The following is a 115,343-nucleotide window of genomic DNA, read 5'->3' as shown; positions in this document are numbered from 1 at the left end:
TCTTGCTCTAACAACGACAGTGCCTTGCGGGTCATTTTTGTTAGGCGTTCAGGGTCGCTGTCCAGGGCAAAGGGCAGGCCTTTGGCGGCATACAGGCCAAGGGCTGGCACCTGTTCAATTTGCTCAAGTTGGGCAAAGTTGTCGCTGTACTGGTAACCGGCGGCGATAAACTCATTGACTAGGTTTCTATCTTCGCGGATAAAGTATTGAGTGCCACCGCCAAGCATCAGGTCAACCGGTAGTTTACCCTTGATTTTATTGTCGATATAGTCGTTGGCTATGTCGTCGTAGTTACCACGCGCTTCGTTGTGGGCGGCAAAGCTGGCAGGGGTCGCATGATTGATCTGCGACGTGGCCACCAAGGCCGTGGTCATGCCTTTTTCTTTGGCGAGCTCGAGCATGGTTTTTAATTTTTGCTTGTCGCCATCGACGGCAATAGCACCGTTATAGCTTTTGGTTGCCGTCGCCAGGGCGGTGGCGCCGGCGGCGGAGTCGGTTACTATGGTGTCATCATCCGGGTAGGTGTGAGCCATGCCGGTGAGCATGGAATCAAAGACGGTGCCCTCAACAGCCGGGGTCGTTGGGTCGTCATTGTAGTAGCGATATGCTGAGGTGTAGGCCGGTCCCATGCCATCGCCAATCATGTATATTATGTTTTTTGGTGTTGGCGCATTCGCACTGGCAAAAAAGCTGGCGAAGGAGAGAGTGGCCAAAGTGAATGTACGTTTCATGTCAAAGTCCTGTTGTCCGTTGCCGCCATTCTATACCCTAGATTATGAAAATAAACCGCCTTGCGGTGAAATGGAGTTGTTTTGCATACATTTTCGATAAATAACCGGGCGCTAACTCTGTGTGGCCTAAGCAATAGTGCGCAGACCCTCAGTTTGCATCAAGACGATGTGGTGATCGCCTGCCATGGCTGGCAAGACAACAGCGCCAGTTTTGCGCCGCTGATGCGTGAGTTATCGCCCCAGTTGCCCCTGTATGCCTTTGACTGGCCGGGTCACGGCCTATCTCAATGGCGTCATCCGCAGGCGCATTATTACTTTATTGATTATGTTGATGACTTGCACCAGGTGATCTCTCAGTGCCAGGCTCAGCGGGTGCACCTTGTCGGCCATTCCCTAGGTGCCATGGTGGCGTCCTTATATGTAGCCTGCTTTCCAGAGCGCATCGCCAGCCTGACCTTGATTGAAGGCATAGGCTTGGTTTGCGCCGAGCCCGAAGAAGCCAAAGCACTGCTGATGCGGGCCTTGGCGCAAAGGGCGCGAGGCGACAAGATACGTGAGTATCCAACGAGTGACGACCTGGTTGCTCGGCGTTTGGCTATCAGCGACTTCGATGAGCAGGTGGGCAATGAGTTGATGGCGCGTAATATCGAACCCGGGCCCGAGGGCGGGGTGCGCCTGCGTACCGATCCGCGTATCAAGCATTATTCCGCTTTTCGCTACAGTGAGCCCCAGGCACATGCGCTACTCGACACGATAGAGGTGCCGACCCTGCTTATTAAAGGCACCGAAGGCTATGCCATGGTGCACCAAAATGAGCATAAATTTGCTCATCATTACAGTCAGTTAAGTGCTAAAGTAGTAGCAGGAGGGCACCATTGCCACATGCAAAGCGCCTATGAATGCGCGCAACTTATTGGTGCACATTTGCATCAAAGTGGCGCAAGATAATTGTAACTTTGCCGTAAATATGGGAATATCGCTGAAATTAGAGCTTTTGCTCAATTGTTAAAAATAACAACTTAGATTAAGGTTAGTAGTGCGATAAAGCGGCCGCCCAGCGGCGAGCCATGCGCACATTAGTTTGGCGTCGTGCCCTGATTACGCCGTGACTCATGACTTCTAAGATAAACCATTATAAGAACAAATTAATAGGAGCCTAGTGTGGAGAAAATCTGGCTTAAGCGTTATCCGAAGGGTTGTCCAGAAACCATCGATCCCGCTCATTACGACTCTTTACTGACACTGTTTGAAAAAAGTTTTAGTGATTTTGCACACCTGCCTGCATTTAAAAACATGGGTGTGACGCTGAGTTATCAGCAGCTTGACGAAGCCACCAAAAAGGTCGCGTCATATATTAACAACGACCTAGGTCTTAAACCCGGCTCTAAGGTCGCGGTGATGATGCCGAATCTTCTGCAAACGCCGGTGAGTATTCTCGGTGTATTACGTGCCGGCTGTGTGGTGGTGAATGTAAACCCTTTATACACGGCGCGCGAGCTTGAGCATCAGTTGAATGACTCCGAGGCGGATGCCATCTTTATTCTTGCCAACTTTGCCCATACCCTGGAAAAAGCCATTAGCCATACTCAGGTCAAGCATGTGATCGTGACCGAAGTGGGCGATATGGTTGGCGGCCTGAAAAAGCACCTGGTTAACTTTGTCGTCAAATACATTAAGAAGATGGTGCCGGCTTACCAACTAAAAGACACCATTCCCTTTACCCAAGTGATGAAAAAGGGCAATGCGGCCACTTATCAACGTCCTAAGGTCACGTTGGACGATTTGGCCTTCTTGCAATACACAGGCGGCACAACCGGTGTTTCAAAAGGGGCGATGCTGACTCATGGCAACATGGTGGGCAACCTGGAGCAGGTATCCGGCTGTTTGGACAATATTCTCGAGCGCGGCAAAGAAATCGTGGTGACGGCCTTACCGCTTTACCATATCTTTGCATTGACCGCGAACTGCCTGACCTTTATGAAATACGGCGGCATGAATCTGTTGATCACCAACCCGCGCGACATGAAGGGCTTTGTTAAAGAGCTTAAAAGTAATAAATTTACCGTGGTCACCGGGGTGAATACCTTATTCAATGGTTTGTTGAATACCGATGGCTTCGCCGATATCGACTTTTCTAATCTGAAAATGTCACTTGGTGGTGGCATGGCGGTGCAACGTCCGGTGGCGGAACGTTGGCAGAAGGTGACTGGCACGCGTCTGGTCGAAGGCTATGGCTTAACCGAGTGTTCACCACTGGTGACCGTCAGTCCTTACGATCTTGACGGTTACAATGGCTCAATCGGTCTACCTGCGCCGAGCACCGACATCAAGCTGATGCTGGATAATGGTGAAGAAGCGCCAAAGGGCGAGCCAGGCGAACTCTGGGTTAAAGGTCCGCAGGTAATGAAGGGCTATTATAATCGCCCCGACGCTACCGCCGAATGCCTAAAAGATGGCTGGTTTGCTACCGGCGATATCGCAACCTACGATGACGAAGGTTTCTTCTATATCGTTGACCGTAAAAAAGACATGATTTTGGTGTCTGGCTTCAATGTGTTCCCCAATGAAATTGAAGAAGTGATCGCCGACCATGAAGGCGTATTAGAAGTCGCCGCCATTGGCGTGCCTCACGAGATCAGTGGCGAGCAAGTAAAAGTATTTGTTGTTAAAAAGGACCCGTCTTTAACGGAAAAGGATATAATAAAGCATTGTCGTGATAACCTGACTAATTATAAGGTTCCAAAGTTGGTTGAATTCCGTGATGAATTGCCAAAAACCAACGTCGGGAAAATACTGCGACGTGCATTAAAAGACGAACAAAAATAGCAATGAACAGACCGGCAATAGCCGGTTTGTTTTTAAGGAGTACAAGTGGAATATCAGTTAATCACTGAGCAAGGGGCGTTGGATACATTTGTCGACGCGATCAGCAATGCAAAGGTGCTCGCCATCGACACCGAGTTTATGCGCCGCCGCACACTTTATCCAGAAATTGCCTTGTTGCAGGTCTTTGACGGCCAGCACCTGGCACTGATCGATCCGCTGGCAGAGCTCGATTTAAGCGCTTTGTGGGCATTATTGCAAAAGCCTGAGGTATTAAAGGTCTTGCACTCGCCCTCGGAAGACATTGAAGTATTTCAGAACTTTGCCGGCTTTGTGCCAACACCCTTATTCGATACCCAATTCGCACTGCAGCTGCTTGGCTCTGGCAACTGCGTTGGTTTTGCCGCCATGGTGAACATGCGCTTAGGCATCGAAATCGACAAAAGTGAGTCACGTACCAACTGGTTACAACGGCCGCTGCGCGAGAGCCAATTGAGTTATGCTGCCGCGGATGTCGCCCATTTATTGCCTTGTTTCGAACAAATTGTAGAAGAAATCAATGCCAAGGGTTGGTTCGATATCGTTATTGCCGAGTCACAATTAATTTCTCAAAAACGTGCATTTACTACCCCGGATGAGCTTTTATATCGCGATGTGAAAGGGGCCTGGCAACTTAACCCGAGGGACTTGGCGGCACTGCGGGAGTTGGCCATGTGGCGACGAGAAAAGGCACAGCGTAAAAACCTGGCACTGAATTTTATCGTCAAAGAAGCAAACATGGTGGAAATCGCTAAACGTCGCCCAAGCTCTTTGAACAGCATGCGTAACATTCCCGGTGTTGATGCCATGGAAGTGAATCGCTCGGGTCGCGAAATGCTCGCCTGTATTGAGCGCGCCAAGGAGTTAAACGAGGAACAGTTACCGCATCGGGTAATGCGTTTGATGGATTATCGCGGTTATAAGCAGGCCGCCAAGGACATCAAGCAAAAGATCACCGCGGTGAGCAAAGACAGCGGTATCCCCGCCGATGTGTTTGCGAGTAAAAAGCAAATCAATCAGTTGATCAGTTGGAACTGGAAGTTAACCGACGAAGAGCGTCAAATACTTATGGCGCCGGATATTTTACAGCCGTGGCGCAGTGGTTACCTTGTTGAGGTATTGAGCAAATGGGTGCCAGGCGCGCAGGAGTAGGGTGCAGAGCAAATGAAGTACCAAGGGAAAATCGAGCAATGGAATGATGAAAAAGGGTTTGGTTTTGTGCAACCCAATGGTGGGGGCGAGCGCTTATTTGTGCATATCAAGGCCTTTAAGAAAAGGACGCGTCGCCCACAAAACGGTGATTTAATCGTTTATCAAGGTGCCCGTGACAAGCAAGGACGTGCACAAGCGGTGGATATTTGTTTTGCAGCCGATCATAAACGCCGGGCAAAAAAAAGGCCGGGACAGGCAAGGACGCTCGGTAATCTCACCGTAGCAGCAGTGTGCCTTTTTATTGTCGCTGCGATATTACTTGGTAAGTTGCCACTGTGGTTTGTGCCGCTTTATTTATTGTTAAGCCTTATCACCTTTATTGCCTACGGGCGTGATAAAGCCAAGGCCCAGAACAACCAGTGGCGCACACCGGAAAGCACGCTGCAGGTGTTGGCTTTATTCGGCGGTTGGCCCGGTGCCTTTATGGCACAAAATAAATTTAGACATAAATCTAAGAAGGGCTCTTTTTTGTTCGTCTTTTGGCTCTGTGTATTGGTTAACCTGGTGGCCGTGGCCTGGTTGTGTGGCAGTGACGGTCAAGTCTTACTCGCCCAAATCAGCGCTAGCTTGTTCTAGCGCTTTAGCCGGTATTGGCGGTTAAAAATGATACGAGTAACTCATGACTATGCTCTCCGATCCCGGATTGGTTTCGCCAAACCCGGCATTGGAAATATGGCCTATTTCCGCGCGAACTCGGTGTTCCTTGGTGAGTTTGTATTTAGTGAATAGATAACTATAGAATTCAAGGTCGTAGCCCAGCGAGTCCAGGTTATGGGCATAACCCACATGACTGGCTATGCCCCAGCTCCAATCATCATTGATGGTAAAGGCTTTAGCCGCGCCTAGGCCGTAATATTTTTGGTCATGCTCGGCAATTATCACCAGCACTCGAGGTTGTAGTCCCCACAAGTCCTGCACGGGCTCAAGTTCATAGTCGGCATGGATGGCAAATATATCGAATTCATCAAATATGGCCCAACCGGCAACACCAACACTCACCGACGAGCTTTCATCGGCGGCGAACACGGGTAAGGTAAATAACGCGAGTACAGCAACACAAGGAATAGTTCGTTTCATCAAAGCGGTATCCGTAAAATTTATTAGGTTCTAACCAATTGTCCTTTTTGTCCGTGCGTTCAATACTGGCTAACACCGCCTTAGCCAGATTCGTCCCTTAATTTAGTGTTGTCGCAATTTGCGAACTTGTCCAGCGTGATAGTTAAGACCATTTCCCTGTTTTCTTATGCGTTACCGATTTAATACTCGACTAGGTCATCCCGGAACTGTATGTTAAAACATCAAAAAAATTATAAATAGCAGGGATATCACGTGATTAGGTTATTTTTGTTGAGCATGTCACTATTTGTAGTGGTGCAAAGTTGGGCCCTGGATGTTGCCACCTTGACCCCTACCGAAAAACTAAGTGTCGTGTATGCGGGCTTTAAAGAGCCGATGGACTTTAATGTTACCTTACCGGCCAGCTACGCCAGTGAGGCGGATAAACGTTACTTGGTGTTGTTTGACCCACACCCGCGCAGCCAGCCTCACCTTAGTGGTTTACAGGATTGGCTCAGTCACAATGGCGAATGGCCGTGGCTGGAAACCCTGGTGGTAACGCCCGCTTCCTATCACGGCGAATATGCCGCCCTGTTTGAAAAGACGGCTGAGGATCCAAGGGATACTGAGCTGCTGACATTTCTTGAGACTCAGGTATTGGCGCAAATAGACAAAAAGTACCGCACTCACGACTTTAGGATTTTTAGCGGCTTTATGGGCAATGGGGCGTTTGGCCTCTATGCCTTACTTAATCGTCCACAGTTATTCGACGCCTATATTATTGCCTCGCCCTCATTGGCGGATGACTTTTTGGCGATAACTTCAAGCGCCAAAACTCAGTTGCCTAAACTTACGGATAAAATGCGCTTTGTGTATTTGGCCATGGGTCAGCATAGGTATGAGCAGGGTAACCGAGAAGACACAGTAGCCTTTGCTAAAGCACTTGCCGACTATGCGCCAAAAGAGCTCGACTGGCATACCAAGCTTGATGATAAGCGCCATTATATGAGTCGTCCCGTATTGGCGGTCGTCGAGGCAATAGAGTTGCTATTTGCCGATTATCATACCCCGCTGACGCCAGACTCGGCCATTTCACAACAGGGCGTTGACGCCATTATTGCTTATTACCAAGACCTGTCAAAACGTAAATACGGCTTTGAGGTCTCGGCGCAAGGCTCCCTTAAAGCCCTGGCTAAGTCTAAGCTAGAGAGCAATCCCGATGAGGCGCTGGCCATCTACGAAAAGGTGATTGCTCTGTACCCCGATTCCGCTTATGCCTATGCGGATCTGGCCGCAGCCTACGACGGGCTCGGACAAATCGACAAGGCCATTGCGCTGCAAACAACGGCGGTTGAGAAATCCAAGAACATGGTGCCGTGGCATCAGAATAATTTGCAACAGCATCTTGTGGCATATCAATCGAAATTAGCGGCTGAGCAGTCGGAATAACACGACTTATGGCAAGAATGTGTAACTCGGCACAATAAAAAAGGAAGCCCCTTGGCTTCCTTTTTTTGCACCCAAAAAAACGATTATCTTTCTTCGTCGGGTAGCGTTACGTTTAGCTCTAATACCGCTAAATCGTCTTCATTTTGCTCCAGCTGCACCTGTACGGCATCGGCATCGATGGCGACGTACTTGCGGATCACCTCAAGAATATCTTGCTTGAGTTGCGGCAAGTAATCGGGTGTACCGCGCTGTGACCGTTCGTGAGCGACTATGATCTGCAGTCGCTCCTTGGCCATTGAGGCGCTGGTTTTCTTTTCTGAACGAAAATAATCGAGTAAAGACACATTATCCTCCAAAAATCCGTTTGAATAGGCCGCGTTTCTCTACATCCAAAAAGCGGAACTCAATTTGTTCACCAAGCAGACGGTTAATGGCATCTAGATAAGCTTGGCCGGCATCCGACTCGTTGTCCAATACCACGGGCTGGCCCTGGTTTGATGCATTGAGTACCGCTTGCGACTCTGGAATAACGCCCAGTAGGTCGATGGCAAGAATATCGTTAACGTCTTCTACCGACAGCATTTCTCCGCGCTGTACACGCTCTGGGTTATAACGGGTCAGGAGCAGGTGCTCTTTTACCGGCTCCAAGCCTTCTTCGGCGCGGCGTGATTTGCTCTGCAAAATGCCGAGGATGCGATCCGAGTCGCGAACCGACGACACTTCCGGGTTGGTGGTAACGATGGCTTCGTCGGCGAAGTACAGGGCCATCATGGCACCGGCTTCAATGCCGGCCGGTGAGTCACACACGATAAAGTCAAAATCGTTCTTTAGCTCATTAAGGACCTTTTCAACGCCTTCTTTGGTTAGCGCGTCTTTATCACGCGTTTGCGATGCCGGTAGGATATACAGCTTATCGACACGCTTATCCTTGATCAGTGCCTGGTTAAGATTGGCTTCACCATTGATAACGTTGACGAAGTCATAAACCACACGGCGCTCACAGCCCATGATTAAATCCAGGTTACGCAGGCCAATATCGAAATCGATAATCGCCGTTTTAAAGCCCTTAAGAGCAAGGCCAGTACCAATCGCAGCGCTAGAGGTTGTTTTGCCTACGCCGCCTTTACCAGAAGTAACGACAATAATTTTTGCCATGAGTTTTATCCTTTAACCAAAGCTGATATATGAAGTGAGTCTTGGCGTTGGCGAATGCAGGCGGCTTGCCCCCATAGTTCACCTTGCAGTGAATCACTGATCCAATAACTGCCATTGACGGAAACCAGTTCGGCCTCGAGCTTTTGACAGAATATTGTGGCGTTTTTATCACCCTGCGCGCCGGCAATGGCGCGACCACGCAAGGTGCCGTAAATATGAATATGGCCATCGGCAATGACTTCGGCGCCGTGACTGACTGCGCCCAGGACAATTAGGTCGCGACCTTTAGCGTACACTTGTTGCCCAGAGCGTACCGTGCCTTCAACAACCATGGTGGGCTCGGGCTCTGCTGCGGCCGGTGTAGTCGTTGGCGCAGCCTTGGCTGGCGCTTTGGCCTGCAGGTTGTCTTTGGCGTAATTGAGTACCGAAAAGCCAACGGCTTTTGCCTGCTGATGTTGTTCATCCGTACCACTGCATACACCCACGGGATTAAAGGCTAAACGCTTTAGCAGTGCGTGCAGTTGAGAAAAGTCGAGTTCGGCGCCATCAAGCGCTTCTAGATTGACAACAATAGGGGCACCGGCGAAAAATTTAGGTGCTTGGGAAATTTTGGCATCGAGTTGTGCGCTCAATGCGGACAAATCGGCTGTTAGCAGACGTAACACCGACAGAGTGAAGAGGTTCCCTTTTAATTCGAATAATTGTTCCGACATAAGCGCTCGTACTTGTGTGGCCTGTTATTAATTATCACCAAGAAAAGTCGGTACAAACTTGCAATGGGGCTGACTTTGGTTAGGCCTTGGTGTTGAGCTTTGGCCACTAAACTTACCACATGATTTAGCTCTCATGGTATAGTGTCAAGGTGTGTTTCGCAACAACTTAAAGGCCCTAACCATGCTGTGCGCAGTATATAAGAGTAAGAAAAAAGCAGATACCTACCTTTACTTGCCAAAAAGAGATGATTTTTCCGATGTTCCACAACCGCTTATGGACATGTTTGGCACACCGCAATTTGTTATGTTGATTAATCTGGCAACAAAAACACAGCTAGCCTTGGCGGATCTTGCTAAGGTTAAGGAACAATTAAGTGAGCAGGGGTTTTATTTACAGTTACCCCCGCCAACCGAAAACATGTTGGACGAACTAAGAAAGCAAAATGGAGTAGAGCGTGATTAAAAAAATCAGCAAGTATTTAGCCAGCGCCTTTAAACCCGCAACCCTGTCTAGCTTAAGCCTAGCCGTGGCGGCGACGCTATCCTATCCCACTCTGGCAAACTCGCAGATAAAAAGTGTCCAAGAGCAACAGGTCGCCTTCGATGCTTATGTTACCAAGTTAAAAGGCGAGGCCCTGGAAAAAGGCTACAGCCCGCAATTGCTGGATAAGGCATTTGCCACCATTAAATTTAAGCCTAAGGTGATCAGCGCCGATAAAAATCAGCCTGAAGTAAAAGAAACCTTAGAGACCTATTTACCCAAGCGTGTACCCCAGTGGAAAATTGATCGGGCCCGCGAGCTCTATAAGAAGCATCAGGACACCCTGGAAAAAGTAGCCAAGGAGTATGGTGTTCAGGCACGCTTTATCGTTGCCTTATGGGGTTTGGAGAGTAACTTTGGTCGTATCCAAGGTGGTCACCCTGTAATTTCCAGCTTGGTGACTTTGGCCTACGATGGGCGCCGTGAAGCCCTGTATAAGCGCCAGCTCTGGGCGGCACTGGATATTCTTAAGGAAGGGCATATCGACCTGGAACACTTCAAGGGCTCCTGGGCCGGTGCCATGGGTCAAACCCAGTTTATGCCGACCTCCTTCAATGCCTATGCGGTTGACTATAACGGCGATGGCCGCAAGGATATCTGGACCACGAAGGAAGATGCCTTTGCCTCTATCGCCAACTATCTAAAGAGCGTGGGCTGGAATGACGAGCTGACCTGGGGGCGCCAGGTCAAACTACCAGATAATTTCGATACTCAAGCCGTGCTGCAGCGCGGTACCCGTACTCACAAACAATGGCTGGAGCATTGGTCGGACTCTGAGCGCTCGCTCAGTCAGTGGCAGCAGTTGGGGCTAAGACGCATGGATGGCACGGATTTACCCCAGCGTGACATTACCGCCGCCCTAGTGATGCCCGATGACATCAAGGGTCGCATGTATCTGGCCTATGACAATTACAAGGCGCTGATGAACTGGAACCGTTCATATTACTTTGCCACCAGCGTGGGTTATTTATCGGATCGCATCGGCTATCCGGCCATTAACTAAGACGTTGGACTTTGTTATACTACGCCCCGATTAAATGGGGCGTTTTTTATGGTTGATGATAAATTTTGGCAGACTAAAACTCTGGCGCAGATGAGCGACGAGGAATGGGAAGCCATTTGTGATGGTTGTGGTAAGTGTTGTTTGAACACCTTTATCGACAGTGAAGATGAAGATGACTTTAACCCCACGGATCAGCTGCGCCCTGGCGAAGAGCTGATCTTTACCAATATCGTCTGCCAATATTTGGATAATAAAAGCTGTAGCTGCAGCCAATACGAGCAGCGTCAAACCTTAGTGCCTTCGTGCGTTAAGCTGACCAAGGACAATATCGCCGACATCTTTTTTATGCCTAAAAGCTGTAGCTACCGTCGCCTGCAAGAGGGACGGGGACTGGCCAGCTGGCATCCGCTTTTAAACAAGGGCAAAAAGTCGAAAATGCATGCGGCGGGGATAAGCGTCCGTAACAAAACGGTGAAGGACTCGGATGTTCCTTTAGAGGAGTTTGAAGATCATATCGCCGATTGGCCAACCTTTGATTGCGATTAAGGCCGAGAGTTAAACGGCTTTTTAGAAAAGCGGCCTGCTGGAGCAGGCCTTCACATGCAAGAATATGCCAGCCTACTTCATAATGACTTCACGCATGCGGTATTGACCGGTCAGCGATCTGATTTTGGGGTACTCTTTGGAAATTTTGCGGGAGTTCTCTTGGTTTTCCTCACCCCATTTCTTCATAAAGGCCTGGTACTTTTCCTTGTTGGGTTCCAGGTCGGCGGCATTTTCAAACCACACCACTAACACCAAATTAAAATCGCCGCTGATGGGTAAATCACTGGCGTAAATCTTCCAATCTTTAATGTATCCAAGCTCTTTTTGCATTTTTACTGCTTTGACCCAGGTGTCACGCAGCCCTTCTAAGTAAAGATCGCCCATATTGGGATCAACTTTGACTGTGGTGACCTCAAGAATCGATGTGCCCAGATCGTAATCATTATAGACTTCGAGTTCAGCGTTTACATTGCTAGCCGCAAAGGTAAGCATGGCGCTTAATAATAAGGCATATCTGTTCATATCATGTCTCCTGTGCTGTTTGTTGCATTAGTGCAAACAAACGCTTTCAAGTATAGGTGGCACGGCTGTAATTGCTTGTTTTTTAGCCGCTGACATATTTGGGCTCGGCTACGCCTCAGGGTTAAAACAGGATGCAAGTCCTGCACTTCAGAATTGGAACGTTCCATTTATTTTTTTGTGACCTTGTTAAATTGCTGTGTAGAATCAAAATCAACAAGTAGACGGAGAATGATTCGTGAGTGAGATAAACAACAATCAGGCTTACGTTGCAGCGACAGAAAAAAACAGTAACTACACTTTGCCGCTTGCAGCCATGACCACCCTGTTTTTCCTATGGGGTTTTATTACAGTTCTAAATGATCTTCTTATCCCGCGTCTTAAAGCGGTATTTGAGCTCAGTTACACCGAGGCCATGCTGATCCAGTTTTGCTTCTTTGGTGCCTATTTTATTATGTCCCTGCCAGCCGGTTATCTGGTAAAGCGTTTTGGCTATAAGAATGGCGTGGTCAGTGGTTTGTTAATAGCCTCAACCGGCTGCTTGCTGTTTTACCCTGCGGTGGCGGTGCATGAATACTGGTTGTTTTTAGGCGCCTTGTTTGTGTTGGCCTCAGGTGTGACCATTTTACAGGTTTCTGCGAATCCTTATGTTGCCGCCTTAGGTCCGGCAAAAACCGCCCCCAGTCGCTTAAATCTGGCACAAGCATTGAACTCGCTGGGCACCACGGTTGGCCCCATCGTCGGTAAGTTCCTACTCTTTGGCGGCAGCGCCGCACTGGCTGCTGAAGCCGCCACCGCCGATAGTGTTAAGGTGCCTTACCTTATGCTGGCCGCTGCATTGTTAACTATTGCTGTGGTCTTTGCGGTGCTTAAGTTACCTAGTATCGAATCACACAGCGAAGAGCATGACTGCAAAGCCAAGGCTCATTCATTGACCGAGGCGCCACACTTGGTATTCGGTGTACTGGCTATCTTTTGTTATGTCGGTGGCGAGGTTGCCATAGGCAGCTTTTTGGTGAACTATTTCGGTGAGGCGCACATTGCCGGACTGCAAGAGCATGAAGCAGCGCACCTGATTGCCTATTACTGGGGCGGTGCCATGGTCGGGCGCTTTGTCGGCTCGGCGGTATTGCAAAAAGTGGCCGCCAATAAGGCGCTGCTATTTAACGCCTGCGCCACCATTTTGTTATTGGTGATCAGTATTAACAGCAGCGGCAAATTGGCCATGTGGTCTGTGCTGGCCATTGGTTTGTTTAACTCAATTATGTTCCCGACCATCTTTACCCTGGCTATCGACTCACTGAGCTCGTTAACCAGCCGTGGCTCGGGTTGGTTGTGTCTGGCCATAGTCGGCGGTGCTTTGGTGCCCCTACTGCAAGGTTATATGGCCGATACCATAGGCCTGCAAACCAGCTTCTACGTACCCCTGGTATGTTATGTATTTATCGCCTGGTACGCCATGAGCCTGCCGAAGCTACTCGGTCAGTGGCGCAAGAGAATAGACAGTTAACTTTTTTGCTCCTGGCGGCACACTATAGTGAATGCCGCTGCGATATCAAAGGCCGACAAGATTAAGCACTTGTCGGCTTTTTTGTGCCCGGTTGTGAATACGTATTCATAAGCCGATGGGGCAATAGTGATTTGGAACGTTCCAGATTCTGGGGTTAAGGGTACCCGGAAAGTCCGAATTAAAATGCCGCTACTTTGGTATCGGCATGAGCATGTCATAGCAGCGCCTTAAAGTTGCGCTCTGGGTAAATCGTATTATTGGCTAGCACCAACACACAGGGCATAGGTCGTCAGGGTGCGCTTGCCTGCGGAATTAAAGTCCCCGGTGATACGCCATCCGCCGTCGCTAATTGGGTAGCTAGCGAGCACGCTGCCTTGCCCTCCAGCCAATAAATGTCCGCCGCCGACAACACGGTCACCGCTGAGGCAATATCTATCGTCGGTTACACTGCGGAGGTTGTTACTGGTCTCGATGACACCGCTACTGCGGTAGGTGTTCAGGGCCGTAACGCCAGCACCATTGGTGGGTTCACAGGTTACATCGCCGTTTTCGAAGATCTCACGTATTGAGGAGCCTGGCTCGCAAATGCCTGTGACCCGAGCCTGTTTTGTTTGCAGCTCGGCACTAACTATAAGCAATTGTTGCTCTAATTCACTGGCGCGCTGCTGTAGCGCGGAGATATCCGTATCATTAGCATCGATACGGGCATTGATGGTGACTATCTCTCCTTGGATGGCCGTGATCAGCGCCTGCATGGCCGCATCCGCAAGGACCAAGGCGGCGATATCGTTTTCATTTTGCGCTACGCGTATTTCTAATGCCGTCAGATCTGTTCTCAGGGCATCGATCAACTGACCCTGCAAATCTTGAATCGCCGTTAAGGTGGCAATATGATTTTCATTGGTGGTTACGCGCATTTCCAATGCGGTCAGTGCGGTCATTAGAAAATCGATTCGTGCGTTCTGTTCCAACTGCTCCTGCTCTATGAGGTCGAGGCGGTTGTTAATAAGGGCGATGGCATCGCCTAACTCCATTTCAAGAATATCGATGCGCTCGTTGATGGTTTTAAAGGGTTGTCCATTGGTGCTACCTTGCTCACCGCCTCCAGGAGCGGCGTAGACTGAAGTTCCCATTGCGAGACAGAGCGCGGCACTCACCATAGTTAATTTATTCATTGCATGTCCTTTAGAAATTGTTTCTTTAACAACGAACAAAGGCGCAACAGCTAAAATGCTGCTCATAAAGAAATACGTCGATTATGTGTATACGTCTTAAGATGATTCAGCACTAGGGCTGAGTTAAGCCTCAGAGAATATAGTGGCTAGGAGAGTAGGGTGCAAATCACTGTAACGATACTAAATTATAAAATAACTAGTTATCCTTTCTAATTCATATGCTTGTAAAATAATGATATAAATTTGATCGTGATAATAAAGGGAAAAGGTGATGAATATTAATCCGGTGCCATTATTTGGCGGTCTTATCTTTGCTGCCGTTGGTGCGTATATCCTCTTCGACTACTACCGTTTTAATAAAATTGCGCTTAAAACACAGGGCAAAATAATTGCCTATGATGAGTATCTCAGCAAGAAATCGGATGGACACAAACGCATGCAATATCGGCCGCATTTTGAGTATTCAGTCAATGGCCAGCGTTTTGTGGTTATCTCAAAAGCGTCATTTAACAGCAAAATGATCCCCGTGGGGCATAAGGCCGAGGTGTTATACCAACGGGGGGATGAAGCCAATGGCCGCCTGGCCAAGGGGCATGGCTACCTGCTAGGTCTTATCTTTGTTGGCCTTTCGGCTCCTGCCTTATATTTTGGACTCGGTGGTTAAGCACAGCCGCCGCCTCAGTATAGCGCCTTAATCCACTTCCGCCGCTCAGCGCCTGACGACGCCAGAAGTTGTCCCCCATACGGAAATAGCGCCCCCGTCCTACCATTACAAATTCGTATAAGACATTTGTATGACATTTGTAACTAAAGTGTATTATTTGCGCAACACGGCTGTCACTTTTGTTCTCTAGACTTTCGCCCATCTTACATTCGTGCCGGAAATCCGGTACAGCATTAAGCTCAAAATAAGGTGTATGCGATGAAAGGCGTTAAACCCCTGATATTGGCTTCACTGGTGGCTGCGAGCAGCTCACAGTTAATGGCCAATGAACTTCAGACAGTTAAACAAAAAAGTGGTGAGATCAACCAAATAGCCACGCAATCTCAAACAAAAATAGACACGATTGCCGACAATATGCAAACCCGTTTGCAAAAGTTCAAGGCACTCAATAAAGAGATCGATGGCCTTAGCGTGTACAACGCTCAGCTAACCAAGCAAGTGGCCAATCAGGTCGAAGAAATGGCCAATATCAATGCCTCTATGGATCAGGTATCGGTGATTGAGCGTCAAATCACGCCGCTGATGCTGCGCATGATCGAAGGCCTTGAGCAGTTTGTTGCTCTGGACGTGCCTTTCCTTACACAAGAACGTAGTGAGCGCATTGCCAAGTTGAGCGAAATGATGGATCGCGCCGATGTCACATCGAGCGAAAAATTCCGTCGTGTCCTGGAAGCCTACCAGGTGGAAGTGGACTATGGCCGTACGATCGAAGCCTACACCAGTTTATTGGATGTCAATGGCACCGAGCGCGAAGTGGACTTCCTACGCATCGGTCGTCTTGAGCTTATTTACCTTACCCGCGATGGCAAACAAGCCGGTGCCTGGGACAAAGAGCAAAAAGCCTTTGTTAACCTGCCGGACTCAAGCATTAGCCAAATCAGCAAAGGCTTACGCATTGCTCGTAAGCAGTTAGCCCCAGACATGTTAACCCTGCCTGTTCAAGCTGCGGAATAAGAAGGTATTGACGATGAAATTAGTGAAAAAATTTACCCAAAGCGCCGCATTAGTGGCCACTATGGCAATGTCGCACGCGGCGATGGCCAATGATGCCATGGACCTAGACGCATTATTGAAGACCCTACAGCAGGGCAAGATTGCTCAGTCTCAAGAAAACCAAGAGCGTGAAAAGGCCTTCCTGGCCCGTCAAAGCGAGCAACTACAAATGTTGCGCAGCGCCGAGCAAACACGTAACGCCAAACTACAAGAGTCTGAGCGTTTAGAGACCGCGTTTGAAGACAATGAAGTGAAACTGGCACAGCTAAGCGATACCCTGCAAAACCGCATGGGTACACTAAAAGAGCTATTCGGTGTGCTGCAACAGGTAGCCGGTGACAGCTCGAACAAGTTTGCTACTTCTGTGGTTTCTGCCGAGCTGCAAGGTCGTGATGTGTTTATGGACGAGCTGGCGCAGCAAATGGGCTCAACCTCTAAACTTGCTTCTATCGAAGACATAGAGCAAGTGTGGTTCGAACTACAGCGCGAAATGACAGAACAGGGCAAGGTATCACGCTTTAACACCGAAGTGATCGTCGCCGGTGGCGCCAAAGAGAACAAAGAAGTAATGCGTGTCGGTGCCTTTAACCTGGTTGCCGATGGCAAATACCTTGAATACAACAATGTAACCAACACCTTGTCTGAGCTAACGCGTCAGCCGGTTGCCCGTTACACCTCAAGTGCCGCCGAGCTACAGCAGGCAAAAGACGGTTTTGTGCAGTTCGCCCTTGACCCAACAGGTGGTTCTATCCTGGGCCTATTGGTACAAGCCCCTGATACCGAAGAGCGTGTACATCAAGGTGGCACGGTCGGTTATGTGATCCTTGCGGTAGGTGCCTTGGCACTGATCATCGCCCTTGAGCGCTTTATCTCACTGATGCTTATCGGTGGCAAAATCCGTCGTCAGCTTAAAGACAGCGTAGCTCGTGATGACAACCCGCTTGGCCGTGTGATGAAGGTCAAAGATCAATATCCCGATGTTGCCCACGACACATTAGAGCTGAAGCTATCGGAAGCCATTTTGCGTGAAATGCCGAAGATCACTCGTAACCTGACGCTCATTAAGATCATCTCTGTGGTTGCCCCACTGCTGGGTCTACTGGGTACGGTAACCGGTATGATCAACACCTTCCAGGCCATCACCTTGTTTGGTACCGGTGACCCTAAACTCATGGCCGGCGGTATCTCGCAAGCCCTGGTAACTACGGTATTGGGTCTGGTTGTGGCCATCCCAACGGTATTCCTATACACGCTACTGAATACGCGCTCTAAGAACCTGATGTTGATTCTACAAGAGCAAAGTGCCGGCCTGATTGCTGAGCGCAGCGAAAAAGGAGCGTAAATCATGGTGCTATTGATTGATTGGATCAATGCAATTCGTGATTTTCTCGACACAGGTGGCCAGGTTCTCCTGGTCATCGGCATCCTCATCTTCGCCATGTGGTTGCTAATACTTGAGCGCTTTATGTACTTCTTCGGTGGTTATGTGAAGTACAAAAAATCGGTGCGGTCCGATTGGTACAACCGTCCGGAGCGCAATAGCTGGAATGCCGAGCAAATTCGCCAAGCGATGATCTCAAGAGCTGGGATGAAACTAAACACCAACCTTGCTTTGATCAACGTGATGGTGGCCTTGTGTCCACTGCTTGGTTTGTTAGGTACGGTTACCGGCATGATCGAGGTATTCGATGTCATGGCGGTTACTGGCACCGGCAGTGCTCGCTCCATGGCCTCGGGGGTGTCCAAAGCGACCATCCCCACCATGGCTGGCATGGTTGGCGCGCTATCCGGGGTATTTGCCTCGACCTTTTTACAGCGCCGCGCCAAACGAGAAGTCGAATTGTTAGAAGACAAGATGGTCCTGGACCACTAAGTTGCGATGATTATCTGCCTGCGCTTTGGCGCAGGCAAGGAGAGTAAAATGAGAGCCCCATTAGGTAAAATTTTTCAAGAAGAAGAAGCCGAAGAAATCAACATGACGCCCATGCTCGACGTGGTCTTCATCATGCTTATCTTCTTTATCGTTACCGCCTCCTTCGTTAAAGAAGCGGGTATCGATGTAAACCGCCCTGAAGCCGCCACCGCGGTGAAGAAGGAACGTGCCAGCATATTGGTGGCCATTTCCGATGAAGGCGAAATTTGGATCAACAAGCGCCAGGTAGACGTACGTGCGGTGCAGGCCAATATCGAGCGCCTAAAAGCGGAAAACCCACAGGGCAGTGTGGTGATCCAGGCCGATAAGAAGGCCACCACGGACACCTTGATCAAGGTAATGGACGCCGCCCGCGCCGCCGGTGTGTTTGATGTATCCATCGCCGCGCAAGAAGCCTAAGGAGCGATAGATGCGTTATTTAATCGCTTTAATTATCGCCGCGGTCGTGACCTTTATGCTGTTTTTGGGCATGCAGGCGCTGATCAACGGCGGTGAAGGTGCGATGACCGAACCGGCCAAAGGCAACGTGCTTGACTTCGTGCGCTTAAAGCAAGAAGAAACGGTGGAGAAGAAAGAGCGTAAGCCGCAAAAGCCACCGACACCCAAAGAGCCACCGCCGCCGTTGGAGTCACCGCAAACACAAAGCAGCGATGCCAATGCCAGCAATGCCAACTTCGACTTTAGTGCCGATATCAGCGCCGATGTTGACCTGGGTAATGGTTTGGCACTGGAAAGCAGCGACGGTGAATACCTGCCGATCGTTAAGGTGTCGCCCGTGTATCCGCGTCGTGCCTTATCCCGTGGTATCGAAGGTTATGTGATCGTTGAATTTACCGTGACCAAGCAGGGCACGGTGCGTGACCCCAAGGTGCTCAAGGCCGAGCCCGAGTCAATCTTTGACCGTGCCGCCATGGATGCCGCGCTGAAATTTAAATACAAGCCGCGCATCGTCAATGGCGAAGCGGTGGAAGTTGGCGGCGTACAAAACCGCATCAGCTTCGAGATTAATGGTTAATAAACTGTGCCCTGCGGGGCACAGGTTGCGATTTTAGAGGTTTACTATGAACACGTTGAACTCACTGTTTCTTTTTGCCGGCTTAACATCGGCGACCTTAGTGCTGCCGAGCATGGCCAGCATGATCCCGGGTGTGGCCTTGGCCTCTGCCCATGCCGAGCAAGGCGAGCCTAAAACCAAGCGCGTACCGGCGCTGCGCGATAAGGTGTATAGCCAACTGGCGCGCGCGCAAAAAATGGCCGATGACGGCGATGTGGCCGGCGGCCTGGCAGCACTGGACTCGGTTAAAGAGCGCTCATCAAGCATGAACGCCTATGAAAAAGCCATGATGTATAACTTCTACGGCTTTATCTATTACAACGAAAACCGTTTGCCCGAAGCCATTAAAGCGTTTGAGCAGGTGGTCGCCGAAGACGCCATTCCCGAGTCGTTGCAGTTGAGCACCTTGTTCTCGTTGGCGCAGTTGTCTATGGCCAATGAAGACTATCAGGGCTCGGTTGCCTATCTGAATAGATGGGATAAGGTCAATACCAAGCCCAAGCCGGACAGCTATTATGTGCTTAAGTCTCAGGCCTTCTACCAGATGAACAAGTATGACGAAGCCCTGAGTGCCATCAATACCGCCATTACACTGGCCGAAAAAGACGGCAAAACCCCGAAAGAAAACTGGCTGGTCTTGCAACGCGCCCTGTATTACTCGATGCAGCAGCCGGAAATGGTGGTCAGCGTACTTGAAAAGATGATCGCTCTCTATAACAAGCCGGAATACTGGGTACAACTCAGTGGTATGTACGGCGAAGTAGGGCGCGAAAAAGACCAGCTGGACACCATAGAAGCCGCATATCAGCAGGGTTATCTTAAAACCAGGGGCGACCTTCGTAACCTAGCGCAAATCTATATGTTTAACGGCTTGCCTTATAAGGCCGCCAAGGTAATGAAACAAGCCCAGGCCAAAGGCATCATCGAAGACAATGTTAAAAACAATGCCTTTATCGCCGAAGCCTATGTGCAGGCGAAGGAAGAGCGTAAGGCCATCGGCTTCTTTGAGAAAGCCGCATCGGCTGAGCAATCTGGCATTTATGACCAGCGCCTGGCCGAGGTGTATATCAACCTTGAGCAGTTCTCCGAGGCAGCCGATGCCGCCCGTGAGGCGCTGGATAAGGGTGGACTGGACTTTGAGTCGAACGCCTATGTGGCACTGGGTATGGCGCAATTTAACATGCAAAACTTCGATGCTTCAATTTTGGCATTCGAACAGGCTGAAAAGCACAAGCGCTCGGAGCGTTTAGCCCAACAATGGATCAAATACGTGAAGAACGAGAAGTTACACGCAGAGACATTAAAACAAGCGCTTTTATAATCTATAAATTGGCTTGGTTATTTCATTATTCTTTATAAATTTTAGAATAAAAAATAACGTTTTATTGACATATAATCGCAACACCAAAGCCGCCTCAGGGTGGCTTTTTTCTTTTTTACAATAACTTATAAAATATTTACATTGTCACTGTTTCTTTAAAATTATGTCACCCGAGTGTCATAAACCTTCCGTATCTTAACCGTCAGCTAAATAACTGCGCTAACAATATAAAATTTTTGAACTACGGAGTTTATGATGAAACTTTCAGACTTTTTCAAAGTCAGCCTTGTGGCTTCTGCTGTAACACTTGCTGCTTGTGGTGGCGATGTGAATATTACCCCAACCAACGTTGATAACAGTGTAGACAATTCAATAGACAATTCTGGTAATGGCGGTACTGGTGAAACGCTAAACTGTGCCAGCTATACCCTGGACGGTGCCGAATTCACCGGTGAAGCAGAAGGTGTAAACTGTGTATACAGCCAGGCCTTCGCTAGCAACGCTAAAGAAATCACAAGTTCATTTGTAATTCCTGCTTTAGATGACAACGGTGCTCATATTTTCGAAGGTGCACTATTTATCGGTGATGACGTTGATACATCAACGGGTGCTGTTATCGATGGTGACGGCCCAACGCTAACGATTGAAGCGGGTGCAACCATTGCCTTTACTAAGCCTGAAAGCTTTATTCGTATCGCTCGTGGCGCCAACATCGAAGCAATTGGTGAAATAGACAAGCCAATCATCTTCACCAGCATTAAAGAAGTAGATGGTGATGACACGACTACGGCTCAGATTGGTGACTGGGGTGGTGTACAGATCAATGGTCGTGGCCATTCTATCCGTTGTTCTGCAGATGCAGCAGCACAAGACATGTGTAACCACTCAGCTGAAGGTATCGTTTCATACTATGGCGGTAACGATCCAGCGGATAACAGCGGTGTACTTAAGCACATCGTTATCAAATACGCCGGTTTCGGTGTTGAAGGTGACGAGCTAAACGGCCTAACACTTAACGCGGTAGGTTCTGGTACAACAATCGACTACGTACACGTACACAATGGTTTTGACGATGGTATCGAACTATTCGGTGGTAGCGTTGATCTTAAGCACATCGTTGTTACAGAAACTGGCGATGACGGTATCGACTGGGATGAAGGCTGGAAAGGTAACGGTCAGTTTATCCTGGTACGTTCTAACCAATACGGTAACCACGGTTTTGAAACAGATGGCGCTAAAGTTGACCCGCTATCAACAGACGGTCAAAACCTGGTAACAACCGTTTCTAACCCAATCATTTCTAACGCTACCGTGGTTACTACTGGTGACCAGGGTGCTGAAGGTCGTCGTACTGGCGCCGGCATGGAAATGAAAGAATGGGGTAAAGCGCAACTGGCTAACATGCTGTTCGTTAACTCTTCTTCTGTAGATGGCGCTGGCTGTTTTGACCTGTACAACGAAAAAGACCTATCAGGTGCAGCGGGCGTACACGCCAATGCAAACAATGGCGATATTGCTTTCATGAGCTCGGTATTTGCCTGTGGCAAGAACTTTGAAACTGTGAACACTGCGCTAACAGGTGACCTAGCTGGCTTTGATGCTCAGACATGGTTCACGTCTGGCGAAAACAACCAGCTTATCGGTTTTGCTGATTTCGCGAACGTAGTTGGTGCCGATGGCGTATCTACTAAAACGTCAATGACTGATGCCGATGGTAACGTAGTAGCCGTAACTGCAAAAGACATGAGCGCTGTAAATTCTTTCTTCACTAACGCTGGTTATGTTGGTGCGCTTCAAGAAGGCGAAACTAGCGAGTGGGCTCAGTTCGTAGCTGCATCACTTGCCCGTGCTGATAACTAATCTAGACCAGTTCTGATGTAAAAAAGGCGCTTCGGCGCCTTTGTTCAAGGAATTTCCGGTTTAGAGGATGAAATTATGAAACAATATAAGCAGTTTAAAGCGAACTTAATTACTTTATCCATGCTCTCGCTTTTCTCTTCTTTTTCCTCTTACGCAGCAGATGCAGAAGATGTGATTAATGAAGATGCCATCGAGGAAGTTGTGGCCACTGGGACACGCTTGAAAGGGAGCGCCAGTGCGGTAATTGAGGAGCGTAAAAATCAGGCATTCGTTGCCGATATCATGGGCTCAGAGCAAATCTCCCGTACCGGCGACAGCGATGCGGCATCGGCGCTACGCCGTGTAACCGGCCTGTCTCTGGTAAATGATAAGTTTATTTACGTACGTGGTCTGGGTGAGCGTTATTCAAGTGTACGCTTAAATGGCGCAACGGTACCAAGTCCAGACTTGACCCGTAACGTTATCCCTTTGGATATCTTCCCATCGAGCATTATCGAATCACTGGCGGTGCAAAAGGCCTATTCACCGAATATGCCGGCCGCCTTTGGTGGTGGTGACGTAAATATCCGCACCAAGAGTATCCCCAGCGATATGGTGTTTAAATTCGAAATTGGTGCAGCCTATAAGGACACCAACGATGAGGGCTACACCTACAGCGGCGGTGATGATGATTGGTTAGGTACCGATGACGGTACACGTGCCATGCCGACCTTGGTTAAAGATGCACTTAATACTTATGTGAACGGTTTGTCGGATATCTCTATTCGTAATATTCGCGAAATCGAGTCACAACGTCTGGGTTCCGATATTGGCCAGGACGCTGCCATTGCAATCAATAAGCAATTAACTAAAGCCCTGCCTCGTGATTTTGGCCTGGAAGAAGAAAGCCTGGATCCGGACTTCGATGTGAAGGCCGTCTATGGCGACCGCTTCGATGACCTGTTCGGTTTGGGCGGTTCATTCGGGTTTTTAACCTCGGTTGCTTACGAAAACGAATGGTCTAACTCAGAGCAATTCAGTGCGGTACTGTCTTCTGTCGATGCGTCAGAATTTACATGTTCACAAGACGATTTCACTTGTTACTCGGCCTCGGATAAAAAAGTATCAACCAAGCATAATGTTAAGTTGAATACCTCGGTGAACCTTGGTTATAAGCTTGACGGTCACGATCTTACCGCGACCTACATGAAGCTACGCGATAGCGAAGACGAAGCCTCGGTATCACTGTACCAGGAGCCGTCTAAGTCTTTGAGCATTGCCGATGGTCAGCTGCAGCGTAGCCATCTCACCTCGTTTGAAGAGCGTGAACTCGATATTCTTCAACTGCGCGGAATGCATAACCTGGATTGGGGCTTTTTATCGGGTATTGGCATTGATTGGCAATACACCGACTCAGAAGCAACCACGGAAATCCCGGGGGAGCTGGAAGTGACGGTTCGTGATGAGTATGAAAATGGTCAGTACAAGCGTACCTTCTATAACGGCAGTCTGGGTGGTAACCCTTATCTGTATCGCTTTGTCGATTTAGAAGACAAGGTTGAGAACTGGGGTGTGAATGTCAATAAGGCATTCTACTTTGAAGGCGGCAACCTGGAGTTGGCTGGTGGCGGTTACTTCATCGAGAAAACCCGTGATTATCGTACCGATTTCTTTAATTACCGTTTTGGTCAAACTCAGTCGTTAGAGTTGGCGCAATCGGAAGAAGAAGCACTGTCAATCGGTAGCTTTTTCAAGGATGACAGCGTAGTTGACAACACCGAAGTCGAGTTGCTGTTCCAAGAACCAACCGCAGACGATTACCTCGCGGCGCAGATGATTGATGCTTACTATGGCTCATTCGATCTAACGTTCGCCGAAGACTGGCGTTTAAGTGGCGGTGTACGCTATGAAGACTTCCGTCAAGTGGCGTTGGCGTTCTCACGCTCGGCGTTTGACCCAGCCCTACTTGAAGACAAGCTAAGTGCTGAAGCCATTGAGCAGGCAACCGTGATGGAAGACGAGTACTTCTCGTCACTGTCTATGACTTACAGTCAAGAGGGTTACCAACTGCGCTTTGGTTATGGTCGTACCGTAGTTCGTCCAGACTTGCGTGAACTGAGTCCGGTACAGTTCCAGGACCCATTAACCGATTATCGTACATTAGGTAATCCGTTCTTGAAGTCGAGCCACTTGGACAACTTCGATGCCCGTGTTGAATTCTACATGGACAATGGCGATAACTACTCTGTGGGTGCCTTCTATAAGGATATAGATAAGCCGATTGAGGCTTTATTGACCGAAAGCGATGGCCGTTTCACGCTGCAATTTGATAATGCAGATAACGCCTATGTTTATGGTATTGAGGCGGAGTGGTTATCCGAATTGCACAGTGATCTGCTCGGCGGTGCCTTCTTTACCTCGGGTAACCTGACGGTGAGTGATTCAGAAGTAGAAATCTTGGAATCACAACGTGGCGACTTGACTAATCTTAAGCGCCGCATGACGGGTCACTCTGAGTATGTTGCTAACTTGCAGTTAAACTATGACTCGCACAACGGCATGCATCAAGCATCACTGATTTACAACGTATTCGGTGACCGTATTCTCGCCGCAGGCGTGAATAACTTTGATGATGCTTATGAGCAGCCAATGCACTCGCTCGATTTGGTATACAGCTACTACCCAACGTTTAACACCACGGTGACGTTTAAAGCCAAGAACATGCTTGGACAAGACTTTGAAGTGGAACAAAACGATGTGCTGATCCGCGAAAGTGAAAAACCGATGGAGTTTAGCTTAGACTTCGCTTACGAATTCTAACCCTTAGCACCTAAATTAAAAACCCAGCAGTTGCTGGGTTTTTTTATGCCCCAAGCCTTGTCACAGGCATAAAAACCCACCCAATATATGAAATAAATTTAAGTTGTAGTCCTGCCACTAGAGTAAAGCGCCAAGCAGTGTTATTGTCAGCCCATACCTAGGTATACACTTAGGGGACTCACGCAATATGTTGAACTTATTTTTCAAAAGGAAAAAGTAATGAAAAAAGTAGGCCTAGTCGGCTGGCGCGGTATGGTTGGCTCCGTACTGCTTGAGCGCATGCAACAAGAGCAGGACTTTGCGCATATTGACGTGACCTTTTTTACCACCTCGCAAACTGGCCAGTTGGGACCGGACATTGCCGGTACCCCTAAGCCATTGCAAAGTGCCTATGATCTTGAAGCGCTGGCGCAAATGGACATCATATTGACCTGTCAGGGTGGCGACTACACCCATGAAGTGTACCAAAGCCTGCGTGATAAGGGTTGGCAGGGCTATTGGATCGATGCTGCTTCAGCACTGCGCATGAGCGATGAAAGCATTATTGTGCTCGACCCGGTAAATAAGGATGTTATCGAGCAAGGCCTGGAGCAGGGCGTTAAAACCTTTGTCGGCGGTAACTGCACCGTTTCCTTAATGTTATTAGCCCTGGGCGGATTATTTGAACGCGATTTGATCGAATGGGTCAGCCCCATGACCTACCAGGCGGCCTCCGGTGCCGGTGCCCGCAACATGAAAGAGTTGCTGGTGCAAATGGGGCAACTCCATGATGTGGTGGCCGACCAGGTGCAAGACCCAAGTGCCGCTATTCTCGATATAGATAAAAAAGTGGCGACTAAAATGCAAGACGGCTCCTTGGCCTGCGACCAGTTCGGTGTGCCGCTGGCTGGCAGCTTGATCCCCTGGATTGATGTACCCATGCCGTCGGGGCAAAGCAAGGAAGAATGGAAAGCCGAGGTTGAAGCCAATAAAATCCTCGGCTCCAGCAAACAGCCTATTCCCGTCGATGGTTTATGTGTGCGTGTCGGCATGATGCGTTGCCATGCTCAGGCGCTAACCATCAAGTTACGCGAAGATATCAGCGTAAGCGAGATTGAAGAGATCCTTGGCGCTCATAACGACTGGGTTGAGGTGATAGCCAATGACAGAGAGGCTTCGAGCAAGGAGCTCACGCCGGTGAATGTGGCGGGAACCCTGCGTATCCCCGTTGGCCGTATTCGTAAATTGAGCATGGGGGCCAAGTACATCGGCGCCTTTACCGTGGGCGACCAACTCTTGTGGGGCGCCGCCGAGCCGCTGCGCCGCATGTTGCGGATCATCTGCGGATAACCCAATGAATCCCGAAAAGCGGCCTATGCGCCGCTTTTTTAGTGCCTTATAATGCCCGATGGCGGTGGACAATCGCCCCATTCTCGCCTAGCATAAATCTAGGTAACAGTCTGATACATAGGGATATACTCTGTCTATGACTGGTAAATTGATGCGCTTTCTCGAAGGCAAGAAGGAAAGGATGACTAAGGTATTAAGAGCGCTGCTTTTGTCGCTGGTGGTACTGGCCACTCACACCAGTTTTGCCCATGAACTCAAGGGCGCTTATCCGGATCATTTTCCGCCTTTTAGCATTACCGGTGAACCCACGCAGGGCATTATCCCCGATATGCTTAAGGCACTAAACCGAACCAGCGATCACGCCTATGTGGCCGCTCCCTATGCCCGCCATTCCTTAAAACTGCTTGCCGAGGGGCAACTGGATTTTCTTTTTGACTCGCAAAACTGGTGTAAAGACGGTGATAACTATTACTGGAGTCAGCCCATTGCCCAGATCCATGATGTGTTAATTTTGCGTGCGGATGGCGGCGATTATTCCAGCCTGGATGACTTTGTGGCGTTCTCGCACACCGAGCCGCAACCGCTGGTGGTAGCAGGGCGCTATGAATATGTGTATCCAAGTTTAGACCCCTTGTTTGCCAAGGCGCTGTTAACCAGGAAGAATTTTTACAGTGACTTGAATATGATTAAAGCACTGCAAAACACCGAGCAAAGTGGCGTTCACGCAGTGGTGATGGCCGAGCGGGTGTTTGATTATTTGGCCGCTAAGCATCCGCAATTGACGAGTAACCTAGTCAAGTCAAACTTCAGGGTACATAGCACCCCCTATCAGTTTCGTTTTCCGCGCACCGATAACGGTAAAATCAATATGATGTACACCAACAGGCTACTTAGTCAGTTGCAATCGAGCGGGGCGCTTGATCAGATCATAGCTAAATACCATGGTACCGAGGAGCCAGCTGAAACGCCCAAAAATAACCCCGTCGATGCTCAGTAGGTTATGATTTTAAAGTAAAAATTCAAATATGTATTAAGCTTTACCTAGCACTTTAGAAACTGCGCGGAATGCTTAACTCATGGACGTCATACCAAAAAGAACACGCTTTACCATACGTGTCACCCTGATCACCTCGTTTGTCTTGGCCTGCGCCTTCACCGCCTTGGTGGCCATTGGGCTGCAGTTTGTATTCAGTAATAATCTGGCCAAAAGCAGCGCCCAGGAGAAATTTCAGGCCATAGCCGCAAGCAGCAGTGAGCAAGCACTGATGCAAGAGCGCAGCGCCATTAGTCTCGCCCGAACACTTAAGCACAGTTTCGGCGATCGTCAGCTTAGCGCCGAGGTACCGTCAAAACAGCAATTGCTGGCATTGAGTTCCCTTTTAGAGGGCAATCCCAAGGTCTTTTCCCTGTTTATTGGTTTTGCCAACGGCGATTATCTCGAGCTGTCCAACTTAGAGTCGGCCCTGGGTCTGCGTCAGGTGTGGGGAGCGGCCCCAAGTGATCGCTGGGTGTTGTTACGGGTGACAGACGCAGCCGCAGGGCGCGAGCAAACCATTAGCTATCTTAACAGCGACCTGAGTATCCGCCACAGTGAGGTTCAGAGCACTCAATATAATGCCACGGCTCGGCCTTGGTTTAAGGAGGCGGGCAGCCAATCCGTGCATAAAATGCCACCCTACATGTTTAGCTTTGTCGGTCAGCCGGGCAGCAGTTACTCGATTAGAAGTGAGCAAGGGGATGTATTTGGCACTACCATTATTTTATCCTCGTTGGCGCAATATATGGCCATTGACGGTTACCAACAGGGCGCGCAGGCCTATATGTTCGATGGCAATGGGGTACTGCGAGCGCAGCGTCTTGGCAGCGAAGAGCCGGTTATTACCCCGAGTGAAAAGATACCCCTGTCGGTCGACGAGCTGGCTGTAATGGATAGCATAGGCACGCTCAGAGTCGGGGTGATGGACGACTATCCGCCGTTTGAATATAACCTGTCAGGGCAACCGCGCGGATATGGTCTGGAACATATGCAGCTGATCGCCGCCATGCTCGGTCTTGAGCTGCAACTGATCAACGGCTATAGCTTTCCGGAGCTAATTACACAGCTACAGCAGGGGCAAATTGATATGCTGCTGGGACTGATGAAGACCGAACAGCGCCAGCAGTTTGGTGCCTTTGCCGGGCCTTATTATGCGCCCGAAGTGGTGTTTGCCACCGATGATCCTGCCTTGGCAGCGACGCCGCAACTCTCGGCCTTGGCAACCAAGCGCATTGCCGCGCAAAAAGGTTATGCCATAACTCGCTTTTTGCGCCAGCAACTGCCGCAGGCGGAGTTTATCGAATACGATGATACCCTCGCGGCGATGCGCGCCTTAGAGCGGGATGAGGTCGACGCGGTATTCGACCTCAAGGTGGTGTTGCAATACATAGAAAAGTACTTTTTTATCGATACCTTGCACCGCAGCGCCGAGGTAGAAGACTTTAAGGGCCGAACCGAGTTTGGTCTTCATCATTTTGTGCGCAAGGATATAGCAACGCTTATTCCCCTTATCGACCGCGCCCAAAATGCGCTCGAGCCGCAACTGCTGAATGCTTTAGAGCGCAAGTGGCTGCGTTTCGAAGGGCAGGGTATGCGGGGCTCTAAAGCGCTTACTCAGGTGCCGTCGCCGAAGATTTTAACCCTGGCTAAAGATGCCAACAGCCATAATAAGTTGCATAGCATTACCCTGGATGGCGAAGACTATCTGATTTACGTGACCGCCATTGCCGGCCTTATCAACGAAGACAGCCGAGAATATTTGGCCTTTTTGGTCAGCGAGCAGGAGGCGTTTGCTCAGCTTAACAAATACGTGCGCGATGCCATTATTGTGACCCTGGCGGTCTTGGGTTTGGTACTTTTGTTGATCACCCAATTGGCCCGCTCTATGGCCAGCCCGATTCAACGATTAATTGAAGAAAACCAAAAGATCAGTCACCGCAATTATAACGAGGTGCATTACGTCTCCTCACATATAGAGGAAATCCACCAGCTGTCGAAATCTCTGGTCAATATGTCCGAGTCCATTTGCGACTTCGAGGCGGGGCAAAAAGAGCTGCTGGACTCTTTTATTCAGCTGATCGCCCAAGCCATCGATGAAAAATCCCCTTATACCGGCGGTCATTGTGCCCGAGTGCCGGAGTTGGCCTTGATGCTCGCGCGCCACGCCCATGAAAGCCAAACCGAGGTATTCGCCGACTTTCGTTTTCGCTCCGAGGAACAATGGCGCGAATTTGAAGTGGCGGCCTGGCTTCATGACTGCGGCAAGATCACCACGCCTGAGCACATCGTTGATAAGGGCTCAAAGCTGGAGTGTATCTATAACCGCATTCATGAAGTACGTATGCGTTTCGAGGTGCTGTTACGCGATGCAGAAATTGAGTACTTGGAGCGCTTGCAACATTGCCCCGAAGATAAAGAGCAGCTGCTATCTAGCTGGCAACAGCAGCGCGCGGATATCATTGACGACTTCGAGTTTATCGCCCACTGCAATATTGGCGGCGAGGCCATGGCCGAGGAAGATATCGCCCGTTTGCACCGTATCAGCGAGCGCACCTGGTATCGCACGCTGAGCGATAGAGTGGGATTGTCGCCGGCGGAGCAGCGCCATATGGAAGACTTTGCCCCCTTTACCCCGGGCTTTGAAGCCGTGCTAGGCAATAAACCGGAGCACATTTATAAACGCCAACGCGATATCGCCGCCCGCGATAAGGGCTTTGGCTTTAATATGAAGGTGCCTGAAAACAAGCAAAACCTCGGCGAGCTCACTAACTTGAGTATCACTCGCGGTACCTTAACCGATGAGGACAGATACATTATCAATGAGCACATTACTACCACTATACGCATGCTCGAGACACTGCCATTACCCCAGGATCTGGCCCGGGTGCCGGAGTATGCAGGGGGTCATCATGAGAAACTCGATGGCAAGGGGTATCCAAGGGGGTTGCGGGCTGAGCAAATGTCACTGCCGGCAAAAATAATGGCCATTGCCGATATCTTCGAGGCATTAACGGCCAACGACAGGCCCTACAAAGAGGCAAAAACCCTGTCTCAGGCGCTGAAAATCATGACCTTTATGGTTGCCGATGATCATATTGACCGCCATCTGTTTAATTTGTTCTTAACCGAGGGCGTCTACCTGGACTACGCCAAGCAATTTTTGCTGGCCGAGCAAATTGATGAGATAGATATTAACGATTACCTAGCGCAATGAGCGCTGGGCATGGTGGCGGTTGCTAAACCCACCTAGGTGCATTGACCAATGGCGCAGTTCGCCAATATTGCCCGGCGCCTTATCGATTATACGAAGCTTCCAGGCCCCGTAGGCGCTTTCGCCGTTAAAGGTCTCTATTTGGTAGTGCTGATTAATGTCATTACCCGAACCACCATCGCGGTTATGCAGGGTATGTAGGTTGCCACTGGGTGATACCAGTTGGATGGAAAGATCGCTGCGCCAGCTATGGCGAACGGTCAGCTCCACTTCTAAAGAGAAGGTGCTTAGATGATGCGGCACAAAAATCTCGCTCTCTTGAGCGGTGGCACCATTATCGACTATGGTCATCTCGCTCGCATTGTTAAAGCTGTAGGTTTGTACGCCCGGGGGCAGAATCTTTAAGGTTACGGCCTGTTGTTTTAGCTGGCTATCCTTGTGGGCGGTGAGGGTAAAGACATAATCACCCCACTGAGTTTTGTTTTTGGTTGGCACTTCCAGGGTAAAAGGCATGCCGGCGTTGATTTCGCGGTGCGACAGTTTTGCCCCGGGTAACGAAGAAGCGAGAGAGAGTCGCAATGTGCCGCTAAAGCCATCGACGATACGGCTGTTACAGTTGAATGTGGCGGTCTCGCCGGCGTTGATGGTGAGTACCGAGCTGGCGCAATGCAAATTGAATTGTGGGTCTAATTTAGGTTCTTTGTTGGCTGATGTCGGTGTACCACCTGAAATGCTCTCGCCAACCAAGGTATCTATGCTTTTGGCCGCATAAGGCAGTTGGGTACGCGATGCGAAACGCAGCGGGTTGTTCGGAAAAAGTGGGTTGCTAAGTTGCCATTGTGAGCCGATTGACGAGCCTGTGGTGTGCAGCGCATAGCTGTCATTCATATCCATATTGTGTGCTGCATTAACGTCAGCGTCGCTTGCCAGCAAACAGGCTAGGGTTGCGGTTGCTATCAGTGGATAGCGGATCAGGGTTGAAAGATTAGCCACAATAAAGCTCCGGGTTTTCGAACATTAATAACCATCCCTATTTTCTCTTGTTGATTTACGCTCTGGAGATAAACGTAAATTAAGAAGAAAAAGGAAGGCTCTAGAGAGCCTTCCCAGGGTTTACAGCTTACTTACGTTTACCTTTTGACTTAGGAGAAGCCGCGATGGTTTCTTCTAAAGAACAGTTGGTAGTAGTGCCAGTTTCACATACTTGGTAAGTGAAGCTAGTCGCAGTAGAGTTAAAGCGGTCTGTGTAGCTTGTCTTTCTTACACCAGAGTCAATTAGTGCACCGTCACGGTATACATCAAACTCAGTTGCAGCTTGTGCAGTCCAAGATAGATCCGTTGTTACTCGGTTACCGTCAGTTTCAGCAGTACCTTGTACAAAGATAGTTGGCTCTGGAACCGGCTCAGTCACAGTTACGTCTTTAGTGATTGAGTGCTGGGCACCGTCATCATCGCTTACAGTTAGGGTTACGGTGTAAGTACCCGCAGCTGTGTAGCTGTGTGAAGGGTTAGCTAGAGTTGAGCTAGCGCCGTCACCGAAGTCCCAAGACCAAGTAGTTACTGCGCCGTCGCTGTCGCCAGAAAGGTCGCTGAACTGTACGTCTAGGTCAGTAGCGGTGAAGCTGAAGTCAGCTACAGGTGCTACGTTAGCCGGAGCGTCTACAACAGTGAAGCTTACTTGTGCTTGGTCGAACGCTTCTTGCGAGTCAGTCGCCACAGCAGTCACGATGTGGTCGCCGGCGCCTAGTGTGTTAGTGCTGAACAGGGCACCTTCACCGATTAGGCCGTTGAAGTTATCGTACCACTTGATGCCAGCGCTTAGGTCACCGTCTTCAGCGTCAGTTGCAGTACCGTCGAAGGTGATGCTGTCGCCTAGGTTGAAGCTAGTGCCACCCATAGGTGCATTGATAGTCATCACTGGGGCTTGGTTTTCAGCCGGAGGCGGAAGTACCGCGTTGCCGTTTGATACCGAGATGCTCCAGTTGTTCAGTACGCCGTTCATGGTGTAGCTTGACGTATCTTCAACAAACAGACGCCATGTACCCATGCTTGACTCGCCTGCAAACTCAACCGGTGTAAAGGTGTGTACCAGGTCTGTGTTCCAGAATTGACGCCAAGTTACCAGTTTAACCGTGGTGCCAGACGGAGATTGCAGCCATGCGTTCAGGTATTGAACCGAGTTGAACGAGATATCAACGCTTACTTCGATTGCATCGATAGCAACACCGGTAGGCAGGTCGATTTCAGTGAAGACCTTGCCGCCCATCTCAGGCATAGCGATTGCTGTGTTGTTTGCACCGCTTACCGTGGTGTTGGCGTTAGCAACAGACAGTTCAACTGTTTCTGTGCTGGTTTGGCCCGCTGAGTCTGTAGAAGACGCAGTGATTACGTGGTCGCCTACCGACAGGTCAGACTTAGTGAATGAAGTGCCGTTACCGATTACACCGTCGATGCTTGACGTCCAAACGATGCCGGCAGTCAGGTCGCCGTCTTCGGTGTCGTTAGAGCTTGCGCTGAAGCTGATAGTTTCACCGTTCAAGAATGCGCCCTGGTTAGCAGGAGTCGCGATCTGTACGTTTGGAGCAAAGTCTGTGCCAGCTGAAGGTGCGCCAGTCAGTTTTAGTGACCAGCTGTTGATAGCACCCGTGTCGCCTGCCACTTCGTCAACGACTTTCAGTTTCCACTCACCAAATGCGTTGTCCAACTCGTATTCGGTAGGAATAAAGTTACCAACAAGGCCTGTGCCGTTGCCACCCGCACGATCGTGCAGAACTACTTCTTCGCCGGCTGGTGAAATGACAGACACTACCATGTCTGATGCCCAAGTGTGTGTGATGTCAACAAACACTTCAACCTGAGTTAGCGTCATGTCGTAAGGAACATTGATGCTGCTGGTCGCTGGGTTTGAAGGATCATCATCGCTGATAGGCACGATTTCGTTGTTGGTCAGCATAGTAGAAACTGTACCTTGAGGCCATACTTTAAGCTCCAGGTTGATGTTCTTAGAAACGCTGCCATCAGTGGCGTTGACAGTCAAGTTGTACGTACCAGGCGCAGTTTGCGCTGTCGTATTGATAGTCATGGTGTTAGTGGTGTCGCCCGCAACCGGGTTTTGTGCGAATACCACGTCAGCGTTAAGCGCAGGAATGCTGGTCAGGCTCATAGTCGCTGTGCCGTTGAAACCACCGGCTGCAACTAGGTCGATTGAGTAAGCCTGGCTGTCGCCTTGGTTGATGGTTGATTTAGTTGGCGTTGCTTCCATGAAGAAAGAAGGACCCGCGCCGCCTGAATCGACCAGTGCATTGGCAACGTTCAAACGCTTACCAGAGATGGTTTTACCTGCCAAAGCCGCAAGCGTATCACCAGTGTTCATTAGTACACTTTTTAGCTGTGATGTAGTCAGGTTCGGGTTGCCCGCAAGGAGCAGGGCTGCAGCACCGGCTACGTGAGGCGAGGCCATTGAGGTACCGCTAAACGTGTCGTAGCTGTTGTTAGGCGTAGTAGACAGAACGAATGAACCAGGCGCGGCTAAATGTACCAGTTGGTCGCCGTAGTTAGAGAAACCTGAAAGGCTGTCGGTACTGTCGGTAGAGGCTACCGCTACTACGTTAGGTACATCGTAACCAGCAGGATAGAAACCGCCGTTATCGATGTCGGCTGAGTCATTACCCGCTGCCGCTACGAATAGCATGTCTGCGTTGTTTGCCGCTGTGATTGCGTCTTTCAGAGTTTGCGTGAAACCACCGCCACCCCAGCTGTTGTTAAGAACGCGAACGTTGTTACCAGCATTTTTCAGACCGATCATATAGTCGATACATTGTACGCCATCGGCTAGGGTACCGCCGCCTGAACCTAGGAAGCTACAACCTACCATGCTGGTTTGCCAGTTTACACCGACAACACCCATGGCGTTGTTACCTTTGGCACCGATAGTACCAGATACGTGAGTACCGTGAGCACCTGTGTCAGACGGGTTACCATTGTCTAGGATGGCTGAGATACCATGGATGTCATCGATATAACCGTTACCGTCATCATCGATACCGTTGCCCGCGATTTCATTCGGGTTGGTCCAGATGTTGTCAGCCAAGTCTGGGTGGTTGAAATCGAAACCTGTATCGATAACACCAACAACAACAGAAGAATCACCGATTACATAGTCCCAGGCAGTTTCAGCTTGAATCTTCTGCATGCCGTAAAGGCTTGCATATGAAGTATCATTTGGAACTGCGGTAGTGTGTACGATGTAGTTAGGCTCTGCGTATTCTACAAGTGGGTGGTTTTGAAGGCTGGCAAGTACCGCATCAACTTTACGGCCTTGACCAAGTTCTAGCACCGCTAGACGACCGTTGGCAATGTTGCGTAGGCGGTCATCAACACCGTCATTGTTTTTATCTTTGAAAGATACGCCTAGGTTACGAGTAAGCTCTTTACGATCTTTTTTATCTACTTTTTGTTTGAATTTAACGATAACTGATTGTTGATCGTAGTCAGGTGTTGCTTTGAACGGTGCTTTAGCAACCGCTAGGGCTACAGGGCTGATACCAGCTAGTAGTGTTGTACCTACTAGGGCGTTTATTAATTTGGAAGATGACTTCTTGGGCGTTTTCATCATCTGATCTCCTGTTGTATGTAAATTTAACTTATGGTTGTTTTATTTGTACGCACCCACTTCATTTTCATTCTCCCTGTAAGTCGTCGCACGTTCGCACTTATTGTATCCATATGTGTATATTTATATGCCTTTATTTGCATCCGATCAATAAATAATAAACAAAAAATTCACATTTATTTGTAATTGGTGCGCTAAAACATACTTTTGTATGATTTAAAAGGGGTTTTTATTACGGGGTGATGGCAAAATAATTTCAATTTTTGGAAGGTTTTCTTGTTTCTTATGTATTGATGTGTAATTTGCAATGAATTTTATGGCAGGGTAAATATTCAATAAAACAAATGGTTATGCAGTTTTGTGTGTTATTTATGCACTGCTGCCTGGGGGCGTTTGTTCGCTTTAGGAATGCCACTAAGAAGCTTAATTGTATATAGGTTATGTACGGGCAGCCTGAGTGTCGGCGGCCATACTACAAAGCTGTATACAAAGTATGTCGATAAAGTCAGCCCAGTGAGGGGAAAGCTATCCTTCTTCGTAGAGATTCACCATAACCGGCCGTTATGACTGGCTCTGACTTGCTCCCGATTCCATATAAGGCATGTTAATCAGGATGTTATCGGTGCATCTGCCGTTTGCCTCGGGCATTGAAGATCATCAAGAGTAGGGTGGCCGACGAACATATCCACTGAGATCTGTTTAACTTATTCCTGAGCGAACATCTTTACCTGGTCTATGCCGAGCAGCCTTACGGCCCGAGCAAATCGATGAGATAGATATTAACGATTACCTAGCGCAGTGAGCGCTGGGCATGGTGGCGGTTGCTAAACCCACCTAGGTGCATTGACCAATGGCGCAGTTCGCCAATATTGCCCGGCGCCTTATCGATTATACGAAGCTTCCAGGCCCCGTAGGCGCTTTCGCCGTTAAAGGTCTCTATTTGGTAGTGCTGATTAATGTCATTACCCGAACCACCATCGCGGTTATGCAGGGTGTGTACATTGCCACTGGGTGATACCAGTTGGATGGAAAGATCGCTGCGCCAGCTATGGCGAACGGTCAGCTCCACTTCTAAAGAGAAGGTGCTTAGATGATGCGGCACAAAAATCTCGCTCTCTTGCGCGGTGGCGCCATTATCGACTATGGTCATCTCGCTCGCATTGTTAAAGCTGTAGGTTTGTACGCCCGGGGGCAGAATCTTTAAGGTTACGGCCTGCTGTTTTAGCTGGCTATCCTTGTGGGCGGTGAGGGTAAAGACATAGTCACCCCACTGAGTTTTGTTTTTGGTTGGCACTTCCAGGGTAAAAGGCATGCCGGCGTTGATTTCGCGGTGCGACAGTTTTGCCCCGGGTAACGAAGAAGCGAGTGAGAGTCGCAATGTGCCGCTAAAACCATCGACGATACGGCTGTTACAGTTGAATGTGGCGGTCTCGCCGGCGTTGATGGTGAGTACCGAGCTGGCGCAATGCAAATTGAATTGTGGGTCTAATTTAGGTTCTTTGTTGGCTGGTGTCGGTGTACCACCTGAAATGCTCTCGCTAACCAAGGTATCTATGCTTTTGGCCGCATAAGGCAGTTGGGTACGAGATGCCAGGCGCAACGGGTTGTTCGGAAAAAGTGGGTTGCTAAGTTGCCATTGAGAGCCGATTGACGAGCCTGTGGTGTGCAGCGCATAGCTGTCATTCATATCCATATTGTGTGCTGCATTAACGTCAGCGTCGCTTGCCAGCAAACAGGCTAGGGTTGCGGTTGCTATCAGTGGATAGCGGATCAGGGTTGAAAGATTAGCCACAATAAAGCTCCCAGGTTTTCGAATATTAATAACCATCCCTATTTTCTCTTGTTGATTTACGCTCTTATGTTAAACGTAAATTAAGAAGAAAAAGGAAGGCTCTAGAGAGCCTTCCCAGGGTTTACAGCTTACTTACGTTTACCGTTACCTTTTGACTTAGGAGAAGCCACGATGGTTTCTTCTAAAGAACAGTTGGTAGTAGCGCCAGTTTCACATACTTGGTAAGTGAAGCTAGTCGCAGTAGAGTTAAAGCGATCTGTGTAGCTTGTCTTTCTTACACCTGAGTCAATTAGTGCACCGTCACGGTATACATCAAACTCAGTTGCAGTTTGTGCAGTCCAAGATAGGCTTGCTACTACACGGTCACCAGAAGTTTCAGCGTCACCTTGTACAAAGATTGTTGGCTCTGGTACAGGCTCAGTCACAGTTACGTCTTTAGTGATTGAGTGCTCGGCACCGTCATCATCGCTTACAGTTAGGGTTACTGTGTAAGTACCCGCAGCTGTGTAGCTGTGTGAAGGGTTAGCTAGAGTTGAGCTAGCGCCGTCACCGAAGTCCCAAGACCAAGTTGTTACCGCACCGTCAGTGTCACCAGATAGGTCAGTGAACTGTACGTCCAGGTCAGTAGCGGCGAAGCTGAAGTCAGCTACAGGTGCTACGTTAGCCGGAGCGTCTACCACAGTGAAGCTTACTTGTGCCTGGTCGAACGCGTCTTGCGAGTCAGTAGCCACTGCAGTCACGATGTGGTCACCAGCGCCAAGCGTGTCGATGCTGAATAGTGCACCAGTACCGATTAGGCCGTTGAAGTTATCGTACCACTTGATACCTGCGCTTAGGTCGCCATCTTCTGCGTCAATTGCAGTACCGTCGAAGGTGATGCTGTCGCCTAGGTTGAAGCTAGTGCCACCCATAGGTGCATTGATAGTCATTTCAGGCGCTTGGTTTTCAGCCGGTGGTGGAAGTATCGCGTCACCGTTAGATGCTGAGATGCTCCAGCTGTTAAGTACGCCGTTCATGGTGTAGCTTGACGTATCTTCTGCGTATAGACGCCATTTACCCTTGCTTGACTCACCTGCGAATTCTACTGGAGTAAAGGTATGGATAAGGTCTTTATTCCAGAAGTCACGCCAAGTTACTAGCTTCACTAGAGTACCAGCAGGAGACTGTAACCAAACGTTCAAGTATTGAGCTGAATCGTAAGAGATGTTTACAGACACTTCTAGCGCATCGATAGCAACACCGGTAGGTAGGTCGATTTCAGTGAATACACGGCCGCCCCACTCAGGAAGTGCAATGGCTGTGTTGTTAGAACCGCTTACCGTAGTGTTGGCAGCTGCTACAGAGAACTCGATGCTCTGGTTAGTCGTTTGACCCGCTGAGTCGGTAACAGAAGCCGTTACTACGTGGTCGCCAGCAGATAGGTCAGACTTAGTGAAGCTTGCACCGTTGCCGATAACACCATCCACGCTTGACGTCCATACAACAGTTGAAGTTAGGTCGCCATCTTCAGTGTCGCTTGCATTTGCAGAGAAACTTACAGTTTCGCCAACAAGGAAGGCACTGTTGTTTTCAGGAGTTGCGATAGACACGTTAGGAGCGAAGTCAGTAGCACCTAAAGGCGCGCCGCTTAGCTTCAATGTCCAGTTGTTTAGAATACCGGCGTTGTTGTTGTTGTGGTCTTCTACTTGTAGCGTCCAGTTACCTAGGGCGTTATCAAGCTCGTGGTCGTAGTTTACAAAGTCCATCTCAAGACGGTTACCCGCTTGGCCTTCGAAGCTGCGAAGTACAGACTCTTTACCGTTAGGTGCTACTAGCTTGATCACCAGGTCAGCGATGTTGTCGTGAGTGATGTCAACGTGACCTGCAACCTCAGTGATAATCATTTCATGAGGTACATTGATTACGCTCTCAGCTGGTGCTTCTGGTGCATCATCGGCAATCAATACCGCTTCGTTGTTGCTGAAGCTGGTAGACGTGCTGCCTTCAGGCCATACACGTAGCGTTAGAGGTAATGTTTTAGTGATATCACCGTCTACCGCAGTCACCGTCATTTGGTACGTACCAGGAGCAGTTGCAGTTGTAGTGTTGATAGTCATAGTTGTGGCTGTGTCAGCAGCAACAGGGTTTTGACTAAATAGCACTTGTGCATCTAAAGCTGGAACAGTAGACAGGCTTAGAGTCGCATCGCCTGAGAAACCACCGGCAGCGGTCAGGTCGATAACGAAGTCTTGGCTTTCGTTTTGGTTAACCGTTGCAGACGAAGGCGTTGCATTCATAAAGAATGAAGGACCTGTACCGCCTGAATCAGCCAAGGCATTAAACACGTTCATGCGCTTGCCGTTGATGGTTTTGCCTTGTAATGCGGCTACGTCATCACCCGTGCTCATTAGAACCTGTTTAAGCTGCGCAGTAGTTAGGTCTGGGTTACCAGATAATAGAAGCGCTGCTGCACCGGCTACGTGAGGCGTGGCCATTGAAGTACCGCTTAGTGTGTCATATGCACCACCAGGAACGGTTGAAACAATGAAGTGACCAGGAGCGGCAATGTGTACTAGCTCGTCACCAAAGTTTGAGAAACCAGATAGGTTGTCTTGGCTGTCGGTAGAAGCAACGGCCATTACGTTTGGTACGTCATAACCTGCAGGGTAGAAACCGCCTGGATCGATATCAGATGAATCGTTACCTGCTGCCGCTACGAATAGCATATCGGCGTTGTTGGCTGCCGTGATTGCATCTTTAAGCGTTTGCGTGAAACCACCGCCACCCCAGCTGTTGTTAAGAACGCGAACGTTGTTACCGGCATTTTTAAGACCGATCATATAGTCGATACATTGTACGCCATCGGCTAGGGTACCGCCACCTGAACCCAGGAAGCTACAACCTACCATGCTGGTACGCCAGTTCACACCAACAACACCCAGGTTGTTGTCACCTTGAGCACCGATAGTACCGGCTACGTGAGTACCGTGAAGGCCAGTGTCTTGAGGGTTACCATTGTCTAGGATGGCTGAGATACCGTGGATGTCATCGATATAACCGTTACCGTCGTCATCGATACCGTTTCCAGGGATCTCGTTAGGGTTGCGCCAGATGTTATTTACAAGATCAGGGTGTTGGAAATCGAAACCTGTGTCGATAACACCCACGATTACTGATGCATCACCGATGGTGTAATCCCATGCCGCTTCGGCAGAGATTTTTTGCATGCCGTAAAGGTTTGCATAGCTAGGGTCGTTTGGAACAGCTTGGTGCTTAACGATGAAGTTAGGCTCAGCGTACTCTACAAGTGGGTGGTTTTTAAGGCTAGCCAATACAGCATCTACTGAACGGCCCTTACCAAGATCTAGTACCGCAAGACGACCGTTAGCAATGTTGCGTAGGCGGTCATCAACACCGTCGTTGTTTTTATCTTTGAAAGATACGCCAAGGTTACGAGAAAGCTCTTTACGCTCTTTCTTAGCTACTCTTTCTTTGAACTTAACGATAACAGTTTGTTGATCGTATTCTGGTGCTGCTTTGTGTGGCGCTTGCGCTACTGCTAAAGCAACAGGACTGATACCAGCTAGTAGTGTAGTACCTACTAGTGTTTTGATTAGTTTGGAAGATGACTTCTTGGGCGTTTTCATCATCTGATCTCCTGTTGTTTGTAAATTTAACTTATGGTTGGTTCATTTGTACGTACCCACTTCATTCTCCCTGTAAGTCGCACGCTCGCACTTCTTGTATGCGAATGTATATAGTTATATACCTTCGTTTGTATATGATCAATAAAAATGACGTAAAAAATTCACATTTATTTATAAAAAATGTATAGAAAGTATGCAGCGGTATGATTTAAAAGGGGTTTTTATTACAGGAAAATGACAAATTATTTTTTCTTCATCGGAAGAATTTCGTGTTTTTGTCTATTGATGTGCAAATTGCAATAGAATTGTTAGCAGGACAAATGTCCTATAAAACCAGTATTTATGCAGCATTGCGCGTTATTTATGCACGGGGGCAGAGAGCTTTGCCAGGTCTGAGGGGCGCCTGGAAATTGCTCAATTGTATATAAACTTGTATTTCAGCCTAATACACTTAGAGCCAACCAAAGAAGATGTATACGCTGTATACAAAAAACTGAGTCTGGGCGACAGGCGCTCTGTCTTGCCCTAGGGGCAATGAGACAGGGGATCGATCGGTGTGCTCAAAGCCCAGTCGCTCACTGTGGCAGCTGATGGGGCTGTAATTAAGGGCTGTATGACATTATAGACATGAGTCGTAGTATGCCCGCGCTGGCTTGTACTTTATTGCCGCGCCTGGAGTATCGCACTGAACTTGTGTGGCCCTTGGCCTGGGCGGGCCTTGTATGTATGGGGGCGTTAAATGGGAAAATAGTGGGAGCTAAAAAGAAAAAAGCAGCGGCTCAATGGGGATGAGCACACTGCTTTGGTTAAGGTCCAACTAGAAAAGGGTTTCTGCTTAGAAAGAGATTACTTGCTCAGCAGTACAGTCTGTGGTGTTTTGGTCACAGGCTTTATAGGTGAATGTGCCGCTTACCTTACGAGAGAAGGCATCGTTGTACTGCGTGCCATTAGCAACAGTAGCAATTTTGGCACCATCACGGTAGATATCGGCACTACCCGAAGACGCACCCAAGGCAACAAGCTCTACCTGGTTTTTGCCTTTGGCAAATACATGCGTGGCACTAAGTGATAGCTCACCCGGAGTCGGCGTGTTACCACAACCATTTTGTGTTAGGTAATCGTGAGCGGCCTTGGCCTTAACGATACCGTAACCAAAGTAGACATCGTGGCCAGCTGCGCCTTGGTCTTCGGCGGTCATCTTCAATGCGTCACGGATTTGCTCACCACTACACTCGGTGTGGTTTGACCAAACCAGTGCGGCAACGCCGGCTACCGCAGGTGAAGCCATAGAGGTACCGCTCATGTAACCGTAAGCAGAAGGAGTGACGCTTACTGAGATTGAGGCTGCATTCAAAAATGCATCACGGTCAGCAAGGTCTGCACCAATTGCAGGAATAGATGTGCTGTTCATATCACCCAGGGTGCCATACAGTACACCGTCAACGTTGTTAACGATAACCGCACCAACGCCGCCAGAGGCTTCACAGTTTGCTACTTTATCGTGGAAGCTGATGTTACCGCGGTCGATAACACAGATGCGGCCTTGTGCACCGGCATCTACGGCTTCAGCAGTGCCCATGAAATAGCCCGCAGCCGTCGCTTCACCGTCGTTTTCCATGCCTGCAGAAGCATAGAAAGTACCGTCTGCGCTTAGCGACGCAATATCCGCCATGCCCGCTGGGTAGGTAGAAAGCGTTTGAACACCGCCGGCCGTTGCTTCAACACAGATGGTTTCATCGAAGGTGGCACGTTTGCCGCGTCCGCTTGAACAGCTTGGAAACTGAGAAAAGGGTGCAATGTTGTTATCGGCATCGTTGGCGCCAACCATCATAACTGCAGGGTAGGCTGCAGGATATGAAGCAGCTGAGTTACCATCGTTACCCGCAGCGGCAACGATCAGACCACCATTGGCACTGAATTCGGCAAAGGCGTTGGCTTCAACGTTGTTGCTACCGCCGCCACCTAGGCTCATGTTGATGATATTGGCACCGGCTTGGCTACATAGGTTAGTAGCGTGGGCAAGATCTGATGAGTAAGCCCAACCGCGCTCGGTGAATACCTTGATAATGTGCATTTCAACGCCTGGGGCCATGCCCACTACGCCGAATTCGTTATCGCTGGCACCAATGGTACCGGCTACGTGGGTGCCGTGTGGGCCACCGTTTACATTCCAATCGCCTGTACCTGGGTCATAATCACCCGTGATACCGGCCCAGTTAAAGTCAGGGTTTGATCTATCAAGACCTGAGTCGATAACACATACTTTCATGCCGGCGCCGGCAATAAAGGGTACCTGGTTAGCTTGTGACTGGTATACGGCGTAAGGCGTAAGCTGGCTGGTCATAGGATTACCAGCATCGTCGTTGTATAACGCGAATGGCTTACGGATTTGGTCTTTTTCGATTAGTTTTACATGTGGGTTATTAAGAACACCCTTAACCTGAGAAAGGTCCATGCCCGGGAAGCTGGCGGCAAAGAAACCTTCGCCATCAACTTTGATTTCGGCGCCAGACTGAATGGCTAATGCTTTGACAACACCTTTACTGTTGTTATCAACCTGGATTACGAAACGAGAATCGTCTGCTTGTGCGCATGCTGCTGCGCTAAGTGTTAATGCCGCTAAGGCGCTCGCTATTTTTGTTACTTTCATAACTTTGCTCCAATTTGTGTAGGGGTTGGCGTTACCTTGGTGTTGTCCGTACACCGCGAAAACGCGTGCTGCCTACAAGTTGGTGTTCAATGCTATTTATCTTTGCGGCTTCTGGTGCTCAGGCATAAATATTTGAACTTGCTAAAAAAACATAACGTGATCCCTTGCCTCGAAAGGTTTTGGGAATCAATTTCAATGACTCAACATATACATTTATATACATATAGACACTAAAGATCAAATAAATTTAACTTTTTGTACACAGTAATGACAAAAAACTGACTAAAATCTCCTGAAAATGGATGATAAGTTACCGAAAATAAAGAAAATTATTCGATAAGTTGCAGCGATAAAATTAACAAGTAAAAAACGGTTAACTTGTATACCAAAGAAAGCGTTGAGTTAAGAAAGTGGTTAATTGGGCCAGGGCGACTGACTTTTTTGTCGCCATGAAGGCGCCATGTATATGCTGCTCAGCAGAGGGCGCTGTGTTAAAGAGCTAAAGCCGGCGCCAAAATGCGCCTAGCTGTTACTGGTTGGTGGCGGCTTTTTCGGACAGCGAATGGTGAGTTTGGCACCACCTAGGGTAGAAGACCCAACTATGAGTTTGCCACCATGAGCTTCACTTATTTTTTTCGCCAGTGCCAGACCCAGGCCGACACCGCCGGAATCGCGACAGCGACTGAGGTCGAGGCGAACAAAGGGCTCAATAACCCGCTGTCGTTCGGCAACGGGAATACCCGGGCCGTCGTCTTCAATACAGATCTCATAATGTTGCGACAGGTTATTTAAGGTAACCTGCACCTGTGTCTCGGCAAAGCGGGCGGCATTGCGAACGATATTGGAAACGGCGCGGTTTAGTTGGTGACTATCGGCCTGAACCACACAAGGCTGTGGCCCTTTCTCGGTCAATTCGAAATGAATATCGGGATACAGATCGACATGAGATTCAAGTAAGCGCGACAGCATGTTGCCAATTTTAAGCTCGCTGGTGTGCAGTGCCCGGGACTTATTTTCCAGCTGGATAAAGTCCAAGGCTTCTTTGATCAGCTTTTCCAGTTCGGTCAGGCCATCATTAATCTTAGTGCTCAGCAGCTTAGTGTTATCGGCAACCAGAGAGTCTTCCAACATATCGAAGGCCAATTGCACCCGTGCCAAAGGCGCCCTGAATTCATGGGCAACCGCTTGAATTAATTCCCGTTGCGATTTGATGTTTTCATTCAACGAGCGGTTTATCTTGTTTTGATGCATGCGGTTAACAAACAACAGAATAAAGGCGAAGCTGGCACACAAGGAAGCAATCCAGACATTACGGGTGTATCTCTGCTGTTCAATCTCTTTGCGCTTTAGGCTTTGATCCGCCTGTAACAGTTTAATTTGCTGTTCTCGTTTTTCCGCTTCGAAGTGGCTTAGCAAGAAGGCAACCCGTTGATCGCTCTCGGAGTTAAACATCTCATCATTGACCTGTTTAAACAATTCCAGGTAATAAAGGGCTTGAGCCAGATCGCCCCTGTCCTTATAAATTTGATAAAGATACTGATAGGCATCGCGCACCATGCGCTTATCTTCAACATCCGTAGCCACCTCTATAGAGCGATTGGTTAAATGGATCGCTTGGGTGGTCTCACCTTTAAGCTTGGCTATTTTCGCACTGACCAATAACGCATTCGCCTGCAGGGGGATAATTTTTAGATTGATAATTTTTTGCAGTGCCGGCTCGGCGTACTCCTGAGCCAAATCCGCATCGCCTAACTCTATATAGGCGCTGGCGATATCAATTTTGATCCGTGACATCATGGCGACATCATCCAATTCTTGGGCAAGTGCCAGGGCGGATTGATATTGATGCAGTGCGGCATCGAATTGATGTTTACGTTGGTGCACGGCACCGAGGTTAGTCAGCATTTCGGCAATGCCAAGCTTGTCCTGCAAGGTTTCGTAATAACCCAGTGCCCGCTGTAGGTAAGACAGCGCCATATCATAGTCTTCAAGATAGAAGTAGGTGAGGCCAATGTTGCCGAGCACTTGAGCGAGACCGGGAACATCGTTAATACGCTCGCGAATGGTCAGAGATTTTAATTGGTAATCAAGGGCTAAACTATAGTTACCACTGGTACCGTGAATATTGGCGAGGTTATTGAGAGACACGGCGATGCTTTTCTCTTCGCCTATTTGTTGCTGCATCTCAAAGGCACTTTGAAAATACTCGAGTGCTTTTTTTGGCTCGCCCAGGGTTTGGTGAATGATGGCGATATAATTAGTGGTATTGGCGATACCCCGGGTATCTTGCTGTTCCTTGGCTATTTCGAGGGCTTGTTCAAAGTTTTTCAATGCCGATTGGTAATCGGCGGTGCGCCAATAGATGATCCCCTGCATGGTAACAGACACATAAAGACCGCGTTTATAATCGACTTCTTTTGACAGGGCCTGGCTTTGATTGGTGCGAGCCTGTGCCTGCTCGTACTGCCCCAGGGTAATATGAGCCCAGGCCATATTATTGAGGACCGTTATATGGCGCTTTTCATCCGGGTACTTGGCAAAACTAACCAAGGCCTGCTCGGCGTACTCCAAACTCCGGGGTGGATTGTTATCCCGGTAGGCCTCGACTAATAGCGTTAAAATCTCGCCTTTTTCTCTGCCCTTTGCTGTATGCAGCTGGGTTTCGAGCTGTTCAACCGTGCTTTGCTGTTCGTTATCATTACCCTGCACCGAGGTACTGAGCCAAAGCCCGGTCCCCAGAAATACAAAGAGTAGCAATAACAGTTTAAAGCGCATCGCGTTATCTATCTCCTACAAACAGATAGCCTTTACCGTGAATAGTTCTAATTCTAGTCGAAGGATTGTTATCGTCGCCAAGCTTTTTACGGATACGTGATACGCGCAAGTCTATGGTTCTGTTAGAGCTTTCATAACCCAGCTTAGCAAAATGCTCGGAAATAAACTCCCTGTCGCAGATCACCCCGGGGTTACTGGCAAGTAAGGCCAGCAATTCAAATTCCGCGGTGGTCAAATCCACGACCTTGCCGTCTTTTTCCGCGCTTTGATATTTTTTATCTATCACCAGATCATCGAATTTGATCAAGGCTTCGTCTTCTGTTTTTTCTTCCGGCTGTTGTTCTGTCCTTGGAAGCGATGCGGGTGTTTCATGGGGGTTGCGGCGCAGCAGGGCTCGTACTCGTGCCAGCAGTACCCGCGAGCGCACCGGTTTTGCTAAATAATCGTCGGCACCGGTTTCCAGGCCTGCCACTTCATCAATGTCGTTGTCGAGGGCGGTAAGCATAAGAATAGGACCGTCGTAGGTGCCTTCCAAACCCGGGTAACCGTAGCGCGCCTGACGGCAAACCGACAAGCCGTCCATATCCGGTAGCATGACATCGAGCACGACCAATGCCGGCTGCTCGGTAATTATGGTTTGCACAGCTTTTAAGCCGTTGTTTTCAATTTTGGTTTTATAGCCGTTGGTTTCAAGAAAACCCGCCACCAGTTGCGCTAACTCGGTGTCGTCATCCACCACTAGGATCCAGTTATTATCTTTTCCGTTCATCATATTGGCCTGGACAGTAACATTTAATTCATAACTTCGTAATCATACATGAGTTTGTATTGAGTTGTATATCGATGTTTTTTACTCGGGAACACCAGTCGCATATCCGCTCAATACCTGCAAAAACAGGCCGTTAATTGAAATTACGACAGACTTGCCTGGCAAGCACTTCGTTGTGCTGGCTTGGCTCTTGCTTATAAATAAGATAATACTTTTCACAGTGACTGCCCCTGGTGGCGATAAAATCAGGGCTTAGAATGTCGGAATTACCGAGCATCTGTGTCTGTGATGCAGGGAGTTGGGTCTCCGTGACCGCTCTTGAACTCATAGGGCCTAGCTCGGCAGAAGGCTCGGCTGGAGGCTCGGCTGAAGGCTCGGCCGATGGCTCAGTATTGACGAGCAGCTTAATGAGCAAGAGCGCGATAGCGATAATAAGCAAGATGGCCGGAGCTAGGTATGCTTTATTGTTGTTTGACGACAGGATACCCAAGAACATATTTACGCCCTGTTTTTAAACATTTTTTTAATTGTTATGAGTATAGCCTATCGGGGCGCTCTGTATGCGACTGGGGCTAAAATGGTAGGCACGCCGCAGCGTGCCATGGGTTGAAGGGCTTAGGAGTGGGCTTCCTGCTTGAGTGTAACCACACGCTGAGGAAAGGGGATTTCTATGTGTGCCTGTTTCAAGGCGCGGAATATCGCCTTATTGATCTCAAGTCGGGTGGCCACCTTGGCCTTGGTTGGTGCCCAATAGCGATATAAGAGCACAACGCTGCTGTCGGCAAATTCGTTGATCCCTACCTGTGGCTTTGGCGTTTGCGCAACATCGCTCTGCGACGCCAACACCTCGATGATGAGTGCTTCTGCCTGCTCATAATCGGCATCGTAGGCAATGCCAATGGTCCCTTCTTCAAGAGAGTAATCGAATGAATTATGAATGATTTCACCAACAATGTGCTTGTTGGGAATGGTGATCTCCACCTCATCTTCGTCGCGTAAATGGGTCATACCGAGCTCAATGGCGCTTACCTGACCTGTGACGCCCTTTACCGTAATGGTGTCACCGACCACAAAGGGGCGGGTTGCAATGATCGCAAGGCCGGCGCCATAGTTTGACAGCATGCCTTGCAATGCCAGGCCAGCACCTAGTGATGCGGCACCAATGGCGGCAACAAAGGGAGTCACACTTATTCCCACCTTGCCCAGGGCGATGACCACAAAGGTGACAATAAGTAGCACCCGCACCAGGTTACTGGTAAAGGTGGACAAGGTAATGTCGATTTTATGGCTTTGCATCAGGGCAAAGATCCAGCGGCTAATGCGTTGTGCCAGCCACAGGCCAAACACCAGTAATACCAAAGCCAGTACCAACTGTGCACTGTAGGCAACGAGGAAGTCTATGGCCATTTGGTAGTAACGTTCTACTTGGGCTATTTCTTGTTCGATCATCTAACGTTTTTACTCAAATAATGTGTTTGCTAAATAGTAACGACTTAGAACGGCTAATTCGAGAGAGAATTGGCAAATGAATCTATAATTATCAGAGTTTCGCTAAGCACAAGCGCCTGGGTTCAACCCAAGGCTTGAACCCAAGGCTTAAACCCATATCCTATGCCCGGACGCCGAGCTGATAATCAGATGTTGGAATTATGAAATACTGGATACTCATTACTGGCTTATTATTTTCATCTACCTTGTTTGCGGCCATCGAAACAGGTGACGGTACCCTGGAACAAATGAGGCTGGACGCGCTCTCGCGAATTGATGTCCTCACGTGCCTTGAAAAGGGCGGGGTGATCAAAAGTGTGTGTATGAATGCCATCCCTGCCTGTATCTACACCTACCCGGATGCGGGCAAGCAGTGTACCACGGGCTCAGATTGTCAGGGCCATTGCCTTGTCGTTGGTGACTTTGTGGCCGAAGGCAGCGTGGTGGTAGGGCAATGCAGTGTCGATAACGACCCCTGCGGCTGTTATCAACGAATTCGTGATGGCGTGGCCGAATACGCCATGTGCACGGATTAGTATGGTTAGGCAGTTTAATTCACTGATCTATATCGTTCACGCTCAATAATGATTTGGGGACTGAGATGTCAGCCAAGCCGAGCGATAAAGCCGCTCATAAAAGCATGTCGACACGTCAGTGGGTTGACCTGCTCCTGTTGTATCTTACTTTCCCTCTTATTCTATTTGTGTGCAGTTTGGACCTTCAGTGGTGGCAGGCCTGGGTCTATTCGGCGGAGGTGTTCGCCTTTGGCGTCGGCGGCCATATGTTAACGGAGCAAAGGAATCCCGGATTAATCGCCGAAAGACAAAATATCGACAGCATTAAAAAAGCCAATCCCTGGGATAAGGTACTTGCTCCTTTAATGGCGATAAGCATCGGCTTTCCCATGATCATAGTGGCCGGGCTTGACCACAGGTATCAGTGGTCCAGCGAATTTCCCCTGTGGCTAAATTGGCTGGGGTTTATGTTGGTTGCCCTCGGCTATGGCATTGCTACCTGGGCTTTGGTAGAAAACCGATTTTTTATCAGTGTAGTGCGCATCCAAACGGAGCGCGGCCATGTGGTCTGTGATACCGGCCCCTATCGCTTTATTCGTCATCCCGGTTATGCCGGCAGTGTATTGGCCTTGTTTGGCATTGTCCTGGCGCTTGATTCGCTGTGGACCCTACTGCCCACGGCATTCGCCACTGTGATAACCCTGATACGAACCCAATTAGAAGATACAGCTTTGCACAAGGAGTTACCGGGGTACAGCGAGTATGCCCGGCGGGTTAAATATCGCTTGTTTCCCGGGGTATTCTAATTGGCCTTGTGCGGATAGCGACGCATTGCCACGTTGCAGGTGAAACAGGCCACCAAGCTGAGTAAAAAAGGCGTTAAACTTTTTAATTTATTAAGTAACAAATCATCAAAGGCTATGGCAGAATAAGCAAACAACAATAAAGTGTGGCCACAGCGCCGCCGGTAAAAATAACTCCCTATGATAAAAAAACTTGTTCACCTGGGTTTTATAAACATAGGCACGGACCGCCTTGAACACGTTGAAGCAACTAAAGTACAAACCACCAACCTGGTGACCGTAGTGACCTGTGTGGTTGCTTTGTTGTACGCACTGTACTTTCTTCTGTCTTTAAACCAGACCGCCGTGGCCGCTATTAACTTGGCCTTTGTTGTCTGTTATGGCTTTGGTTTGTTGTTCTCCCATAAGCGCTACTACCGAGGGGCCAAGGTGTGGTTTTTTACCGTGCTGATGGCGCACGTTTACCTCTTTAGTGTTCACACTTTTGGGGTTGGTGCTGGTTTTCATTTTTATTATTTAATAATTACCCCTGGGGTTTTTCTGCTCTTTAACGAAAACGACCGAGTTGAAAAATTTGTCTTTAGTTTAGCCGGCGGCATTCTTTTTTATGTATGTTCCGAGGCGGCGGATACGGCGCCCATTATCTCCCTCGATGCCCAATCCGAACGCCTGCTGTTTTATTCGGTGATCTACGTGACCATGATTGAAACCTATTTCATCATGGCTTTACTCAGCCATAACATAGATCTCTACCAAAAAGAGTTAAAGGCCATCGCCGCAACCGATGCGCTGACGGGGATCAATAACCGCCGCATGTTTATGATGATAGGCGAAGAGCTGTTCGAAAATGCCAAGCGCTATGAGCACCCCTTGTCGTTGCTGCTGTTGGATATCGATTACTTTAAAAAGATTAATGATGTGTATGGTCACCTGGTTGGCGACGAAGCGTTAAAGCAAGTGGCCGCAACGCTAAAAGCGAACCTGAGAGCCAGCGACTCTCTGGCGCGCTATGGCGGCGAAGAATTTGTTGTGGTGCTGCCAGAAACCGATATTACCAGTGCCCTGGCGGTGGCGGAAAACCTGCGCCACGCCGTTAGTAAGATTCAAATCGAGCTCCCCGAGGAAGCGCCGCTGACCTTTACCGTGAGTATCGGCGCCGCGGAAAAAACAGCCGACACACCCTGTCTGATGGGGTTGCTCACGTGCGCTGATAACGCCCTGTATCGCGCCAAAGAAACAGGGCGCAATAGGGTGATAAACCATGGGCAGGTTAAAGAAGAAGGGCTAGCGTTTAGCTAGCCCTATTCGACACTGCACTCACTGCCATCAAGTTTCAAGCACCAGCCGCTTGGTTCAAGCATAGGCTGGCCGTTCTTATCATGGCGGTAACGGGATACGCCGTTATACACCGCTTTACGTAACCGGTTGATGCCACCGACCGGTTCAAGTTCTTTTACCGCATGCCAAGGGGTAAAGGACAGGTTTTCACAAAACTGGTTTTGTTCCTGGGTATCAAATTGCTGCTCGGGTATCTCAATGCGCGCGACTTTAATAAAAGGGGAGTCCTCGGGTTGCCATTTGACCGTGGTGTCTTCCACCGGCATGTACTTATCCGGGTTTTGTAGCTGGACCATAAAGTCAAAACAGGCGCCGGTTTGGCTTAGATTGGCGCTAAGCTCCTGGCGTAAAAAGTTGGCATTATCATGGCTTACCGCGACAGCCGTGTTGCTCGAACAGGCCTTGGCGCTGTATTTCATAAACTGCTCTGCACCCAGACGATATGCAGACAGGCTGTGGTATTGCTCGGTGAGCAGGCTGTCCGGCGCTGGTTTTAGGGTTTTGGCGCCAAGGTAGAGTGACCTCAGGTGCCACTTGAATATGTTCCAGTTAAAGTCATTGAAAAAATAACCAAACTTGCTGCCTTGTGCCTGGTATTGCATAAACTTGGCGTATTCGGCGACATCTTTTATAAAAAAGACGTCGCTGTTGATCATCACAAAGTCCTGGGTTTGCGCATCCTGCTCCAGCGGCAGCAGCTTTTTGCCGTCAACGCCCATGACCTTGATGGCCATGCCCCTGGCATCTTTGACGCCATCCGCTTGCGGCCGGGTATCGCCGCTGGAAAAGCGAACCCAGGCCTGATACTGACTGGGCTCGGCAAATATCCCGTGCCTTAAGCGCGCGTCACTGAGCGCTGGCACGCTAAAAGTAGCCTGAACACAGCCGTGGGCTTTGGCATGGACATCGCGGCGATAAGGAGAGGGAGCCGTGGCCGCCTGGCTGCGATCCACCATTTGCACCGCCGATGAAATAATATCGGCGATGTGGGTTTGTTCATCGGCTGGAATGACAATCCCCAGGCTACCTTGTTTTTTGTCCTGGTTGATGACAAATAACGCCGCGACCAAAGCGATCATGCCGATGGTACAAAAGACAATGAGTTTTTTCATCTTGTTCCCTTAGAGGCCATCGCACTGAGTTACTGGGTTTGCTGCTGACGTGCTTGCGTGCTCGGCATCAGGGGAGTCTTTATGTATTTTTAAATACTCGATAATGGCCAGGCGCTGCGCCGGCGTTAATGCCGGGCCGATGACACCATATTGGGGCGGATTACCCGGCTGGTAGGGAATATAACCATCCCTGAATTCATGTCCGATATTTTTATTGCCGTCTTTTTGGGTATCAAACAAGAAGGCATGGCCCGCTTCTTTTTCGGTCACATAACCGAGATGCACGGGATCGTACTCTCTTTGCCCAACCCAAAACTGGCTGTCGCGCTCTGACACAGGCGAGAGCAGCTGGTAGATATTGGGTACCGAACCATTATGTAAAAACGGCGGTGTGGCCCAAATACCCTCTAAGGGTCTGGCCTTGTAGATCATTTTTTGTTGCGGCAAATCCAAGGCGCCAAAGCCGTCCATACAGGCTTGCTTTTCCGGCGAAAAGTTTTTGTCTTGATAGTACTTCTCTCTTAAATAGATGCCGGTAATGTTGAGTGCTTCACCCAGGCTGAGCGTCTCCACACTGAGCTTGGCCAACGCATCGTCCAAGGAGCGCAGTTGTTGCTGGATAAGAGCGGTTTTGATGTCTTGCTGAACATCATTATCGCCTTGCTCGCGAATGTGCTTATCCAGATCCGCTAATTTGGCGTATTTTTTTTGCCAGTTGTTAAAGCGTCGCTCTATATCCTGGTATTGCTGCGGATGGTCGCTTATCCAGTTGGTAGTTAAGGTTAACGCCTCGGCTTGTGGCTGAGGTTGTTGCAAAAACTGCTCAAGGCGCGGCGATTTAAGAAGCACTTTGGCCAGTCGTTGTAACTGCCTGATATTCATTGCCCGGACTTTCTGCGCTATGTCGCTGTTAGTTAGGCCTGTTTTGCTCAGGTTAAAGCGGTAGTTTAGAAAGTTATAGGCGGCGTTGGGATCCGTGCCCACATCATTGACGGCCAGTTCGCTCATTATCCAAAGCGGTTGGTCTTTGCCTTTTAACGGCGTTTCGATTTGTTTAACCAAGTCGCTGGCAGGGTGTGGACCATGACAGCCGGCGCAATGGCGCTGAAACAGCTGTTGTCCCTCGGCCGCTTTTACTCTATCGACCGGGCCAAAAATATCTTCCGGCCACTGCGGTGGCGTGAGCTTTTGCAGGGTCGATTCTATGGTAAAGATTTGTTCGGGCAACACGGAGGAATCGAAGCGCTGCTCCGGGGGCAGCGGATTGCCATAGCTGTCGGTCAGTGCAATGTGCGCGCCGACACCCAGCGCTTCACCCATGTTACGCGCCATGGGCTGTTTTACCGAGGCGCCATATTGCACCCAGTTAAATTTCCAGATATTCCAAAGCGGCGGGTAGTTAACCGGGCCGGTGGCCTTATGATAATTCTCTGCCGACAGATTATCGCCAAAAACGGTATTGCCGATGCGTGCCAGGGCATCGGTGCGGCCAAAGCCCTCGGTCACCGGATACAGGCCTTTGCTGGCATCGTTAAAGCCCTGGGTTAAAAAGCGCATTAACACCTTGCCGAATTTTTTCCTGAGGACGGCCTTGTTGTGGTCGTTATATTGCTCGCCCAGTACCTGGCTAGCAAAACGATCAAATTTAAGCGGGTTGAGATAGGTACTGGTCATCGACGCCACCAGGGTTGGCACAAAATGACCCAGTTTCATGGTGGTAAAGGCATGCATGGCCTGGCCGCCATCGATGCGCAGCGCGTAGTGTTTGCCGTCCTTTTTATAGTTTAGCTGACCGTTATGACAGGCAGCGCAGCTTAAATCCAACAGCTCGCTGCCCGATGCCTGGTCGAAGTGTTTGGTAAAGCCCAAGGGGTATTGATAGGGATTTTGTGGGCTTGGGTTGTCATCGACGATAAAGCCGTAGGCCTTTAAATGTCCTGGATCGGCAAATCGCGTCTCGCCCCAGGGCATTTCCAGGTGCGCCAGCCAGTCATATTCCATGCCCTTTAAGCTGGTGCCCTGTGGTGTGTAGTAGTAGGTTTGACGCTCAGGCGAATGCGCTTCGAGCCCCCAGCCCTGATCCAGGTAGCGGGTTTTTTCTGTCGGCTCATAGTCTGGGATCTGCGAGGCGGGATAGTGCACCAAGGCAAATAGGCTAAGGCCTGCCAGTACTAATAAAGCCGTTACACAGACCAGGATCCGTTTTGTTATTTTAATTAATGTCATTGTATTAACCAAGGTTAAGAGGAACAGGGTGAGGGCATCCCAACACCACAGAGCGATTTCTGAGCTAGCCGTTAAACGCTAATTTCAGGCCGGCATTTTTCATTTTTGCTTTTACCAGCATGCCGCTGGCACCCAAGGTGATATAGGCGGTTTTATTGTCTTCGCCACCAAAGCAGATATTAGAAGGCAAGGGGGCATACAAATCCACGCCCAGATTGATCTCGATATACTCCAATATCTCTCCTTCGGGAGACACCACGGTAATTCCGCCATTGCTAAAGGGGTTGTTGCCCTGCGGTAGCATGGTGGCCAGATAGAGGTTACCCAGCTCATCGACTGCCATGGAGTCATATATGGCCTGACCTTCAAAACCTGTTAGCAGGTAGGTGCCGTCCAGTGACCGGGGGTTTGGGGCGATTTCACCGGGTGCCGATAACTCCCAGTACAGCAGTCGTCGTGTATAGGTTTCTATGCTGTACAGGCGCTTGCCATCGGGCGACAGGGCGATACCGTTTGGCGCATTGAGCGGGAAGACCATTTGCTTGATGCTGGTGCCGTCCGGTGCAGCATAATAAATCCCCGTAATATCCCGGGTACGGCCATCGTCTTTGCCCCAGTCGGTAAACCACATGCCGCCTTGGTTATCAAAAACCAAATCGTCCGGTCCGCGCAGCGCAAAGGCGGGCGACAGGGCTTGGTCCTGCCACTGCATGTTGGCCATATCCAATCGGCGGCCAGTGTCGCAATGGGTATACAGGGTTTCAACCGCGGAGGTGGATAAATTTACCTTATCTATGCTGCCGCCTTTATACTCAGCCGATTGTCCGGTGCCGATAAAGAGCGTTTGCTTTGGCAGGGGAACTGGTATCCATTGAAAGCCACCACTGTTACAGATATAAACCTGGCCATCCGGTCCTATGGCCGCACCGTTAGGGCCACCGGGTATTTTGGCAACCACGGCTTTGTGACCCTTTGCTGAAACTCGGGTTAGTTGCTGATTTTTGATCTCTACCAGCAGCACACTGCCATCTTGCATATAGACGGGACCTTCGGGATAGCCGAGTTGATCACATAGGATTTCAAAGTTTGAACATAAAAAGCTCGTCATTATTGCTCTCCGCTGGTGGCCGTGGTCGCTAAGTCGATGGACTTAAGCATTTGATGGGCAAGTTGGAATCCCAATTCCCGGTAGGCTTCAAACTGCATTTCATCAAAAAATTGATTATTGGTGCTCTGATGCGGGAAATCAGGGTTCATTCTTTTATAACTTTTCAGGTCTTCGTTTAAGTGTTGGATCATGCAGGCCTTAATATAGATAAAGCGTCCATAGCTGCCGTCGTCATAGGATATTTTCCCCTCGGTCCAGGCTATATCTGAGGTTGCCTCCTGCTGGTTAATCTCGCTGACATCGATGGCGAGTTTGGCGCCAAAATCAACGCGCGCCAGCTCTATGAGCTTGGCCAGGTCCTTGTATTGGTATTTGGGATCGGCACCGGCATCACAACAGACAATGAGCTTGCACTTACGGCGGATCAATTCATAGCAGGCTAGGTTTTCAAAGTGGCCGCCATCGGAGAGGTGAATATAGGATTGTTGCTCGTTCAATCCCTGACCGAACATGTCCCTAAACATATATAGGTACCACCAAGGCTTATTGAAAAAGTTAGCCGGTTTGGTCGGCTTATTCGGGTTTTTCAGCCAACATCCGAGCCTTAGATTCAACAGAGACATAATAAAATTCAGCTGCTTAGAACGGGTCATCGGGGTATTGGTGGCAATCGCCGCGCCCGAAATAGCACAGGCACTGGCAAGGTCCAACTTGCCGGCCATGTAATCCTTGGTCGCTCTGTATCCCGTGCTGTCGGAGCCCGAATATAAGGGGGTCAGGGTGAAACAGTCGCCGCCGCGATTCTTATATTTGGCCCTGCTTGAGCCCAGTAATTCAATATTGCAATTAATGATGGGAAAGGGCGCGTCCGTGGCTTTGAGCTCGCCAAGTAATAGTTGCTTATCATAGCTGGTCGTTTGTTCGCACTCCTCGTCATTAGTTTCCCGCTTGGATAAATGACAAGGCATAAAGGCATCTTTTAGCCTGTCTCTGTAATAGCCATGCATAGACACTGAGTTGATGTTACAGCCCAATACCAGGAACACCGACAAAAACAGCAAGGGATAAAAAATGGTGGGTAGCAGCTCCCATTGCACGGCAAAGTGATAGCTGATCATCACAAAACCGAAACAGGTCAGCAGCAGACCTAAGTCTATCAATAGACTGGTGAGCGAATATTTAATATCGGCGTTGCCATTCCTTCTCGCCGCATAGCGGGTAATAGTGATACCTATTAGGGATATACTAAAGCTGGTGTGCACCACCCACTCGGCAAAGTGTTCAAACGACTTGTGTAAGAAGGGAATATAGCCAACGGCCAGCAACGCAAGGCCAAGGGGAAACAGGTTGCTGAGGTAATACCTGAGCGTTTCTGTACGGTGGTTTGCTCGCGCGGAATCAAAACCGGTACTGATGGCGGTCAGCAACATAACACCAAAGCTGGCAATTAGGGTGAGAAACCCCGCGGCCCGTAACAATGAGAAACCGTTAAAGGGAGCATGGATGGCAATAGCGGAAAGATCCGCAGAAAATTCATAGCTCAATAAAAATAGCAACAACAGCAATAAAGGCACCATGATCAGCATATTAATCAGGGTGCCCGTTAAGATAGCCGTTAACAGCGAGCTTTTATCAACGCCAAACCCCGGCGTTAAAAAACTGCTGTGTGCCCTTAGCCAAGCGAGGATGTCACTCGCATGCTTATCCCGACGACTGGTGCCAAAGGGGAAGCGACCGGGAAATCGGGATTTAAACCAGGTAAAGGAGGTGGCAATGTAACTGCCGCCAGACACGGATGACAGGTAGTCGAACTGCGTGAGTTGATCATTTTTGGCTAATGCCTGCAACACCCCGAGATTAAAGGTGGCCGAACGGATACCGCCGCCGGAAAAGGCCAGCGCTTTGGTGTCTTTGCTGCTATCACCACTTAGGTCGCAGGCGGCTCTGCGGTCGCTCAGCCATTGCTGTTCTTGATTTTCAATATCCCGATTAAATGTTTCTTGGAAGGAACTCATTGTTAAGTTGTTGTTATTATTTTTGTTATATTATCTATGTTTCTACAATTAACTCAAACGATACCTGCGTTTATTGCTGTTACCCGTGCGGGAAAGGGCTGGAGTCGGAAAGGCCGACCCGGCAACTTAGCCACCAGGACTTAGGACGCTGGTGGCTATTTACTGATGATTCGGTCGTATGTGAGCAGTTAAAAGGCTTAATCTACCGCATTAACAGCAGATCAATACAACCTAGCTAGTCCATACAAGCGTCGATGGAAAGACCGAGTTCATCGGCGACGAATTGGCCCAAGGCTTCCATGGTGTCATCATCGATAATTCCGGCTTCATAGAGTAGCCGCGCCAAATTACGCAAACCCATTCTGGGTGTGGGTTGCTCACTGCTGTGCTCACCCATAGCCCCGGTTTGTGCAAAGACCTTGGTTGCCTGTCCCCAGCACGCCTGTTGCGGGTTTTTTGCCTCCGCAGCGACAGCAAACGACGACGCTAAAAGTACTGCTGATACCATGGTGTAAGAAATTATCTTCATTGAATTGATCCTTATGATGGGGGAAGTATCTGTACGTACTGCGCGTGTACGAATAAAAGAATAGACCATCAGAGGAAGTCTGTTGAACCTGTAGAGTAGGCCGGGTGCTTGTGAGGTAAGTGTTTTTCGATTACTTTATGATTTAGTGAGATTTTTATTTAATAGCGCGTCTATATGGCGTTTACTGCTCTGAAGGTTTGCTTAGCTTAGCTTCACAAATAAGCATATTAAATGCTTTAGGCGGTTTTTATAAATGAAGACATTTTATTATATTTTTTTGCCATATTAGTCGCGACGGTTCTTTCTCACGCTTACCTTTCGAGTGAATATGCTAGAAGTCAAGATATTGAAGAATATGAAGTAATTACTGGCACCCTCCATAAAAAAGGTGAAAAAGACACAACAAAGCACGATAGGGCGTTCTACGTGAAAATCCGCAACGCAAATGGTGACTATACCTTGGTCCTTCCAAAGTCGCGTGCAGATTGTGATTTCCTTAGGAAAGTTCGTTTTTCAGAAAATGCAGAAGCCCGCGTCCTTCGCACATTTAAAGGAATACATTTAATTGAGCTTAAGATAGATGGACGTTATGTGCTAAGGCAATCAAGCAATTAGCATTATTTTAAAGTTGCTTGAAATGCCGGCAACGTATTTTACTCTTTTTCCTGCTCTATCAATTTGTTGCGTACCAAAGTAACTTATTGATTATATACTTTGACTTGTTTCCGATTTTTAAGGTGAGGGTAGAAGGATCGTACTTGGGACTTCGCAGTAGTCTGGTTGGAGTGAAAAGCGGTCACTCAATACATAGTTCGGTGGACATCACCTTCTAAGATATCAGAATCGCTAACTATAATACGTCCTTTACTTACGTCATAACTTGAAAAGTTACTCAATGGTAATTTCCAGCTCTCAGATTTTCTATTAATTGGCACGACATAAAGGTATTCAGTATCGTTTTCAGCATTAACGTAATACAAGTTATTTGAATCGACCTTTACATGATAAAAATCAGTTGGTAAGGATATTTGTGTATTAATAAAACTTAATTTTTCCGTAGAAGTTTTGTCACCAAGAGATGAATAGCTTGCTTGGTACAAGACGTTACTGTGTTGTTCAATAAAATAAACAAGTTCAGGCTGTTCGCTATCTTTCAACCCATAAGCCCACGTTCCATCAAATTTAACCTTTTTATTGTTAGAAAGCTGGACTACTACCAATTCAGGGGTTCCATTAATAACGTGTGTAATAGCCGCACTCTGGCTTGTAAGCCAATCCAAAGAAATGATTGGATTTTTACTTTCATAGATCAAAAGTTCTTCTTTAAATGCAGTCAAAGGTTTATTCGGGTCTAGTTCACTTATGGGAACTAGATAAACTTTGTTATCAACATTTAATAAAACATTTTTATCTTCCTCTGAAATTGAAACGTATTTAAGCCAATGAGAGTTGGGTAAATTGGTGACTACTTTGGCCTGATTATATTGGTTGTTTACTAAATACAATTGCATGCGGCCACTTCGTTTTGAAACGAATAAATACTTATCGCTTTTGTGAAATAGCGCAGGATAAACATCAAACACTGATGAATTATCAATAGTCTCATTGTTGTTCAAAGGCATTAGCCAGCGATTGTTGTAGTTTTTGTTCTCTGTACTAAATAGTATGTTGTTACCATCCGCTATCCTTGACAGCTTTGGCAATATCTCTTCAGATATATTGATAACTTCAGTAGAGGTTTCGCCATTTATGTCACTTCTAATGATTCGCTGGGCAGGTGGAGGGGCAAAGTAATACACTTGCTCTGAGTCATGATGCCATATTGCTTCATACACAGGCTTTTCAAACTTCATACCCTTTGTAATTTTGTTATCTGACAGATTAAGAGAGAGTAATTGAGTCTTGTAATCACTATCTGTGCTCATTATTAAAAGTTTTTTTCCATTTGGGGATATATCGAGATTATGATGCCCCCAACCCTTCGGTTGCGATTGAGTAACAATCTTATGTTCACCAGTTTCAACATCAAAAGCATAAATTTGATTCGGCCAATGATTTTTAGGTTGAGCAGCATAATAAAATGCATTTTGTCCATCATGATAATCTATATCTTTGACTCTCTTATCACTGCAATCAAATAACTTTTTTTGTGCTGTACTTATCTGATTTAGCTCTTCTGGCGCTGACAAGAATTCTTGATAAAGCCCGCACTTATTTGTCGCCATGTCAAGATAAAACATGATAGTTTGATTCGCATTTAGGTCTTCAACAAGCGAAATAATTTTACTGATACTGCCTTTTACTTTTGCTTTTTTAGTAACGGAGGTGTTAATGTTTTTTATCCAAAGTTCACGACTTTCATGGTCATCATTTTCTTTCAAATAATATAAGTGTTTATTGTTTGGGTGCATTATAGGAGAAAGCTCAGCACCCTCGTCACGTGTCAATGCTACCGAGTAACTAATATTTGAAGAGTTGTTATTACTAGATTTGAATATCATTAAAGCGCTTAAAACAATGACCAAAATAACAATGAAATAAATCATTATATAAGCTTTTAATTTTTCACCCCAAAAACTAACTGGGGCTATTTCAGAGGGGGGGTCGTTAATTAAGTTTGAATCAGTTGGATTTGAAGCTTTGCTCCCTAGTGCTTCAACGCTACAAACTAGGCGGTATCCTTTCTTGGGGACAGTTTGAATGTAATTAGGCTTTTTGGCATCATCACCCAGTAACTTTCGAAGGTTACCTATTAATTTATTGATTGCATTGTCGGTAACAACAGAACCCGCCCACAATTCTTCAAGTATATCTTGCCTTGAGATAACAGCATTTGGACGCTCAATGAATAGCAGAAGTAACTCAAATAATTTAGGCTCTATAAGTATTTCAGAGTTATCGCTCGCATTCAGCAAACATGAATGTTCTGAATCGAGTATATAATCGCCAAATTTAATCATAACCTACAGTAACAAAGCCCAAATTAATTAATCCTCATTCAAACGATATCACACCGAAAGTTTTATTGGAAAATGAATTAGCCCTAAGCCTCTAATATACCTAATAATTTTTGGAATTCACCTTTTCATCACTTTTTTTCCACACAACTTCATTACTTTTCTAAAGTTTAACGTCACATTAACTCTCTAATTTTAATAGAGTAATGGAAGTTTTTATGTTTAAAAAAATAGTAATTTTGCTTTTAGCATTTTTCCTTAGTTCTGAGGAAGTAAACGCCAATGTACGAGGCACTTCAATAACTGATAGCTTGTATTCAACCGTTTTGTCAGAGCAAAGAGACTTGTTGGTACACTTACCTAATAACTATAAAGAAAATAAAACACTTAATTATCCTGTTCTATATTTATTAGACGGACAAAGAAACTTTGCTCATACCATAGGTACTTTAGATTTACTGAATCAATCTAGCTTGGCGCAAGAGATGATTATCATCGCCATAAAGAATACACATCGTACAAGGGACTTTACTCCTACCTATGATCAAAGCTACAACGAATGGGGTATCTCAGGTGGTGCAGATGACTTTCTCGATTTTATTGAGAAGGAGCTTATTCCATACGTTAATAAAAAGTACCGTGCAAACAATTTCAAAATAGTATCAGGTCATTCTTTAGGAGGCTTGCTTTCTATCTATGCATTGCAATCGAGGCCAGAGCTATTTCAAGCGCATTTTGCATTTAGCCCTAGTCTATGGTGGCATAAACAGGTCATATTCAAAGAGGCAGAAAGCTTTTTAAATAATTCAAGTAAGTTAAATACGTATTTGTATGTAAATATGGGGAGTGAAGGTGGTCATATGTTAAGTTCATATGAGCGATATACAAAACTACTTAATTCTCATAACCGAAAAGGGTTCAAATTTAATTCAGATTTAGATACCTCTGAAACACACAACACAACAGCGCTTGCTGGACATTCATTAGCTTTCCAAAAGCTATATGCTTCTTTGCGTCCGGGTCATGAGACTATTGCCAAAGGCATTCCGGCAATCAAAGAGTTCTACAAAAAACAATCAGAAATCTACGGCTATGAAATAAAGCCAAGTTACGGGTCTATTAACAGAGTTGCTTATAACGCCCTTGAGGAAAAAGATTTTGCTACGGCAATCTCTATTTTTAAGGAGAATGCTAAGAATTACCCCTATAAAGCTGACGCTTATGATAGTTTGGCTGATGGATATGAGGCTAATGGAGAGCTAGAGAAAGCACTAGAAATGAGAAACTTAGTCATTAAAAAAAGTATTATTGAAAACATTGAAAACAACGCCTACAAAACTCGTCTAATTAATTTAAACAAATTGATTAAGGCTAACAACCCATAGCAAAAACCTTTTTATCCTTATGCGGACATGCCCAAAGTCCGCTTTTGGCATTGAGATGACTATCATGCAAACCATCAATTACCGTATCAGTATGAGACATCCATCGGAAATCAAAGTTATGGCGTTAATTTAAGGGGGGAAGGTCAGAACTAGTAGGGCAAACCTTATTTATGGCATTGCAGATAATAAAACAGTTATTCGTTGGTTTTATGAAGACATGCAGGTTGTTAAAAGAAGGGTAACGAACCTCCTGGGGAAAAGCGATGTGCTGTAATGAATGTTTGGTTGGGAGAAATGCATCCTTAATTCTGTGAGATAAAAGATAATTAGGAAGGATGAATTTCCCTTCATTTGGGTTTAGATAGAGGTAAGGCTAATTCTAAAAAGGAGAATCTCATTAAGCCCAAAAGTCTCAACCTGAGTGACCATGAGCACAACCAGCAGAAGCTTCAGTTTAATCAAAATATCCCATAAATTAGATTATGTTAAATGATACGCAATTCTATAGAATACGGGTAAAGTATCTGAACGGGAAGCGCTAAGGCGCTGAATGAAAAAGGATAAAACAAAAAAAAGCGGCCTATTTAATCAAAAATAGACCACTTTCCAACCATAAGACTTTAGAAATGTTAGTTTAGCTCATTATCTACCCAGAATTTAGTCCCTTTTAACACTGCTTGCAAGGCTAATCCTGTTTCGGTGAGCGAATAAACGGTCACATCGTCAACAATGGCTTCGGCGGTAACCGCGCCGCCATTGTCTTTATGCTTCGCTGCGGCATCGGCATTGCCGCCAAACGCCCAACCATGATCAATAAATCGGTTTAATGCCGCTTCGGTATGAAACACCATCACCACATTAAAATCTTTAACACCCAGGCCCAGGCCTAAACCCGCCTCGCCCATGTTCATATAGGTCCATTTACCGGTGCGGTTATTTTTTACCACACCGTAGCCGCCGCCGAAACTGGCAAACAGAACATTGACGTTGGCATTATCGAATACCGCATAACCGGCGCTCGTAGCAATTTGGTTTTGCACATCGGGTTTGCGCACATACAAGGTTTTCAATGTTTCGCTGCGCATGCTTTGTACCATCTCTCTTTTTGCTTGCGGACTGGCATTGCTGGAAGTGGCACAACCATTTAAGGCAAGCACGGCAACCGCTAGTAGCATGATGTGAACAAATGAAGCTCTAATTTTCATGGAGTACCCCTTCTTTAATGTCCAATACTAGACAGTATCGGACTTTATGATAAGCTAAGACTATAAATATTTTGGTTATTTATCTTATGCTTACCCCTTTAGTTGATACGTTTAAGCAATTACGCTATCAAATAGCCCATCTTGAAGATGGCACCTTAAACAGCGAATATCCCGAACTAGCTTTATTTATAGACCAACAAAGCTTAAACCTTGCTGAAATTTCGAAAGATTTATCATTTATTTACCAATATTTGTATGTTTATGGCCGCAAATCCGACGCCACTTTCACCCGTTTTCGCAATGAAATTGAGCGTTTTGCCCTTTGGTCTTGGCTGCTCAAAGGCGCCTCGGTGCTGGCATTAAAGCGCGAAGATATTGAACACTATATCGATTTTGTGGTTGAGCCCAGCAGCGACTGGTGTTCGGACTCGGTGCAGTGGCGATTTAAACAGCATCTTGGTCAGCGCATGGCCAATCCGAAGTGGCGCCCCTTTATGGCCAAGGAAACCAAGCCCAGTCAGCAAAGCCTAAACTCTACCTTTACTGCGCTTAATGTTTTTTATAAATTCGCCATTTTAGAAGAGCGTTCCTTCACCAACTTTGTTCCCGTGGTTAAAAAGAACTGCCCGTATCTGGTAGTGCAATCTCAAATAAATCAACCAGATACACTAAGCGATCTGCAATGGGAATATGTACTGCGGGTGACCGAAGAGCGTTGCGAAGACGATCCGCAACTCGAGCGTAACCTCTTTACTCTGGCCTGTTTAAAGGGTTTATATTTACGTATTTCCGAATTGTCGGAGCGCCCCAACTGGTCACCGGTTATGTCGCATTTTTGGCAAGACGCCGATGGCTTTTGGTTTTTGCGAGTCATGGGCAAAGGCAATAAGTTACGAGATGTGACGCTAAGTGACAGTTTTACCGCCTACTTAAAACGCTACCGTTTATTTCGCGGTCTCAGTGCCTTGCCTCGGGTCGATGAGCCCTACCCGCTCATTCATAAATTGCGCGGCAAAGGTGGTATGACGGTCAGACAAATTCGTCGTTTGGTACAACAAAGTTTTGATTTGGCCACCGCAGCACTTCATCACGATGGTTTTACCGAAGAGGCAGAAAAACTTACGGCGGCAACCGCACACTGGCTGCGCCATACCGGGGCGACCCACGATGCGCAAACCCGACCATTAAAACATTTATCTGAAGACTTGGGTCATGCTAAGTTGGCAACCACAGATCAAATTTATATTCAGACTAATATAAAAGAACGAGCTAAGTCAGGCGTTAAACGTAAGCTTTAAGCATGCTTTAGGCAGGCCGTGAGGATAAGCCATGGAATATTACATCGCAATCTTGTTGGCGTTGGCATTTTTTATCTACTCCATATCATTTCGCCAGTTGGCCCGGGCCGAACTCACCGGTCCCATGTACTTTGTGCTGACCGGCGTGGTCGTTGCGGCTATGTTCTTAGCGGAATTTAAAATCGGCCAACCCTTGGAAAAATTACTGCCTTTAGTCGAACTAACCTTGGCGGTGGTATTATTTTCCGACGCGGCGAAAACCCGACTGGCCATTTTAAAACGCGCCTACAAATATCCCGTGCTGCTTTTGTTTGTTGCCCTGCCACTTACCTTCTGCGCGACCGTGCTAACCGGATACCTGCTTTTTCCAGAGATGAGTGTATTGGCCTTGGCGTTATTGGCAATTATTTTAACGCCAACCGATGCCGCCTTAAGTAAAGGGATCTTAGAAGCCAAAGCGGTGCCGTTAAAACTTCGTGAAGCCATTAATGTTGAAAGTGGATTGAACGATGGCCTGTGCGTGCCGATTTTTCTATTTCTGTTTTTGTCCTGGCAACTGGGCAGTTGGCAACCGCCAATGAAGATGCTGGAGTTTATGTTTCGTGAAGTTGGGATAGCGCTTGTCGTTGCAACGCTTATTACCTGGTCAGCAACTTACTTAATACGATACAGCGCCCGACGTCATTTTTTTGAAAAGGCCTCCAGCCCATTTTTAATTTTGTCATTGGCGATTGTCAATTACAGTGTGGCTGAAGCCTTGGGCGGCAGTGGATTTGTGGCCGCCTTTGTTGCCGGTTTGCTGTTTGATTATTTGTATCGGCCGAGTAAGGATATGAGACTGATCGAGGAAAGCGAGCACATTGCCGAGTTCTTTTCGTACTTAATTTGGTGTTTGTTCGGGGCTTACAGTTATTGGCAGTTACAGAGCATGGAACTAAGTTGGGGCAAGCTGGCCTTTGCGCTGATCGCCGCAACCCTGGTGCGGGTTATCCCCGTTCTATTTAGTTTAATTGTATTTAACGGGTTAAATTTTAAAGAGAAATTTACCCTGGCCTGGTTTGGTCCGCGGGGCTTGGCTTCCATCGTTTTTACCTTAATGGTGTTAGACTCCGCCGACGGTTTGCTCAATGAGTTGGCGACGCTGACCATATTGACCAGCGTCTTTATTCACGGTATTACCACTCGCCCCATCGCTAACTCTTTCAGCAAAAAGCGCTTGGCAAAACGAGACTAGTGCAACACCTTAGCCAGTACCTCGATGGGGTGCTGCGGTTTATATTGCGCAAAACGTTTTACCTGGCTGCGACATGAAAAACCCGTGGCCAACAGCTGGGCTGGCTCGGTGTTATCAACCTTGGCTTTCCAGCTGAGATTATATAAGGCACTGCTGTTTTCCTGGTTTTGCAGTTCGTGGCCATAGGTACCGGCCATACCACAACAGCCGGTTGCTTGTGGATCCAGTTGTAATCCCAAGGCCGAGAAAATAGTTTTCCACACCTTGGCGCTGTGCGGTAAGGCAGTGGTTTCGCTGCAGTGACTCAGCAATACATAGCTTTGTTGTGGTTCAAATACCTGTTGTTTAAAAGTTTGCTCGCCCAGCCATTCATGGGCCAACAAGACATTGAAGTCCCCTCTTTGCTCGCCTAATACCGTGTTGTATTCATCGCGATAACACAAAACTAATGAGGCATCGAGCCCAACCATGGGGATGTCCAATTCACTAACCTGTTGTAAAAATGCCGCACTGTTTTTGGCGGTGCGGGCAAATTTATCCAAAAAGCCTTTCACATGTTGCGGCTTACCATTGGGTTTAAATGGCAGGATAATCGGTTTTTTGCCAAGCGCCTGCACAACCTTGGCAAAGCTTTCAACCAGCTCGGCCTCATAAAAACTCGTGAATGGGTCTTGCACGATAAGCACATAGTCGCGGCGCTGCTCTTCGCTCAATCGCTCAAGCTTATTCAGATCGAATTTTTCTAACGTCGCCGTGCGCTGAGCCAGATTGGGATGACTCGGCGTCGGTGTATCCACATAACCCAGGGTCTTTTTAATCGCCCATTGTACCGGTGACGATTTGATCACGGGGTTGGTAATGGCCGAAAACTTAGCCAACAGTGGTGCCGTGTTTTCTATGCCGGCAACCAGATAATCTTTTAATGGGCGGTTGTATTGGCTGTAGTAAAAGTTCAAAAAGCGAGCACGGAATGTCGGCACATCGACCTTAATCGGGCACGCAGTGGTACAGGCTTTACAGGCTAAGCACTCGTCCATGGACTCTTTCACTTCGTGTGAAAAGTCGTACTGACCCTTGCGTTTATTCTGGGTATTAAGGAAACGCTCCCACCAGGTGGGGCCATCTTTTTTGCTGATAACTTTTTCTTCTTCGAGCAGGTCAACGCCCTGCTCCGCCTGTAGTCGAAGCCACTCGCGCATTAATCCGGCGCGGCCTTTTGGTGAGTAACGGCGATCGCCAGTGGCCTTGTATGAAGGACACATCGGCGAGCTGACATCATAGTTAAAACACAAGCCGTTTCCGTTACAGTTCATGCTGTTGGCAAAACTATCTCGTACCTGAATATCAATTTGACGGTCGAACCAGCCACGCTTCTTATCATCAACGCTCACCAAGCGGTCGTTACTTTCAAGGGGGGTGCAGATTTTGCCCGGGTTAAGCTTGTTGTGCGGATCGAAGGCCGATTTAATACGGCGCAGCTCCTGGAATAGCTCGTCGCCAAAAAACTCCGGGCCGTATTCACTGCGATACCCTTTACCGTGTTCGCCCCACATCAGGCCACCGTACTTGGCGGTGAGTGCAACAACCTGATCGGAAATCTGGCGCAGGGTTTTTTCCTGCTCCGGATCGCACATATCCAGCGCCGGACGCACATGTAAAACGCCGGCATCGACATGGCCGAACATACCATAATCAAGTTGGTGACCGTCGAGTAATTCACGGAACTCGGCAATAAAGTCGGCCAGGTTTTCCGGCGGAACCGCGGTGTCTTCGGCAAAGGCAATAGGCTTTTTCGCGCCCTTGGTATTACCGAGCAGGCCAACGGACTTTTTGCGCATGGCATAGATTTTTTGTATATCGGCCACATTATTGGTGAGCTGATAACCAATTACCCCGGCTTCTTTATTCTCGATAAGGGCGTCAAGCTTGGCACACAGGGCGTCAATCTTGTCCTTCATATCCCCTTCTTGCTCGGCATTAAACTCAACCATGTTTAAGCCTTGCATTTCTTGCCCGGGTACATCGGTAATTAAGTCCGATACTGAATGCCAGACAATGTCTTCGCGGGCCAGGTTTAACACCTTACTATCAACGGTTTCAACCGAGGTCGCCTCGGCCGCCACTAAAAACGGCGAATTGCGCAGGGCGGAATCGAAGCTGTCATATTTAATATTGATCAGGGTTTTAAATTTGGCGATGGGCGTGATATTGAGTTTCGCCTCGGTGACTATGGCCAAAGAGCCTTCGGAGCCGGTCAGGACACGGCCAATATCAAACTCGCTCATGTGCTCATCAAACACATGCTCTAAATCATAACCGGTCAGGAAGCGGTTTAGGCGTGGGAATTTTTCTAAAATTAAATCGCGCTTACTGCTGGCCACATCCAATACAGTTTTGTAGACCTTGCCGACGGCGGTGTCTTGTTCGGCAATCAATTTGGCTTTTTCGACACTCACCCCTTGAGTATTGAGCTCGCTGCCATCGGCCAGAAACGCCTTGAGTGCCAGGGTGTGGTCCGAGGTTTTACCATAAACCAGACTGCCCTGACCTGAGGCATCGGTATTGATCATACCACCGACTGTGGCACGGTTACTGGTGGATAGGTCCGGTGCAAAAAAATAGCCGTAGGGGCGCAAAAAGTCGTTCAGTTGGTCTTTGATCACCCCGGCTTGAACCCTCACCCAACCTTCTTGCTCGTTAATTTCCAGAATTTCGCGCATATAGCGGGAAAGATCGATAACAATACCCGGTGTCAACGACTGGCCATTGGTGCCGGTACCGCCACCGCGTGGGCCAAAGGTTAGAGACAGAAATGGGTCGCGCGAGGCAATGTTCAATGCCAGTTGCACGTCTTTATTGGTTTTAGGAAACACCACACCCTGAGGAATGGTCTGATAGACACTGTTGTCGGTGGCCGCTAACAGTCGGGTGCCATAGCTGGCATCGACATCGCCGCTGAAGCCTTCAGCTTTGATTGTTTTTAGGTAATGTAATACCAGTTCAGAACTGACTTGCTCGACACTTAACTTTGCTATCATGGCCTTAAACCTCAGGAACGGACAGCGCCATTATAGCATGGTGAGCGGGCTTAGAAATTGAAGAATATACAGATTGTTACAAATTGAAATCACTTTGTAGCTGTGAATGCGCTATGGTCAGTTAATAAGCAATTATGTAGGTGATGTATGAAGAAGTGGTTGATGAATGCCGCTGCGGCGCTCTGTTTTATACTCGGATTGATATTCGCCGTGGTGCCTGGGCCCTCGGTGATATTCTTTTTAATTGGATTGACCCTGCTCGCCGTGCATTACCCCATTGCCCGTAAATATGTACGGGTATGCCAAACTACCCTTACGCGGGGGTGCCGGTTGCTCGATAGCAAATTGGCGAAAAAATAAAAGGGCGAAGATTTCGCCCTTTTTCTTTGTCTTACTCGGTAATCGAACTTAGTTCGATTTAAGCTTTTCAGCCAGGTATAGCCAGGTTTCCAATACCGTATCCGGGTTCAATGACACAGAATCGATACCTTCTTGTACCAGCCATGCGGCGAAGTCTTCGTGATCCGAAGGACCCTGACCACAAATACCTACGTACTTACCTTTTGCCTTGGCTGTTTTAATGGCCATAGACAATAGCTTCTTAATCGCTGGGTTACGCTCGTCGAACAGGTGAGCGATTAGACCCGAGTCACGGTCAAGACCTAAGGTTAGCTGAGTTAAATCGTTTGAACCGATTGAGAAACCGTCGAAGTACTCAAGGAATTCTTCGGCAAGTAGCGCGTTTGAAGGAAGCTCACACATCATGATCACTTTCAAACCGTTTTCGCCACGCTTAAGGCCGTGCTCTTCAAGTAGCTCGATAACCTTTTTACCTTCTTCAAGGGTACGTACGAACGGGATCATGATCTCAACGTTGTTCAAGTCCATGTCGTCACGAACACGCTTGATGGCTTCACACTCAAGGGCGAAACACTCGCGGAAGTCTTCACTGATATAACGTGAAGCACCACGGAAACCGATCATTGGGTTTTCTTCTTCCGGCTCGTATTGCTGACCGCCAACCAGGTTGGCATATTCGTTTGATTTGAAGTCAGACATACGGACGATTACGCGCTCAGGTGCAAAGGCACAACCAAGCGTGGCGATACCTTCAACCAGTTTGGCGATGTAGAATTCACGCGGCGACTCATAACCTGCGATGATGTCTTTGATTTCTGCCTGAAGTTCAGGAGATTGAGCATCGAAGTTAAGCAACGCTTTCGGGTGAACGCCAATCATACGGTTGATGATGAACTCAAGGCGAGCCAGGCCCACACCGGCGTGAGGTAAACGAGCGAAATCGAATGCACGATCCGGGTTACCCACGTTCATCATGATCTTCATTGGCAGGTCAGGCATTTCATCTACGCGTGAAGTCAGTACTTCATACTCAAGTTGGCCTTGGTAGATGTAACCCGTGTCACCTTCGGCACACGAAACGGTTACTTCCTGGTCCGCTTTGATTAGGTCGGTGGCGTTACCACAACCTACTACCGCAGGAATACCTAGTTCACGGGCGATGATGGCCGCGTGACAAGTACGACCGCCACGGTTGGTAACGATGGCAGCGGCACGCTTCATGATCGGTTCCCAATCCGGGTCGGTCATGTCGGTTACCAGGATATCGCCATGTTGTACCTTGTCCATCTCGTCGATAGAATTAAGTACGCGAACAACGCCGGCACCGATTTTATGACCGATGGCACGGCCTTCGGCAACAACGCTAGATGTTTGCTTAAGCTGGAAACGTTCCATTACGTTCGCATCTTCGTTTGAACGTACGGTTTCTGGGCGAGCCTGTACAATATAAAGCTTGCCGTCGTTACCGTCTTTTGCCCACTCGATGTCCATTGGACGACCGTAGTGTTTTTCGATGATAACTGCTTGCTTAGCAAGGTCCATTACTTCTTCGTCTGTAATAGAGAAGGTATTGGCTTGCTCTGGGGCTACGTCAACAATTTCAACTTGTTTGCCGTGTTCTTGGCCCTGTGAGTAAACCATTTGAATGGCTTTAGAACCAATGTTACGGCGAACAACGGCTGGTTTACCTTTGGCTAGGGTACCTTTGTGAACGTAGAATTCATCCGGGTTAACCGCGCCTTGTACAACCATTTCACCAAGACCGAAGCTTGATGTTACGAATACAACGTCTTCGAAACCTGACTCGGTGTCGATACTGAACATTACGCCAGAAGAGGCCATGTCAGAACGAACCATGCGCTGGATACCGGCTGAAAGTGCTACACCTTTGTGGTCGTAACCCTGGTGTACGCGATAAGAGATAGCGCGGTCATTAAATAGAGAAGCAAAAACGTGTTTGATAGCAACCATTACGGCATCGATGCCGCGCACGTTTAAGAAGGTTTCTTGTTGTCCGGCGAATGATGCGTCTGGCATGTCTTCGGCGGTGGCAGAGGAACGTACTGCAAAGGATACGTCGTGTGCTGGGTCAGCGTGTAGTTGGCCATAGGCCTCGCGGATAGCCTGGTCCAATGAATCCTGGAATGGCGTGTCGATAATCCACTGACGGATTTCGGCACCAACTTTGGCCAATTCATTGACATCTTCAACGTCTAGTTTATCTAACACGTCGTAGATGCGAGCATTCAATCCAGATTGCTCAAGAAACTCGTTAAATGCGTATGATGTCGTCGCAAAACCACCCGGTACTTGTACACCGGCGTTGGCTAGGTTTGAGATCATTTCACCGAGAGAGGCGTTTTTGCCTCCAACTCTCGGCACATCTTGCATACCAAGCTCTTGATACCAGAGAACGTATTCTTGCACGGAACTTTCTCCAAAAAACAAATTGTAAGTTTGGTCATTAAAACAATGACCTTTTAAATGAGGCGCTAACATTCTACACTGGCAAGCACTGATGCGTAAACCGTAGCCTTACGGTTTATCAGGTTATTACGAAAAAAAAGGATGATTATGCGCAACGCATTTTATATTTCTGACGGTACCGCAATTACCGCCGAGGTCTTTGGTAATGCGACTTTGTCGCTTTTTCCCATGGAATTTGAACACACGACTATTCCCTTTGTAGAAACCAAAGAAAAAGCCTTAGAAGTAAAGGCTCAAATTGAGCTGGCGGCGGCCACAAGCAAAGAAAAGCCCATTGTTTTCTTTACCTTTGTGAACCCTGAGCTCAGTGAAATCATCCTTGCAAGCAACGCCGTGTGCTACGACTTTATCAGCACCTTCAGCAATCAACTGCAGCTTGAGTTAGGTGTAGAGCCGGTACCTAAGGTGCATCGCACCCACAGTATCCATGAGCAAAGTTATGATTTCCGTATCGCCGCGGTAAACTATGCGCTGGCCAACGATGACGGCGCCAATATCAAGGATTATCAGCAGGCCGATGTAATTTTGGTTGGGGTGAGTCGCAGTGGTAAAACGCCGACCAGTTTATATCTTGCGCTGCAATACGGCATTAAAGCAGCAAACTACCCCTTTACGCCGGACGACCTTGAATCCGGCACTTTGCCAAAATGTCTGCAACCCTATAAAAATAAACTCTTTGGCTTGACCATAGAGCCGGAGCGCTTAGCGGCTATTCGAAATGAGCGCATGGCCAATTCCCGCTATGCCTCCATGCGTCAATGCCGCATCGAAACCCGGGAAGTGGAAATGCTCTATAAGCGTTTTCGTATCCCGCATTTCAATTCAACCCATCACTCGGTGGAGGAAATCTCCGCCAAGATTATGGCCGAGTCGGGACTGCAGCGACGTAAGTATTAATGCAGACATAAAAAAAGCGCCCAAGGGCGCTTTTTCTTTCGTTAAACCCTTACTTGCGGGCGTCTTTTAGCAGGTCCGCAACCAAGAAGCCGAGCTCCAATACCTGATCGGCATTGAGACGCGGGTCGCATTGAGTGCGGTAGCGCTGGGCCAAATCGTCATCCGACAGGCCATAGGCACCGCCGGTGCATTCGGTCACATGCTGGCCGGTCATTTCTAAATGCACACCGCCGGCATGAGAACCCTCGGCCTTATGGACGGCGAAGAACTGGCTGATCTCGCGCAGGATATTGTCGAAGCTACGGGTTTTATACCCAGAGCTGGCCTTTTCGGTATTGCCGTGCATGGGGTCAGAACTCCAGATCACCTTACGGCCTTCTTGCTGCACGCGACGAACCAGCGCCGGCAGTTTCTCCGGCAGTACATCGGCACCCATGCGGGTGATCAGCGTCAAACGCCCAGGAATATTGTCTGGGTTAACCGCATCGATTAACTCAATGAGCTCGTCCGGGGTCATCCCCGGGCCAACCTTGACGCCGATGGGGTTTTTAATGCCACGGAAGAATTCGATATGCGCATGATCAAGCTGGCGTGTACGCTCGCCAATCCACACAAAGTGTGCAGAACAATCGTACCAGTCACCGGATAGGTGATCACGGCGTGTGAGCGCCTGCTCATAACCCAGTAATAAAGCCTCGTGAGACGTATATAAAGACGTTTCGGTTAAAGACGGTGCATTGGTGGAATTAATGCCACAGACTTCCATAAACTCGAGGGCGTCCTGGATGCGATCGGCAACCTCTTGATATTTATCCTTCAGTGGGTTGGCGGCAACGAAACTCATATTCCAACGGTTTACCTGGTGTAAATCCGCGAGACCACCTTGAGCAAACGCACGCAACAAGTTAAGCGTAGATGCACTGTGATGATAAGCCTTCATCAAGCGCTGCGGATCGGGAACACGGGCCTGCTCGGTGAATTCGTAACTGTTAATAATGTCGCCGCGATATGAAGGCAGGCTGACGCCGTCAATGGTTTCAACGTCGCTCGAACGCGGCTTGGCAAACTGGCCGGCCATACGCGCGATTTTAACCACGGGGCATTTGCCACCATAGGTTAATACCACCGCCATCTGCAGCAGCGTTTTAAAGGTATCGCGAATATTGGCGGCGCTAAAATCCGCGAAAGACTCGGCGCAGTCGCCGCCTTGTAATAAAAATGCGCGGCCTTCACACACGTCTTCCAGTTGTTTGAACAGGCTGCGGGTTTCTTCGGCGAACACTAGTGGCGGTGCACTGTTTAGCTCGCTTTCAACGTTTGCCAGCACACCTTGATCTGGGTATGTGGGTTGCTGGACTATGGGGAAATCCCTCCAGCTATTTGGACTCCAAGGTTTCACTTTACAATTTTCCTCATTCCTAATTGTACCTCACTCACGAAAGTACCGAATGGCGGGGTCTAGCGCAAGGGTAAAAGGGCAAGATGGGAAAATAAAGTACCCTACTTTTGTCGCAGAGCGAGGACGTATATTAATGAACACATCATACTATTGAGAAGAATAAGCCAACCTCAGCATAATCTCTACTTGTTACCTAATTCGCTAAACAAGGCATCGATGGCCGTTTCGCACATGGCGATGACAGCATCAAAACCCGCTTGTCCGCCGTAATATGGATCGGGCACCTGGGCAAACTTGGGGTCTGGATGATAATCAAGGAGACGCTTAATCGATGCGGTTGCATCGCTTGGTTGCATGGCTAATACATCCTGGTAGTTTTGCTCGTCCATGGTCAGTAACAGGTCTTGCTCGTAGAAATCGTCCTGCGTTAGTCTTTGCGCCGTTAACCGAGACAAGTCGTAACCGTGTTGCGCGCCATGAGTGATGGCCCTCTCATCCGGGTGCTCGCCAACATGATACCCAGAGGTACCAGAGCTGCTAAAGGTGATGTAGGTTAAGCCCTGCTCTATTGCACGCTTTTGAGCAATCGCATGAGCTGTTGGTGAGCGGCAAATATTGCCTAAGCAGACGAACATGATTTTCATCGCTGGTAGATCCTGAATTTATGCGTCTAATTAACTTTAGTGCTCTCTTATAAAGAGTAAAGCCCAATAATGAACACATCATACTTTATTTGTTAATTTAGTTAGTCTTAGCTTTTGAGAAATTACGTTATTTTATTGATAGGCAAAGGAGTAACGAGCTAAGCTAGTGAATTATTGTATGATGTGTTCTTTATTGTTATGAGCAACATAAAACTACAGCTTCGCAGTGTTTTCGATCTAACCCAGGAATATCTGCAGGACTTTGTTCAGTTATTGTCACAAACCGAGTATCGCCAAGCGAGTTATTTTCAATTGCCTTTGCCCACACCTGAGCAAGAACGAAACCCTCTGGCGGCAATCCAAGTGCAGAGCTATCAAGGCGATGCGGCACTAGGCCACATAAAAAATAGCTTTTTAGATTTTCACAAAGACGGAGAACTCAGCGGTAAATTAGCTAAACGTCATCCGGGAATTATCTTATTGCCCCGTGCGTCTTTCACTGACCTTGAACCCTATCTTTCAAAAATCAATGAACTAAAAACGGAGTTTAAACAAAAGGTGCTGACGTTAGATAATAATGACGCCCGTTTCGACGCTGTTCATAGTGCGGTGCCCGGACTAATGACCCTGGCATTTTACCGACATATCCACTTTGAATCCCAGGCCCCCTACTCGGTGCGCTTTACTTGGATGCAAAAACATTCAACCAAGTCATTAACTCGTAAGTTAGCACTCACTATGTTAGAGCGTAGCAGTGCGTATTCCAATCCACGTATGATTGATCAGCAGCAATGGCAACAACTGGTTGAGCAGGAAAAACGCAAGGTTTCGAGTTTAGGCGAAAATGAAAAACTACGTATTCGCCGGCCGATAAGAGTCACGCCTGAAGTGAATGTGCGATTTGCCGATAATCGCCGTTACCATGTAAGTGGCGCCATGCCTTTTATTGTATTTGATGACAATCCGGACATAAAACTTGGCGAACTTAAAAATTATGAACCCAAAGAAGATCCTCGTAAGCGTGAGTACGAATACCTGGTCGAGCGCTTGTATCTAGCGAGAGGTGAGTAAGTACTTACATCAATCACGCTAATTGGTTATGTTAAAAAGCCCACATCTGTGGGCTTTGTTATAAAAGAGGTGGCACTAAGGTCGGCTATTACTTTTCGACTATTTCTTCGAGCCTTTCTTCATCGATGATCTCAGCATTCTCAACGATACGTTTGCCACCTTGGATTTCGATACGCTTGTTTTGCTTATTCAAGGTAAGAATTTCTTCGCAAAACTCATCCGAAGGATGCATTTCGTAAACATAATCAATGATTTTCCCGCTTGCCTCATCCTTTACATTGGAAATGCTGTAATCGGAGATGGCCCCCTTATCGATCAGGTCTTTCATAGTGGTGGTCATATCACGGCGCAAAGCTTTTAACTTGTTGTCGGTTATTTTGTCATCGGCATAAATGCTGCCGTACTTTTCCATGATAGACAGCAAGCGGAAATGATACGTCTTGCCCGGTGCCGCGTAGCGCCATAAATGATACAAACGTAACATCATCCAGCGTGATAGACCTCGTTTGAGTTCTTGCGCCCGGTTAAAGTAGTAACCTTTATATTCAAGGTTATCGATCATGTTATGAACGAAGGCATTAAGACAGGCTACACATTTAACATTACCGCCCTGCCCTTTCTTACCACTGAAGTGCAGTGACGATAAGAAGTTCATATTCGACTCATAAAATGAATCGTCGATATTGGAGTTCTTAGTATCGGTGGCCGTATATTTAAATGACAACTTGGACCCTTGCAAAGCTTCCAAGGATTCTTTAATTTGTGGATACGGCATCGACTGACCCACAGCCTTAAGCTCCTGGGCTAATTCATTCATCGAAAAAATAACCGCGTACTGAATACCCGATTTAAAGTTGATTTTGACAATTTTGCCTTTTGACGCCAACCGAATTAAGGCGCGCTCAACTTTTTCTTCCCTATCCGACGGCCATACTAAACATTCAACTTCTTCACCATCTTGACGGGTACTAACTACCGCTGGGGTGATTTTAATTTCACCATCATAGAGTATGCCATCCACTTTTTCCGAAATGCGTCGGGTAATAATGGTTTTCTTTGGGGCATCTTCCAAAGGCAGCTTTTTATGTCCGGAACGAACAAAACGCCCCCAAAGATCATAATGATTGAAGGTATTAGAGTAGGCTCTTAATCCATGCACAGAACTTTCGATCGAAATGCGCACATCTTTATTGTCGGTGAACAACGCCAGATTTTCATTATCCGTTGCACTTTCAACGCCATTGATCTGGCCTCGCAAAGAGTCCGGTAAGTTTTCTACCGAGATATTAACCTTGCGGTTCATTGTTATTTTCCATTGCTATCGATGCCAAAGGTAATATCAACACATAATACGAAAAAAGTTAATCATCTATGTTAGTAAAAAACTGATCCGAGTTCGAGTTTCATGTTTGGGATCACATTTTTACTAACCTCAGGCTATTTAACGCACAACCTAGCCGGTTTTTGGATCAGATTTTTATTAACTCATCATTTCCAGATCAGATTTTTACCAAGTCTAATGCCGTTGACCGGCCATTTTGACTCTTAACATCCGAAACCAGCCTGTTTTTTGAGCATTATATTGCTCTTAGGCCGCAACACTGTGTATAACCGGCTCAGTGCTTGGTAGAGATCTGATCTATAGCAGGTAAAGATCAGATCTTTATCTACATATCAGTACCTTAGTTATCCCTTTATGTGCATAACTAGGCCAAAATAGTTAGTAAAAAGATGATCTTCAAGGCTACTTTTGTGGGTAACTCCTTGGGCAAGCTGTGCATAACTTGAAAGTGAGATTTTTACTTCTTAAAATACTGATCCGTGACTTGGTAGGAATCAGATCTATACCAAGTAGAATGCTGATCTAAAAATATCTCATATCTTTATATAAAACAGTTAGTTAAGTTAACTTTCTTCCGTTCTAACCTTTATATACCTATATATTTAAACGAATCTAATCTAGTTATTACCTTATAGTAAGTTTGCAATCAAATTGTCTTTCTTGTTTTTCATGCAATGTCGCCTAAAATATATGTTTACAGCTAAAGTGGTGGACATTATACTCATGGCTTAAACTTAGGGATGCAAGTATGACAATAAAACAAAGTGCGCTAAAAACCTACCAGTTACTCAAGGCTACGGCCGATGTCGCTGAAAAGTCACTCGAAGGACGTATCCAGCATTATCGAGCTCACCTTAAATCTGAAGAAAAAGAGTTAAGAACCTATACCCAAAAGGCAGCCGCCGATCTACTAGGATGTAACAACCGTACCCTAAAGCGACGTCATGACCAGGGTGATTTCGATCACATAGAGATTCGTCGTGGTGCCAATGGCCATTACGCTTATACCTTGGCGAACATCTACAGCATGGCTGACGTCATGGGTATCAATCCCGATCATCGTTTAGCCGATGATAAGCTACAGGTTATTGTTATCAATTCCCTCAAGGGGGGCTGTGGTAAAACCACCAGTATGGTTAACATCGCCGCTGCACTTGCAACCACTAATATCAAACGTTATCGCATTGGTATTATTGATTTAGATCCCCAAGGATCATCATCCAGCTTTTTCCCACCCAGTGAGCCCGATCCCATTACCGTTGGCGACTTGATGCGTGACTGTATCGAACTCGACGAAGGTGAAACCTGGGAAGGAATTGTTAGCGATGCATTTTTAAAAACCCATATCCCTAACATCCGTATTTTGCCATCGGGTATGGACGACTTTTACTTCGAGCATGAAACGGCCACCGCACTGCGTGAAAGCGGAGACTATGACCAAACCCGTCATTACCATAAGTTGTTGGAAAAGGTAATTGAACCGGTTCAAGACCAGTTTGATGTTATTCTTATCGACACAGCACCTTCTCTTAACTTTATGTTTTATAACGCATTAATGGCTTCAACCGCTATGCTTATTCCGGTGCATCCAGAAGCCGTGGACTTTGATGCAAACAATAAATACCTGAAGCGTCTTGGTGAGATTTATCACACAGTTGCCGCCCTTGGCCACGATGGCTGGGACTTTATGCAATTCCTGGTGACTAACTATGTTAAGGGTAACCATTCTCAGCGTGACATAGTGAAGGACGTACGCTCGGCGTTTGGTCGTCAGGTGATGAGCTATCCCATTAACCATAGCAGTGCGATCACTGCTAGCTCGTCATCCTTTAACACCATTTTTGATCAAAAAACATCAGACAGTTTGGCTAGCCGCGAATCCTTGGTTAAGGCCCAGGAAAACATTAAAGATGTGGTTGATGAATTAGAAATGCTTATTCGCTCCAACTGGGCATCAACACAATCACAACTAAAGGCAGCACAATAAGGCATTATCATGGCAAAGAAACGTAAGAACGATACCCGTATTGACCCTTTTGCAACCGCGGTAGAAAGTAGCAGCCTAGATCAGTTGTTAGCACAAGCTCAGGCCGGTGATGTGATCAGCATGCCGGCTCCTAGCGATCCTAATCGCACCATACGCCTCACCTGTCAGGTGATTGCGCATCAGGATATCGAGCAACGCACCAAGGTTTATGGTAAGAACCGTCGTGTGCAGGCGTTGTTGACGGAAAAGTCGGTGGCCGACATTCTTCCTGCTATTCGTGATGATGGCCGTAACCAACACCCGGCACTGGCCTGGGAGCACAATGGCGAGCTCTTAGTATTAGCCGGCTCCCGTCGTCGTAAGGCTTGTATTTTGGCCCCGGCGGATTATTTGGTTTTAAGCTCCAGTGATTTTAACGATGAAGACGCGAAGATCCTTGCGGTGTCGTCGGATCAGTATATTGCTCCGAGTTTATGGGAGCTGGGTCAAGCCTATGCGTCGACGCGTGAAGAGTTACAGCAACAGGGCAAAAAGGGTTCGTACCGTGAAATCGCTCAGTTAGAAGGGGTCTCGCACACCGCCATTGCCGATGCCATTAAGGCCTTTGAGTGCCTTCCTAAGGACGTATTAGCGCTCTACCCTACCGCCAACCATGTTGGCCGTGAAGTGGCTAAGAAGCTGATTCAGGCGCAAGATAAAGACGTTGCTGCATTTAACGAGCGTGTTGCCGATTGTGGCGCCCAATTTGCGCAAACCAGTTTTGATAGCGACGATAAGGCTGCCTTAGCGGTGACGAAATTTTTGTGTGAGGCACCGCAAGGGGCTAAACGCAATGAGGATATAAAACTCGCCAATGACTTTGTGCGGGTGCAAAAGCACAGTAAAAGTGGCGACTTAACGATCAAAATTGATAATAAGATAATGACCGAGAAGCGCTTTATGCAACTGGCCAAGGTGCTGGAAAGTTTCAATTAAGCTGTTTTGCCTTGTCGTTTTTAAGCCCGGGTTATGACCCGGGCTTTTTTATGTCGCCAGAACCCGGGCTGCGGGGCTTTTTCGCTTTGCGCAAAAACGATATACTGGCCTATTTCAGTAGTTGGGTTGGACCATGGCCGCATCGTTTACTAAAGAGGATTTGCTTGCCGTCTTTGCCGAAATTGAGGCAGAGCAGGCGCCATTGCCATTGTCTGAGCAGGCTCTCAAGCAGCTGTTTAGCAAAGGGGTGTATAGCCGTGCCCAACAAATGCTGCGCGATGAACAAGTGCTATGGGTGAAAAGCAACGAGGACTACAGCCGTATTGAGGCGCAGGTGCTCGACGACGACGGCACCACCTATGATCAGCATATCCAGCTTCATTTCGGTACCCAGACCGAGGTAGAAGCTCATTGTAGTTGCCAGGCCAAGGTGCGCTGTAAGCATGTGGCCTGTGCCCTGCTACAACTTAAACTCCAAAGCCAGGGGGAGTTTGCCCATCAGTATCAAATTGATGACTGGTTTTCCGTATTGGCTCAGCACGATAGCGAGCCTACGCAAAGTCAGCAACAGGTGTTGTTGTTCGAACTGCATCCGTATCAGGGGGAGTTGCAACTGCATGCCAAAATGGCCCCCAACACCGAGGCGGGGCTGCAATCCCAGGGCCGAGCCTTAAGTGAACAGCAAAGCCATACTCAGGTTACCCCCAAAGGACTCGATGAAGACGACTTCCGTTTGTTCAGCTGGATACGGTCGCAAAATCTTCCTGGACAGGCCCAGCTTTATGGCCATTGGGGCGCCCGTGCCTTAGTGCAGTTGCTAGGCCGCGCTCGTCTATTCTTTGAGAAACAGCGCCAGCCATTGACTCTGGGCAAACCCCAGCCGTTGCAATACCGTTGGCAAAGTCATGAGGGCAAAGCGCGACTGGTCGCCAATATCCCTGACTTTAATGCCGACCGGGTGTTTAATACCGCCCCGCCCTACTACCTTGATAGTGCCAACAATCAGCTGGTCGCCCTGCATACCCATTTGTCTGGTACACAGATCAAACAATTAGCCCGCTTCCCACAAGTGAACGAGCAGGACATCGCTGCCTTGTCTCAGCGTCTTGATAGTGAGCTCGCCCTGTCTTTAAGCGAAGGCGAAAAAAAAAAGCCTAAGCTAGGCTTTTCGCTGCGCTTTATACGCACCACTCCACCCTATTTAATCGCCGTTGACGGCCAAGCTCCGACCAGCGCCAGCCTGGCCAATTTAGGTCTAGAACCCTGTAAAGGACCTTTACAGCAACAATATCAAGTGGTCATTCCCGATCTCCTGCGCGAGCAGCAATGGTTGTTTGAACTTGAGCAGCAGGTACAGCATTTGGGGGGCGAGGTGATAGGGTTGCCAACGGCGCGCCTAAAATGCACTCATACGCTCACCCCAAACTTGGTTATCGACAAGTTACAGGGGCACCGTTTCTTGGTGCGCTTCGAGTTGCACCATGGCAACAAGGTGTCTATTTTAAGCGCCGAGCAACTGGCGAATAACGCCAACTACAGTGCCCATTATTGCTATCTAGAATGCGACGGTCAGCTGTGTGTGATAGATGCCAGCGTCGCCAACGAAATGCATCGATATCTGCAGCGTTTTGCCAGTGGTAAAGACAGGAATACGTGCTCCATCCCTCGCAGCTTATATGCCCAGCTAACCGGCCTGCCCTATTGGCAACTGCGGGTTGCCAAATCCCTGGAACTGCTATTGCAAAAGCCGACCCTGAGCTCTTTGCAACCGGCGAAACTCGCACCCGATGTACAGTTGCGAGAGTATCAGCAGGCCGGCGTAAACTGGCTGCAATTACTGTCTTTGCAGGGTCTGGGTGGCGTACTCGCGGACGATATGGGGTTGGGCAAAACCCTGCAGGTGATTGCTTATCTCAGCACCCTAAAGCCACGAGCCGGCCATCCTCATCTGATCATTTGCCCCACCAGTTTGATAGGCAACTGGTGTAATGAGATACAGCGCTTTTGTCCACAATTGTCGGTGCAGGTCGTCGCTGGTAATAACCGCACCGCCATGTTGCAGCAGTTGGCCAGCTATGAGGTGATCATCACCACCTACACTCTGTTTAAAAGGGACTTTGCCTTTTATCATGGGGTTGAGTATCACACCCTGGTATTGGACGAGGCTCAGGCCATTAAGAACGCGCAGTCTCAGCTTAGCCAAAAGGTGAAGCAACTAAGGGGGCAGTTCCGTCTGGCGCTAAGCGGCACTCCCTTTGAAAACAATCTGCTCGAACTTAAGTCGGTGTTCGATTTTGCCATGCCAGGTCTGCTTGGTTCCGATAGCCAGTTTAAGGCCAACTTTTTAGAGCTTGAGCAAGCCGGAAAAAGCGCCCTTAAAGAAGCGGTTCGTCCCTATTTGCTGCGCCGTGCCAAGGCCGATGTACTCAGTGAGCTGCCGAGCAAAACCGAGTTAGTTAAACAGCTTGAGATGCTTGAGGAGCAAGCTCATGTGTACCAGGGCTATCACAGTGCTTTGCATCAAAAACTCAGTCACCTGGTCTCGACCCAGGGAATTGGCAAAAGCAAGCTGCAGTTCTTGGACGCCCTGTTAAAGCTAAGGCAAATTTGCTGCCACCCTCGCCTCGTTGACCCAGCTTATGAGGGCGACAGCGCTAAGTTGCAATGGTTGCAAACCCATTTACCCGTGATGTTGGCTCAGCAGCACCATGTGATTATATTCAGTCAGTTTACCTCCATGCTCAGCCTGATAGGGGAGCAGCTTCAACGTATGGGTATAGACTATGCGCTGCTGACCGGCCAAACTCGAGATCGTCAGCGCCAGGTTGATGACTTCCAGCAAGGGCGTAAGCAGGTATTTTTGATCAGCCTTAAGGCCGGTGGCAGCGGCTTAAACCTGACTCAGGCGGATACGGTTATCCACTTCGATCCCTGGTGGAATCCGGCGGTGGAGCATCAGGCCACCGACCGCGCCTATCGTATGGGGCAAGATCGTTCGGTGTTTGTTTATAAGCTGATCGTTGCCGACTCCGTTGAACAGCAGGTACAGGCCTTGGCGGAGAAGAAGCGTCACCTGGTGGATGAGTTCCTCAATGGCAGTTTATTATCGGATAAAAAAATAGATGATAATCAGTTGCTTGAAATGCTGAATTTAGAAAAAGAAGAAAAAGTTTAAATTTTCCTGAACTTTCTCGGCAGCCGGGACTCTACTATTATGCTTGTGATGCAAGCACCCTATGTTGATTTCCCTGATTATTATGATTCTAAGGCCAGCTTGATTCGCTGGCTTTTTTTTGCCTGAAATTTGCCGCCAGGGACGGCGGTAGTAGACAATGCAGGAGCATCAGGTCGAACATCCGCGCCACTATAATTGATTACTTTCCTGATACAATTGGTATTATCATTTATTCATAACAATAACTATTGCGAGATCAGTATGTTCGCCTTGTTTTCTCAAAGCCCGCCGGCGCTGTTAAGTGCACTTGCGGTGCTTGCCTTATCTACGCTTACCCTCGTCATCCTGTTGTTACGCAGTCAAGGCCGTGTACGCGCTGCCCAAGCAAATAATAATGAGCTGCAGCAGAAGGTGCAAAGTGCCGAGGTGCGCAGCACTGAGCTGGCGCTGCAGGTGGTAAACGAGCGCGAAAAGGTCGATCAATTGCAGCAAAAAGTGACCTTATTGCATGGCCGCTACGAATCCCTTAAGGCGACCCTGGAACAAAAGGAAACGCATTTTCAGCAGCAGCTCTCGCTGTTGCAGGACTCCAAGGAAAGCCTGAAAAAGGAATTTGCCCTGCTCGCCAATCAGGTTTTTGAAGATAAGTCGCAACAGTTTAAACACCTTAACCAGGAAAATATGGAGCAGCTGCTGAAGCCGGTGCAAGGGGAACTCAAAGGCTTTCGCGATAAGATGGAGCACATTCATGCCCAGGAATTGCAGCAACGCGCCGCGCTGAAAACCGAGTTGCAACATCTGCAAAAACTGAATCAATCGATCACCGAACAGGCACAGCAGCTCTCTACGGCACTACAAGGGCAAAAGAAGACTCAGGGTAACTGGGGCGAACTAATGTTGGAGAACGTGCTCGACAGTGCGGGGCTGCGCCTTAATCAGGACTATCGCCGTGAGGTCAGCTTTGACTCTCCGGTTGGCCGTTTGCGCCCCGATGTGGTGGTGTACCTGCCGCAACAGCGTCATATTGTTATTGATGCGAAAACCTCGCTCAATGCCTACACCCGTTATGTTAACGCGCAAACCGAACTCGAAGCCCAGCAGGCCTTGGGTGAGCATGTGCAGGCGGTGAACGATCGTATCAATGAGTTGGCTGGCAAGGACTACCACCGCCTTGAGCAATTGAATTCGCCCGAGGTGGTGATCATGTTTATGCCCATCGAAAGCGCGTTTGTCGAAGCCCTTAAGTTTCAGCCCGATCTGTATCAGCGCGCCATTGAAAAGAATATTTTGGTGGCCACGCCCACTACCTTGCTGACCAGTCTGAATATAGTGAAGCAGTTATGGCGCTTTGAAGATCAATCCAAACACACACAGGAGTTGGCTAAACGAGCGGAGCGTTTCTACAACAAGCTCAACGCCTTTTTGGTGTCCATGGAAGGGGTCGGCAAGCAGCTTGATAAAGCGCGGGAAACGTATGATAAGGCGTTTTCACAGCTTTACAGCGGCAAGGGCAATTTAATTAAACAAGCCAATGAGTTTAAAGAGCTGGGTGTGGCGGTGCAAAAGGAGCTACCCGAGTCCTTGCGTGATAAAGCCGAGCTCGAGCTAAAACACTGCGACTAATTTTTACCCGCCCTAGCCGTTTTGGTCAGGGCGGCGTAACTGCATGCTGCCAAGGAGCAGGAAGGCTCCGGAGACAAGATACAAAAACCTTACGTCGCCGAGATAGCCGGCGGCGGCAAAGGCCAGGGCGCTGCCAATAAATAAGCATCCCGAGATTTTCACCATCCTCTTTCCTTGAAAATGTACTTTTATTGGGTAAATATCTGATTATCAATAAAAAGAGAGAAACGTAAACCCCCTTTACGTTTCATAAAACTGTCATTTTTCTGTTTTATTCTTAGCCCAAAATTGAACATGGGCTTAACACATGACATCAGCACATCAACAGAACTTCATTGCACAGCTAAAGCAGTTGCAAAATTTGGCGCAAAGTAAATTTGGCATTGATATCGCTACGGAAAAATTTATCAATGATGATAATTACCGTGATCTCGTACTTAACGAACTGGGTTTGCTTGGCGACAGCGAACTTAATGCCGTTATTAGCGCACTTAAACAACCCGCCGCTGCAGCCACCCAGGCCGAGCCAAAGACGGACGGTAAGAAGCCACTGGCTCTCATCTTTACTTCGATCACAGCGGCCATAGCGCTTGGCGTGGCCAGTTACACCATGTTTGCGGGCAAGCCCGAGGTGGTGGTGACACAGGCGCCGGTGCAAAGCACCGAGCAAGCACCGGTACAAACACAAAACACCACGACGGTAAGCGCAGCCCCTGCTGCCCAAGTGCCGGCTGAGGTGCAGGCGCAACTGGCATTTCGTATTCATGGTTCTAATACCATAGGCGAAAAGCTGGCTCCGGCGCTAATCGAAGGTTATCTAACAGAGCAAGGTGCGAGCGACTTCGAGTGGCAGCAAGGCGATGTGGCGGTAGAGCGCGAGCTTCACTACCGTTTGGCCGATAAACCTTACTATATCGAATTGCATGCGCACGGCTCAAGCACCGGCTTTGCCGATGTGAAGGCGGCCGAGGCCGATGTAGCCATGGCTTCGCGTAAGGTAAAAGACAAAGAAGTGGCCAGCCTTAAAGAACAATATGGTGACTTCAGTCAGGTGGGTAATGAGCACATTATCGGCCTGGATGGTCTGGCGGTGATCGTGAACCAAAACAACCCCATCAGCCATTTAACCACGCAGCAGTTAGCGGATATTTTTTCCGGCAAAATCAGCAACTGGCGTGAGCTAGGCGGTGCATCTGCGGCGATTAACCTGTATGCACGTGATGCTAAATCTGGCACCTGGGATACCTTTAAAAACCTGGTATTGAAAAAGCACAGCGCTAAATTAAGCAATAATGCCCAGCGCTTTGAATCAAGCTCTGAACTATCGCAATTGGTGTCGCAAGACGAGCACAGTATCGGTTTTATCGGCCTTAACTACATAGTGCACAATAAAGCGGTGGCTATCTCTGAGGGTGAGCAAACTGCGCCTATCTACCCTACCCGCTTTACCATAGGTACCGAGGACTATGCGTTATCACGTCGTTTGTATCTGTATACACCGACCACGGCCAATATGTTCGTTAAGAACTTTGCTCATTACGCTATTTCTTACCCTGGTCAGGAAATCGTTGCCGACACGGGTCTCATTTCACAGAATATCCATGTTGAGCAGGTACAGGCACCACTAACGGCTCCTGCGCTGTACAAGCAATATGCCAGCCAAGGCCAGCGTCTGTCTCTGACGTTCCGTTTCGAGTTCGGCAGCGGCCAGCTTGATAACAAGGGTAAGCGCGACTTACAGCGTCTGTTGGGCTTCCTGGAAGAGCATCCGCAAAAGCGCGTAGTACTAATGGGCTTCTCGGATAATTCCGGCGACGACGCGAAAAACAAAACCTTATCTACCCAACGTGCTCGCTCGGTAGCCACCGAACTGAATGCGCGTGGTATTCAGGTATTCGATACCCAGGGCTTTGGTGAAGCCTTGCCAGTTGCCAATAACAGTTCTGTACAAGGTCGTGAACGCAACCGCCGTGTAGAAGTGTGGGTTTTGTAATAAAAGTTTAACAGTCGTCTGCTAGACTGGCGACTCACAACAGGAGGGCTTATGTTTGCAATACTAACGGATCATCATAATCTTAGTCGTGCCTTTGCGCGCTTAAGCATGCTGGAAGCTATTCGCGTCAAGCGTAATGTGGATCAGGTTTTTACCGACCTCAACATGCCCTCCGCCGCACTGATTGAAAAAATGCGTGAAGAAGGCTTGCTGGGCGCACTCTCTGCGCCACTGTCGAAGCCGGATCACCTTACTTCACAGTCGATTCTGCAAAATCATTTAAGTCAGCTATTTCTTGATTACTCTAAGCTTAAGCAGGCGCTTGAGCAGTTGAGCCTGGCCGAGAAAATTAGCTGTAAAGAAACCTTGGATATTGCTGTGATGGCGCTCAACCTGCCCTCAGACTCTCTGGCCGATATGATGGCTCAGGAAGGTGTGTCGGTAGACCATATCGCCCCGCAGGATCCACAGCAACAACAGCTTGATTCCGTACGCGCTCGTTTAAACCAAGCGGCACAAAAAACCGCGGCGCAAGAAGCTCAGAGCGTACGTGAGCGCCTTAATGCGCTTGCTCAGGGCGACGATAGCCCAAAGTCTGAGGACTCCGACGATAACTCAGTGGTGCCCCTGCGTCGCCATCAAGCCTAAGTTACCACTTGCACTGAACCAAAAGGTCGTCATTCGTACGGCCTTTTTTAATGCCCGGCGTTTGGGTTAGTAAAAAAATGTTCCGGGATCCCCTGAGCAGTTAGTAAAATCTTGGTTTGTTCCTAAAAATTATATCAAGACACTTGGTAAAATTTTGCTTTAGGCCTCATTTGAGGGGCTATTTAGCCCTTTTTGTGCCCCTTTGCTTCGGGCATAGCTTGACCTGGTTAAAAGCTGATCCCAATAAAAAAGGGCCATTCGGCCCTTTTGCTTGCAACACACAGTGGTTAGAACTGATTCATGGTATTGGCTTCACCGCCTGCCTTAAGCGCATTTTCACCGGAGAAGTACTCTTTATGGGTATCACCTATGTTCGAACCGGCCAGATCCTGGTGTTTAACCGAGGCCTGCTCGCGGCGGATCTCCTGACGTTGAACGTCGCGTACATAGGCCAGCATACCCAGCTCTCCGAAGTAGCCTTCGGCGAGAATATCCGTGCTTAGCGCCGCCGTATGGTAAGTTGGCAAGGTGATCAGGTGGTGGAAGATACCTGCTTCACGGGCACCGTCACGCTGGAAGTTACGTACAAGCTCATCGGCAGCAACCGCCAGCTCCGAGCTATCCAGGCTCGCATCCATTAATACCTTGGCATCCGCTGTTGGATCTGGGTAGGCGCTTAGATCGCGGCCTTCAGCCTGCCATTGTGCGAAAACCTGCTCACGGAACTTCAATGTCCAGTTGAATGACGGAGAGTTGTTATACACCAGCTTGGCGTTTGGTACTTGCTCGCGCACTCGGTTTACCAGTTCGGCAATTTGCTGCACATTCGGTTTTTCGGTTTCAATCCACAGCAGGTCGGCGCCATGCTGCAAGCTGGTGACACAGTCCAGTACCACGCGGTCTTTCTCGGTTCCAGCACGGAACTGGTAGAGGCCGTTGTCTAAACGTACCGGCTTGCACAGCTGGCCGTTAAGCTTAATCGCCATTTCGTTGTCTTCCAGGTCATCGGCGCCGCTAATAGGCTGAGCGTCTAGGAAGTCGATGTACTGGCTGGCGAGATCGCCTGGCTCTTTACTGACCGGGATTTTTTGCGTCAAGCTGGCACCCAATGAATCGGTACGGGCCACGATAATGCCGTCTTCCACACCCAGTTCTAGGAAGGCATAACGTACGGCGTTGATTTTCGCCAGGAAGTCTTCGTGCGGTACGGTCACCTTACCGGCCTGGTGACCACATTGTTTGGCATCGGATACCTGGTTTTCGATTTGAATGGCACAGGCGCCCGCTTCAATCATCTTCTTGGCCAGCAAATAGGTGGCTTCTTCGTTACCAAAACCGGCATCAATATCGGCGATAATAGGCACCACATGGGTTTCAAAGTTATCGATTTGAGCTTCGATAGCCGAGGTGTCTGCGCCGCTTTGCTGCGCCGCGTCCAGGGCTTTATAAAGGTGGTCCAGCTCACGGGCATCGGCCTGTTTTAAGAAGGTGTAGATCTCTTCAATCAGTGCCGGAACCGAGGTTTTCTCGTGCATACTTTGATCGGGAAGTGGACCGAACTCGGAGCGCAGCGCCGCAACCATCCAGCCGCTCAGATACACATAACTGCGTTTGGTGGTCTTTTGATGACGCTTAATGGCCATCATCATTTGCTGCGCCGTGAAACCATGCCAGCAACCCAGAGACTGAGTGTATTGGCTCGAATCCGCATCATAAGCGGCCATGTCTTCACGCATGATTTTGGCGGTGTATTTGGCAATATCCAAACCGGTTTTAAAACGGTTTTGCAGTTGCATACGCGCCGCATACACAGGGCTGATGCTGCTCCAGCGTTGACCATTGTGTTGGCATAGCGTCGCTAAACTGTCGATCTGTGCGTTGTACTGTTTCATTGTCGGTATCCTTTGAACGAGTAGGTGGTTATGTTTAACGACAACATGGGTGAGAGGTTGCCGCGTTGTATTTTTACCCTAGGCCGTTTTTTGAGGATTTATTAAATTTATAGTTATTATTACCGCTATATTCTGAGTGAATAGGTTTGGTGTTCACATTCACATATTTTCGTTTACAGTGAAATAACACTTGTTCGTTTAAAGGAATTGCTCATGACTCAGCGCATCTCGCACAGCGGCCTGTCTATTGACGCCACGCTCTATGAGTTTATTACTCAAGAGGTACTGCCCCAGACCGATATAGACGGCGATACCTTGTTCTCCGGTGTTGCCGATATTATCAAGCGACTTACTCCCATCAACAGAGCCTTACTGGCCAAGCGTGAGACGCTGCAGCAGCAGATAGATTCCTACTATCAGGGCAATACCGAGCATAATCTTGATGAATACACGGCGTTTTTGCGCGAGATAGGTTATTTAGTTGATCCCCCCGAGTCCGTGAGCATAGAAACCACCAATGTGGACGCCGAAATTGCTACCATGGCCGGCCCGCAACTGGTGGTGCCGGTGAGCAACGCCCGTTTTGCCCTCAATGCCGCCAATGCCCGCTGGGGCTCTCTTTACGATGCCCTCTACGGCAGCGATGTGATTGCCGAGCAGGAAGGCGCCGAGCAAGGCGGTGGCTATAACCCGGTGCGCGGCTTTAAGGTGATGGCTTATGCTCGTCAGTTTCTCGATCAGGCCCTGCCGCTAAGCAGCGGCTCGCATATCGAAAGTACCGAGTACGCCATTAACAATGGTGAGCTGGTTGTGACCCTGGGGGATTCTCAGCAGGTGAGCTTGCAAAACCCGGCCCAGTTGCTCGGTTTTCAGGGTCAGCCCCAACGCCCTTCGGCCTTACTTTTCTGCCATCATGGTTTGCATTTTATTATTGCCATCGACCCGCATCATCGCATTGGTCGTGATGATAAGGCCGGAATTAAAGACATCATTATGGAAGCGGCGCTCACCACTATTATGGACTGTGAGGATTCGGTCGCGGCGGTCGACGGTGAAGATAAAACCAATGTGTATCGCAATTGGTTTGGCCTCATGATGGGACAGCTGAGCTGCAGCTTTAACAAAGGCGGCGAGCAGCTTGAGCGTACATTGAGCCCGGATCAGCACTTTACCAAGCTGGATGGCTCGCAATTAACCCTGCACGGGCGCAGCCTGATGTTTGTTCGTAATGTCGGCCACCTGATGACCAACCCGGCGATCCTCGATAGCGAAGGCAACGAGGTGTTTGAGGGCATCATGGATGCCGTCTTTACTAGCTTATGCGCCCTGCCCGATTATCACGGTCGTAGCAAGCTGGCGAACTCTCGAACCAAGAGCATTTATATTGTTAAGCCCAAGATGCATGGCCCCGAAGAAGTGGCCTTTACTGAGCAACTGTTCACCGAGGTGGAGCGTTTACTTGGGCTTGAGCCATACACCATTAAAATGGGCATTATGGATGAGGAGCGCCGTACCTCGGTTAATTTAAAAGCTTGTATCGCCAACGCCAAACACAGGGTGGTGTTTATTAATACCGGCTTTTTGGATAGAACCGGCGATGAAATTCACACGGCAATGGAAGGCGGTATCGTCTTACCTAAGGCCAAGATCAAAGAGCAACCTTGGATTGATGCCTATGAAAAGCGTAATGTGAGCATAGGCTTGGAATGCGGTCTTAGCGGTAAGGCGCAAATCGGTAAGGGCATGTGGCCTATTCCCGATAAGCTGGCCTTGATGATGGAACAAAAAGTGGGTCATGTGCAATCCGGGGCCAATACCGCCTGGGTACCCTCCCCTACCGCGGCAACCTTGCATGCCCTGCACTATCATGCGGTCGATGTGTTTGCGGTGCAAAAATCCTTGCCAACACTTGGTGCCGAATCTTTAGCGGCCTTGTTGACGCCGCCCATAGACAATCCCCAGCAACTGAGTCCGGAAGATATTCAACTGGAGCTCGATAACAATGCCCAGGGAATTCTCGGCTATGTGGTGCGTTGGGTCGAGCAAGGCATAGGTTGCTCTAAGGTACCGGACATTAACAATGTGGGCTTGATGGAAGACAGGGCAACGTTGCGGATCTCCAGCCAACATATTGCCAACTGGCTACATCATGGCGTCTGCAGCGAAGAGCAAGTGCGTAATACCATGGCGCGCATGGCCAAGGTGGTGGATGAGCAAAATGCCGGTGATCCCAACTATCTCGCCATGGCTGGGGATGAACAATCCCTTGATGCAAGTCTTGCGTTCCAGGCGGCGCAGGAGCTGGTATTTAAAGGCTGCGAGCAGCCCAGTGGCTATACCGAGCCGCTGTTGCACCACTATCGTCGCCTGTTTAAGGAAGAGTTGTAAGAAGTGTAAAGCCCCTTTACACAAAAAAGCCGGATATTAATCCGGCTTTTCTTTTTTGGCTTAGTTGCTGCGCTTACTTGTTCACAATGGCATTGTGATACACGTTCTGCACATCGTCGCAGTCTTCAAGCATGTTCATAAACTTCTCGAAGTTGGCGATATCGTCTTCGTCGGTGATCTCAATGTGCGTTTGTGGCACAAAGGTGATCTCGTCGATTTCAAAGTTGATGCCATCGAATGCTTCACTAAGCGCAGTCTTGGCTTTGAAGTACTCGGTGTGCGGTGCAAATACAGAAACCTTGCCGTCTTCTACTTCTACATCGGTCACGTCCACGTCGGCCATCATCAGTGCTTCTAGCACGGCTTCATCGTCATCACCTTCAAAACCTAGGATGGCCAGGTGATCGAACATGTGCGCAACACAGCCCGGGCTGCCAATCTTTGAGTCGGTTTTGGTAAAAGGTAGACGTACATCCTTAATGGTACGGTTTGGGTTGTCTGTTAAACAGTCAACGATAACCATGCAGTTACCCGGGCCATAGCCTTCGTAACGCGCCGCTGAATAATCTTCGCCAGCGCCGCCGGCGGCTTTTTCAATGGCTTTATCGATTACGTGTGCCGGTACCTGATCTTTTTTCGCTTTATCGATCAAGCGACGAAGAGAAAGGTTGGTCTCTGGGTCAGCACCGCCGTTTTTTGCCACGACGTAGATTTCTTTACCGTATTTTGAGTTTACTTTTGTTTTTGCCGCAGCGGTTTTCGCCATGGCGTTTTTACGAACTTCAAACGCTCTGCCCATTTTCAATCTCTCAAGTTTGAATTTAATGCTTTGCTCGATTTTAACAACTCGCAGCACATTGGGCTAGTACCATGTTTTTATTAAAGCCAGGGTCACAGAGTAAAATGTAAAAAATATCACTATTTAACATAACTCAACCAGGGCGGGTAATTCACTAAAGCAGCGGATCACATAATCGGCCTGGCTGGCATAGTCGGGAATGGTGTGCGGTGCATACAGGCATGCACGCATATTGGCATTGTGCGCGGCTTCGATATCGTATCTATAGTCGCCTACATACAGTAGATGTTTTACCTGCATCTGCCAGCGCTCGGCAATATGTAATAAGGCGCTGGGATCGGGTTTGGCGGGTGCATGGTCTCGGGTAAGCACCAGATCTATGGGAATGGGATTTCGGCTCATTTTAATGCCCGTGGCCTGCTCCGAGTTACGTGTCACTATGGCCATGGGTATCTGTGCCTTGTGCAAACTGGCGAGTGATTGAGCCACCTGTGGCAAGAGCACGGCTTGCTCGGCGTCGGCCAGCTCATGGTCGAGGATCACCTGTTCGGCATGGCGTTGACCATCGCTGTCCAGACGAGTGATAAATTCCAGTATATCGTCGCCATGAGCACAGTTTATTTGCTCGCGAATAAGGGCAAAATCTAACTGGGAACTAAATAAGGTGCCATCCATATCAAAAATAACACCATGTAATGGTTCATTATGATGCCTGCCCATGCCCTACTCCTCGTTTCGCTTATATGGGCAATGTAGCAGTAAAGACTGTGGAAGGCGACCCCGAAATTATCCCCTGCTCCCAAATCCCGTCTGTCGTTGTGACATTTGAAATTAACTCCATAAATAACAGTTGCTTGTGGTTTTTATTATGAGTACAGGCCGAGTTTAATTGAACCTGCTGTAAAGGGGGTTTACAGAGAATGAGTAAAATATTGGTGGCGGGGGTTGCAATTGGTATTTATTTAATTTTAGAATCCCCCACTTTTTTAATTCGTGAACAATAAAAAAGGGACATCGGCGGTCTGAATAATCAGAGTAAGTCGATATATAAAGTAAGCGAAGGGATGTTCACTTGATTCGCACATAGCAAAGTGTATGTGGTGGTGCTATGGATTTTTATGTCCTTAAAAAGAAAAACGAGTTAATTGCCATTCCTGCCGACGAGCAGCATTGTAAACAGTATCTGGATAATGGCTATTTCTATATAGATAAGGTTGCGGCCTGTGACGAGCGCACCGCTATTCGCCATTTGCAGAGCAAATATCAACGTAGCATGCGTTTACCCTTGCTTATAGTAGCCATTGCCATCCCCGTTTTGGTGATCACCTGGTGGCAATTTACCCACTAAAGGAATGGCCGCGGTAACAAGTTTTCCGTGATATAGTGAGGACATTATAAGTCTAATCACTTTATTTCATGCGCTTACTTCACACCTCAGATTGGCACCTTGGGCAGCTTTTTTACGAACATGAACGCATTGATGAACATCAGGCGTTCTTATCCTGGCTACTCACGCAACTGCGCGAACAGGCCGTTGATATCCTGCTGATCAGCGGTGATATTTACCATACCGCGACGCCCCCGAGTCAGGCCGAAAAGCAGTTTTATCAGTTTATAGAAGCCGCTAAATCGGCCTGCCCCGAGCTCGAGATAGTGGTGATCGCCGGCAATCACGACTCCGCTAAGCGTATCACCACGGCACAGCCCCTGCTGGCCCAGTTCGATACCCAGGTCATCGGTCACTTTCAGCAGCAAGCGCCCGAGCTGAGTGCGGTTAACATCACCAAGAATGGCCAACATTGCCTAATATTGGCACTTCCCTATTTGCGTGCCTGTGATATCGCCGGCACCAGCCAAAGCTACAGTGTCTCGGTGCAACAAGCCTATAGCGATATGTTGGCGAACAGCGAATTCGATACCAATACCAATATTATTGCCATGGGGCACTTACATGCTCGCGGCGCGGCGGTTAGCGAAGACTCAGAGCGCGCTTTGGTGATCGGTGGTGAAGATGCAATAGGTGCCGATGTTTTCCCCAAGGAGGCCAACTATGTTGCCCTTGGTCATCTGCACAAGGCGCAGTCTGTCAATGGACAAGATCATATCCGCTATAGTGGTACGCCCTTCGCCATGTCTTTTAGTGAGCGTAACTATCGCCATCAATGTTTGTTGGTTGAGGTAGCCAATGGTGCGCTGCAAAGTGTCAACCCCCTTTACATTCCCGCTTTTAGAAAGCTGCACCTGCTTCCGGAAGGTGGCGTGGTGCCACTTAAGGAGCTGTGTGAGCAGCTGAGCGCCCTGCCCGACGGTAATGTGCAACCTGGCTATATTCGTGTTCGCTTGTCGAGTAAAGAGCTGAGCCCGGACTTTCGAGAGCAAATAGACAGCGCATTAACGGGGAAGAATATGCTGTTTTGCGGTATAGAGCGAGTAAGGGCGCAACAGAAATCAAGGCAGGAAGAGATAGAACTCCAGGACCTTACTCAACTTGAGCGACTTAATGCCGAGCACCTGTTGTCCGTGGCCCTCGAGGAACACGCTGAGCTAAGCGAGGAGGATCTCAATGATGAAATTAAAACTCTGTTTTCCCAGTTAGTTGCCGATGTTGAGCAGGAGTTAAGACATGAAGATTAATCGCCTGCAAATTCATAACCTGGCTTCTTTGGTGGATGCGGACATCGACTTCACCAAGGCGCCGCTGAGCGATACCGGTTTATTTGCCATCACCGGCGATACCGGTGCCGGCAAAAGTACCCTGCTTGATGCCCTGTGTCTGGCGCTCTATGACAAGACCGCACGTCTGAGCAATGAAAATACTCAGAAGGTCGATTTTAATGGTGATAACGTGCGCCTTAATGACCCTCGTCATCTGCTTCGCCGCGGCACCGGCCTAGGCTGGGTGAAGGTGGACTTTAATGCCATAGACGGACAGCAGTATCGAGCCTTATGGCAGGTGACAAGGGCACGTAAAAAAGCCCAGGGGCGACTGCAAGCCCCCACCCATGCGCTTTATCAACTGCCCAGTGAGCAGCTGGTGTGCGATTCCAAGTCGGAAACTAAAAAATACATTGAGCGTTTGGTTGGTCTTAACTTTGATCAGTTCTCCCGAGCCGTGATGTTGGCACAAAACGAGTTTGCGGCCTTTTTGCGGGCGCAGGGAGACGAACGTGCGGCATTGTTGGAGCGTTTAAGTGGAACACAAAAATACTCTCTCGTCGGTCAGCGGGTTTTTGAGGGCTATAAGGGCAAACTCAATGAGGTGACCCTGTTCCAAGCCAATATGAATGCAGTGCATCTGCTGAGCGACGACGAGCTCGCCAGTTTGCAGCAACAGCAACAGCGGCAAACCCAGGAGCAACAGCAACGCAAACAACAAAGCGGTGTGTATCAGCAGCAGTTGCAATGGTTTACCAACGAGCAAAGCATGCAGAGCGAGCTGCATGCCCTGCAAGGGCAGCTAAGCGAGGTGGGCGAGCAATTACAGCTTCGTCAGGACGAGTTTAAACAAGCCGAGCTGAGTGCCCGGTGTCGACAAATTAGCGACAATATAAGCAATACCGCACGATTGACGCAGCGTTTGCAGCAAGATGAACAGCGCTTAGAGACATTAAAGCGCTCCGATGCACAAGCGCAAACCGAGCTGGCACAGCAACAGTTAAAACAGGCCGAATTGGAACACCGTCAACTGCAGAGTCGCCTCAATGAGCAAAAGCCAGCTTTGCAGCAGGCCATTACCTTGGATATTCAAGTGCAGCAACTTCGCCAGGGACAAGCCGATCGTGAGCAACAGCTGATGACGCAAAACCGCGAGCAACACCAGTTGCAAGGGCAAGCTGAGCAGTTGCAACGGCGTGCCGAGCAGTGGCAAGCACAGTTACAGCAAAGCCAGGAACAACTGAGCACTCAGCCCTGGCTTGTAGAGTTAGTAAAAAATTGGTCTCACTATCAGCATCTATGGCAGCCGATCACCCTTTATTATCAGTCACGAGAGCAAAAAAATAAGCAGTTACAGGAACATAAAAGCGAGCTCCTAAAACTCGATAATGGCCTTAAAAGACTCGCCGACCAATTAGCTTTGACTCATGGCGCGAACGCTGAACAGGAACAGCGCATAGCGCAACTTGAGCAACAATTGCAGCATCGGTCACCGGCAGCGCTGCAACACAGTCTCAATGACTGGCAACAGGGATTAGCACACTATCGGCAGTGGCAATCCCAGGGGCTTAAAATAGCTCATTGGCGCGAACAGCAAACGCAATATAAGCAACAACTCGCGCAGTACCAAGCGCAACTTGAGCCGCGCGAAAGGCAAACGGAATTATTGCAGCAAGAGGTCACAAACGCCGAGCAGGCCTATGGCCAGGTGCAATTACGCGCCAGTGAAAGGATCAGCGCTTTACGTACTCAGTTAAATCAAGGCGAGCCTTGTATGGTGTGCGGCTCCTGCGAGCATCCATTCGCCGTTGAGGCAGGCCAAAACAGCGCTTTTGAGGCCCTTTTGGCTGATTTTGCCAGCCAGCGTCAGCAGGCTAAAGAGGCCTTGGATCAGTATTTAACCCACAGCCACGAGCTGCAAACTGCAGCCCGGTTGGCCGAGCAACAACTTGGTACCCTGGCTGCGAGCCTTACAGAGGCGCAGCAGCAACAGGAGCAGATAAGCGCGCAGCTGTCGTCTCTGTGCCCTGAGCTGGCCACGGAGCAATTGAGCGAGCCGTATTTCAATGAGCAGTTGCAGGCTCTGGAACAGCAGTATCAAACCGCCATTGCCCTGGAGCAGGAGTTAGTAAAAATACGATCCGCGTTACAGCAGGGAAGAGACCAGGCGCAACAGCAACAGCAGCAACAGCGCCGGTTTGAGCAGCAGAGTCAGCAACAGCAGTTACAGTATCAGCGTCTTGATGATGAGCTCAGTGCCGAACAGCGGCGCTGCCAGCTAAGTATCGCACAGCTGCGCGAAGTCTTTGCCGACGCGCCCTGGTGGCAAGAGGACCCCGCTTATCTGGCCTCATACTGGTCGCAGTTGCAGCAACAACAACAAGAGTTTGAGCGGGCGCAGGTAAAAATATCCGAGCTGCAACAGCAGCTTAGTGACAATAAACCAGCGCTGGATCAGATTTTTACCAAGTTGTCCTCCTGCCAAGCCCAGCAGCAGACTTTGACTCAGCAGCAACAAAACGCAGAGACAGAGATCACTAATTTACTAACTCAACGCCATGCTCTAATCGCGCAAGATCAGCAGCCGCAGCAATTGCTGCACGAGTTGGAGCAAGCGCTGGAGCACCGCGCCAGCGCCTTGCAAGGGGCGCAGCACAGGCTACAGCAGGAGCACAGCCGACTCGAGCGCGAACGTAATGAATACGAGCACTTGGTAAAAAATTGCTCTCAGTTACAGCTGGATTTAAACGACCTGGAAGCCACCTTTACTCGCTGGTGCAGTGAACACTTCACGCCCGAGGACAAAATTGACCGGGAGCAGATCCGAGTTTTACTAAGTCGAGATGGCGCCGAGGTTGATGCCCTGCTGGCTCAGCAACGGACATTGCAGCAACAACAGGTGCGCCTGGAGGCGCAGTTGGCGCAAACGCAGCAACGCCAGAATGCCCATCAGCAACAGCGCCCGCAGCAGGCGCAAGGCGACATAGAGGCACATAAAGCGGCCCTAGACGATGAATTTGAGCAAACACAGCAAGCATTAACGCTTATTGCCGCCAAGCTTGAGAATCATCGTCAGAACGTCGCTAAGTTGGCCGATCAGGCTGAACAATTGCAGCAGCTCCAAGCCGAGCTCAGTACCTGGGCCACCCTTAACAGCGCCTTGGGTGATGCTCAGGGTAAGCGCTTACGTAACCTGGTTCAAAGCCAGACACTGGCCATTTTACTTGCCTATGCAAACCAACATTTGCAAACCTTGTCAAAACGTTATCGTCTCACCCGTATCCCCGGCACCTTGGATATCGCCATTATCGATCAGGACATGGCCGACGAGCAGCGCAGCGTCAATACGCTCTCCGGTGGTGAATCCTTCTTGGTGTCTCTGGCGCTGGCATTGGGGCTCGCATCTCTGTCTTCTAACAAGGTGAAGATTGAGTCCTTGTTTATCGACGAGGGCTTTGGCACATTGGATGCTCAGACATTGAGTGTTGCCATGGATGCGCTCGATAACCTGCAGGCGCAGGGGCGCAAGGTAGGGGTGATCTCCCACGTTGCCGAGCTCACGGAGCGGGTAGCCACGCAAATCAAGGTGGTAAAGCGCCCTGGCGGATATTCGCAGATACGCTGTGAATGAGCTATAAGCTAAAAATAGCCAAATTAAGGAACCATTATGCCCAGCTTTTTAGGTGAAGAAGCCAGTAACTATGACCAACGTATTCGTCGTCTGGTGCCGGGTTACGACTTATTGCAGCAGTTAACCCAGGCCCAGTGTCAGGCAGCCCTTAACGAGGATGCCCGGGTGCTTGTGGTCGGCGCCGGAACCGGCACCGAGATTATCGCCTTGGCCAAAGCCAATGCCAAGATGCGCTTTGTGGCCCAGGATATTTCCGCCGACATGTTGAAGATTGCCTGGCAGGGCTTCGAGGATTCGGGAGTAAGCGATAGGGTGCACTGTCATTGTGGCAGCGTGGACGAGCTTGAAGGCAGCTTCGACGCGGCGCTGTGTTTACTGGTATTGCATTTTGTTGCCGATAATGGCGATAAGGCCGACTTATTAAGTGCCATGCGCCAGCGTTTAAAACCCGGGGCCTGGATGTGGTTGGCGGATCTGATGAAGCCGCAGACGCCTTTTGAGCGCGATGCGCAGTTTATCGTTTGCCAACAGCTAGGCCTGACCGATATCGGCGTAGAGCGTACTCGGCATAGCTTTGAGCACGAGTTTTATCCGCTTGATCGTATGCGCCTGGCGGAGCTGTTAAATCAGACGGGCTTTGGCACCGCTCAGTGTTATTTTAAGGCTCTCAGCTTCAGCGGTTATGCAGTGCGTTGCCAATAGATAGGATAATAAGGACTAGGTACACACCTAGTCCTTGGCAAAGCCGAAGGTGTGACTCGGCAGCAGTTCGTTTATCAGCTGACACAGCTTAGCTATCTTTATATTGCTTAGCTGGCGATAATCAAAATAAGGGCAAACTATCACTCCATTTTTCTGATCCACGGCAAATTCCTTATCCAACCAGATCAGATTTATACCAAGTGCCAGCTGTGCGGCCAGCTCCTGCGCATAGGTGCGACCGGCAATCACATGTAAGGCCTGGTTGTCGAACTCAGGTGTGCTAAACAGTAAGGCCGTATTGCTGTGCTGGCGCAGCAGCAGCTGATCCCGTAATTGTTGCCAACTTTCTAACTCTCCCACCATGCCTTGTGCGCCGTGCAGAGCAAACAACCATTTTGCGTAGACATTAAACACCTTGCGCCAGCCATTGCCGGCTTCGGCGTTAATTTTTTCTATGGCTTCTTTATCCAACGCCAATAGGGTGTCGAGTTGTTGAAACTCGACAAGGGGAGGGCGATTTTTCACATAAACGCGGATGGCAGCATCGGCGGCACCAAATCCTATAGCCTGCGGCATAATTTTCGTCTTGTTGTTAGTAAAATAGCGATCCAATTATACCCATTACTTCGTACTCATCTAAAGTGATTACTAAGACTTCTAAGCTAAGGAAAAACAATGAAAATCGCCATAACTAACAAGATCATTATTTTACTAACTTTGTTGCTCAGCGCCTGTACTTCCATGCCAGAGCAAGTTACGCCGGTTAGCCCGTTTGAGCTTTCCCGTTATACCGGTACCTGGTATGAAATTGCCCGCATGCCGCACTCCTTCGAAGAAGGCCTATCCAAGGTGACGGCCACCTACAGCATAAACGAAGACGGCTCGGTGAAGGTTCTAAACAAGGGTTTTAATGCCGAGGCGGGGCAGTGGAGCAGTGCCGAAGGCAAGGCTAAATTTGTGGACGGGAGCGATGTAGGGCATTTAAAGGTATCGTTTTTTGGCCCTTTCTACTCCTCATACGTGGTGTTTAAGCTGGACCAGGAAGCGTATCAATACGCCTATATCAGTGGTTTTAACACGGATTACGCCTGGTTGCTGGCACGAACTCCCGAGGTTGAACCGGCCCGTGTTGAAGACTTTAAACGCGAATTGGCGGCACGTGGCTTTGCGGTGGATAAATTGATTATGGTGACGCATTAGTTGCCTAAGCCGAAGCTAAGAGAGTCATCATAAAGTTGTAAAGGGGGTTTACAGATCATTATTTTACCAAGTTAAGATGGCAACGTTAGTAAAATATTGATCTCCAGCCCATGGTTTTAATCCCGTTGATAGAATCAGTTGGTAAAAACCAGTCTTATTGTTGGCGTTTATTTTAGAGAAAACCAATGGCGCAAACGGCGCTATGACTTTCGCCTAGCAAGTTGGCGGGCTATCTTCGTGCATTTTTGAGCTATAGCCCGCTTCTCTGGCCACCATCCTATTAGCCTGTTAGTTGGTAAAACTCTGATCTGAATGTCAGATCATTATTTTACTAACTTGTCACTGCGCCTGATTCAGCATAATGATCGCTTTAGGGGTCTCGCAAAGCGTTTCGCCGACGGGAGTTAGTAAAAATATGATCTCTGAACCTATTTTGGTTGCCGGCTTTGGGAGCTATCATCTAGGCTGTAATAAAGCTTCAAATCTACACACTCCATGGAATTACTCGATAAAATTCATGCCTGCACCCTGTGTCGGGCCCACCTGCCGTTACCACCCAAACCCGTGCTACAACTCCATGGGGACGCAAAGATACTAATAGCGGGGCAGGCGCCTGGGATTCATGCGCACAATTCGGGGCGCCCCTTTGATGATGCCAGCGGCGTGCGTTTAAGGCAGTGGTTGGGAGTAACGGAGGAGGTGTTTTACAATCCGCGTCTTTTTGCCATTGTGCCCATGGGTTTTTGCTATCCAGGCACCTCTAAGCAGGGTGATTTGCCCCCACGCCCAGAATGCGCCGCCACCTGGCGAGCGCAGATACTAGCGGCCTTGCCACAGCGACACTTGACCTTAGTGCTTGGCCAGTATGCCATGCATTATCATCTGCAAAAACGCTATAAAACCGTGACCGAGGCGGTACAGGACTGGCGCAGCCAGTGGCCTGAAACCATGGCGCTGCCTCATCCTAGCCCGCGCAATAATATCTGGTTAAAGCGCAACCCCTGGTTTGAGCAGGAGGTGGTGCCTAGTCTGCGCGCCCGGGTGGCGAGCTTGCTGAGCCTTCACGCGACTAAATAATGCTATTCGATGAAATAAAACCTTTTTCTTTCGGGTCACCTAGGAAGTCTTTTATTACCTTCCTTCAGCATGATGTGGAGCGCTTACAGTTATGGATAAACCATCATGAAACAGTATCTTATTCTGTTATTTTCACTAATTACTCTTCCTGCTTTTGCCGATGTGCCCAGGGTCAGTGCACAGCAGTTTGTCGATTTACAGCAAGGGGAGAGCACCTACCCGGGGTATCGCCGAGCACACGCAAAAGGCATGTGCATTAGTGGTGAATTCGTCTCTAACGGCAATTTATCCCGTTACAGCACAGCAAGTGTATTTAAGTCGTCCAAAACGCCGTTTATAGGGCGCTTGTCTATTGCTGGCAACAACCCGTATGCTCCTGACTTAAAAGCCCCGGTGCGCAGCCTGGCGCTGAGTTTTGCGACCAGCCAAACTGAGCAGTGGCGCGTTGCCATGAATACACCTCCCGTGATGGCGGTCGCCAATCCACATGATTTCTACCAACAAATTGTCGCGATAAAAAAAGGGCCCGAGGCGATTGGGGCATTTTTTGAAGCGCATCCTGAGAGTGCTGACTTTCTGCAGTGGAAAGCGAACTATCAACCCAGCAGCAGCTTTGCTTTGGAAACCTATCATAGTATCAATACGTTTTATTTAGTTGATGAACAGAACCAGCGTCAGGCCGTACGCTGGGAGGTTAAGCCGCATGCCAGTACATCGAGCTTAAAAAACAGTTTTACCGGGGACAATGCATTATTTAACGAGTTTAAACAGCAGTTATCTGATGGCCCGGTTATGTTTGATTGGGTTTTCACCTTGGCCACCGAGCAAGATGATGAGCATAACCCTGCAAAACGTTGGCCTCAGACACGGGAGCAAATTATTGCCGGGCAGATAACGATCACACAGTGGCAAGCTCAGCAAGGTGGACATTGTGATGGGATTAATTACGATCCCTTGGTGCTGCCTCAGGGCATTGAAGCAACGAAAGATCCAATATTAAGGGCGCGCTCAGCTGCCTACGCCGAGTCATATCGCCGTCGTGCCGTTGAAGTGCTTGCGGGTGACGTGAAGGAGGGGCGAGATGAATAAAAAAATAACCCGTTTTAGCGCGTCTATGCGCATACTCCATTGGGCGATGGCGGCATTGATCATTTCCCTTCTCAGCGTTGGCATGACCATGGTTAAAAGCTTGGAGGTCTGGCAGCTAGAGCTCTTAACACTGCACAAGGCCACCGGCCTATTGGTTGCCGTGTTAGTGGTAGTTCGGTTAGTCAATCGCTGGTGCGCGACCGTGCCTGCGCTCCCAGACAGCCTCCCCCGGTGGCAAAAAACGATGGCTCTTGGCTCTCATTATGCCCTGTACAGTTTGATGATCTTGATGCCCTTGACCGGGTTTCTTATGCAATATTATGGCGCACGGCCAATAGCAGTGTTTAGCTGGTTTACTTTGCCCAGTGCGCTGTACCCTGATATTGAATTGTATGCCCTATATCGTCAGCTCCATGGCTTTATCGGCTACACCTTGGCGGTGCTTATCCTGGTGCATGTACTGGCGGCGTTGCAGCATCACTTTATTCGTAAGGACGGCGTGCTAAAGAGTATGCTCTAGTCCTCCACCAAGCGAAAAAAGGGGGGTGTAAACCCCCTTGCCAAAATTATCCCTGGTTGCGTTTGTTGAAGTACCTTTCGTTAATAATCAGCGCCGCCATAATAAGGCCGCCGCCCAGGGATAAACGCAGAATATCGGCATCGCGATTCCAAATCAGCACATTGACGAGTATGCCCGCGGGAATAAGCAGGTTATTCATCACCGCCAAGGTGCCCACGTTGACCTGGGTTGCGCCCTTATTCCAGGCGAAATAGCCCAGGCCCGAGGCGATCAGACCAAGGTAAATCAACACCCCCCATTGCGTCTCTGTGCTGGGTAGCTGGCTGTAGTCACTAAAGACGCCGTAGCAAATAAGCGCGACGACAAGCGCGCCGATAAAGAAGCAGCCAAAAACCTGGTGTTGGCTGAGGTGGTGATGTTGTGCCATAAGGCGCTTATACAGCACCTGACCGCTGGCGAAGCACAGGTTTGCCGCCTGTACTATGGCAAAGCCGACAATAAAACCCTGATTGATGCCATCGAAGCGAATGGCCACGGCGCCAACAATGGCCAGCAGTGCCGCCATAAAAAAGCCCGGGTTAAAGTGTCCTTCCAGGGCATCGTTAAGCAAGGTGACATACAGGGGCGTCATTACGGTAAATAACAGCACCTCCGGCACACTTAAATATAAAAACGAGTGATAATAAAATGCGTACATCAGGCCTAACTGAACCGCGCCAATGGCCATCAGCTTAAGCGCTATATGGGGGTTTAATTGTGAAATCCGTAAAAAGGGCAAAAACACCAAGGTGGCTAAAGCAATACGGGTAAGCACCGAAAACCAGGGATCGACCTGGCCGGCGAGATACACGCCGATCAGGCTAAACGAAAATGCCCATAGCAAGGTGGTAGCAAGAAGGTAAGTCATAGGGAGTTGTTATTATTGCCATTATCATGGCGTTATTATGACGCGTTAGGGCTAGGGTGCGAAGACCCGATTGGTTTTTGTTATCGCGTGCAGCGTAGGGGCGAGCGCCCTACGCCGAGAAAGAGCGGCTTTTATTGCACAAAGGCGCTAAATAGTTGCTGAAGTTGCGGCATGTATTCACTGACAACCGACAGGTTATTATCGCTGATCTCTTCTTTGCTGGCCTCGTTGGCCTTACCCAAGGCACCGAACAGTGAATTGCTGTCGCTGCTTTTGCTGCCGGAAAGGCTTTGTAACCCACCCATTACCTGGTCGACCGTTTGTTGATTTTCAGCGGAGAGGTTGCCTTTCATATTCGCAAGGTAGGCGCTGCTGATCTCGCTGCCAACGCTGACGAGTTGCTCAGGAGTAAAGCCATAAGCGCTTAGTAGAGTCGCAAATTCCTGATACATGGCGTTGTCTTTAAGCATGCCAATGGCGCTGTCCATCATGGCATTATCGGCCGTGCTATTATCTCCTTGTTGCTCCTGCTGAGCGCCAAGCAGGGTACTGGCATCAATATCCGCCTGGCTATCCGCCCAATTGGTAACCGCAGGGGCTGCTTTAATAAACTTCTCGACGTCTGTTGCGCTAAGCTCCAGCGCCCATGCTTGTGCCGAGCTAAATGCCGCAGAGGCAGCCAGGGTAAGTGCGAATAGCATTTTTTTCATTGTTTTCTCCATGTCATAAATCTTGATTTGCGCCGTCCTCGCCACCATCTAAGCAAAAGCAAATTTGGGTGACGCCAGAGCCTAATGTTAGACTCTAAAGGTGTCGATAATAGGCTAAGTCCTTTAAGCTAAGATGAATATGTGATGCTACAGATATCCAATACCGTAACCATAGATGATTGGGAAGTCGAGCTCAGTGCGATCCGCTCGCAAGGAGCCGGCGGACAAAACGTCAATAAGGTGGCCACCGCCATCCATTTGCGTTTCGATATCAAGCGCTCAAAATTACCCGACTTCTACAAAGAGCGGTTATTGGCCTATCGCGACAGCCGTATCACCAAGGATGGCGTTATCGTGATTAAGGCGCAAAGCCACCGCACCCAGGAGCAAAACCGTGAAGAAGCGCTGGCAAGGCTTAAAGAGCTTATCTTAGCCGCGACCAAGGTCGAGAAAGCGCGTCGTGCCACCAAGCCCACTCGTAGCTCTCAGCGCAAGCGGGTCGACCAAAAAGTGCAGCGTGGGCGCACCAAGGAATTAAGGAAACTGCCTAAGATCTAAGGACCTCAGCGGCCTTAAGTCACAATCTCAACGTGCGGCATGTTTTGTTGAATATAGGCTTTTAAGTCGTCCAAATAACTGCCGTCGAACACCAGCTGCAACTGCCCGCCGCCATTGTAGGGCAGTTGCAATAAGCCCTTCCCATCGCTGCGCTCAATTGCCACCTTACGTACTTCATGAACAGGAAATCTGGCCTCACCGATTATTAGCTCCTGCTTTTCAACCTTGATATGGGCAAAGGGGTTGGCGCTGTTAATCTCTGGCGAACAGAAAACGAGGCGCCAAATTAGCGCCAGGTTAGCGAGCATGGCTAGAGCGAACAGCAGATTACTACCGCTGATTAAACTACCAATTAAAGCGCATACGGCCACTGCTGCAATAGCGTATACCCACCGAGGTTGCTTTGCCTGTTTTAAAGAGACCCTGTGCATCATCATCCTTGTTGTCCCTGTTTTAGCGTGATTGTAACCTTGAATTCCTAAAATAACCTTAGAAATAAGTATGATGGCGCGTCGCACTAAAGCGATATAGGGCGCTGTAGATTAAATCCTGATCCGGTGCCAAGAGGGGAGGCTATAGGTCTGTCTAGCCTCACTCGCTTAAACCCTGCATCCACAGCTGGCTTAACTGCTTGGCATCGGCGCTGAAGGTAGCTGGGGCCGACTGTTCCATGGGGCTAAAGATGGCCGCCGCGACATTTCTGCCTATGGCTTGCGCTAGGCTGGTTTTGTCAATGCGCTTTTGGTAAAAAGCCGCGAGTCGCTCGCTAAGCGGCCCGTCGCTACGCACTAATAAAGACAGATGCCAAGCGTCTTCAAGGGCTTGGCAGGCGCCTTGTCCTGAAGTCGGTAGGGGAGCGTGGGCGGCATCGCCAGTCAGCACCACGTTGTCTTGATGCCAATAGGGCAGCGGGTCTATATCATGCACATGTATGCCTTTTACACTGGATTTTTCCCGTGTATTTAATACCGCATGGATGGCCGTAGCCCAGTGTTGAAAACGTTGTTGTAGCTGCGTGAGCCATTGCTCTGGGGTGCTATGACACACTTCCTTAGCGTGCCAACCCGCCGCCCAAAAGCACAGCTCGGCATTGATTGGCACGATACCAAAGCGCTCACCGTCTCCTCGGTAGTCGGCGATCACAGGATCTAATCCCAAGCTCGGGCTGCGACTAATGCCAATAACATTGACAAAATGTTGATAACGATAGAGTTGTTGCCCAGGGTAAAGGTGCGCTCGCACCGCTGAATGCATCCGCCCGTCGGCACCCACAACAAGGGCATACTGCTGTTTTAACGCGGGGATATCCGCCGCAGATATGTTGCTGTTAAAGTGAATTTTTACACCTAACTGCGCCACTTTCGAAGCCAAAATACGCACCAGATCACGGCGTAAAATGGTAACACTGGCATGTTCACAAAATCTGTTGACTGCGCTGATGTCAAACTCGCCTTGCTGAATACCTTGCTGATCAAATTGCCGCATCGCCTGTGGTTGACCTCCTGCTTGGAGTATGTCGGCAGCGAGCCCCAAACGCTGCAAAACCCACATGGCATTAGGCCACAGGGTGACGCCTGCGCCCATACTAGTGATGTGTTCGCCGCGCTCGAAGAGGCTGACTTTATATCCATGTTGGGCTGCGGCAATGGCAAAGGCCATGCCGGCGATTCCCGCACCGACTACGGCAATGGGTTGCTGAGCGCTCATTGTGGCTGTTCCTCATTTGTCTAATTGAGGTTATGATTGTTGCAAAGAGTTTTTGTGGGATAAATATGGGAATTATGCAAGGTGAATCCCATATTATGGGTTAATTGATGATCGAAGATATTGAAATACAGTGGTTGCTGAGTTTTCAAGCCGTGTACGAAAAAATGAGCTTTAAACAGGCGGCACAGCAGTTACAACTGCCCTCATCCAATGTTAGCCGCCATGTCGCGCTGTTGGAGCAACGACTGAATATGCGCTTGTTACAGCGTAGCACACGTAAAATGACAGCCACCGCCGCTGGTAGTCAACTGTATACGTCTCTGACTCCGTTGTTGACGGCCATGGATCATGCTATTGACGAAGTGGCGCTGCATGGCGATTCATTGCGTGGCGTGCTCAGGGTCATCAGCCCAGATCTACCGTTTCTCGCCGATATATTTGCCGATTTTTGTGTTCAGCACCCTCATCTACAACTGCAGTGTGACACCCAATTGAACCCCCAACAGGGGATGCTTGACGGATTTGATGTGGTGCTGCGTTTTGGCCGTGGACGGCTCAGCGATTGTGCATGGGTGGCTAAGGAAATGATCCGCTGGCCGAGCTGTGTGGTGGCAGCCCCTGCGTTATTGCAGCGAATTTGTGCACCTAGCACTGTGGCTGAACTAAGCCGCCTGCCTTGCATCAGCAGTTTTTCGGTACTTGAGGGTATGCCATGGCGTTTTAAAGGGGGACACATTGCTCAGGTTGATGCCAGTTACAAGGTTAACAGCGGCCACATAGCTATGGCTGCGGCCTTACGTGGTCTCGGTTTGGCGATTTTGCCAAAGCATGCCTGTGCGGACGCATTGGCGGCGGGCACCTTAGTGGCGCTGGAACTTGACCAAGATCCCGAAGACCTCGTGCTTTATGCTTACTACGCGGGAGGGCAATTTGCCTTGCAAAAGGTCAAGGTATTTTTGCGCCACCTAGAAACGCAGCTTGCCAATGTGCAGTCGTGAACTCGGCGCATCTATTTGTGCTCACGACTGCTGCGGCTGAGGGGAAAAATAGTGCGTACAGACTTGGAGCTATACTTGATGCCTAAGTCGGTACCCTGAGCGCGACATGGGCTAAAAATAAGTATGATGGCGCGTTGCACTAAAGCGGTTGAGAAAGTGATGTATCAAATAGACCAGGCATAAGCTCACGGCGATGGCCACGCAGACCGAGCTAAAGCGATATAGGGCGCTGTAGATTAAATCCTGATCCGGTGCCAGTGACTGTCCAAACAAAATACCGAAGGTGGTGATCACGCCAAAGCCAATTCCCGGCAGCCCACCGCCAAGCACATGGTAGCGGCTGAACACAAAGGTTAAGATCCACAGCACCAAGATCGGAAACAGTAGAATCTGGCTGTAGTTAAACAGCAGAATTTGCGCCCCCAATGCCAGGTTACAGCCTATCAAGGTGCCAATGATACGCTGCCAGCCCGCCATGCCCGCCGCCTTCCAACACAGCGGCAGGAGGATCAGGATAGACGCGGCCTGAGCCGATACCGAGTCTTGTAAGTCCAAAACCTGAAACGTTATAAAAGACATTGTGGTGACGCTGGCACACAAAAGCACTTCATGGCGTACGCTGGCATTGTCTTTCGCTGGGCGCTGAGGCAGGGTGCGTGGCGCTACGTCCGGGAACAACCAGTGCATCAAATAGGCGCTGCCCAAACTGACACTTACGGCCAGGACATTGCTAAAAATAAGCTCATACAGGTCCATGCCCGCAGGGCTATAACTGGCGAAATGCCACTGAATCGACAACCCCACCACGCTGAGCGCACCGAATAAGAAACTCACGCCACGACTCATCTGGTAAAACAAAAAGGCAAAGACCAAAAATGCCGCCAGCGACATGAGCACAGGGTGAAACCCCAGCAGACCTTGCACTATAAGAACTGCAAAGGCACAAAAGAGCGCGCTGGCGACAAACTGGCGGGCAATATGGGCATTGATCACAGGTACCATTCCCAGCAGCAGCATGGGGTAAACGGTAAAAAAGATGCCCATGGGCCAGTTGAACAGCTTACTTAGGGTAAAACCCAGGGTCGCACCACTGGCGATACGCAGCATTTGTCGAACATCGTTGGCAGTCAGCGTCATAATTCCACCTCGTCCATCAATAGATGTAGTGCATCAGGCTGACGAATTTAATTTGCACTTGGGCTAGGGCGGCACGAATACCGCCGTCGGGAATAATCTGTACCGTAGCGCGGGAGCCGCTTGGTAAGTAGGTTAATTTAGCGCTCGATTGCGGCTCAAGTTGCAAATGGATGCGCTGGCGCTGTGCGTCGCGTACCCAGCGATTTGACGTTTCTACCTGAGCCAGGGCGCCGTTAGCATTAAGCTGACCATCGCTGGAGCCGGCGGCAAATTCGCTGACATGGGCGCTAAAAACCTGACCGGGCAGGGCGTCGAAGCTCACCAGGGCGGTTTTGCCAACACGCACATGGTAGAGCGACTTTTCGCGAAAATCGGCGGCCAGATCCAGGCTGTTGGCAACCAAGCCTGTCATGGCCATGCCAGCCTTGGCATAGGTGCCTGTGGTCACCTGCAGGTTGCTGATCACGCCATCATGGGGCGCCAGTACCTGGGTATAGCTTAGGTTCAATTGGGCCTGGGCCAGAGCATTTTTGGCCTGTTGCAAGGCAACATTGTTGTCGCCGTGGTCGCCACGCTTGATTTTGGCAGCCTGGATTTTCGCTTTAATGGCACTGACCTGGGCCTTGGCGGTGGCCAGGCTGGCGGTGATTTCATCGCTTTGCTGCTCGGAAATCGCTTTGCTTACGAGGAGTGCGGCACTGCGCTTGTGTAAACGTTGCTGTTCATTGAGCTTGGCCTTAGCGGCGCTTAAATCGGCGTTGAGGGCGCTAATGTCGGCATCGAGCTGCTGATTTTGCAATTGCACCTGCGCCAGGGCTAACTCGGCTTGTTGCACCGCTAACTCAAACGGGCGGGGATTAATACGCATCAGCAACTGGCCGGCTTTTACCTGCTCGTTATTACTGACTTCCACCGCCACAATATCGCCGTTTACCTGGGGCGTGATCTGGGTTACCTGATGGTACACCCGGGCCTGTGGGGTCATCGGCATATAAAGGTCAGCGACGATAAAATAGCCAAAGCACACAATAAAGAAGGCAATGGCCACCTTTACGTAACGGGCAAATTGTTGGTCAGGGGTGCGTGGCTGGCTCACTCTTGTTCCTCCTGCATCAGGTTTAGTGCATTTTCCTCAAGTTGGAGCAAGCCAAGGGCGAGGCCGTTGAGTTGCTCGTCGCTGAGATCTCGGTAGAGGTGAGTTTTGATCTCGGCTATACGGGCGCGCAGGAGCGCCATTTGCTGGTGTCCTTGTTCGGTAAAATACAGGCGCCGACAACGTTTATCCTGGCTATCGATTCGGCGTTCGATAATCTCGCTTTGCTCCAACTGCTTTAAGGTGCGCGTCAGACTTGGCATTTCGATAGCCAAGCTGGTTGCTAGTTCGTGCTGGGTGCAGCCCTCACCAAGGTGCTGCATATACATCATGGCCGTCCACCTTGGCTGGGTAAAACCCAAGGGCTCCACCGCCACCGTGATCGCCTGCCGGCAGATACGGTGAACGCGACCCAGTTGCCCACACAGGCTTAAATCCAGGGTTTCGTGAAAAGGGGTATCGGACATGATCAATAACCTTAACTTAGTTAGCATGCTAAGTATTTTAATTTAGTTAGCAAGCTAAGTAAATGTTGTTTGCTGCTTAAATCTATGTGCTAAGGCTAGCGTGTTGATAGGAAAATAAAAAAAGGGCTCACAGAACGCTGTAAAGCCCGTTTACATAGCAATTATTGCTACTTAAAGGGGAAGCACCTCTAATACGGCTACATAACTGCCCTGGCGAATGGTCGCCGGAGCCTTGCCTTGGTGGTCTTGATATTCGGCTTCGAGCCAGTACATGCCCGGCTCGGAGAATTTCAGGGTGACTTTACCGTTTTGGTCGGCGCTGAGCTCGGTGGCCACCTGCTGGTCGCGATAGCGCTCGTCCTGGCGTACCAGGGTGACGCTTGTGCCCGATGCGGCTTCGCCATCAATAAGAAATTGCATGGCGGCCGCTTCTCCCACGTATAAATCATTGGGGTGGGTGAGGGCATTCAATTCCAGGCCTTGCCCGCTGGGTGCAATGGCGTTGGGGGCACCTAAGGTGACGAAGGTTTCCAGTCGACGAGCGACTTCACTGACTTGCAAATCCTTGGCGTTTTTCGGCACCTGCCGGGCGAATTGCTCCGCCGTGCCTGTTTTTCCTCTTCCAGGCCAGCTCTGGCGTTTTCCGTGCTCGTCTACCCAACGCGCCACGATAGAGCGGCTGGCGTTGAATACCCGATACGTACCGGGCTCTGTGAGGTGCAGGTCGAACATGCTGCGATAACGCAGTTCGGCGCTGTTTTGCATGGCCACCGCTTTGCCATCGGGTCCCACGGCCAGGAGGCGTTGCAGTGGATAGGCATGATGATCCGGATTGAAAATACCATTGGCTATGGCCGCATCGAAGGTGATCCAGGCCTCATCTCCAGACACCACAGTGGTGTTCGGTTTTAACCACACCCGGTGGGCGTGGGCGTTGTGGCCGAATAAGACGCCGGCGCTTAGGCTGGCGCAAACAAGGGCGGGGAGTAATTTAGCTAGCTTCACTGGTTGGGCTCCATGGTTAGGGTGATAGTGCCGAGCTCGTGCTTTCCTTGCTCGGTGAGAGTGATCGATTCGCCGATGGGCAAGGTGATTGGCATACGCAGCAGCTCACGCCCACCCAACTCGCGAGCAGCTTCGATATTCAGGCTGTAACTGCCCGCAGGCAGTGCCGCTATCTCCGCCTTAAATGGGCTTAAATCGAGCGTGACCTGACCCGGGCGACGGGTAGCACCGGTCACGCCATCTACCGGTAGGTTTAGGCTGCGGCCGCTGCGACGCCACCATAGGCGTAAGTCTTTAAGCCATTTTTCGCCTTCGCGTTCGGCCATTTTGGTGTCGTACCAATGCGCCAGGTTTATCACCGCCTTGCCTTGCTCGTCGGCCAGCCAAATGGCGACATAGGGCGGGTGATACTCGGCCACCGTCAGTCTGGGGATCTCCACCTCTAGCTGGCTTTTTTCCGCCGCGTGGGCGGGGATTGCCAGTATCAAAGCGGGAATGCCAAGCCCGGCCAATACCAAGGGCCAGGTTGACTTGCGGCCCTTTGCATAGCGTTTAAGCAGCAGCAATCCGGTGAGTGAAAAGACGATACAGGCAATGGAGAAGAGATCGAGAAATAGACTCCACCAGATGCCGGTGTTGCGGCCCTTATGCAGGTCGTTAAAATAGGCCATCACGCCCCGATCAGTCGCTTCCTGGTAAAACTCGCCCGTGTCCAGGGCCACGGTAAACCAGCGGTCACTGCCCGCATTCGGCATGGCGACGTAGAGCTCAAAGTCGCTCCATTGCACCTGGGCATTGGCCGCTAATGCCTGCTTAGTTTGCTGTGTATACCAGGAGGAAAAACCGTGCGGCAGCTGTTCGCGCTGATTGGTATTTACAAGCTGGGTTAGTATCGCATCGGGTACCTGGGCTTCGACTTGCGTTACCTGCGCCTGGCTTTCAATGCTGCCGGCGTGATTGAGGGTGATACCTGTGATGGCGAACAACAACATGCCGATAAGGCATACCGCCGAGCTTATCCAATGCCAGGCTTTGAGATCCCAAAGCTTACTGCGTTTAGTCACGTATTTACTCCAGTTCGACGTGGCAATTTTTACGTCCAAATAAAAGAAATGATATTCATTATCATTTAATGGTATGATGTCGCCATCTTAGGAGCAATTGGCTTTTACTTAAAGCTGATATAAGTAACGCTTAACATTATGAATTCTAAAATAACGCGCGCGCTACAGGTGTTTGTGAAAACGGTTGATGCGGGCAATATGAGTCACGCGGCGGCACAGCTGAATATGACGGCTTCGGCGGTGAGTCAGCAGATCACCAAGTTAGAGCAGGACATAGATTTAAGCCTGTTTAATCGCAATACCCGTAAACTGACGCTGACCGAGGCGGGGGAAATCTATTACGCCTCGGCGCAGCAGCTGGAACAGTTGCAGCACACCCCGTCGGGACGGTTGAAAATAGTCGCCCCCATAGGCTTTGGTGGCGGCCTGTTAAGCCAGCCTATTAAGCAACTTACGGAGCGTTTTCCCAAAGTTGAGCTGCAATTAACGCTCACCGATGAACCCTTCGATATTATCGCCGCAGGGGTCGATCTTGCTATCTGTATAGGCCCTTTACACGACTCAACATTAATTGCCCGCCACCTGGCCGACTGGCAGCTGATCCCCTGTGTCAGCAGTGCACATCCGCTGGCGCAAACAGACTCAGAGAACCCGCAAGCCCTGACTGCGCACACCCTCATTGGCCATGTCAACTCTAAGCGTTTGGCCCTGGCGTTAACCCATGAGCACAGCAGGGAAAGCTGCTCTTTGGATGAGCCCAAATTGATGGTCAATAACATGCAGACGGTTATACAGCTAACCTTGGATGGCATAGGTTATGGCATGCTGCCGGAGCCAGAGGTGCGTCATTTGCTTGCCGCCGGCAGGCTAAAACGTCTCTGCCCGCAGTGGCATTTACCCCATTACAGCGTGTACGCGGTCACCCCTCACCGCGATGCTGTGGCGGCCAAAACCCGCGCCGCCATCGACAGTCTGCGCAGCTGGTTTGAACAGGTCTCAGCAAATCCGGACTTGTGTGTGGGTGAAAACTAAAGTGATAACAAGGCGCCATTACTCTTGTAACAGGGTGTTACGAATGCCCTGCTCATAGGGAGTCACCTTAAAATCGGGAAAGCGTGCCTTAAACTTGTCTGAGACAAAAATATTGTCTGTGGTGTAGCGCGGCAGCAGCTCTTTGGTTTCCCTGAGCTGTTTGTTAAACAGGCTGACAAGTGCATGTTGCCAGCCTTTTAGCACCTTATAGCGGCACGGTTTGCCAAGCACCCGCGCGGCGGTGGCGATGAGTTGTTTATAGGTCAGGCGATTATCATCGCAGGGCAGGTGCCAGGTTTGGCCATAGGCATCCTCGGTATTTCCTAACAGCGCCATGGCACGGCTGGCATCGGGGGTGTAAATCAAGGTACGCAAGGTATCATCACGCAAGAACACCAAGGCCCTTTGGTTGGCGCGTAACTTATCTAAGACGGTCGCATTGGTAATACTTTGCGTTTTCCCCGGCCCATAGAACTCAGGCGCTCGGCAGATCATGGCCTTAACTTCACCTTTTCGCTTCGCTTCTAACAGCATGGTGGTGATCTGCGCCCGCACGCGGCCTTTGGCTCCGTAAGGTTTAAATGGCGCGTCTTTAGTAATGCCAAATATTAAAAATCTCATTCTGAATGGCGCTCACCACTTGTTGGCTTAAAAGACGTATTACACATTAGTACACTTTTCCTTTTGCGAATATTAGCGAATTCAATAAAGCTGTCTAAAAACTCATAAAAATATCACCGTCGGAATCAATTAAGGGGAGGGGCATTATGCTAAATATGAATCGCCACTCATTTCCTAGACACCCTTCAGTTAGATAAACTAACTAAAAAGAGAGGTGCTTATGAGCGGTAAACGCTACCCTGATGAATTCAAAATCGAAGCGGTCAAACAAGTGGTTGATCGC

92 protein-coding genes (1 of these 92 running past the window's edge) are annotated in these 115,343 nt (G+C 48.9%); 49 read left to right on the top strand and 43 right to left on the bottom strand.

Annotation, left to right across the window (positions count from 1 at the left end; all coding sequences use genetic code 11):
- Positions 1-731, bottom strand: partial view of an alkaline phosphatase gene (locus tag KD147_RS07690; RefSeq protein ID WP_212547423.1) — the 5' portion only. The gene continues 562 nt to the left of window position 1, outside the view; the window shows 731 of its 1,293 coding nt (coding positions 1-731); its start codon is at positions 729-731; the stop codon falls past the left edge of the window.
- A gap of 81 nt (positions 732-812) precedes the next feature.
- Here KD147_RS07690 and KD147_RS07685 point away from each other — a divergent pair, with 81 nt between their 5' ends.
- The 4 genes from KD147_RS07685 to KD147_RS07670 all read left to right on the top strand — a co-directional run bounded on the left by KD147_RS07685 (position 813) and on the right by KD147_RS07670 (position 5,381).
- The gene (locus KD147_RS07685) at positions 813-1,679 is read left to right on the top strand and encodes an alpha/beta fold hydrolase (RefSeq protein WP_212547422.1); all 867 of its coding nucleotides are present in this window, start codon (positions 813-815) and stop codon (positions 1,677-1,679) included.
- A 213-nt stretch (positions 1,680-1,892) separates the two neighbouring features.
- On the top strand, positions 1,893-3,557 hold the full coding sequence (gene fadD / locus KD147_RS07680; protein WP_212547421.1) for a long-chain-fatty-acid--CoA ligase FadD: 1,665 nt from the start codon (positions 1,893-1,895) through the stop codon (positions 3,555-3,557).
- Positions 3,558-3,602: 45 nt separating this feature from the next.
- The gene (gene rnd / locus KD147_RS07675; protein WP_212547420.1) at positions 3,603-4,745 is read left to right on the top strand and encodes a ribonuclease D; all 1,143 of its coding nucleotides are present in this window, start codon (positions 3,603-3,605) and stop codon (positions 4,743-4,745) included.
- A gap of 12 nt (positions 4,746-4,757) precedes the next feature.
- Positions 4,758-5,381: a DUF1294 domain-containing protein gene (locus KD147_RS07670; RefSeq protein ID WP_212547419.1), complete on the top strand. Its 624-nt coding sequence runs from the start codon at positions 4,758-4,760 to the stop codon at positions 5,379-5,381.
- 21 nt (positions 5,382-5,402) lie between these two features.
- Here the strand turns inward: KD147_RS07670 and KD147_RS07665 are convergent, their stop codons facing one another.
- Entirely contained in the window at positions 5,403-5,882 is a 480-nt protein-coding gene (locus tag KD147_RS07665; protein WP_212547418.1) for an acyloxyacyl hydrolase, read from the bottom strand.
- A 252-nt stretch (positions 5,883-6,134) separates the two neighbouring features.
- Here KD147_RS07665 and KD147_RS07660 point away from each other — a divergent pair, with 252 nt between their 5' ends.
- Positions 6,135-7,310 carry a tetratricopeptide repeat protein gene (locus KD147_RS07660; protein WP_349304678.1) on the top strand — a complete coding sequence of 392 codons (1,176 nt, stop codon included), beginning with the start codon at positions 6,135-6,137 and terminating at the stop codon, positions 7,308-7,310.
- An 83-nt stretch (positions 7,311-7,393) separates the two neighbouring features.
- Here KD147_RS07660 and minE read toward each other — a convergent pair whose 3' ends face one another.
- The 3 genes from minE to minC are packed head-to-tail and all read right to left on the bottom strand — an operon-like array spanning position 7,394 to position 9,178.
- Entirely contained in the window at positions 7,394-7,654 is a 261-nt protein-coding gene (gene minE, locus KD147_RS07655; RefSeq protein WP_212547417.1) for a cell division topological specificity factor MinE, read from the bottom strand.
- Position 7,655: 1 nt separating this feature from the next.
- A complete protein-coding gene (gene minD, locus KD147_RS07650) occupies positions 7,656-8,465 on the bottom strand; it encodes a septum site-determining protein MinD (RefSeq protein ID WP_105188941.1) in 810 nt (269 codons plus the stop codon).
- Positions 8,466-8,470: 5 nt separating this feature from the next.
- Positions 8,471-9,178: a septum site-determining protein MinC gene (minC, locus tag KD147_RS07645; RefSeq protein WP_212547416.1), complete on the bottom strand. Its 708-nt coding sequence runs from the start codon at positions 9,176-9,178 to the stop codon at positions 8,471-8,473.
- Between the two features lie 181 nt (positions 9,179-9,359).
- Here minC and KD147_RS07640 point away from each other — a divergent pair, with 181 nt between their 5' ends.
- The 3 genes from KD147_RS07640 to KD147_RS07630 all read left to right on the top strand — a co-directional run bounded on the left by KD147_RS07640 (position 9,360) and on the right by KD147_RS07630 (position 11,268).
- Positions 9,360-9,641, top strand: coding sequence for a YcgL domain-containing protein (locus KD147_RS07640; protein ID WP_212547415.1), 282 nt, complete (start codon positions 9,360-9,362; stop codon positions 9,639-9,641).
- A 91-nt stretch (positions 9,642-9,732) separates the two neighbouring features.
- Positions 9,733-10,722 (top strand): lytic murein transglycosylase, encoded by a 990-nt coding sequence (locus tag KD147_RS07635; protein ID WP_249319118.1) that lies wholly within the window; start codon positions 9,733-9,735, stop codon positions 10,720-10,722.
- A gap of 48 nt (positions 10,723-10,770) precedes the next feature.
- Positions 10,771-11,268 carry a YcgN family cysteine cluster protein gene (locus tag KD147_RS07630; RefSeq protein WP_212547414.1) on the top strand — a complete coding sequence of 166 codons (498 nt, stop codon included), beginning with the start codon at positions 10,771-10,773 and terminating at the stop codon, positions 11,266-11,268.
- Positions 11,269-11,340: 72 nt separating this feature from the next.
- Here KD147_RS07630 and KD147_RS07625 read toward each other — a convergent pair whose 3' ends face one another.
- Positions 11,341-11,790, bottom strand: coding sequence for a hypothetical protein (locus KD147_RS07625; protein WP_249319079.1), 450 nt, complete (start codon positions 11,788-11,790; stop codon positions 11,341-11,343).
- 235 nt (positions 11,791-12,025) lie between these two features.
- Between KD147_RS07625 and KD147_RS07620 the strand changes: the two genes are divergently transcribed.
- The gene (locus KD147_RS07620) at positions 12,026-13,297 is read left to right on the top strand and encodes a sugar MFS transporter (RefSeq protein WP_349304677.1); all 1,272 of its coding nucleotides are present in this window, start codon (positions 12,026-12,028) and stop codon (positions 13,295-13,297) included.
- A 254-nt stretch (positions 13,298-13,551) separates the two neighbouring features.
- Here the strand turns inward: KD147_RS07620 and KD147_RS07615 are convergent, their stop codons facing one another.
- A complete protein-coding gene (locus KD147_RS07615; protein ID WP_212547413.1) occupies positions 13,552-14,472 on the bottom strand; it encodes a hypothetical protein in 921 nt (306 codons plus the stop codon).
- 271 nt (positions 14,473-14,743) lie between these two features.
- Here KD147_RS07615 and KD147_RS07610 point away from each other — a divergent pair, with 271 nt between their 5' ends.
- The 12 genes from KD147_RS07610 (at position 14,744) to KD147_RS07555 (ending at position 30,735) form a co-directional block, all read left to right on the top strand.
- Entirely contained in the window at positions 14,744-15,136 is a 393-nt protein-coding gene (locus tag KD147_RS07610) for a DUF3592 domain-containing protein (protein ID WP_249319077.1), read from the top strand.
- Positions 15,137-15,394: 258 nt separating this feature from the next.
- Positions 15,395-16,150 carry a DUF3450 domain-containing protein gene (locus tag KD147_RS07605; RefSeq protein WP_212547412.1) on the top strand — a complete coding sequence of 252 codons (756 nt, stop codon included), beginning with the start codon at positions 15,395-15,397 and terminating at the stop codon, positions 16,148-16,150.
- 61 nt (positions 16,151-16,211) lie between these two features.
- A complete protein-coding gene (locus tag KD147_RS07600; protein ID WP_502710223.1) occupies positions 16,212-17,531 on the top strand; it encodes a MotA/TolQ/ExbB proton channel family protein in 1,320 nt (439 codons plus the stop codon).
- 3 nt (positions 17,532-17,534) lie between these two features.
- On the top strand, positions 17,535-18,062 hold the full coding sequence (locus tag KD147_RS07595; protein WP_105188934.1) for a MotA/TolQ/ExbB proton channel family protein: 528 nt from the start codon (positions 17,535-17,537) through the stop codon (positions 18,060-18,062).
- A gap of 48 nt (positions 18,063-18,110) precedes the next feature.
- Entirely contained in the window at positions 18,111-18,521 is a 411-nt protein-coding gene (locus KD147_RS07590) for an ExbD/TolR family protein (RefSeq protein WP_105214017.1), read from the top strand.
- A 10-nt stretch (positions 18,522-18,531) separates the two neighbouring features.
- On the top strand, positions 18,532-19,137 hold the full coding sequence (locus KD147_RS07585; protein WP_105188932.1) for an energy transducer TonB: 606 nt from the start codon (positions 18,532-18,534) through the stop codon (positions 19,135-19,137).
- Between the two features lie 46 nt (positions 19,138-19,183).
- On the top strand, positions 19,184-20,497 hold the full coding sequence (locus KD147_RS07580; protein ID WP_212547410.1) for a tetratricopeptide repeat protein: 1,314 nt from the start codon (positions 19,184-19,186) through the stop codon (positions 20,495-20,497).
- Between the two features lie 252 nt (positions 20,498-20,749).
- Entirely contained in the window at positions 20,750-22,357 is a 1,608-nt protein-coding gene (locus tag KD147_RS07575) for a beta-helix domain-containing protein (RefSeq protein WP_249319075.1), read from the top strand.
- Positions 22,358-22,432: 75 nt separating this feature from the next.
- Positions 22,433-25,156 carry a TonB-dependent receptor domain-containing protein gene (locus tag KD147_RS07570; RefSeq protein ID WP_212547409.1) on the top strand — a complete coding sequence of 908 codons (2,724 nt, stop codon included), beginning with the start codon at positions 22,433-22,435 and terminating at the stop codon, positions 25,154-25,156.
- 219 nt (positions 25,157-25,375) lie between these two features.
- Positions 25,376-26,485, top strand: coding sequence for an aspartate-semialdehyde dehydrogenase (gene asd, locus KD147_RS07565; RefSeq protein WP_212547408.1), 1,110 nt, complete (start codon positions 25,376-25,378; stop codon positions 26,483-26,485).
- Positions 26,486-26,666: 181 nt separating this feature from the next.
- Positions 26,667-27,482 carry a substrate-binding periplasmic protein gene (locus KD147_RS07560; RefSeq protein WP_212547407.1) on the top strand — a complete coding sequence of 272 codons (816 nt, stop codon included), beginning with the start codon at positions 26,667-26,669 and terminating at the stop codon, positions 27,480-27,482.
- A gap of 79 nt (positions 27,483-27,561) precedes the next feature.
- Entirely contained in the window at positions 27,562-30,735 is a 3,174-nt protein-coding gene (locus KD147_RS07555) for an HD domain-containing phosphohydrolase (RefSeq protein ID WP_212547406.1), read from the top strand.
- Here KD147_RS07555 and KD147_RS17000 read toward each other — a convergent pair.
- The 9 genes from KD147_RS17000 to KD147_RS07510 form a co-directional block, all read right to left on the bottom strand.
- Positions 30,724-31,725, bottom strand: a complete 1,002-nt coding sequence (locus KD147_RS17000) for a proprotein convertase P-domain-containing protein (protein WP_212547405.1) — start codon at positions 31,723-31,725, stop codon at positions 30,724-30,726. The two genes, KD147_RS07555 and KD147_RS17000, sit on opposite strands and share 12 nt — an antisense overlap.
- Before the next feature lie 127 nt (positions 31,726-31,852).
- The gene (locus KD147_RS07545; RefSeq protein ID WP_212547404.1) at positions 31,853-35,347 is read right to left on the bottom strand and encodes a S8 family serine peptidase; all 3,495 of its coding nucleotides are present in this window, start codon (positions 35,345-35,347) and stop codon (positions 31,853-31,855) included.
- Positions 35,348-36,134: 787 nt separating this feature from the next.
- On the bottom strand, positions 36,135-37,136 hold the full coding sequence (locus KD147_RS16995; protein WP_212547403.1) for a proprotein convertase P-domain-containing protein: 1,002 nt from the start codon (positions 37,134-37,136) through the stop codon (positions 36,135-36,137).
- Positions 37,137-37,264: 128 nt separating this feature from the next.
- Entirely contained in the window at positions 37,265-40,765 is a 3,501-nt protein-coding gene (locus tag KD147_RS07535; RefSeq protein ID WP_212547402.1) for a S8 family serine peptidase, read from the bottom strand.
- A gap of 832 nt (positions 40,766-41,597) precedes the next feature.
- Positions 41,598-43,412 carry a S8 family serine peptidase gene (locus tag KD147_RS07530; protein WP_212547401.1) on the bottom strand — a complete coding sequence of 605 codons (1,815 nt, stop codon included), beginning with the start codon at positions 43,410-43,412 and terminating at the stop codon, positions 41,598-41,600.
- Positions 43,413-43,934: 522 nt separating this feature from the next.
- Complete coding sequence (locus KD147_RS07525; RefSeq protein WP_212547400.1) at positions 43,935-46,187, bottom strand: tetratricopeptide repeat protein; 2,253 nt, start codon at positions 46,185-46,187, stop codon at positions 43,935-43,937.
- A 4-nt stretch (positions 46,188-46,191) separates the two neighbouring features.
- On the bottom strand, positions 46,192-46,959 hold the full coding sequence (locus KD147_RS07520; RefSeq protein WP_249319073.1) for a response regulator transcription factor: 768 nt from the start codon (positions 46,957-46,959) through the stop codon (positions 46,192-46,194).
- Positions 46,960-47,089: 130 nt separating this feature from the next.
- Positions 47,090-47,452, bottom strand: coding sequence for a hypothetical protein (locus KD147_RS07515; protein ID WP_212547399.1), 363 nt, complete (start codon positions 47,450-47,452; stop codon positions 47,090-47,092).
- Positions 47,453-47,571: 119 nt separating this feature from the next.
- Entirely contained in the window at positions 47,572-48,405 is an 834-nt protein-coding gene (locus KD147_RS07510) for a mechanosensitive ion channel family protein (RefSeq protein ID WP_105188915.1), read from the bottom strand.
- A 200-nt stretch (positions 48,406-48,605) separates the two neighbouring features.
- On the opposite strand from KD147_RS07510, the gene KD147_RS07505 reads away from it, so the two are divergent.
- The 3 genes from KD147_RS07505 to KD147_RS07495 all read left to right on the top strand — a co-directional run bounded on the left by KD147_RS07505 (position 48,606) and on the right by KD147_RS07495 (position 51,061).
- Positions 48,606-48,980, top strand: coding sequence for a hypothetical protein (locus tag KD147_RS07505; protein WP_212547398.1), 375 nt, complete (start codon positions 48,606-48,608; stop codon positions 48,978-48,980).
- Positions 48,981-49,045: 65 nt separating this feature from the next.
- Complete coding sequence (locus KD147_RS07500; protein ID WP_212547397.1) at positions 49,046-49,765, top strand: methyltransferase family protein; 720 nt, start codon at positions 49,046-49,048, stop codon at positions 49,763-49,765.
- 177 nt (positions 49,766-49,942) lie between these two features.
- A complete protein-coding gene (locus KD147_RS07495; protein WP_212547396.1) occupies positions 49,943-51,061 on the top strand; it encodes a GGDEF domain-containing protein in 1,119 nt (372 codons plus the stop codon).
- 2 nt (positions 51,062-51,063) lie between these two features.
- Here KD147_RS07495 and KD147_RS07490 read toward each other — a convergent pair whose 3' ends face one another.
- From KD147_RS07490 to KD147_RS07465, 6 genes are all read right to left on the bottom strand, one after another.
- A complete protein-coding gene (locus KD147_RS07490; protein WP_212547395.1) occupies positions 51,064-52,212 on the bottom strand; it encodes a catalase family protein in 1,149 nt (382 codons plus the stop codon).
- A gap of 9 nt (positions 52,213-52,221) precedes the next feature.
- Positions 52,222-54,438, bottom strand: coding sequence for a c-type cytochrome (locus KD147_RS07485; RefSeq protein WP_212547394.1), 2,217 nt, complete (start codon positions 54,436-54,438; stop codon positions 52,222-52,224).
- A gap of 64 nt (positions 54,439-54,502) precedes the next feature.
- Positions 54,503-55,546: an SMP-30/gluconolactonase/LRE family protein gene (locus tag KD147_RS07480; protein WP_212547393.1), complete on the bottom strand. Its 1,044-nt coding sequence runs from the start codon at positions 55,544-55,546 to the stop codon at positions 54,503-54,505.
- Positions 55,546-57,561: a patatin-like phospholipase family protein gene (locus tag KD147_RS07475; RefSeq protein WP_212547392.1), complete on the bottom strand. Its 2,016-nt coding sequence runs from the start codon at positions 57,559-57,561 to the stop codon at positions 55,546-55,548. The genes KD147_RS07480 and KD147_RS07475 overlap by 1 nt, the downstream gene beginning before the upstream one ends.
- 235 nt (positions 57,562-57,796) lie before the next feature.
- Positions 57,797-58,090 carry a hypothetical protein gene (locus tag KD147_RS07470; RefSeq protein ID WP_105188907.1) on the bottom strand — a complete coding sequence of 98 codons (294 nt, stop codon included), beginning with the start codon at positions 58,088-58,090 and terminating at the stop codon, positions 57,797-57,799.
- Between the two features lie 800 nt (positions 58,091-58,890).
- A complete protein-coding gene (locus KD147_RS07465; protein ID WP_212547391.1) occupies positions 58,891-61,050 on the bottom strand; it encodes a winged helix-turn-helix domain-containing protein in 2,160 nt (719 codons plus the stop codon).
- Between the two features lie 215 nt (positions 61,051-61,265).
- Here KD147_RS07465 and KD147_RS07460 point away from each other — a divergent pair, with 215 nt between their 5' ends.
- Entirely contained in the window at positions 61,266-62,432 is a 1,167-nt protein-coding gene (locus KD147_RS07460; protein WP_105188905.1) for an alpha/beta hydrolase-fold protein, read from the top strand.
- Between the two features lie 629 nt (positions 62,433-63,061).
- On the opposite strand, the gene KD147_RS07455 is transcribed toward KD147_RS07460, so the two are convergent.
- A complete protein-coding gene (locus KD147_RS07455) occupies positions 63,062-63,637 on the bottom strand; it encodes a lipid-binding SYLF domain-containing protein (protein WP_212547390.1) in 576 nt (191 codons plus the stop codon).
- Positions 63,638-63,723: 86 nt separating this feature from the next.
- Here KD147_RS07455 and KD147_RS07450 point away from each other — a divergent pair, with 86 nt between their 5' ends.
- Both KD147_RS07450 and KD147_RS07445 read left to right on the top strand, forming a co-directional pair.
- Positions 63,724-64,935, top strand: a complete 1,212-nt coding sequence (locus KD147_RS07450) for a tyrosine-type recombinase/integrase (protein WP_212547389.1) — start codon at positions 63,724-63,726, stop codon at positions 64,933-64,935.
- Between the two features lie 31 nt (positions 64,936-64,966).
- Positions 64,967-66,169, top strand: a complete 1,203-nt coding sequence (locus tag KD147_RS07445; protein WP_212547388.1) for a cation:proton antiporter — start codon at positions 64,967-64,969, stop codon at positions 66,167-66,169.
- Here KD147_RS07445 and ydiJ read toward each other — a convergent pair.
- A complete protein-coding gene (gene ydiJ, locus KD147_RS07440) occupies positions 66,166-69,207 on the bottom strand; it encodes a D-2-hydroxyglutarate dehydrogenase YdiJ (RefSeq protein ID WP_212547387.1) in 3,042 nt (1,013 codons plus the stop codon). The two genes, KD147_RS07445 and ydiJ, sit on opposite strands and share 4 nt — an antisense overlap.
- A 140-nt stretch (positions 69,208-69,347) precedes the next feature.
- Between ydiJ and KD147_RS16815 the strand changes: the two genes are divergently transcribed.
- Together KD147_RS16815 and KD147_RS16990 are read left to right on the top strand one after the other, a co-directional pair.
- Positions 69,348-69,494, top strand: coding sequence for a hypothetical protein (locus tag KD147_RS16815; RefSeq protein ID WP_349304689.1), 147 nt, complete (start codon positions 69,348-69,350; stop codon positions 69,492-69,494).
- Positions 69,436-69,567 carry a hypothetical protein gene (locus KD147_RS16990; protein ID WP_349304685.1) on the top strand — a complete coding sequence of 44 codons (132 nt, stop codon included), beginning with the start codon at positions 69,436-69,438 and terminating at the stop codon, positions 69,565-69,567. The genes KD147_RS16815 and KD147_RS16990 overlap by 59 nt, the downstream gene beginning before the upstream one ends.
- Positions 69,568-69,615: 48 nt before the next feature.
- Here KD147_RS16990 and ppsA read toward each other — a convergent pair whose 3' ends face one another.
- On the bottom strand, positions 69,616-71,994 hold the full coding sequence (ppsA, locus tag KD147_RS07430; protein ID WP_212547386.1) for a phosphoenolpyruvate synthase: 2,379 nt from the start codon (positions 71,992-71,994) through the stop codon (positions 69,616-69,618).
- Positions 71,995-72,141: 147 nt separating this feature from the next.
- On the opposite strand from ppsA, the gene ppsR reads away from it, so the two are divergent.
- Positions 72,142-72,951: a posphoenolpyruvate synthetase regulatory kinase/phosphorylase PpsR gene (gene ppsR / locus KD147_RS07425; RefSeq protein ID WP_212547385.1), complete on the top strand. Its 810-nt coding sequence runs from the start codon at positions 72,142-72,144 to the stop codon at positions 72,949-72,951.
- A gap of 49 nt (positions 72,952-73,000) precedes the next feature.
- Here ppsR and KD147_RS07420 read toward each other — a convergent pair whose 3' ends face one another.
- Together KD147_RS07420 and KD147_RS07415 are read right to left on the bottom strand one after the other, a co-directional pair.
- Positions 73,001-74,350 carry a class II 3-deoxy-7-phosphoheptulonate synthase gene (locus tag KD147_RS07420; RefSeq protein ID WP_105254293.1) on the bottom strand — a complete coding sequence of 450 codons (1,350 nt, stop codon included), beginning with the start codon at positions 74,348-74,350 and terminating at the stop codon, positions 73,001-73,003.
- 182 nt (positions 74,351-74,532) lie between these two features.
- A complete protein-coding gene (locus tag KD147_RS07415) occupies positions 74,533-74,994 on the bottom strand; it encodes a low molecular weight protein-tyrosine-phosphatase (RefSeq protein ID WP_212547384.1) in 462 nt (153 codons plus the stop codon).
- A gap of 198 nt (positions 74,995-75,192) precedes the next feature.
- Here KD147_RS07415 and KD147_RS07410 point away from each other — a divergent pair, with 198 nt between their 5' ends.
- A complete protein-coding gene (locus KD147_RS07410) occupies positions 75,193-76,065 on the top strand; it encodes a DNA replication terminus site-binding protein (protein WP_105254693.1) in 873 nt (290 codons plus the stop codon).
- Between the two features lie 88 nt (positions 76,066-76,153).
- Here the strand turns inward: KD147_RS07410 and KD147_RS07405 are convergent, their stop codons facing one another.
- A complete protein-coding gene (locus KD147_RS07405; protein WP_105188883.1) occupies positions 76,154-77,368 on the bottom strand; it encodes a replication protein A in 1,215 nt (404 codons plus the stop codon).
- A gap of 787 nt (positions 77,369-78,155) precedes the next feature.
- Between KD147_RS07405 and KD147_RS07400 the strand changes: the two genes are divergently transcribed.
- From KD147_RS07400 to KD147_RS07385, 4 genes are all read left to right on the top strand, one after another.
- Positions 78,156-79,394: an AAA family ATPase gene (locus KD147_RS07400; RefSeq protein WP_105254295.1), complete on the top strand. Its 1,239-nt coding sequence runs from the start codon at positions 78,156-78,158 to the stop codon at positions 79,392-79,394.
- Between the two features lie 9 nt (positions 79,395-79,403).
- Complete coding sequence (locus KD147_RS07395) at positions 79,404-80,369, top strand: ParB N-terminal domain-containing protein (protein WP_212547383.1); 966 nt, start codon at positions 79,404-79,406, stop codon at positions 80,367-80,369.
- Positions 80,370-80,502: 133 nt separating this feature from the next.
- A complete protein-coding gene (locus KD147_RS07390; protein WP_212547382.1) occupies positions 80,503-83,544 on the top strand; it encodes a DEAD/DEAH box helicase in 3,042 nt (1,013 codons plus the stop codon).
- Between the two features lie 261 nt (positions 83,545-83,805).
- Complete coding sequence (locus tag KD147_RS07385; protein ID WP_105254298.1) at positions 83,806-85,167, top strand: DNA recombination protein RmuC; 1,362 nt, start codon at positions 83,806-83,808, stop codon at positions 85,165-85,167.
- 12 nt (positions 85,168-85,179) lie between these two features.
- On the opposite strand, the gene KD147_RS07380 is transcribed toward KD147_RS07385, so the two are convergent.
- Entirely contained in the window at positions 85,180-85,332 is a 153-nt protein-coding gene (locus tag KD147_RS07380; RefSeq protein WP_212547381.1) for a hypothetical protein, read from the bottom strand.
- Between the two features lie 142 nt (positions 85,333-85,474).
- Here KD147_RS07380 and KD147_RS07375 point away from each other — a divergent pair, with 142 nt between their 5' ends.
- Complete coding sequence (locus KD147_RS07375; RefSeq protein WP_212547380.1) at positions 85,475-87,160, top strand: phosphate ABC transporter substrate-binding/OmpA family protein; 1,686 nt, start codon at positions 85,475-85,477, stop codon at positions 87,158-87,160.
- Between the two features lie 51 nt (positions 87,161-87,211).
- Entirely contained in the window at positions 87,212-87,808 is a 597-nt protein-coding gene (locus KD147_RS07370) for a hypothetical protein (RefSeq protein WP_105254300.1), read from the top strand.
- Positions 87,809-88,095: 287 nt separating this feature from the next.
- On the opposite strand, the gene KD147_RS07365 is transcribed toward KD147_RS07370, so the two are convergent.
- Positions 88,096-89,700 carry an isocitrate lyase gene (locus KD147_RS07365; protein ID WP_105254301.1) on the bottom strand — a complete coding sequence of 535 codons (1,605 nt, stop codon included), beginning with the start codon at positions 89,698-89,700 and terminating at the stop codon, positions 88,096-88,098.
- 213 nt (positions 89,701-89,913) lie between these two features.
- Between KD147_RS07365 and KD147_RS07360 the strand changes: the two genes are divergently transcribed.
- Positions 89,914-92,088, top strand: coding sequence for a malate synthase G (locus KD147_RS07360; RefSeq protein ID WP_212547379.1), 2,175 nt, complete (start codon positions 89,914-89,916; stop codon positions 92,086-92,088).
- A gap of 73 nt (positions 92,089-92,161) precedes the next feature.
- On the opposite strand, the gene KD147_RS07355 is transcribed toward KD147_RS07360, so the two are convergent.
- Together KD147_RS07355 and KD147_RS07350 are read right to left on the bottom strand one after the other, a co-directional pair.
- Entirely contained in the window at positions 92,162-92,887 is a 726-nt protein-coding gene (locus KD147_RS07355; RefSeq protein WP_105254694.1) for a YebC/PmpR family DNA-binding transcriptional regulator, read from the bottom strand.
- Between the two features lie 123 nt (positions 92,888-93,010).
- Entirely contained in the window at positions 93,011-93,607 is a 597-nt protein-coding gene (locus KD147_RS07350; RefSeq protein WP_105254303.1) for an HAD family hydrolase, read from the bottom strand.
- A gap of 388 nt (positions 93,608-93,995) precedes the next feature.
- On the opposite strand from KD147_RS07350, the gene KD147_RS07345 reads away from it, so the two are divergent.
- From KD147_RS07345 to KD147_RS07330, 4 genes are all read left to right on the top strand, one after another.
- Positions 93,996-94,235, top strand: a complete 240-nt coding sequence (locus KD147_RS07345; protein ID WP_212547378.1) for a hypothetical protein — start codon at positions 93,996-93,998, stop codon at positions 94,233-94,235.
- A gap of 68 nt (positions 94,236-94,303) precedes the next feature.
- The gene (locus KD147_RS07340) at positions 94,304-95,521 is read left to right on the top strand and encodes an exonuclease SbcCD subunit D C-terminal domain-containing protein (RefSeq protein ID WP_212547377.1); all 1,218 of its coding nucleotides are present in this window, start codon (positions 94,304-94,306) and stop codon (positions 95,519-95,521) included.
- Complete coding sequence (locus KD147_RS07335) at positions 95,511-99,173, top strand: AAA family ATPase (RefSeq protein WP_212547376.1); 3,663 nt, start codon at positions 95,511-95,513, stop codon at positions 99,171-99,173. Before KD147_RS07340 ends, KD147_RS07335 begins: the two co-directional genes overlap by 11 nt.
- 36 nt (positions 99,174-99,209) lie before the next feature.
- Complete coding sequence (locus KD147_RS07330; RefSeq protein ID WP_212547375.1) at positions 99,210-99,875, top strand: class I SAM-dependent methyltransferase; 666 nt, start codon at positions 99,210-99,212, stop codon at positions 99,873-99,875.
- Positions 99,876-99,902: 27 nt separating this feature from the next.
- Here KD147_RS07330 and KD147_RS07325 read toward each other — a convergent pair whose 3' ends face one another.
- Entirely contained in the window at positions 99,903-100,451 is a 549-nt protein-coding gene (locus KD147_RS07325) for a DUF6942 family protein (protein WP_212547374.1), read from the bottom strand.
- A gap of 99 nt (positions 100,452-100,550) precedes the next feature.
- Between KD147_RS07325 and KD147_RS07320 the strand changes: the two genes are divergently transcribed.
- The 4 genes from KD147_RS07320 (at position 100,551) to KD147_RS07305 (ending at position 103,761) form a co-directional block, all read left to right on the top strand.
- The gene (locus KD147_RS07320) at positions 100,551-101,075 is read left to right on the top strand and encodes a lipocalin family protein (RefSeq protein WP_212547373.1); all 525 of its coding nucleotides are present in this window, start codon (positions 100,551-100,553) and stop codon (positions 101,073-101,075) included.
- 495 nt (positions 101,076-101,570) lie between these two features.
- On the top strand, positions 101,571-102,152 hold the full coding sequence (locus KD147_RS07315; protein ID WP_212547372.1) for a uracil-DNA glycosylase family protein: 582 nt from the start codon (positions 101,571-101,573) through the stop codon (positions 102,150-102,152).
- Positions 102,153-102,257: 105 nt separating this feature from the next.
- Entirely contained in the window at positions 102,258-103,241 is a 984-nt protein-coding gene (locus KD147_RS07310; protein ID WP_212547371.1) for a catalase family peroxidase, read from the top strand.
- A complete protein-coding gene (locus KD147_RS07305; protein WP_212547370.1) occupies positions 103,234-103,761 on the top strand; it encodes a cytochrome b in 528 nt (175 codons plus the stop codon). Before KD147_RS07310 ends, KD147_RS07305 begins: the two co-directional genes overlap by 8 nt.
- A 46-nt stretch (positions 103,762-103,807) precedes the next feature.
- Here KD147_RS07305 and KD147_RS07300 read toward each other — a convergent pair whose 3' ends face one another.
- Both KD147_RS07300 and KD147_RS07295 read right to left on the bottom strand, forming a co-directional pair.
- Entirely contained in the window at positions 103,808-104,668 is an 861-nt protein-coding gene (locus tag KD147_RS07300) for a carboxylate/amino acid/amine transporter (RefSeq protein WP_212547369.1), read from the bottom strand.
- Between the two features lie 131 nt (positions 104,669-104,799).
- Complete coding sequence (locus tag KD147_RS07295) at positions 104,800-105,378, bottom strand: short-chain dehydrogenase (RefSeq protein ID WP_212547368.1); 579 nt, start codon at positions 105,376-105,378, stop codon at positions 104,800-104,802.
- A 144-nt stretch (positions 105,379-105,522) separates the two neighbouring features.
- On the opposite strand from KD147_RS07295, the gene arfB reads away from it, so the two are divergent.
- On the top strand, positions 105,523-105,936 hold the full coding sequence (gene arfB, locus KD147_RS07290) for an alternative ribosome rescue aminoacyl-tRNA hydrolase ArfB (protein WP_105188860.1): 414 nt from the start codon (positions 105,523-105,525) through the stop codon (positions 105,934-105,936).
- Positions 105,937-105,950: 14 nt separating this feature from the next.
- Here the strand turns inward: arfB and KD147_RS07285 are convergent, their stop codons facing one another.
- Positions 105,951-106,373 (bottom strand): hypothetical protein, encoded by a 423-nt coding sequence (locus KD147_RS07285; protein ID WP_212547367.1) that lies wholly within the window; start codon positions 106,371-106,373, stop codon positions 105,951-105,953.
- Between the two features lie 154 nt (positions 106,374-106,527).
- The gene (locus KD147_RS07280) at positions 106,528-107,643 is read right to left on the bottom strand and encodes an FAD-dependent monooxygenase (protein ID WP_212547366.1); all 1,116 of its coding nucleotides are present in this window, start codon (positions 107,641-107,643) and stop codon (positions 106,528-106,530) included.
- A 107-nt stretch (positions 107,644-107,750) separates the two neighbouring features.
- Here KD147_RS07280 and KD147_RS07275 point away from each other — a divergent pair, with 107 nt between their 5' ends.
- Positions 107,751-108,641 (top strand): LysR family transcriptional regulator, encoded by an 891-nt coding sequence (locus KD147_RS07275; protein ID WP_212547365.1) that lies wholly within the window; start codon positions 107,751-107,753, stop codon positions 108,639-108,641.
- Positions 108,642-108,752: 111 nt separating this feature from the next.
- Here KD147_RS07275 and KD147_RS07270 read toward each other — a convergent pair whose 3' ends face one another.
- The 5 genes from KD147_RS07270 to KD147_RS07250 all read right to left on the bottom strand — a co-directional run bounded on the left by KD147_RS07270 (position 108,753) and on the right by KD147_RS07250 (position 113,407).
- Complete coding sequence (locus tag KD147_RS07270; RefSeq protein ID WP_212547364.1) at positions 108,753-109,778, bottom strand: DUF2955 domain-containing protein; 1,026 nt, start codon at positions 109,776-109,778, stop codon at positions 108,753-108,755.
- 16 nt (positions 109,779-109,794) lie between these two features.
- Positions 109,795-110,874 (bottom strand): HlyD family secretion protein, encoded by a 1,080-nt coding sequence (locus KD147_RS07265; RefSeq protein WP_349304676.1) that lies wholly within the window; start codon positions 110,872-110,874, stop codon positions 109,795-109,797.
- Entirely contained in the window at positions 110,871-111,338 is a 468-nt protein-coding gene (locus tag KD147_RS07260; RefSeq protein WP_212547363.1) for a MarR family winged helix-turn-helix transcriptional regulator, read from the bottom strand. The genes KD147_RS07265 and KD147_RS07260 overlap by 4 nt, the downstream gene beginning before the upstream one ends.
- Before the next feature lie 171 nt (positions 111,339-111,509).
- Positions 111,510-112,343: a DUF4198 domain-containing protein gene (locus KD147_RS07255; RefSeq protein WP_212547362.1), complete on the bottom strand. Its 834-nt coding sequence runs from the start codon at positions 112,341-112,343 to the stop codon at positions 111,510-111,512.
- Positions 112,340-113,407, bottom strand: coding sequence for a PepSY-associated TM helix domain-containing protein (locus KD147_RS07250; RefSeq protein WP_212547361.1), 1,068 nt, complete (start codon positions 113,405-113,407; stop codon positions 112,340-112,342). The genes KD147_RS07255 and KD147_RS07250 overlap by 4 nt, the downstream gene beginning before the upstream one ends.
- 138 nt (positions 113,408-113,545) lie before the next feature.
- Here KD147_RS07250 and KD147_RS07245 point away from each other — a divergent pair, with 138 nt between their 5' ends.
- Positions 113,546-114,439, top strand: a complete 894-nt coding sequence (locus KD147_RS07245) for a LysR family transcriptional regulator (protein WP_212547360.1) — start codon at positions 113,546-113,548, stop codon at positions 114,437-114,439.
- An 18-nt stretch (positions 114,440-114,457) separates the two neighbouring features.
- Here KD147_RS07245 and KD147_RS07240 read toward each other — a convergent pair whose 3' ends face one another.
- Positions 114,458-115,060 (bottom strand): NAD-dependent epimerase/dehydratase family protein, encoded by a 603-nt coding sequence (locus tag KD147_RS07240; protein WP_212547359.1) that lies wholly within the window; start codon positions 115,058-115,060, stop codon positions 114,458-114,460.
- Positions 115,061-115,343 lie beyond the last annotated feature (283 nt).

It is taken from the genome of Pseudoalteromonas sp. BDTF-M6, assembly GCF_018334135.1.
Lineage (GTDB): Bacteria > Pseudomonadota > Gammaproteobacteria > Enterobacterales > Alteromonadaceae > Pseudoalteromonas.
The sequence above is the reverse complement of the archived record's forward strand: the minus strand, read 5'-3'. Positions and strand labels throughout refer to the sequence as shown.

Bases quoted from the DNA above. Each gene is read 5' to 3' on its own strand.
- KD147_RS07350 (WP_105254303.1), bottom strand. From the start codon at position 93,607: ATGGGCAGGCATCATAATGAACCATTACATGGTGTTATTTTTGATATG.
- KD147_RS07530 (WP_212547401.1), bottom strand. From the start codon at position 43,412: ATGAAAGTAACAAAAATAGCGAGCGCCTTAGCGGCATTAACACTTAGC.
- KD147_RS07450 (WP_212547389.1), top strand. From the start codon at position 63,724: ATGCTTACCCCTTTAGTTGATACGTTTAAGCAATTACGCTATCAAATA.
- KD147_RS07280 (WP_212547366.1), bottom strand. From the start codon at position 107,643: ATGAGCGCTCAGCAACCCATTGCCGTAGTCGGTGCGGGAATCGCCGGC.
- asd (WP_212547408.1), top strand. From the start codon at position 25,376: ATGAAAAAAGTAGGCCTAGTCGGCTGGCGCGGTATGGTTGGCTCCGTA.
- KD147_RS07315 (WP_212547372.1), top strand. From the start codon at position 101,571: ATGGAATTACTCGATAAAATTCATGCCTGCACCCTGTGTCGGGCCCAC.
- KD147_RS07345 (WP_212547378.1), top strand. From the start codon at position 93,996: ATGGATTTTTATGTCCTTAAAAAGAAAAACGAGTTAATTGCCATTCCT.
- KD147_RS07515 (WP_212547399.1), bottom strand. From the start codon at position 47,452: ATGTTCTTGGGTATCCTGTCGTCAAACAACAATAAAGCATACCTAGCT.
- KD147_RS07640 (WP_212547415.1), top strand. From the start codon at position 9,360: ATGCTGTGCGCAGTATATAAGAGTAAGAAAAAAGCAGATACCTACCTT.
- KD147_RS07560 (WP_212547407.1), top strand. From the start codon at position 26,667: ATGACTAAGGTATTAAGAGCGCTGCTTTTGTCGCTGGTGGTACTGGCC.
- KD147_RS07395 (WP_212547383.1), top strand. From the start codon at position 79,404: ATGGCAAAGAAACGTAAGAACGATACCCGTATTGACCCTTTTGCAACC.
- ppsR (WP_212547385.1), top strand. From the start codon at position 72,142: ATGCGCAACGCATTTTATATTTCTGACGGTACCGCAATTACCGCCGAG.
- KD147_RS07390 (WP_212547382.1), top strand. From the start codon at position 80,503: ATGGCCGCATCGTTTACTAAAGAGGATTTGCTTGCCGTCTTTGCCGAA.
- KD147_RS07520 (WP_249319073.1), bottom strand. From the start codon at position 46,959: ATGATGAACGGAAAAGATAATAACTGGATCCTAGTGGTGGATGACGAC.
- KD147_RS07500 (WP_212547397.1), top strand. From the start codon at position 49,046: ATGTCAGCCAAGCCGAGCGATAAAGCCGCTCATAAAAGCATGTCGACA.
- KD147_RS07360 (WP_212547379.1), top strand. From the start codon at position 89,914: ATGACTCAGCGCATCTCGCACAGCGGCCTGTCTATTGACGCCACGCTC.
- KD147_RS07480 (WP_212547393.1), bottom strand. From the start codon at position 55,546: ATGACGAGCTTTTTATGTTCAAACTTTGAAATCCTATGTGATCAACTC.
- arfB (WP_105188860.1), top strand. From the start codon at position 105,523: ATGCTACAGATATCCAATACCGTAACCATAGATGATTGGGAAGTCGAG.
- KD147_RS07510 (WP_105188915.1), bottom strand. From the start codon at position 48,405: ATGATCGAACAAGAAATAGCCCAAGTAGAACGTTACTACCAAATGGCC.
- KD147_RS07370 (WP_105254300.1), top strand. From the start codon at position 87,212: ATGTTTGCAATACTAACGGATCATCATAATCTTAGTCGTGCCTTTGCG.
- KD147_RS07485 (WP_212547394.1), bottom strand. From the start codon at position 54,438: ATGACATTAATTAAAATAACAAAACGGATCCTGGTCTGTGTAACGGCT.
- KD147_RS07490 (WP_212547395.1), bottom strand. From the start codon at position 52,212: ATGAAAAAACTCATTGTCTTTTGTACCATCGGCATGATCGCTTTGGTC.
- KD147_RS07545 (WP_212547404.1), bottom strand. From the start codon at position 35,347: ATGATGAAAACGCCCAAGAAGTCATCTTCCAAATTAATAAACGCCCTA.
- KD147_RS07475 (WP_212547392.1), bottom strand. From the start codon at position 57,561: ATGAGTTCCTTCCAAGAAACATTTAATCGGGATATTGAAAATCAAGAA.
- KD147_RS07270 (WP_212547364.1), bottom strand. From the start codon at position 109,778: ATGACGCTGACTGCCAACGATGTTCGACAAATGCTGCGTATCGCCAGT.
- KD147_RS07610 (WP_249319077.1), top strand. From the start codon at position 14,744: ATGAATATTAATCCGGTGCCATTATTTGGCGGTCTTATCTTTGCTGCC.
- KD147_RS07375 (WP_212547380.1), top strand. From the start codon at position 85,475: ATGACATCAGCACATCAACAGAACTTCATTGCACAGCTAAAGCAGTTG.
- KD147_RS07590 (WP_105214017.1), top strand. From the start codon at position 18,111: ATGAGAGCCCCATTAGGTAAAATTTTTCAAGAAGAAGAAGCCGAAGAA.
- KD147_RS07625 (WP_249319079.1), bottom strand. From the start codon at position 11,790: ATGAACAGATATGCCTTATTATTAAGCGCCATGCTTACCTTTGCGGCT.
- KD147_RS07525 (WP_212547400.1), bottom strand. From the start codon at position 46,187: ATGCGCTTTAAACTGTTATTGCTACTCTTTGTATTTCTGGGGACCGGG.
- KD147_RS07665 (WP_212547418.1), bottom strand. From the start codon at position 5,882: ATGAAACGAACTATTCCTTGTGTTGCTGTACTCGCGTTATTTACCTTA.
- KD147_RS07405 (WP_105188883.1), bottom strand. From the start codon at position 77,368: ATGAACCGCAAGGTTAATATCTCGGTAGAAAACTTACCGGACTCTTTG.
- KD147_RS07400 (WP_105254295.1), top strand. From the start codon at position 78,156: ATGACAATAAAACAAAGTGCGCTAAAAACCTACCAGTTACTCAAGGCT.
- KD147_RS07385 (WP_105254298.1), top strand. From the start codon at position 83,806: ATGTTCGCCTTGTTTTCTCAAAGCCCGCCGGCGCTGTTAAGTGCACTT.
- KD147_RS07470 (WP_105188907.1), bottom strand. From the start codon at position 58,090: ATGAAGATAATTTCTTACACCATGGTATCAGCAGTACTTTTAGCGTCG.
- KD147_RS07600 (WP_502710223.1), top strand. From the start codon at position 16,212: ATGGCAATGTCGCACGCGGCGATGGCCAATGATGCCATGGACCTAGAC.
- KD147_RS07275 (WP_212547365.1), top strand. From the start codon at position 107,751: ATGATCGAAGATATTGAAATACAGTGGTTGCTGAGTTTTCAAGCCGTG.
- ydiJ (WP_212547387.1), bottom strand. From the start codon at position 69,207: ATGATAGCAAAGTTAAGTGTCGAGCAAGTCAGTTCTGAACTGGTATTA.
- KD147_RS07630 (WP_212547414.1), top strand. From the start codon at position 10,771: ATGGTTGATGATAAATTTTGGCAGACTAAAACTCTGGCGCAGATGAGC.
- minD (WP_105188941.1), bottom strand. From the start codon at position 8,465: ATGGCAAAAATTATTGTCGTTACTTCTGGTAAAGGCGGCGTAGGCAAA.
- KD147_RS07505 (WP_212547398.1), top strand. From the start codon at position 48,606: ATGAAATACTGGATACTCATTACTGGCTTATTATTTTCATCTACCTTG.
- KD147_RS07415 (WP_212547384.1), bottom strand. From the start codon at position 74,994: ATGAAAATCATGTTCGTCTGCTTAGGCAATATTTGCCGCTCACCAACA.
- KD147_RS07305 (WP_212547370.1), top strand. From the start codon at position 103,234: ATGAATAAAAAAATAACCCGTTTTAGCGCGTCTATGCGCATACTCCAT.
- KD147_RS07605 (WP_212547412.1), top strand. From the start codon at position 15,395: ATGAAAGGCGTTAAACCCCTGATATTGGCTTCACTGGTGGCTGCGAGC.
- KD147_RS07670 (WP_212547419.1), top strand. From the start codon at position 4,758: ATGAAGTACCAAGGGAAAATCGAGCAATGGAATGATGAAAAAGGGTTT.
- KD147_RS07245 (WP_212547360.1), top strand. From the start codon at position 113,546: ATGAATTCTAAAATAACGCGCGCGCTACAGGTGTTTGTGAAAACGGTT.
- KD147_RS07355 (WP_105254694.1), bottom strand. From the start codon at position 92,887: ATGGGCAGAGCGTTTGAAGTTCGTAAAAACGCCATGGCGAAAACCGCT.
- KD147_RS07445 (WP_212547388.1), top strand. From the start codon at position 64,967: ATGGAATATTACATCGCAATCTTGTTGGCGTTGGCATTTTTTATCTAC.
- KD147_RS07325 (WP_212547374.1), bottom strand. From the start codon at position 100,451: ATGCCGCAGGCTATAGGATTTGGTGCCGCCGATGCTGCCATCCGCGTT.
- KD147_RS07595 (WP_105188934.1), top strand. From the start codon at position 17,535: ATGGTGCTATTGATTGATTGGATCAATGCAATTCGTGATTTTCTCGAC.
- KD147_RS07310 (WP_212547371.1), top strand. From the start codon at position 102,258: ATGAAACAGTATCTTATTCTGTTATTTTCACTAATTACTCTTCCTGCT.
- KD147_RS07380 (WP_212547381.1), bottom strand. From the start codon at position 85,332: ATGGTGAAAATCTCGGGATGCTTATTTATTGGCAGCGCCCTGGCCTTT.
- KD147_RS07455 (WP_212547390.1), bottom strand. From the start codon at position 63,637: ATGAAAATTAGAGCTTCATTTGTTCACATCATGCTACTAGCGGTTGCC.
- KD147_RS07295 (WP_212547368.1), bottom strand. From the start codon at position 105,378: ATGAAAAAAATGCTATTCGCACTTACCCTGGCTGCCTCTGCGGCATTT.
- KD147_RS07585 (WP_105188932.1), top strand. From the start codon at position 18,532: ATGCGTTATTTAATCGCTTTAATTATCGCCGCGGTCGTGACCTTTATG.
- KD147_RS07555 (WP_212547406.1), top strand. From the start codon at position 27,562: ATGGACGTCATACCAAAAAGAACACGCTTTACCATACGTGTCACCCTG.
- KD147_RS07575 (WP_249319075.1), top strand. From the start codon at position 20,750: ATGATGAAACTTTCAGACTTTTTCAAAGTCAGCCTTGTGGCTTCTGCT.
- KD147_RS07340 (WP_212547377.1), top strand. From the start codon at position 94,304: ATGCGCTTACTTCACACCTCAGATTGGCACCTTGGGCAGCTTTTTTAC.
- KD147_RS07365 (WP_105254301.1), bottom strand. From the start codon at position 89,700: ATGAAACAGTACAACGCACAGATCGACAGTTTAGCGACGCTATGCCAA.
- KD147_RS07320 (WP_212547373.1), top strand. From the start codon at position 100,551: ATGAAAATCGCCATAACTAACAAGATCATTATTTTACTAACTTTGTTG.
- KD147_RS07285 (WP_212547367.1), bottom strand. From the start codon at position 106,373: ATGATGATGCACAGGGTCTCTTTAAAACAGGCAAAGCAACCTCGGTGG.
- KD147_RS07580 (WP_212547410.1), top strand. From the start codon at position 19,184: ATGAACACGTTGAACTCACTGTTTCTTTTTGCCGGCTTAACATCGGCG.
- KD147_RS07330 (WP_212547375.1), top strand. From the start codon at position 99,210: ATGCCCAGCTTTTTAGGTGAAGAAGCCAGTAACTATGACCAACGTATT.
- minC (WP_212547416.1), bottom strand. From the start codon at position 9,178: ATGTCGGAACAATTATTCGAATTAAAAGGGAACCTCTTCACTCTGTCG.
- KD147_RS07410 (WP_105254693.1), top strand. From the start codon at position 75,193: ATGAGCAACATAAAACTACAGCTTCGCAGTGTTTTCGATCTAACCCAG.
- KD147_RS07460 (WP_105188905.1), top strand. From the start codon at position 61,266: ATGTTTAAAAAAATAGTAATTTTGCTTTTAGCATTTTTCCTTAGTTCT.
- KD147_RS07335 (WP_212547376.1), top strand. From the start codon at position 95,511: ATGAAGATTAATCGCCTGCAAATTCATAACCTGGCTTCTTTGGTGGAT.
- KD147_RS07300 (WP_212547369.1), bottom strand. From the start codon at position 104,668: ATGACTTACCTTCTTGCTACCACCTTGCTATGGGCATTTTCGTTTAGC.
- KD147_RS07535 (WP_212547402.1), bottom strand. From the start codon at position 40,765: ATGATGAAAACGCCCAAGAAGTCATCTTCCAAACTAATCAAAACACTA.
- KD147_RS07465 (WP_212547391.1), bottom strand. From the start codon at position 61,050: ATGATTAAATTTGGCGATTATATACTCGATTCAGAACATTCATGTTTG.
- KD147_RS07570 (WP_212547409.1), top strand. From the start codon at position 22,433: ATGAAACAATATAAGCAGTTTAAAGCGAACTTAATTACTTTATCCATG.
- KD147_RS07260 (WP_212547363.1), bottom strand. From the start codon at position 111,338: ATGTCCGATACCCCTTTTCACGAAACCCTGGATTTAAGCCTGTGTGGG.
- KD147_RS07240 (WP_212547359.1), bottom strand. From the start codon at position 115,060: ATGAGATTTTTAATATTTGGCATTACTAAAGACGCGCCATTTAAACCT.
- KD147_RS07615 (WP_212547413.1), bottom strand. From the start codon at position 14,472: ATGAATAAATTAACTATGGTGAGTGCCGCGCTCTGTCTCGCAATGGGA.
- KD147_RS07495 (WP_212547396.1), top strand. From the start codon at position 49,943: ATGATAAAAAAACTTGTTCACCTGGGTTTTATAAACATAGGCACGGAC.